The organism is Streptosporangium carneum, from assembly GCF_027922005.1.
Lineage (GTDB): Bacteria > Actinomycetota > Actinomycetes > Streptosporangiales > Streptosporangiaceae > Streptosporangium > Streptosporangium carneum.
The window spans coordinates 55,875-167,138 of the sequence record NZ_BSEV01000017.1 but is presented as its reverse complement, the minus strand read 5'-3'; the positions used below and the strand labels follow the sequence as shown (position 1 = coordinate 167,138).

Genomic DNA, 111,264 nt, shown 5'->3' with positions numbered 1-111,264 from the left:
GGGGTTCGGAGCGGCGGGCGGGGTGGCGGGTCGGGGCGGTCCTGGGCGTCCGCGGCGTCGTACACCAGTGCGGCTGGTTCGCGTCCGGCTCGCGCCCACCGTGCCGCTCCTACGCGCCGGGGGAGGGCTCCAGTGCGCGCAGGGCGGTGTGGAGGGCGGTCAGGAGGCAGGCGGGCCGCGGGTCCGGGGCGGTGCGGGCCTGGTTCATCGCGTAGGACAGGCCCACCCGGTCGGCGGGCCAGGCCCCGTGCCGGGAGCCGCCCGCGCCCGCGTGGCCGAACGCGTCCGGCACGGGACCGAAGATCTCCTGCTCGGTCTGCAGCTCGAAGCCGGTCGCGAAGGCGATCGGGCCGTCCCACAGCGGCTCGACGCCGCGCCGTCGTTCCCTGCGGCCGAGCTCGAGGGTGGACTCCTTGAGCACGCGGACCCCGTCCAGTTCGCCGCCTCGCGCGAGACAGGCGTAGAAGCGGGCCATCGACCGGGCCGTGCCGTGGGCGTTGACCCCGGCGATCTCGGCGCGGCGGAACCCCGCGCTGTTCCACAGGGCCGGCGCGTCGGCGGTCGTCAGCGGGCTGCGGGTCAGGTCGCGCAGCGGGTCGCCGCTGGGCGGCTGGTCCGGATCGGTCAGGAAGCCGGGACCGGCGACCATCGTGGAGACCCTGGGGTGCAGGTCGTCGGGAACCCCGAGCCAGACCTCCAGTTCCAGCGGCCGGGCGAACTCGTCGGCGAAGAAGGCGCCGAGGGTGCGCCCGTCGACGCGGTGCACCAGCTCGCCGGCCAGCCAGCCGTACGTCAGGGCGTGGTAGGTGAACCCGGCTCGTGGATCGGTCAGGGGCTCCTGTTCGGCGAGCAGCTTGGCCATGAGGCGCGGGTCGAGCATGTCCTCGGCGCTGAACGGCTCGCGGACTCCGGGGAGCCTGGCCTGGTGCGACATGATCTCGGCGACCGTGATCGCGCCCTTGCCCGCCGCGGCGAACTCCGGCCAGTAGCGGGCGGCGGGCGCGTCGAGGTCGAGCTGCCCGCGTTCGGCCAGCAGGAGCACGCAGGCGGCGGTCAGTCCCTTGGTTCCGGAGAACAGCAACTGCAGGGTGTCGGCCTGCCAGGGGCGGCCGGTCTGCGGGTCGGCGACACCGCCCCACAGGTCGACCACGAGTTCGGCGTCGCGGTATGCGGCGAATGCCGCGCCCACCTCCTGGAATTCGGTGAAGTTGCGGGCGAAGGCCTCCGCGACCGCCTCGAAACCGGGGGCTGTGAAGCCGTTGACGTCCATCAGGTGGTGCTCGCTTTCTGGGGGATGCGCGCCAGCAGGGCGAGGGCCGCCTGCTTGGCGTCCTGGGCGGCGGTGCCGTCCGGGTCGTGGTGGTCGGCGACGACGGTGGCGCCTTCGAGCAGGATCAGCAGCTGGCGGCCGAGCCGGGCGGGATCGGCGGCGCCGGCGCGTTCGGCGATGCCGGTCAGCAGCTCCAGGTAGCGGCCGAGGTGGCGGGAGACCACGGTGCGGGCGGGGTCGTCGTGCCGCTGGGTCGCCGCGTTGACGATCGCGCAGCCTCGGAATCCCGGCTCGGCGTACCAGTCGCCGAGCGTGTCGAACAGGGCGGTGAGCTGGGCGGCCGGGTCCGGCCCCGCCGCGTCGACGGCGTCGGTCAGCCAGCGCACGGTCTGGTCGCTTCGGATGTCGAGGACCGTGCCGATGAGGCCGTCCTTGGACCCGAAGTGGCGGTAGAGCGTCTCCTTCGACGCTCCGGCGGCGCGGCACAGTTCCGTGACGCCGGCGCCGTCGAGTCCGCGCCGGTAGAGGACCTCGGTCGCCGACGCGAGGATGGTCTCGCGGGTGCGATCGGGGTCCAGCGAGGTTCCTTTGGCCACAGGCATGCGAAAGATGGTAACGATCGGTTCGATGTTGCGCCAGTCATCGCCGTACCGATCGGTTCGATCTTTGGCCTCCGTCGTCCTCGCGCACCGGACGCGGACGTCCACGCGGTGCGCGGGCACGCCGCCGCGGAGAACCTGCGTATGCTAGGCGTGAGCCTAGGTGTCGCAGTTTGTGTTCGTGGTGGAGGTGGCGCATGGCCCGCGCCGGTCTGACAGCCGACCGGGTGACGAAAGCGGCCGCGGACCTGGCCGACGAGGTCGGCTTCGACAATGTCACGGTCTCCGCGCTGGCGCGGAGCTTCGGGGTCAAGGACGCGAGCCTGTACTCCCATGTCAGGAGCCTCCATGACCTGCGCTCCCGGGTCGCGCTGCTGGCGGCCGGCGAGATGATCGACCGCATCGCGCTGGCGGTGGCGGGCCGGGCGGGGCGGGAGGCCCTGGCCGCCTTCGCCCACGCCTACCGGGAGTTCGCCCTCGAGCACCCGGGCCGCTACGCCGCCACCCAGATGCAGCTCGACCCCGCCGTCGCCACCGCGTCCGTCGCCTACCGGCGCACCGTCGAGACCACCTACGCGATGCTCCACGCCTACGGCCTGGCCGAGCCGGACCTGACCGACGCGGTGCGTCTGCTGCGCAGCACCTTCCACGGCTTCGCCGGGCTCGAGGCCGCGGGCGGGTTCGCGCACCCGCGCGACGTGCGGGCGTCCTGGGAGCGGATCATCGACGCCCTCGACGGCACGTTGCGGAACTGGCCGTCCGCGGCCGCGCGCCCACAGGACTGACGGCCTGCGGGAAGCCGGACGCCTGCCGGCTCCGAGGTCACCTTTGTCCGCGGGGGGCTTCGCGGGAGGCGAGGATGGCGGCCACCGCCTCGGCGATGCCGGTCTCGGCGGTCGCCTTGTCGACGCCGAGGCCGCTGAGCACGCCCGCGCCGTCTTCCAGCTCGAGCAGCGCGAGCAGGATGTGCTCGGTTCCGATGTAGTTGTGGCCCAGTCGCAGGGCCTCCCTGAAGGTGAGCTCCAGGGCCTTTCTGGCCTGCGGGCCGTAGGGGACGGGGGAGGACGTCTGGCCGGCCGCGGGCGGCAGCGCCGCGGTCGCGGCCTGCCGGACGGCTTCCAGCTCCACACCCTGGTCGACGATCGACGTCGCGGCGAGCGCCTCGGGCTCGGCCAGGAGTCCCAGCACCAGGTGCTCGAGGCCGATCTCGCCGCTGCCCGCCGCGTGGGCCTCGTTGTGCGCGGCCAGCACGACGCTCCTCGCCCGGTCGGTGAACCGGGCGAACCCCTGGCTGAGGTCGAGACCCGACGCCTCACCCGGGTCCTTGGGAACGAAGCGCTTCTGGGCGGCCTGCTTGCTCACCCCCATGCTTCTGCCGATGTCCGTCCAGGACGCGCCGGAGCGCCTTGCCTGGTCGACGAAGTGGCCGATCAGGTGATCGGCCACCTCGCCGAGGTGGTCGGCGGCGACGACGGCGTCGGAAAGCTGCTCGAGCACGCCGGAGTGAGCTTTCTTGATGGCCTCGATCAGGTCGTCGAGACGGATCGGGTTCGTCATGCGTCAACCGTAGGTTGACGATCCCATATCGTCAACCCCGGGTTGACGGGTGAGGGTTCCGGTGTCGCCTGTCACCGGGATCGGCCTGGTGGACGTGCGGTTGGAGCGCGTCATGACTCAGCGGCGGCTTCGGACCCGGCTTCGAGGCGCGGCGGTCCCTGAGCTGACGTGGCCCTCGCGCTCGCGCGGTGCCGGGATTCGGGGCAGGCTAGGGTTGGCCGCATGCCGGAGTCCGAAGCGATCGCCAAGGAGCTCACGATCGGTGAGCTGTCCGAGCGCAGCGGCGTGCCCGCCTCCGCGCTGCGCTTCTACGAGCGGCAGGGGCTCATCGTCAGCCGCCGCACCGCGGGCAACCAGCGCCGCTATCACCGCAGCACGCTGCGCCGGGTGGCCTTCATCCGCGCCTCGCAGAGCGTCGGCATGCCGCTGTCGGCGATCGGGAACGTGCTGGGCTTTCTGCCGAAGGACGCTCCGCCCACCCGGGAGTTCTGGCTCAGGGCGTCGGCGTGCTGGGGTGAGGAGATCAACGCGCGCATCGAGAAGATGGAGCGGATGCGCGACCGGTTCACCGAGTGCATCGGCTGCGGATGCCTGTCGTTCGAGCAGTGCCTGCTGGTCAACCCGGGCGACAGACTCGCCGAACACGGCCCGGGCCCCCGCCGCCTGCTGGAGCCGTGAAGCCAATAGAAATTACGCATGTCGCAAGGATCCTCATATAAGGCTCATCGGGTCGTGGTGATCGCCGATGAGGGCTCCAACCCGTTCGAGCTGGGGGTGGCCACCGAACTGTTCGGCCTGCGCCGCCCGGAGCTGGACCGCGCGTGGTACGACTTCACGGTCTGCGCCCCGCGGCCCGGCGTGCGGATGCACGGCGGCATGTTCACGCTGACCGGCACAGCCGGGCTGGAGGCGGCGGACGACGCCGACACGGTGATCGTGCCCAACCGCCCCGACCCGGAGACGGAACCCGCGCCGGCCGTCCTGGAGGCCGTACGGCGGGCGGCCGGGCGTGGAGCCCGGCTGGTGAGCTTCTGCACCGGCGCGTTCACGCTGGCGGCGGCCGGCGTCCTTGACGGCCGCCCGGCCGCCACGCACTGGCGCTGGGCCGCGCTGTTCGCCGCCCGTCACCCCGCTGTCCTGCTGCGGCCGGATGTCCTGTTCGTCGACGACGGGGACGTCCTCACCGCGGCGGGCAGCGCGGCCGCGCTGGATCTGGGCCTGCACCTGATCCGTCGCGACCACGGCGCGGAGGTGGCCAACTCCGTCAGCCGCCGCCTGGTGTTCGCCGCGCACCGCGACGGCGGCCAGCGCCAGTTCGTCGAGCGTCCGCTGCCCGCCGTGCCCGACACCTCGCTCGCGCCCGTGCTCGCCTGGGCCCAGCGGAACCTGAACCGGTCACTGACCGTGGCGGATCTGGCGGCCCGGGCAGGGATCAGCCAGGCCACCCTGCACCGGCATTTCCAGGCCGAGCTCGGCACCACCCCGCTGGCCTGGCTGACCGCCGAGCGAGTGGCGCTGGCCTGCAGGATCATCGAACGCGGCGAGCTTCGGCTCGACGCGGTGGCGCGGGCCAGCGGCCTGGGGACGGCCTCGAACCTGCGGGTTCAGATGCGGCGCACGACAGGGCTCACCCCCTCGGCCTACCGCCGCCGCTTCGGGCCGGTGGGCGGGACGACGGCGGGCGCCACACCGGGCACGCCTCCTCCGGCTCCATGAGCCTTCACCCCTGTTCACGCCGTCCGCCCGCGGTCAGCTGTGGGAGCCTCCGTCGACGCGCAGCTCGACGCCGTTGAGGTAGGCGCCGTCGTCCGAGGCGGCGAACGCGATGGCGGCCGCCACGTCCTCGGGCCGACCAGGCCGCCCCCACAGCGGGTAGGTCCGTGCGTACCAGGAGAGGTCGATGCCGGCGTAGGTCCGCTTGTCGGCGGTCAACGGCGTGGCCACCCCGCCCGGTGACACCGGCACGACCCGGATCCGCCGCGGGGCCAGCTCGGCGGCGAGGCTGATCGAGAACGACAGCAGGGCGCCCTTGGAGGCGGCGTACCCGGTCATCCCCGGATGGGCCTTGGTCGCCGCCGTGGAGGTGACGTTCACGATCACGCCGGTGTCGTCCGGCAGGTGGGGCAGCAGCTCACGGCAGAGCAGCGCGGGAGCGTGCAGGTTGACCGCGAAGATCAGCCGGTAGTCCTCCAGGTCCAGGGAGGTGACCGGCGTCGTGCGCAGGATCCCGGCCACGTTGACGAGCACGTCGACCCGCCCCAGCCGCTCGGCCGCCGCGGTCGCCGCCGCGACCGCCTCGTCCTCGGCCGACAGGTCGGCCTGGTGCGAGAGCATCCGTGCGGGGTCCTCCACCAGCCCGGCGGTCTCCCGAAGTCCCGCGTCGTCGCGGTCGACGGCGAACACGGTCGCCCCCTCCCGGACCAGCCGGACCGTCGTCGCCCTGCCGATGCCCGAGCCGGCCCCCGTCACGACGACGCGCCGACCTTCGTACCTGCTCACACGCTCTCCCTCGCTGTCGCTTCACGGTCCGTGCGGCCGCCGGGCGCCCGCGACATGACGGGCGGTCAGACCGGCCCGGTGCGATTGTGCCAGCGGCGGCCGCGGGCGGCCCGGCTCCTCCCGTTCACCGGTCGCCGTGGTCGACGGGCGACCGGCGGCCATCACCGGTGGTCCCACACCGGTGGTCCCAGCCGAGTCGCGTGTGGGACCTGCGGACGGGGACCGGCTTCGTGTCCTCTCGCTCTGACCATGTCCCTACCTGACGACAGTCCGCAGATATGGGTATGGGGCCTGCGTTCGCTCAGCCTCGACAGGTTCCTGACGGGCTCCTGCGACATCGGCGTCTTCGCCGTCGCCTCTCTGAACGGCAGCCTCGTAGTGATCACGGACGAGGACGACGGCATGGTCGGAATCCGGGACCTGCGCACAGGCGAACCCGGGCCTGCTCTCCTGGGGCGGGTCGTCGACCAGGCGACAGCGAAGGTGTTCGGATGCCGGCATCCGTTCGCCGGCGCACCACTTCGTCATCGCGACCTCGTGCACGATGCCCGAGGAGCGGACGCGCAGGTTGGAGCCGTCGGACGGCCGCGGCTCCCGCGCTCCCCGCGATCAGTGCCAGGGCAGGCAACAGCCAGAACGACCGCCGCCGCCAACCGGGGTCGCGGTAGCGATCGGCGAACGCCTCTGCGAGCATCAGGTGTGAGCCCCACACGGCGTTGATCTTGGTTGTGGTCAGTGGGTCCGGCGGGGTGGGCCGAGGATGCTGGTGATCTCGGCGACGGCCTCGCTGCCGGGCTTGATGCAGCGCATCGCGGTGCGCGGGTTCTTGTGCCGAGTCTTGGCCATGATGAGCTGCAGCGGCACTTCAGCGTCGCCGAGCATCTCGTCCAGGGTGTAGCGGCCCTCGCGGGCGGTCGGCACGATCTGCTTCGTGCCGTACGTCGACCACTGATCGGACACATGAGTGCAGGTCGACAGGACCCGACCGCCGTGGATGTTCATGTCCCGGGCCGTCAAGCTCTTGCCGCGGACGGGGAAGCGCTGCCCGTCCGAGGACGACATGGTGCCGCCGCCGAACTTCTTGGCCAGCCCGTGAAGACCACCTCATCTCATCCATTTTCGCTCATGAGAAGGTTCATACTCGTGAGCCGGCCAGGAGGAGGAACAGAGGAACGCGTCGGCGACGTGCGAGTTCTGCCACGTCGCCGTCGAAACGATCGTGACGAGGGGCGCACTCGCGCAGTGAGGTGATGGCGAAGTGCGCGCGTGTCAGGGCGGTGACGTAGTCCTCGATGGTTCGGTGATACCAGGTGACGGTGCTGCCCAGCCAGTCGCGCCGGCGTGCTCCGGTGTGGAAGTAGTCGTCGACGACCCAGTCGGTGCGTGCCTCTCTCGTGCTCTGGTGAGCTTCGTGGGAGGTGATGACGGGGTGAACGACCGTGATAAGCAGTCGCCCGCCCGGAGACAGAGAACGCCAGCAGGCCGACAGAACAGGGGTGAGGTCATCGACGTAGTGCAGCGCCAGCCGGGAGACGATCAGGTCGAAGGTGCCCGACGGGGCCGCGAACTCCTCGATGTCCATCTTTTCCACCCGGCCTGAGGAGCCCGCGAGGTTGACCGCGGCCGCTCGGACCATCTCCGCCGAGCCGTCGATGCCCAGATAGCTGCGGCAACCCGCCGCGAGCAGGGCCCGGCCGAGGGTCGCGTCTCCGCACCCGAGGTCCAGCACACGCAGGTCCCGGACCGTTCCCAGCTCTTCCAGGAACGTCGGCTCCTCCATCACATGATTCGGACTGCTCACGCCGCTGTGGCGATGGTCCAGGTAGCGTTCGATGACATGTGGGGTGTCGTAGAAGGCGCTTCCTCGGCAGGAGCCCTGTCCCCGTGGCGTTCCCGGTGTGATCACGATCCGAAGCTTAGGCGCGAGGGTCTCGGTATGCTTTTTGATCTTGTGTCGGTAGGCGGTGACCGCCAGCCCTTCGGCGGACGCGTTCATCGCCTCCTGCACACGCATCACTTCTGCCCAGGAAGCGAAGCCGGCCGGGACATCCGGCTCCCGCTTCGTCTTCACCGTGGCGCGCCCTGGCGCGGCACGTGACCACCTGCGAGCAGGAGCCTGGCCGATGTGGTCGTGTGGCTCGGAGCAAGCGGGAACGCGAACGGGACCGTGGTCAACGCGAGTGCGACCCGGACCGAAGGTCTGTTGCGGCAGGGCGGCTCGACGCACGACACCTACCGCAAGGACGGATCCGAGCGCGGAATCCTGCGCCGTTGCTCGGCGAGAAGGGGTGGCGTCTGAACATGTCAACAGTGCAGCGTTCCGCGTCGCCTTTCATCGCTGTGTCAGGTGCGCTCTTCAAACGCGGGCGCTACTGCAGTTGGGCGCGGCGACGGGTGAGGTAGGCGGTCTCGCCGGTGTTGCCGGCCAGCTCGATGGCCCGGTCGTAGGCCGCGCGTGACCGCTGACTTTGGCCCAGCCGGCGCAGCAGGTCGGCGCGGGTGGCGTGGTAGGCGTGATAGCCGGCCAACGCCTCGGCGAGGCGGTCAACGATGGCCAGTGCCACCTCCGGCCCGTCGAGCTCGGCCACGGCGATGGCCCGGTTGAGGGCGATGATCGGCGAGGGGTCGAGGCGGACGAGCCGGTCGTAGAGGGCGAGGACCTGCGACCAGTCGGTGTCGCGGATGTCGCGGGCGGAGGTGTGCACCGCGTTGATCGCGGCGAGGATCTGATAGCGACCCGGAGCCACCCCGGCAGCGGCAGCGGCCAGGCGCTCGCGTACCAGCCGATGACCTTCGGCGATCAGTTCCGCGTCCCACGCGCCGCGGTCCTGCTCGGCCAGGGGGACCAGTTCGCCGCCGGCCGAGACCCGGGCGGGGCGGCGGGCCTCGATGAGCAGCATCAGCGCCAGCAGGCCGGCCACTTCTCCGTCCTGCGGCAGGAGCGCGCGGATCAGGCGGGTGAGCCGGATCGCCTCGGTGGTCAGGTCGTGTCGTACGGAATCGGTGTCGGGGCCGCTGGCCAGGTAGCCCTCGTTGAAGATGAGGAACAGGACGGCCAGGACGCCGGAGACACGAGCCGGCAGATCGTCGGCGGACGGCATCCGGTAGGGGATGCGAGCCGCCTTGATCTTGGCCTTCGCGCGGGTGATGCGCTGCTCCATGGTGGTCCCCTGCACCAGGAAGGCACGGGCGATCTCGGGCACGGTCAACCCGCCGACCATGCGCAGCGTCAACGCCACGCGCGCTTCCACCGCCAGCGCCGGGTGACAGCAGGTGAAGATCAGCCGGAGCCGGTCGTCGTCGATGGCGCCCAGCGGCTCGGACGGGGTGTTGTCGTGCAGCATCTGAGCCTCCTTGTGCTTGTCGTCGCGCCTGTTCTCGCGCCGGATCCGGTCGATGGCCTTGCGGTTGGCGGTGGTGGTCAGCCACGCGCCCGGGTTGGGGGGCAGGCCGTCGGCCCGCCACCGCTCGACGGCGGTCGTGAACGCCTCGGCCGCTGCCTCCTCGGCGATGCCGAGATCACCGAAGCGCCTGGTCAGGGCGGCCACCACTCGCGCCCACTCGTCGTGGTGGGCCCGAGTGATCGCCTCCTCGACGTCGCTCACTGGAACGGTCGCACCTCGATCTTCCGATCGCAGACCTTCGACGCCTCGGCGGCGAGCTTGAGCGCCACATCCAGATCGGGGGCCTCCCACACCCAGACGCCGGCGAGGTACTCCTTCGACTCCACGAAAGGCCCGTCGCTGAACACCGCCTGCTCGCCCCGGTTGTCGATGACCGTGGCCGCGTCGGTGCCGGCGAGTCCGCCCGCGAAAACCCAGTAGCCCTCGGCGATCAGTCGTTCGTTGAACGCGCTGATGGCAGGCCGCCTGTCCGTGCTGCCGGGATCGCTCTTGTCATTGATCACGGAAACCAGGTACCGCATCCGAAGATCATCTCCTGTGGTGTCAAGTCAGCGTGGTTCGGTGGTCAGGGACTTCAGGCCCTTGCGTACCGCGGGCGCCCGGCCGGCCGGTAGACCTGGATCGTCACGCCCTTCGAGTCGACCCGCGACTCGAGCAGGTCGAGCGCAAGGTCCGGACCGGTCTCCGGGAACAGTCTCGCGCCCTGGCCGAGGATCACCGGGATCACGATCAGAATCATCTCGTCGACCAGGTCGTTCTCCAGCAGCCACCGGGTCAGGATGCCACTGCCGTGCACCTGCAGTTCACCCCCGGGTTTGGCCTTCAGCTCACTGACGGCCGCCGCGAGGTCACCGCGGAGAACGGTCGTGTCCTTCCAGCGCGGCGCGGTGAGCGTGGTCGAGGCGACGTACTTGGGGGCCTCGTTCAAGGCCACGCCGATGGGATGTGTCTGGTCGATCGATCCCCAGGACTCGGCGAACAACTCGTAGGTGCGCCGGCCGAACAGGAACGCCTCGGCGTGCTGGCAGATCTGCGTGATGAACGTCCTGGTCTCGTCGTCACCCGCCCCCCGGGCCCATCCGCCGCGCTCGAATCCGTTCCTGCGGTCCTCGTCCGACGCACCGCCGTTTCCCTGCATCACTCCATCGATGCTGACCTGGGTCACGGTCGTCAGCTTCATGATCGCGGTTCCTTTGCCTCGGCGCCGCCCCTTGCGGGCGGCCTCACCCCTGCTACGAACACCACCACCCCGATCCGACACCGCCTCCCGGACTTCTTTGAAGAATTTTCCGGGAGGCCGGTCGTCATCGATCCGGCAGCACGACAGTGTCGCGGCGACTGCGCTTCACCTCCTCACGCGCGCCCAGTGCGGACAAGCCCGTGGACCAGGTCGATCGCGAAGACCCTGGCCAGTGGTGGCGGGCGTCGAACGGCTCGGGCTGCTGGTCCCTTAGCGGGTCGGCGCGAACGGCTACCGCTTCTACGGGCCGGCAGCCGTACGACTGGTGGCACGGCAAGACCCTTGAGCAGCAGCGGGCGTCGCCTCACCTGTCCTTCGCTCCGCGACCCGGCCTGAACCCCGGCTGACGGGAGGCGGGACGTCCGGCGGCGAAACGGGGGACCGGAGCGGCCGGTCAGCGGTCGTCGGCGTCGATTCCGGTGCGGAGGTGAATTTCCCTCCGCCATTCGGGCAGGGCGGCCAACGGGTTACCGTACAGGTCGACCCAGGTGAGGGCGGTGAGGTCGCCGAGCGACTCGGGCACGGCGGTCAGCCGGTTATTCGCCAGGCCGAGATGGGTGAGCCTGACAAGGCCTCCCAGTGTCTCGGGCAGGGCGGTCAGCCGGTTGTCCCACAGTTCGAGTTCGGTGAGGTTGGTGAGGTTGCCCAGTGTCTCGGGCAGAGCGGTGAGCTGATTGCCGTACAGGCTGAGCATCGTGAGACCGGTGAGATTCCCCAGCGTTTCGGGAAGAGCGGTGAGCCGGTTACCGCTCAGATTCAACAGGGTGAGGTTGGTGATGTTCTCCAACCACTTCGGCACCGTGGTGAGCAGGTTGTCGTATGCGGTGAATGTGGTGAGGCCGGTGAGGTCGCTCAGCGTCTCAGGCAGGGTGGTGAGCCGATTGTGGCCCACGTCGAGTTCGGTGAGGTTGGTGAGGTTGCCCAGTGTCTCGGGCAGAGCGGTGAGCTGATTGCCGTACAGGCTGAGCATCGTGAGGCCGGTGAGGTCGCCCAGTGCTTCGGGCAGGGTGGTGAGCCGATTGTGGCCCACGTCGAGTTCGGTGAGGCCGGTGAGGTCGCCCAGTGCTTCGGGCAGGGCGGTGAGCTGATTGCCGTACAGGCTGAGCATCGTGAGGCCGGTGAGGTCGCCCAGCGTCTCGGGCAGGGTGGTGAGCCGGTTGCTGCCCAGGTGGAGTCTGGTGAGGCCGGTGAGGTTGCCCAGTGTCTCGGGCAAGGCGGTGAGTTGGTTGCTGCCCAGGTGGAGTTCGGCGAGGCTGGTGAGGTTGCCCAGCCATTCGGGCAACGTCGTCAGTTCGAGCGTGGGAAAGAACTCCGGCGCCTGCGCCCCGAGCATGGACAGGTTGAGTCTGGTGAGGGAGGTGAGGTTTCTCAGCGGATCGGGCACGGCGCTCAGGTAGTTCTCGCTCAGGTTGAGCTCGGTGAGGGCGATGAGGTTTCCCAACGAGTCGGGTACCTGGCTCAGGCCGTTTTCACTCAGGTCGAGCACCTTGAGGGTGACGAGGTCTCCCAGCGTGTCGGACACGTTCTCCAGGAAGTTTGCACGCAGGTTGAGCTCGGTGAGGGCGGTGAGGTCCTGCAGCGAGCCCGGTACGTCGCTCAGGTTGTTCTCGCTCAGGTCGAGCCTGACCAGGTGGGTGAGGTCGCTGAGTGGTTCGGGTATCTCGCGCAGGCCGAGGGAGGACAGGTCGAGCGTGGTCGATCCGTCCCGCAGACACCTGTCGATACGCGCGTGAGCGGTCCTGCGGCCGTTCTCGGCCTCCATTGAGACTTTTCTCCTCGTCGTCGGATGTCCGGCTCCGGCCCTGTCGCGCCGTTTCAGGCGAGAGGGGCGACGGCAAGGGTAGAGACCTAGGCTGCGGAACGGCTTGCGGATCACTGAGACGCTCGACCGCGGATGCCGTCGCCGGCCGCACACGGCGGGCCGGGTGCGGCTGTATCAGTACTTCCGCGGCGGCCAGAGCGAGGTCGACCCGGTGTGCCTGCACGAACGCCGGGTTCCATCTCGTTCTCCTGAGCCCGCGCCCCGAGGGCGAAGCGGAGCCGCCGCGTCCCGTGGTGATCGTGGACATGTGACAGGGCCGAGAACCAGCCGAACGCAGGGCCGGGACGCGGCCCGTGCCCGCCCTGTTCGGGATACCGCCGGAATACGGCGGGCACGGGCCGCGCCAGTCCACGGACCGGACATAAGCATGACCTCTGTCCGGTCTCCGGAGCCCCATCAAGGTAGGGCCCGCCTTACCCCGGTTCGGGGGAGAGCGGGGCTGACCGGTGACGCCCCGGTCCTTAGCGTGGACCTCCCTGATCCTTTCCGCTGAAGAGAGAACACGTTGTCGCGCGCGTTGACGCGAGCCGGGCTGACCGGTTCCGCGATGGTTGTGCTGGTGGGGGTGCTGCTGGGGCTGTCGGCCCCCGCGGCCATGGCGCGGTCCGCCGCCCCGGCTTCCGGTGGTCCGCTCGACCCCGGGCGTGTGCAAGCCTTCCTCGACCGGCGGATCCCCCAGCTGCTGCGGGAGCAGAAGGTCCCCGGCGCGGCGGTGTCGGTGGTGGACACCAGCGGGGAGGTCTTCACCGGCGACTACGGCTACGCCGACCTCACCACCAGGAAACCGATCATCGCGGGCACCAGCGCGTTCCAGACCGCCTCGGTCGCCAAGACCTTCACCGCGGCCGCCGTCATGCAACTGGTACAGGCCGGAAAACTGGACCTCGGCGCCGACGTCAACGGTTACCTGCCCGCCAACGCCCGAATCCCCGACACCTATCCAGGGCAGCCGGTCACCCTGCACCACCTGCTGACACACACCGCCGGTTTCGCCGACATCACCGAAGGCATGGCGGCGCCGTCCGCCGGGCAGGTGCTCCCCCTGGGGGACTACGTCGCCCGCTACCGTCCCGCGCGCATCTACCCGCCCGGCCGGTTCGTCGGCTATTCCAACTACGGCATCGACCTGGCCGGATACATCGTGCAGGCCGTCTCGGGGCAGGTGTTCGAGGACTACATGACCCGCAACGTCTTCGCTCCGCTGCGGATGACCCGCACCGCCTTCCTGCGGATGGACCAGGCCCGCGAGCGATTGTCCGTGCCGACCCCGTACGAGATCGCCGACGGCGAGAACCGCGCCGTCCCTCTCTGGTACGACAACGGCGCCCCGTCGGGGGGAGCCTACGCCACCGTCACCGACATGGGTCGTTTCCTGCGCGCGCTGCTCAACGACGGTCAACTGGACGGCAGGCGCGTCCTCACCCCCGCCGGTGCGCGAGCGATGCTGCGGCCGCAGGCGGGACCCCGGCCGGACCTCAGCGGGGCCGGATACGGCACCTGGCAGGGCAGGGGCGACGGCCCGAGGTGGATGGGGCACTCCGGCGACGAGAGCGGCGCCCGCACCAGGTACGCGCTGGTCCCCGCGAAAGGCATGGGAATCTACGTCGCCGTCAACGGCGACGGCGTGCCGCCGGACGCGTTCTCCCGGGTGCGGGACCTGGTCGTCGAAGAGTTCCTGGCGAGGTTCGCCGGGGTGAAACCGTACACGGTGCCGGCCTCGCCCACCGTGCCCGCCGCCGACGGCCAGGCCACGGACGCCTACACCGGCGAGTACCTCGCCACGCGAATGAACGAGGGCGAACCGTTCGAGCTGTTCCGCTCGGCCGCGGACCGGGTGAACGTCACCGCGCCCGGCGACGGCACCCTGCGCACCTCTCATCCGGTGCTGCAGGAGCAGGTGTGGACCCCGACCGGTGACGGGGTGTTCGTCTCGGCGGACGGCAAGGACCGCCTGGGCTTCGTCAAGGACAGGGGAAAGGTCGTCGGATTGTCGTTCGACAGCAACCCGACGCAGAACTACGAGCGCACGACCTGGTACGGCTCCCCGGCCGTGCTGCTGCCGGTGGCCGCCGGCGCCCTGTTGGTCCTGCTCACCGCGCTGGCCTGGCCGGTGACGGCCCTGGTACGGCGGCTGCGTGGGCGCACCACGCCGCGGGGGGACGTGACCGTCTCACCGGCGCGGACGAGCCGGGCGGCCGCACCGGCGCGGGCGCTGGCCGCGGTGACCGCGGTGATCTGCTGCGTCTACCTGGCCTTCCTCGTCAACGCCGTCTCGGACCTCACCTCACTCGAAACCGGCACCGCCCTGCCGTTCACCCTGAAGGGAACCCTGCCCGGCACGGCCGCGGTCATCGTGTTCGCGGTGCTCGCCTGGTCGCGGGGATGGTGGTCACGGGCGGCACGAATCCACTACGGCGCCGTCGCCGCGAGCGCGGCTGTCTTCCTCGCCATCGCCGCCCACTACGGCCTGATGTGAAACCGAGGCCCGGGCCGGAGCTGTCGGTCACAACCAACAGACGCCGTCACCTCTCACGAACGAAACCACCCGGGGCCGTGCGCACCGCACGTGACCTCACGGTGAGCCGGACCCCGGGCCGGGGTTGTCAGCCCTGCAGGACGACGGATGCCGCATCACAGGGAGGGCAGGCGAAGACGAATGCCTCTCCGCCGCCGAAGTTCATCAGCCAGTTCCGGCTGTAGCCCTCTCTCATCTGCGCGACGAAGCCCATGGGGATGCCGCAGGCGGAGCACACGGGCGTCATGTCGCTCTCCCACCACTCCGCTTCGCCGCCCAGCCAGCCGACCACCTTGAACTCGGCGACCTCCTCGGCCGACTCCGGTTCGACCTCGCAGATGCCGATCTCGAAGCACTGCGGGAGAACGAACGCCTCTCCGGGAGAGGGCACGGCCGCCGTGGAGCCCGCGGCGAACAGGTAGGCGCGGTTCCCGCCGGCTTCGGGATTCCAGGCCTCGCACTGACCGGGATCGTTGTCGCACATGAAGACCGACAGAAGGGCTCCGGGCCGCAGGGACTCGGCATGGCCGCCGAGGTCGTCCGCCATGAGTTGCAGCAGGAACCGCAGCGGCCCGCCGCACGCGGAGCAGCGCGGCCAGGAGAACCCCTGCGGCGCCAGCGGCAGGCCGCCGATGCGGCTTACCCGGGCCGCGACCTCGACATCCTTCACAAACGCCATCGATCCGCTCACAGCCCGGCAGCCTATACCGCTCACCCGCCCTTGCCGCGCCCACGCGACCCCGGCGTCGAACCCGGACAGATGCCCGCACAAGGCTGTGCGGGCATCGGCGGCGGGGGACACGTTCAAAAACGAAAGGCCGGAACGGCCGGCCGTCTCGGCCTCCGGCGTCGCCCGGGCCGGGGCTTCCGGGCGTTCGCGGCCGCCGCGGGTCAGGGCCGCGAGTCCCGGTCACGCCGGGGAGTCGTCCGCGCCCGTCGCGGAGCCCGGGCGGTTGTCGTCGCGCACCGCGTCGAGGTAGTCGGCTAGGGCGTCCCTGTTGCGGGTCAGGCATCTGATGCGTTTGGTCATGCGGTCGCGTTCGAGCTCCAGAGTGGCGATCATCTCCGGTGTCGCGTCGGCGAAGTGGATGATCCGGGGTTTGTCGAGACACGGGAGGATCTGCTTGATGATCCGGGTCGGCAGCCCGGCGTCGAGCAGCCCCCTGATCTGCATGACCCGGTCAACGAGGCGCTCGTCGTAGTCGCGGTAGCCGTTCGCGCAGCGGGCAGGGATGATCAGTTCCTGCTCCTCGTAGTAGCGCAGCAACCGCCGGGAGGTGTTCGTGCGCTCCGACAGCTCTCCAATACGCATGCGCCCGACCTCGTACTTCATGCTTCGCCGTGTTGGCCGTCACATTCATGTGAAGGTTTGAGCATACACGCCGTGGCCGCGCGGACGCCGGACAGGCGAACGGCCGGATGACGGGTTTGCGCACCCCAAGGCCTGCCGCCCGTCACTCGAGGCGACCTCGGCCGGTGTCCGCGGCGACGTTCGACGCCATGGTCACCGGCGGCGACGGCGACGCCTGGCTGATGTGGGAGCACATCCAGGACGACACCAGAGCCGTGATCGGCACGCTGACCGACCGCCGCGCCCAGGACCGTTCGGACTGGCGCGGGTCCGTCAAGAACCTGCCGGCCACACCCGGCGCCACCGGTGGTCGGATCAGGCCGCCGTGGCGGCGCCACAGCCGGACCGGCGCCGCCCCGGCGGGCACCGCTTCCCGGGTGTTCGAAGATCGACGAGTTTGGCACCATGAGGCGCATGGAGACGGGCGGCGAAGCGAAGCGGGGACACGAGTCGGGGAACCCGATGCTGGAACACGGGCCGGTCGGACGCTGGAGGACGGCGATCGGGACGGCGGGCGCGCTCTTCGGTGAGGAGATCCTGTTCACCGAGGACGGCACCGGCCTGTTGACCACCCATTCGGTGATCTTCGGTACGGAGAGGTCGTCCTTCCGGTGGCGGATGGACGGCCCGGCGAGGTTACGGATCCACCTGGTCGACTCGGAGGAGGACGTCGACCGGGAAACGGTGGTGGCCATGGAGTTCCGCTCTCACGATTCGGACGTGGGGCGGCAGACGGTGCTCGCGGAGCAGGGGAAGAAGGGGTTCTGGCTCGTTTCCGACCCCCTGGAACGGATCGGTGACTCCTGAGGCGGTGCACGGCGGGCCTGTTCGCCCGGCACAACGGCAACGGTCGCTCCAGCTCACCTGACGGGCGCCCCGGGTTCTCATGCCTGGTCCGGCCGGCTGTGTATGCTTCCGCTCCGCCGCCGCACCGCCCCGCCGCCGGTCAGAGAGGGCCGAACAGGAGGTTTCCAACGCTGTCCGGGTCGTCACTGAGATAGAAGTCCCTGGCCAGGGCCCAGAACTCCGCGCGCCCCAGCAGGCCGTCGCCGTCGTCGAGCCGGGCGAACGTCTGCTCCGCCGCGGCCGGGGTGAGACCGAACAGCGTGAGGGCGCGGACGTACTCGTCCCTGACCACCTGGCCGTCCCCGTCGAGGTCGATCAGATCGAAGACGGCGTCGACGGCGGGGCCGAGCGCGGTGTCGAACCCCTCGGGCCGCGCGACCATCTGGCCCAGGGCCGCCGTGAACTGCTCCCGCGTGATCGTGCCCTGACCGCCGGAGTCGAGCGGATTGATCGCCTGCTCCCAGAACCGGGTGAAGGACACCCGGAGGGGCTCCCCGTCGGGCGAACCCGGCCGGTGGGTCAGATCGCCGCCGGAGACGTCCGCCAGACGGTGGTAGTCGGCGAGGTCGATGACGCCGTTGCGGTCGGCGTCCAACAGGTCGAACAACCGGTCGAACCTGCGCTTCTGCAGCTCGGTAAGCACGCTCTTCACCTTGCCGTTCGTCTCGGGGGCGGCCCTTCCGCCAGTCGTGTCGTGACTAAAAGTAGTGGATAGACTTCATGAAGTCACCATGGCGGATGTCGTCGTGGGGAATCCCCGAGACGTGCGGCCCCGCGGAGCGGGCCGCGGCCGCCCGGAGCCGGCGGCCGCCAGGACGACGGGGAGGCCGCGCGACGGGTGGCGCCGCACCACGCGAGACGGGCTCTGGGCGTGGTCCCACCCGCCGAAGGCGGAACCGGCCTCCACCTCCTCGGCCCTCTTCTAGGACTCCTGACGCTCCTTCGAGCTGAGCACGCTGGACAGGAAGGCCCTCGTCCGTTCGTGACCCGGGTTGGCCAGGAGCTCGCGGGGGCGGCCCCGCTCGACGATCACGCCGTCGGCGAAGAAGGTCAGCCAGTCGCCGACCTCCCTGGCGAAGGCGATCTCGTGGGTCACCACGACCATCGTCATCCCCTCGGCGGCCAGGCCCTTCATGACCTCCAGAACCTCGTCCACCAGCTCCGGGTCGAGCGCGGAGGTCGGCTCGTCGAACAGCATCAGCGCGGGGTTCATCGCCAGCGCCCTGGCGATGGCCACCCGCTGCTGCTGGCCGCCGGAGAGCTGGTGGGGCCGCTTGTGCGCGTGGTCGGCCAGGCCCACCCGTTCCAGGTGCTCCATGGCCAGTGACCGCGCCCTGTCCTGGGGGGTGCCCAGGACGTGGACGGGGCCGCAGGCGACGTTCTCCAGCGCGCTGTGGTGGGCGAACAGGTTGAAGCGCTGGAACACCATGCCGATGTTCCTGCGGAAGGCGGCGAACTCCTTGGGGGTCCAGGGGCGGTACCTGCCGTCGCGCAGGGTGTGGCCGACCTCCTCGCCGAGCACCCGCAGACTGCCGCCGAGCACCGTCTCCAGGCCGTTGAGGCACCGCAGGAACGTGGACTTGCCCGAGCCCGAGGGGCCGATGACACAGCTCACCTCGCCGGCGGCCACGGTGAAGTCCACGCCGTTGAGCACCTGCACGTCGCCGTAGCCCATCCGGACGCCCGAGGCCCGTACGACCTGCTCCCCGGCCGCGCTCACGCGGCCGCCTTCGGCAGGATCCTGGCAGCCAGGCCGCCGCCGCGCACCAGCCGTACGGCCTCCGAGCCGAAGCGGCGCTCCAGCCTGCCCTGCAGGAAGGTCGACACGGCGGTCATGAGCATGTACCACAGGCTCGCCACGATCAGCAGCTCCATGATCAGGTTGTTCGTCTTGTAGATCTGGCTGGCATTGGTCATCAGGTCGTGCCCCGCGACCACGTAGACCAGCGAGGTGGTCTTCAGCATGGAGATGAACTCGTTGCCGGTGGGCGGGATGATGATGCGCAGCGCCTGCGGCAGCACGATGACCCGCATCCGTTTGGCCGGGGTCATGCCCAGCGCGTACGCCGCCTCGGTCTGGCCGTGGTCGACGGCCTGGATCCCGGCGCGCACGGTCTCGGCGAAGTAGGCCGCCAGGTTCAGCCCCAGTCCCAGCATGGCCGAGGTGAATCCGGTCATCACCTGGTTGGTGTCCCACTTGAGGCCGATCGTGGTGAACGGGATCTTGAGCACCAGCTCGGGGAACAGGAAGGCCAGGTTGTACCAGAAGATGAGCTGCACCAGCACCGGCGTGCCGCGGAAGAACCAGATGTAGAGCGTGGCCAGCCAGCTCAGCACCGGGTTGTGCGACAGCCGCATGATCGCGATCACCACGCCCAGCACCAGCCCGAGGACCGTCGCCAGCACCGAGATCTCGACGGTGACCCAGACCCCGTCCAGGATCCGGTCGTTGAACAGGTACTCGGCGACCTTGCCCCAGTCCAGGCGCGGGTTGACCACGACCAGGTAGACCAGCCAGCCGACGACCGCCGACGCGACGGCCGCGGCCAGCCAGCGGCCCCAGTGCAGGGTCCGCGCGACGGGTATCGGAGTGCCCGACGCGTCGGCGATCGGTTCGGTCCGCACGGTCACTTACCGCCGTTGATCACAGCGGACTGGACGGCCAGCCTGTCCAGGTTCCAGGCCTTGAGCAGCTTGCCGTACTCGCCGCTCTGGATGAGGGAGTCCAGGGCTCCCTTGACGGAGTCGATGAGCTCCTTGTTGTCGGGTTTCATCCCGATCCCCCACGGGCTCTCGGTGCCGTCGAGCGCGATCGCCTCGACCTCGAGCTTGGGGTCGGCGGCCTTGCTGGCGGCCACCACGTAGTCGGTGATGGTGGCCTGCGCGCGACCGCCGCTGACCTGGAGCAGGGCCTCCTGGTCACCGGGGAACTTCAGGATGTTCACCTCGGCCTTGCCGTCCTTCTTGCAGTCGGCGTCGTAGTCCTCGGCCAGTTCCATCGAGGAGCCGTTGTCGACCACGGAGACCGTCTTGCCGCACAGGTCCTTCGGCCCGGCGACGCCCGCCGGGTTGCCCTTCTTGACCAGCAGTCCCGCGCCGGCCTGCACGTAGTCGACGAAGGTGACCTGGCTCTGCCGCTCGGGGTTGTCGGTCATCGAGGAGATGACGAAGTCGTAGCGGCCGGTGAGCACGCCGGGGATCTGGGAGTTGAACTCCTCGTCGGTGATGGTCACGTTGACGCCGAGCTTCCTGGCGATGGCCCTGGCCAGGGCGGGGTCGAAACCGATCGCCGTCTTGCCGTCGCCGGCGAACATCTCCATCGGCGGATACCCCATGGAGGAGACGACCTTCAGGCCGCCCGACCTCACGCTCGCCGGGGCCTTGGCGGCGAGGTCCTTGTCGGGGGTGATGGCGTTGATGACGTCGGCCGCCTTCTCCTCCGTGGGAGCCGGATCGAGGGCGACGGCCGGCGCGGTGGCCGGTGCCGCGGCAGGCCCTGTGGCCGCGCCGGACGTGCCGCCGTCGTCCAGGGACTGGGCGCCGCAGGCCGCGGTGGCGGCCAGCAGCGCGCCGGCGGCGAGCGTGGTGAGGATCCGGGTGTTCAACGGGGGGTGCTCCTTCAAGGTGGTGCCAGTGGTTCAGTGTTGCTGCCAGCGGACTTCGCCGCCGACGACGGTGGTCATGACCCTGGTGCGCAGCACCGCGGCCGGCGACTCCACGAAGGGGTCGGTGTCCACCGCGATGAAGTCGGCGAGCTTGCCGGGGGAGAGGACGCCCTTGTGGTCCTCCTCGCCCGCCGCGTAGGCCGCGCCCAGGGTGTGGGCGGTGAGGGCCTCGCCCATGCTCAGTCGCTGCTCGGGCTGCCAGCCGCCGGCGGGGGTGCCGTCGGGGCGGGTACGGGTGACCGCGGCGTACAGCGCGGCGAAGGGGTTGGGATGCTCGACCGGGGCGTCGGAGCCGAAGGCCAGCGCCACGCCGACGTTCAGCATCCCGCGCCAGGCGTAGGAGGCCAGCTCGCGCCCGGCCAGCAGGGAGTCGACCAGGTCGATGTCGCTGGTGCAGTGGACGGGCTGCATCGAGGCGACGATTCCCAGCCTGGCCATCCTGGACAGGTCGCCGGGCCGCAGGTGCTGGGCGTGCTCGATGCGGTGCCGCAGCCCCGCCGTGCGGCCGACGGCCTCGTAGGCGTCGATGACCAGGTGGTTGGCCTGGTCTCCGATGGCGTGCGTGGCCACCGCGATCCCGGCCTCGGCGGCCCTGCCGAACAGCTTGACCAGGTCCTCGTACGGCGTGACCGCGATGCCTGTGTTGCCCTGCTCGCCGGCGAAGGACTCGCCCACGTGGCAGGTGTGCGACCCCAGGGCGCCGTCGCTGAAGATCTTCACCGGCCCGGTGCGGAACCAGTCGTCGCCCTGCCCCGTGCGGCGTCCCTCGGCGATGGCCGCCTCCAGGTGGATCATCGGGATCGCCTTGTGCACGCGCAGCTTCAGCTCGCCGGCGTCGCGCAGCTCCAGGTAGGCGGCCCTGCAGTCCTCGCCGTCGATGTCGTGCACGCTGGTCAGGCCGAGCGCGAGCAGTTCCTCCTGCCCGGCGCGGAGCCGGTCGTGCAGGTCGGCGGAGACCATGAGGTCGCGCAGCGGGTAGGAGGCCGACTCGCGCAGGATGCCGGTGGGTTCGCCGGCCGCGTCCCTGACGATCTCGCCGCCCACCGGGTCGGGGGTGCCGGAGTGGATGCCGGCCAGTCGCAGGGCCGCGGAGTTGGCCCACACCGTGTGGCCGTCCACGCTGGGCAGCGCGACCGGCAGCTCGGGACAGACCGAGTCCAGGGCGTGCCTGTCCGGCTGCGCCGGCGGATCCCAGGTGTTGCTGTTCCACCGGCCGCCGAACAGCCAGGCGCCCGGTCTCAGCCGCGCCGCGTGCGCGGCCACCCTGGCCAGCGCGTCGTCCAGGGAGCGCACGTCGCGCAGGTCCACCGCGTCCAGGCTCTGGGCGTACTGCGCGGTGTGGATGTGGGCGTCGTAGAGGCCGGGGAGCACCGCGGCGCCCTCCAGGTCGATCAGCTCGGCTCCCCGGCCCGCGGCCTCGCGCACCTCCGCCTCTCCGCCGACGGCCAGCAGCCGCTCGCCCTCCACGGCCATGGCCTGGGCCAGGGGGTTGCCGCTGTCTCCTGTGTGGATGGCGGCGTTGCGGTACACGCGAATGCTCATGTGACCCTCAGGGGCTCGATGTGACGGTGGCCATCACTGTAGGAGTGGCGAAAAGAAGTCGGAAGCGCTATAAACACGACATTTGGCAGCGCTGAGAGCAAGGAACTCTAATGCTGAAGCCCGAACACCTGCGTACTCTCTGTGAGGTCGTTCAGCTGGGGTCCTTCGCGGCCGCGGCCAACCGGCTCGGCTACACCTCCTCGGCGGTCTCCCAGCAGATGGCCGCGCTGGAACGGCAGATGGGCGTGAGGCTGTTCGAACGCTTCGCCCACAGCGTGCTGCCCACCAGCGCGGCCGAGGTGCTGGCCAGGCACGCGGAGGTCGTGCTCATCGACCTCGACCGCATGGTCACCACGGTCCAGGCCGTGCACAGGAACAGCGAGCGGCAGATCCACCTGGGCATCTTCCCCAGCTTCGCCGACGTGCTGACCGGCGTCCTGCGGCGGATGGAGCCCGAGGAGCGCGCCGGCGTCAGGGTCTCCGTCGCCGAGTGCTCCCAGCTCATCCCGCGCCTGAGCGCCGGAGGCGAGATGGACGCGGCGATCGTCTACCAGGTGGGGAACGTCGGGCTGTCGTGGCCGTCGGCGCTGGGCAGGCGCTGGATCGCCGAGGACCGCTACAAGGTCGTCCTGCCGCGCAGCTGGCCCGACCTGGCGCCCTACCGGGTCGAGCAGCTCGTCGACCTGCCGTGGATCATGCACCATCCGGCCAGCAGCGACTCCTCCTTCTTCGACGCCGTGTTCGCCCGCTGGGGCCTGCACCCCCGGGTGGCCTGCCACTCCGACGACTTCAAGATCACAATGGCCATGATCGAGACGGGAATGGGCGCGGCGCTCGTCCCCGACCTCGCGCTGCGCGGGCACGGCCGGGACGTCGTGGTCGCCGACGTGCCGTGGCTGAACACCAGCCGCAGCATCTTCACCCTCGTTCACCCCGACCGCGAGACCGCCCGCCTGCGCTCCCTGCTGGACGCCCTGGCGGTCTGAGCGGCGCCCGGCGACCTTCCCGGCGGGCCGCGGCTTCTCGGCGTGTCACGGTCGAGCCGCAACGATCTCCTGCGGATCGGCTCGACATCTGAAGATTCTTCGGTCCAGCTCGACTCGGAATGATGGATCTGCCAGCATTTGCCGGGTCGTGGGCGCGGCCGGTGACGGCCCGCCCCGCTGCTCATCACAGGCCCCGCTTGGGCGGGGCGGGCGTCAGGAGGTCCTTGACCGTGGAACACGACGCGGCGATCGCCGGATCCGCCGAGGCCATCCGCCTCCACAGCGGGCACAACATCCTCATCGAGTCCGGCCCCGAGCCGGTCATCGACCGGCTCGCGCGCCACGCCCCGCCGGAGCCCGTCACCTCGGCCGAGCTGCGGGCCTGGACGTTCGTGGTCAAGGACATGATCGATGTCGCGGGGCTCCGCACGACCCGCGGATCCGCCCTGTACGGAAGCGAGGAGGCGCTGACGACCGCGCCGTGCGTCGAGCTGCTGGAACGGGCCGGGGCGCTCCTGGTCGGCAAGGCTAACCAGCACGAGTTCGCCTGGGGCGTCACGAGCGAGAACCCGCACTGGGGCGACGTGCGCAACCCCCGCCACGAGCACCTGGCTCCCGGCGGATCGAGCGGCGGTACGGCGGCGGCGCTCGCCGCCGGGATCGCCCGCTTCGGCCTCGGCACGGACACCGGCGGCTCGGTCAGGATTCCGGCGGCCTGCTGCGGCGTGGTCGGGCTGCGCCCGAGGGCCGGCGTCCTCTCCGCCGAAGGGGTCGCGCCTCTCGCCCCGATGTTCGACGTGGTCGGGCCGATGGCCACGTCGGTCGCCGACTGCGCCCGGGTGTGGCGGGTGCTCTCCGGGGAGGAGGTCGAGCCGCCGCGCTCGCTGTCGGGGCTGGTCGTCGGCGTCGCCGACGGATGCGCGCAGGCCGGGGAGTTCGCGGACCTGGGCGCCGAGGTCCGCGAGGTCGCCCTGCCGTACGGGATCCTCTCCTCGTACTGGACGATCGTGGGCGCGCAGGCCCGGCGCACCCATGAGGCCACGTATCCGAGGAACGCCGCGGGCTACAGCGCGGGCGTGCGGCGGAAACTGGACGACGCCGCGGGGATCGGCCATCGGGAGTACCGCCGGGCCGTCGAGGAGCTCTCGGCCCTCAGGGCCGGGTTCTCGGCGGAGATGTCCGGCGTCGACGTCCTGATCACGCCGACGCTCGGTGGCCCCGCGCCGCGGGCAGGGTGCGACGAGGCCGCCGTCCGCGGCGAGGTCGGCCGGATCACGTCCGTCGTGTCCGCTCTCGGCCTGCCCGCTCTGGCCGTCGGAGACCTGCAGGTGGTGGGGCGCAGCGAGGCCGACGTGCTGCGGGTCGGCCTGTGCCGGGAGGCCCATGGCGGCGCGGTCCCCGAACCGCGCTGAGCGTCAGCCACGCGGGGACAGGCTCCACGGGTCCACCGGGACGACGTCCGTGCAGCGCCCCGAGGAGTCGAGGACCCGCCCGTAGAGCTTCGACTGCCTCAGCACGATCTGCCGGTCGGCGATGCGCACGTACGGGAAGCGCTCCTCGAGGCGCACCACCAGTGGGTGCAGGTCGGAGACCGTGTGCAGGCCGACGGTGAGGAGCATGTTGCGGGCTCCCGCGAGCGCCGCGCACGTCCGCGTCTCCGGCCAGCCGAGCAACGCCCGGCCCGTCTCCTCGAGCAGTCCGTCCGGCATCCGCAGCCACAGCACCGCCGAGGAGTGCCACCCCGCGTGCGAGCGCGCCAGGTCGCAACGGAAGTCGATGTCGCCGGTCGCGACCAGGCGGGACAGCCTGCGCTGTACCGTGCGCTCGGACACGCCGACGGTTCCCGCGAGCTCGGAGTAACTGGCGCGGCCGTCGGCGAGCAGGGCCTTGAACAGCAGGCGGTCGGTCTCGTCCATCTGCCTGGTGGACTCGGGCGGACCGGGACGCCGGGCCAGCGCGCCCGCGGATCGGGGCGAGAGCACGCGCAGCCGCCAGCGGCACGAGGCCTCGAAGACGCGTGTGGCGACGTGGGCGCGCACCTTCGTCACGCCGGGCACCCGTGGCAGGTCCGTGAGCAAGTAGTCCGCCAGCGCGGGCGTCGAGGCGGCGACGGCGATCACGAAAAGGTCGTGGTCGGCGGCGACGTGCTGCACGGTGATGAGGTGTCCCTCCGTCGCGAGCGCGCCCGCGACGTCGACCGCGGCGCCGGCCTCGCAGTCGATCTCCAGGAACGCCATGCTCATCGTGTGCATCTGGCGCTGCCCCAGGGCGACGGTCGTCCACGCCTCCCCGCTGCCGTTCAGCCGCTGCCAGCGCCGTGCGGCCGTCACCGGGTCCGCGCCCGTCGCCGTCCCGACGTCCACCCAGCTCGCCCGCGGGTTGATCTGGAGGGCGTCGATGAGCTCGAGGTCGGCCTCCGACAGCAACCGCTGGGGTCCAACGCCGGAATCCTGCACCATTACTCCTTTGGTGGCGCATTGCTGCATTTGGACACCGGGCTCACCTTATACCTCGATCCTTGTGCCGACAGCCGTCCCGGCCTGTTCCGGATCACCGCGAGAAAGAGGACGTTTCTCGATGTTCAGCGACCTGCGCGACCGCGCGCGGGAGGCCGTGGCGCCCTCCGCGCGGCCCGGCCGTTCCATCGCCGGCGGTGTGCGATGAGCGGGATCCGGCTGGTCGGCGTCCTGGGCGGCATGGGCCCGGCGGCCACCGTCGACTTCTACGGCAAGCTCGTGGAGGAGACGGCGGCCACCTGCGACCAGGGGCACGTGCCCGTCGTCATCTGGGGCGACCCCCGCGTCCCCGACCGTTCCCTGAGCCTGCTCGGCGGCGGTGAGGACCCCACCCCGTACCTGCGGCGCGGCGTCGAGGCGCTGAAGCAGGCGGGGTGCGAGGTGCTCGCCGTGCCCTGCAACACCGCCCACGCCTTCGTCCCACGCCTGGCGGAGGAGGCGGGACTGGAGCTGGTGAGCATCATCGAGGTCACGGCCGAAGCCCTCGCCGCCGACGGCGTCCGCGCGGCCGGTGTGCTGGCCACCTCGGGCACCCTGCACGCGGGCCTGTACGCGAACGCCCTGCGGCGGTACGGCGTGGCGGCGATCGAACCGGACGAGCCAGGCCAGCGGCGGGTCATGGCGGCCATCGGCGCCGTCAAGAGCGGTGGCGTCCGACCGGCTCACCGGCGGGCGCTGGAGGAGGTCGCCCGATCCCTCGCCGACCGCGGAGCGGAGCGGATCGTCACCGCGTGCACCGAACTCGTCCTGGCCATGGACGGCTCCCACGTCCCCGTCCCGGTTCTCGACCCCGCCCGCCTGCTGGCCCGCAGGGTCGCCGGCATGGCGCTCGGCGCGGCTCTGACGGGCTGAGGGGCGGCACGCCCGCCCGGCCGCGGAACGCGCGCACGTCCGCCCGCGAGTGCCCGGTCCTCGGGGAGCGAGCCGGTGGCGCGCTCCCCGAGGACCAAGGTCGGTGCCATTCGGGCCGAAGGACATCTGCCGTGGCGGGACCGCCGCTGATGAGCTGGCAGCGGAGAGGAGGCCCCGCGATGACGAAGGTGTTGGTGGCCTACGGGTCCAGGCGCGGCTCCACCCGTGAGATCGCCGAGTGGGTCGCCCGGGTCCTCGTCGAGGAGGGAATGGACGCCGACGTCCGGGACGCCGCCGAGGTGAGGGAGGTCGGAGACTACGACGCGGTCGTCCTGGGAGGCGCGATCTACTTCGGCCGCTGGCACCGTCACACCCGAGCCCTGGTCAGGCGTTGCGCCCGGCAGCTGGCGGAGCGGCCCGTCTGGCTGTTCAGCAGCGGGCCGCTGCAGACGATCGGCGATCGGGACGCGCCCCCGCCCGACGCGGCGGAGCGAGCCAGACGCAGGCTCGGCGCAATGGAGAACGTCGTCTTCGGAGGCTGCCTGCGCGCCGACGCCAGAGGGTTTCCCGCCGCGACCATGGCCAGGACGGCGGCGGGTGACTTCCGCGATCCCGAACGGGTGCGCGCCTGGGCCCGCGACATCGCCTACGACCTGAAGGCCTCGATCTGACTCCGCCGCCTCACCCGCGCGACCCCGCCGGGCGCACCGGCACCGGCAGACGCGTCGTGGGCCGAGTCCGGACGCCCGGGCCGATCACGCCGGTGCCGGCCGGGTGACAGGAGCGGACCTCACCATGAGGTGGGTCCGGTGAGCTGGGCGATGTCGGCCGAGGTGGCGCTGAGGAGTCTTCCCGCCAGATCGGCCAGCGCGCGGGCCACGGCGAGCTCGTCGCCGATCTCCGCCACCGGCTCGTCGGTCGGGTTGCGGCGCGCCCGGCCGACCCCGGTCAGGCTGCTGATGTCCCTGCTCGACAGGACCGCCCTGGCGGTCGTCTCGTCGCCTTCTTCGGTGATGTCGATCCGTACGGTCCACTGCTTGGCTTCCATGATCTGAACCTCCGCTGCGGCGAAGTGGTGATCGGTCCGGCGGACGCCGGGTCCGTCCCGCGGGCATGACGATCCGCGGCGGACCCGAGCAGTCGTCCACCATTACCACTGTCGCGACCGCAGGGCCGCGGCCGACAGAGACGAAAGTCCCATTTCCGCAGGTAGTTCGGCCGCTGATCCGGATGAGGGCCAGGTCACGTCGATCTCGCGTCCGCTTCGGGCGGAGGGGTCATCGAGCCGGGCGCACGCCCGTGAAGACCGTGGTGGCGGACAGGAGGAAGGCGTCGGGTCGCCGCAGGACGCCCTCCGGCGCTCCGGGATCGAGCAGCACGTCGAGCGTGCTGCGGTCCTCCGCGTCCAGGGACTCGCTCATCATCTCCCGCAGCCGGGCCAGATGGGCGTGCAGGAAGACGCGGGCGGCCTCGCCCAGAGGCGCGGGCAGGTCGAGGAGGAGGGTGAAGCCGCCGACGCCGGTGAGCCCGGCACGGCTGAGCATCGCGGGCCAGTCCTCGACCACGCTGGTACTGCCGGGCAGCTCGGCGCGCATGATCTCGAACCAGTGCTCCTGGACGGCGTCGAGCCGGGCCTGGAGGCCCGGCCTGCCGATGCCGATGTCGCGGGGAAGGAATCGCGTCGGCAGGCCGCCCTCCGCCACGGCGAGCAGCCCGCCGGGCCTCAGCGCGCCGGCGAGCTCGTTCAACGCCCCCTGCTGGTCGCCGAGGTGGTGCACGGCCTTGCTGCTCCAGATCAGATCCGCCGAGCCGAGGCCGCCTTCCCCGTGTTCGTCACCGCCGCCCAGGTCCTCGGGCAGCTTCGCGTGCCGGACGGTCACCCTGCCGCCGAGGCCGAGCCGCTCGGCGCGAGCCAGGGCACGGTCCAGAAGTCCTGGCGCGCCGTCCACGGCGACCGCCTCGGCGTCCGCGAAGGCCTCGGCGAACACGCAGGTCATCACCCCCGGCCCGCTGCCGATGTCGAGGATGCGCCGGACCTCCCTCTCCGGGGCGAGCAGCTCCCTCAGACGGGCCGCGATCGGGCGGAGGACCGGGAGCTGCAGTTCGCCGCTGTTCTCCAGCTGGGCGGCCATGGCCTCCCAGTCGACGTCGCCGTGGCCGTGGCCGTGGCCATGTCCATGTCCCTGTCCGTGGCCGTGTTCGTGTCCGGAATCGTGGTGTGGGCTCATGCCGAGGAGCGTGCACCCGCGAGAGGAGGGCGGCAACTTCTGTTGCTGATTCCGGGAAAGAGATGTGGAATGCCCCCATGGACAAAAAACCGCCCTACCAAGCGGTTCTCGACGAGGTCGGTCCCCGGCTCAGACGGCTGCGCGTCAAACGCGGCCTCACCCTGACCGCGCTCTCCGAGGTGACCGGCATCTCCAAGAGCACCCTCTCCCGGCTTGAGTCCGGACAGCGCCGCCCCAGCCTGGAACTGCTGCTGCCGCTGGCCAGTGCCTACCACGTGCCCCTGGACGACCTGGTCGGCGCCCCCGAAGTGGGGGACCCCCGGATCCGGCTGACCCCCCGCTCCTTGCCGGACGGCGGCACGTTCGTTCCCCTGACCCGGAGCCCAGGACCCCTCCAGGCGTACAAGATGGTCATTTTCGACCGGGGCGCCGAGCCGGACTACCGCACGCACGAGGGCTACGAGTGGCTGTATGTGCTGGACGGCAGGCTACGGCTCGTCCTCGCCGAGCACGATCTGGTCCTCGGCCCCGGCGAGGCCGCCGAGTTCGACACCCGCCTGCCCCACTGGTTCAGCAGCGCGGACGGGCGGCCCGTCGAGATCCTCAGCCTCTTCGGAAGGCAGGGGGAGCGCATGCACGTCCGTGCGAAGCCTCGCGCACGACTTCGGCCGCCATCGTCCGGCGTTGGGGGCGAAGGCCGAAAGTCCTGACGTCCTGAGCCGTACGGCACTGCACACCGGCCGTCGCAGACGGTTTCCTTTCAGGAGGTGAAACCCCCTGGAAGGACTGCCATGGCCCCCGTCGAAGGACGACCCGCTCCTGTCACCCCCGTCACGAGCACCGCTTCACAGCCGGCCGGGGCGCGTCCCGCCGACTACGTCTGGGCTGTCGCCCGCATCGCCATCGGCTGGATCTTCCTGTGGGCCTTCCTGGACAAGACCTTCGGCTGGGGCTTCGCCACCCCGGCCAAGAACGCCTGGATCTCCGGCGGCAGCCCGACCACGGGTTTCCTCAAGGGCACCGGCGAGAACGCCCTCGGCGGCGTCTTCTCCGCCCTGGCCGGTCAGCCCTGGGTCGACTGGCTGTTCATGCTCGGCCTGCTCGGCGTCGGCGCCGCCCTGATCCTGGGCGCGGGCCTTCGTGTCGCCGCCGTCGCGGGCACCCTCATGCTGCTTCTCATGTGGGCCGCGGAACTGCCGCTGACCACCAACCCGTTCATGGACGACCACCTGGTCTACTCGATCGTCCTGGCCGGTCTGGCGCTGACCGACGCGGGCGACACCCTGGGCGTCGGCGCCTGGTGGAGCCGCACGCCGTTGGTCCGCGCCCACCCCGCGCTGAGGTAGGGGCCGCCGGCGGGAGCCGCCGCTTCGACCCCGCCGACCCCGCCGACCCCGCCGACCCCGCCGGCCCCGCCGGCCGATTCCATCCACACGGTGCCGTCGGCAGACGCTCGCCGAGCAGGGCGGGCTCTGGCCGGACTACGCCCTGGTCGCCGCCGCGCTGGTGCTGGCCGCGGTGGCCTCGGCGCTGCTGCTGTCGACCGCCGGAGCGGGACTCGACGACTCCGGCGACGGCCCGGACACCCTCCTGGGCCTGCTCACCGGAGCGGCCGTGGGCGCACTGGTCCCGATGACCGTGTTGTGGCTGGCCGCCCGGCGGCGTGACAGGAGGCGTCCATCAGGTGGTTCTCCCAGGCCCAGGCGGTGATCTCGACCCGGTTGCGCATCCCGAGTTTGGCTTGGACGCCAGATATGTGGCCCTTGACGGTGCTCAACGAGATGAACAACTCAGCGGCGATCTCCTGGTTGGTGCGGCCCCTGGCGACGGCCCGCACGACCTCGGTCTCCCGTTCGGACAGTGGCCGGACGGGCCCGCGGGCGGCCGGAGCACCCGTCGCGGTCAGGTGGCGCAGCAGCCGCGGGGTGACCGACGGCGAGATCAGGGAGCCCCCGGCGCTCGCGGCTCGGACGGCTTCGACGAGCAGGCCCGGGCCGGCGTCCTTCAGGACGAAGCCGACAGCCCCGCCCCGCAGCGCGCCGTAGACGTACTCGTCGAGGTCGAAGGTGGTGACCACGATCACCCGGAGCGGGGAGGGGACGCCGGGGCCGGCCAGCGCATGGGTGACCTCGATGCCGTCGAGACGAGGCATCCGGACGTCCACGAGGCACACGTCCGGGCGCAGCCTCCGAGCCAAGGCGACCGCCTCGGCTCCGTCCGCGGCCTCGGCGACCACCCTGATGTCGGCCTGGTCCTCGAGGATGACCCGCAGGCTGGCGCGGACCATCGCCTGGTCGTCGGCCAGCAGGACCCCGACGGTCATCGGCGCTCCCGCACGGGGACGGGAACGGTGGCGCGCACGGACCAGCCCGCCCCGGGACGCGGCCCGGCGCGCAACGTGCCTCCCAGGGCCTCGAGGCGTTCGCGCATCCCGACCAGGCCGTACCCGCCGCGGAGGCGGCGGCGGAGCGGGACCGGCGGGGCGTCGTCGACGACCTCGACGACGACGGCGTCTCGATCGCGGGAGACGTCGACCAGGACGGAGCGTGCGTGCGGAGCGTGGCGGGAGACGTTGGTCAGCGCCTCCTGGACGATCCGGTGGACGGTGCTCGCCACTTCGGGCGGCCACCCCGACTCCTCCTCGTCGCCGGGCAGCCGCAGGCGCACCGCGGGCCCGTCGAAGCGTTCGACCAGGTCGCTGAGTCGTTCCGCGCCGAGTGTGGCGAGGGCCGCGTCGTCGGCGTCGCGCAGCAGGCCGACAAGGCGGCGCATGGCGGCCAGCGCGTCGGAGCCCGCGGCCTCGATGCCCTCCAGGGCGTCGTCCAGCCTCTCCGGCTGCTTGCGGGCCAGGAGCCGGGCCGCCTGGGACTGGAGCACGATGCCGGTGATGTGGTGGGCGGCGACGTCGTGCAGTTCCCTGGCCAGTCGCAGGCGCTCGTCGCGGCGCACCTCCTTCACGGCGGCCAGGCCGCGGGCGGCGAGCAGCCGCAGGCACAGCCCGATCACGAGAGCGGCGAGCCATCCCGCGCCGTTCAGCGCCGTCACCGGCGGGACGCCGGAGGACGTGTGGGCGGTGAGCAGGCCGCCGACGACCACCGCGAGCCCTCCGGCGGCGACGGCGCAGGCAGGCAGGGTCGGAAGCGCTCTGACCGCGGAGCCGACGAGCACGGACAGGCCCAGGGTCATGGCGGGGCTGGGCTCGGCCGGCAGATGGACGAACCTGGCCGCCACGACCGCGACCGCCGCGACGGCCAGACCGGCGACCGCCGCCCACGCCCGGTCACGGCGGCGCATCAGGGCGATCACGCACACCGTCGCTCCGGAGGCGCAGCCGACCTGCCAGTAGCCGGCGCCCCAGCTCTCCGCGATCAGAGACGCCTGGAGGGCGAGCGCGGAGGCGAACACGGCGCCGAGCCCGGCGCCGGCCGCGACACCGGCCCGCCTGGCCGTCCATTCCCGAACATGCACGCCGTTCAGGGTAGAGATCCCCGCTCGCGCGCTGAACCGGCCGAAAGTACGGTCTCAGCCGGTGTGAACCCTGCTTTCGACCCGTGCCGAAGCCGGGCCGGGCCCGCAGGATGAGGCCTCATGCCACACGAAGAACTCCCTCCGGAGCTGAAGGACGAGGACCCGACCAGGCGTCACGGCGGCCGTCGTCCCGGTCGCCCGCGTCCGGACGAAGGCCGAGAGGCCCCCGCGACGACCTCCCCCGGCAGGCCGCGTGTCGACGCGCTCGACGTGCTGCGCGGGTTCGCCCTGTGCGGGATCCTGCTGGCCAACGTCCGGCCGATCTCCAACCTCGGTGGCGTCGTCGTCTCGGAGTCGGCCGGAGGCGCGGCGGAGGCGTGGATGGGGCTCCTCGTCGAGCAGCGCTTCTTCCCGATCTTCTCCCTGCTGTTCGGCGTCGGCTTCTCCCTGCTGCTGGACTCGGCCGCAGGCCGTGCCGTCAACCCGCGACTGCTTCTGCTGCGCAGACTTCTGGTGCTGCTCGCGGTCGGCGCGGCGCACTTCCTGCTGCTGTGGCGGGGCGACATCCTGACCACCTACGCCGTCGTCGGCCTGCTGGTGCTGCTGCCCTCGACCTGGCTGCCGCGCTGGGCCGTCGCCGGTCTCGCCGCCGCTCTCGTCGCGGCGTCGCTGATCGCCGGCGGCGACAGGACCGTACTGGTCGCCGGGCTGTTCCTGCTGGGCTCGGCACTGGCCAGGTACGGTGTGACCGACCGGATCGAGCGCTCCGCCAGGGGGCCGGTCGTAGTTGGCCTGGTGCTCGCGGCGGGGGCGGCGGCCGCCCTGTGGTCGCGGGTCGACGACGTGCGCGACCCGGGTTTCGGCCTCTCCCTCGCCCTGACCGGGCTGCTGCTCGCGGGGGTGTACGTGTGCGCCCTGCTGGTCCTGCTCAGGACGCCGCTGCGACCGGCGCTGCGGGCCGTCTTCCTGCCGCTGGGACGGATGGCGCTGACCAACTACCTGACCGCCACGGTCGTCGTCCTGGCGGCCGCCCACCTGCACGGCCGTCCGCAGAACTGGTCCTGGGCGACGGTGTTCTCGATCGCCGCCGCCGTTCTCGCCGCCCAGTGGCTGTTCTCCACTCTCTGGCTGCGCAGATTCCGGCAAGGCCCCCTCGAGTGGCTCTGGCGCTGGGCCACCTGGGGACGCCGCCCGCCCCTGCGCGTCTCCTGACTGCGAACCAGGCCGGGAGCACACCTGACCGGATGAGGCCGGGCCGCCGCACCCGCGGCGGCTCGCGCTCATGGCCGATCCGCTCCGCCCGTCCCGGCCGGAGGAGCGCTCCCCGACTTCGCCTTCGAGCCGCGGAAGGGCGTGTCCGCAATTTGCTAGGCTCCCGGAATGCGGATTCCAGGGGACCGGGAGATTCGCGCGCTGCACGCGAAGCACGCGCCCACGCGGGAGGCGTTCGACCTTGTTCTCACGCACTGTGAAATCGTGTGCGGAATCGCGGAGCGGCTTCTCGCCCGGGCCGGCCTCGATCTCGACGCGGACCTGGTGCGAGCAGGCGCCCTGCTTCACGACATCGGGGTCTACCGGCTGTACGGCGATGACGGAAGGCTCGACCACAAGAGCTATGTGCGCCACGGGATCCTCGGCTACGAGCTGCTTCTCGAAGAGGGGTTCCCGGAAGCGATATGTCGTTTCTGCTCCTGCCATACAGGGGTGGGGATCAGCCGCGACGACGTGCTGAGGCAAGGCCTCCCTCTGCCGCTCGCCGACTATTCGGCAGAATCGGGCGAGGAGAGACTTGTGATGTACGCCGACAAGTTTCACAGCAAAACAAGTCCGCCGACTTTTGTTTCCGCCGCCTCGTACGCTGATCGGATCCGTCGTTTCGGTGAGGAAAAGGCCGTCGCCTTCAAGCTGATGTGCGAAGACTACGGGATTCCCGATCTCGCGCCGTTCGCCGCCGCGCACGGGCACGTCATCGTTTAGCGCGCGACCGTCCGGCCGAGCCCGTCCCCGGCGCGGTGTGACGGGGCGCGGGAGTCTCCGGTTCGTGACGTCCGCGATCCGGGCCGGTCGGCGTTCTCCGCGGTCCGGATCGCGGACGTCTCTCAGCGTTCGGTGGCGAACCCCCCGAAGAACAACCTCGTGAGCAGGTCGGCGAACTCGCCGGTGGAGTAGCCGCCGCGGATGGGCCAGTGCATCGACGCCCACAGTGAGTCGCGAACGGACCGGTAGAAGACCTCCGCGGGGATGTCGTCACGCAGGCTCCCGTCTGCGACGCCCGCGCGGATCGCGGTCATCCAGTACTCCCGGACCGAGCGGGAGGCGTGGTCCACGGGCTCGAGCAGGCCGTTGTCGCGCAGGTAGCGCCGGTCGTTCTGGTAGATCGCCGTGGGGTGGGGGTGCTGCTCGATGATGACCAGCGTTTCCAGGATCAGGCCGCGCAGGACCTCCTGCGGACTCTGCGAGCGTTCCACGACCTCGGCGAACCGCCGCTGGATGTCGTTCATGTACCGGGTGAGGAGCTCGGCGACGATCGCGTTCTTGGACTTGAAGTGGTGGTAGAGGCTGCCGGAGAACACGTCGGCCGCCTCGCCGATGTCGCGTACGGTCGTCGACGCGACTCCCTTGGTGGCGAACAGCTCTGCCGAGACGGCGAGGATCTTCTCGCGCCGGTCTGGCATCGGGCCCAAGGTGGTCTCCTTCAGTTCGTGGTGCTTCGTGCGTGCTCACAGATGTGCGTGCTCACAGATGAGCGTAGAGGAGCCGTGGACGTGCGGGACGCCGGTCCCCGGGGGCGGGCGGACCGCCGCCGTGTGTCCGTGGTCCTCCGGATCCGGCGCGCCGCCTTCCCGGTCGCGCCGAGGCCGCGCCGTGGGAGGGCGCCGCGCGATGTGGTCACCGTAGACCGTGACGGTCCCTGACGCCAGAGCGGTTCCCGCGGGTCCCGCGGTCGCGCTCACTCAGTGGGACAGGTCTTGTCCCACCCTCGTCGGCCGGTGTTACCATCCCGGATCAAGCGCTTGCTCAAGTGAAGGGGTGAAGGTGCCCGTCCAGAGTCTCGAAGCGGAGCTCGGCCGGTTCGTCGGCAGTGTCGCCGAGCCACCGCGAGTCGCGAGATACGCCGTCAACGAAGCGATGATCCGTAACTGGGTGGAGGCGCACGACGACCACAACCCGGTGTACGTGGACCGGGAGGCCGCCAGGGCCACCGGCAGGCCGGACGTCGTCTGCCCGCCCGCGATGGTCTCGACGTGGGTGATGGCAGGCTACCGCAGACACCGGGAGGTCCAGCGGCTGCGGGCCGAAGGAGCCGTCGAGGACTTCGCGTACTCGCGGCTGATGAACATGCTCGACGAAGCGGGCTACACGTCCGTGGTCGCGACCAACGTGGAGCAGGAATACCTCCGGGAGCTGCACCCGGGCGACCACGTCACCGCGCGTTTCACCATCGAGGCGATCTCGCCGTTCAAGAGGACCGCACTGGGAGAGGGGTGCTTCGTCACCCTGCTGAAGGAGTATCTGAACTCCGACGGCGATCTCCTGGTGAAGGAGCGGTTCCGGCTGCTCAGATTCGCTCCGGACTCCAGGGAGGAGGCCGTATGAGCGAGGCCCCGCGGAGCGTCGTGCGGACCGCGGTCCCGCGGCTGGTGGTGACCCAGGACAACGAGTTCTGGTTCCGGGCGGCGCGCGAGGGACGCCTGGAGATCCAGCGGTGCGCGGACTGCCACACCCTGCGCCATCCGCCCGCGCCCGCCTGCCCGGAGTGCAGGTCCTTCGACTGGGACACGGTGGAGTCCAGCCGGCGCTGCACCCTGCACAGCTACACGGTCATCCACCACCCCCGCGACGACGCGTTCGACTACCCGCTGGTCGTCGGCCTCGTCGACCTGGAGGAAGGGACCCGGCTCGTCGCCGACGTCTCCGGCGTCGACCGTGAGGAGCTCGAGTTCGGCATGGAGCTGGAGGTGTGCTTCGCCGAGCACGCGCACGGCGAGATCCTGCCCCGGCTCCGCCGCCGTGAGAAGCGTGAGGAGGAGCGATGAACCTGGACGACTGCGCGGTCGGCACGGCGCTGCCGACGCTCGACCTGCCCCTGAACCGTACGACGATCGTGGCGGCCGCCATCGCCTCGCAGGACTTCGAGGACGTGCACCACGACCCGGGCAAGGCCCAGCGGCGCGGCACGCCGGACATCTTCCTGAGCATCAACTCGACCAACGGTTTCGTCGACCGCTATGTGACCGACTGGTCAGGGCCGAACTCGCGGATCACCCGGGTCTCGTTGCGGCTGGGGGTGCCCGCCTTCCCCGGCGACACCCTCCGCTTCTCCGGCGAGGTCACCGGGACCGGCACGGAGACCGTGACGCTGCGGGTGACCGGCGGCAACGAACGGGGAGTCCACGTGACCGCCGACGTGACGGTGGCGCGGACGGAAGGAGACAGAGCATGACCGGAGGCGGATTCTCCGGCGCCGCGGCGATCGCCGGCATCGGCGCGACCGAGTTCTCGAAGGACTCGGGGCGCAGCGAGTGGCAGCTCGCCTGCGAGTGCGTGCTGGCCGCCCTGGACGACGCGGGCGTCGACGCGGCGGAGGTGGACGGCTTCTCGCTGTTCACCATGGAGAACAACCCGGAGATCGCCGTCGCCCGCGCGCTGGGCATTCCCCGGCTCTCGTTCTTCAGCCGCATCCCGCATGGCGGCGGCGGCGCCTGCGCCCCGGTGCAGCAGGCCGCCCTCGCCGTGGCGACGGGCGTCGCGGACGTGGTCGTGGTGTACCGCGCCTTCAACGAGCGCTCGGGCCACCGGTTCGGCGCCGGTCCGCCGCCCTTCGCCTACACCCCCTCCACCGACCAGGAGTACCGGAACTGGATCAACCCCTACGGACTGCTGACGCCCGCCCAGCAGGAGGCGTTCCTGGCGATGCTGTACATGCACAAGTACGGCGCCACCAGCGAGGACTTCGGGCGGATCTCGGTACTCTCGCGCAAGCACGCCGCCAACAACCCCAAGGCGTGGTTCTACGGGCGTCCCATCACCTTGGAGGACCACCAGAACTCCCGCTGGATCGCCGAGCCGCTGCGCCTGCTCGACTGCTGCCAGGAGAGCGACGGCGGGCAGGCGCTGGTCATCGTGAGCACCGAGCGGGCCCGCGACCTGCCCAACCCGCCCGCCGTGATCAGGGCGGCCGCCCAGGGCGTCGGCCCGCAGCAGATCTCGATGAGCAGCTACTACCGCGACGACATCGACAGGCTGCCCGAGGTCAACCTGGTCGCCGACCAGTTGTGGCGTCAGGCCGGCCTCGGGCCCGCGGAGATCGACGCGGCCGTGCTCTACGACGCGTTCACCCCGATGGTCCTGCTCCAGCTGGAGGAGTACGGCTTCTGCGGCCTCGGTGAGGCGAAGGACTTCGTCGCCGACGGCAACCTCGAGGTCGACGGCAGGCTGCCCGTCAACACGCACGGCGGACAGCTCGGCGAGGGCTACATCCACGGAGTCAACGGGATCGCCGAGGGCGTGCGCCTGATCCGCGGCACCTCGACGAACCAGCCGGCCAAGCCGATCGAGAACGTTCTCGTGACCGGCGGATCGCCCGTGCCGCACAGCGCGCTCGTGCTCGGCGCCGACGGCTGACCAGACCACGCAGGACACCCCCCGAACCAAGGAGTCACGATGACCGAACGAATCACCTACGCCCGGGCGGTGCACGGAGAAGAGGAGATCCAGGCCGTCCTCGACGTGCTGCGCAGCGGGCACCAAGGCCTGCGGATCGGGCGGCACGTCAACGAGATGGAGACGCGCGTCCCCGCCCTCAGCGGCAAGGCGCTGGGCGTCATGTGCAACTCGGGATCCTCCGCGCTCTACCTGGCCGTCGAACTGCTCGGCCTCCCGGCCGGCAGCGAGGTGATCACCTCGCCGCTCACCTTCTCCACCGACGTCGCGCCGATCGTCCGCGCGGGACTGGTGCCGGTCTTCGTCGACGTCGAACCGGACACCTACAACGTGGACGTGACCAAGATCGAGGCGATGGTCACGGAAAGGACCGGGGCGATCCTGCTGCCGAACCTGGCCGGCAACGCCCCCGACTGGGACGCCGTGCGCGAGATCGCCGACCGGCACGGCCTGAAGGTGATCGAGGACTCCTGCGACGCCCTGGGCCCCACCCTGCGGGGCACGCCCACGGGCGCCCGCGCCGACATCAGCGTCACAAGCTTCTCGATGGCGCACATCATCACCTGCGCGGGCACGGGCGGCATGGTGATGGTCGACGACGACGAGCTTCGCAACAGGGCCCTGCTGCTGCGCCGGTGGGGCCGCAGGTCCGAGCCGAACCTGTTCGGCACCTCCGGCACCGGCCGGGTCTTCCGCGAGGACCTCGACGGCGTCGACTACGACAACGACTTCATCTTCGACGTCCTGCCGTGGAACTTCGAGCCGTCGGAACTGGGAGCGGCCTACGGCGTGCAGCAGCTGAACAAGCTGGAGGACAACTACAGGCGGCGCAAGGAGATCTTCGCGGCGTACACGGCCGCCTACGGCGGCCACCCCGAGTTCTTCACCGTGCCGCGCGAGACCGCGGACCTCGACACCGCCTGGCTGTGCTACCCGGTGATGATCAACAAGGACGCGCCGTTCAGCCGCAGCGACCTGCAGGAGGCCGTCGAGGCCGACGGCATCGACACCCGGACGGTGTGGAGCGGCAACGTGACCCGGCACCCGATGATGGCCGGCGTCGAGTTCCGCCAGCCCGAGGAGGGGCTGCCCTGCGCCGACGCGGTCTTCGAACGCGGCATGACCCTCGGCATGAGCCACGGCCTCAGCGACGCCGAGGTCAGGCGGATCACCGACAGCATCCACCGGTTCGCGGCGGCATGGAAGTGACAGCCCTGACAACGGGGACGAAACGATTCGAGGGACGCAGGGCGCTGGTGACCGGGGCCAGCCGGGGCATCGGCGCCGGCATCGCCGAACGGCTCGCCGCGGAAGGGGCGGACGTGGTGATCACGGCCCGTACCCTGTCCCGGCACGACCGCCTGGCGGGAAGCCTGGAGCAGACCGCGGAGCGTCTCGCGGAACACGGCGCCAGGGTCGAGACGGTCGTCGCCGACCTCACGGACGAGGACGCGCGGCGGGACGTCGTCCCCACCGCGGCCGAACTGCTCGGCGGGCCGATCGACATCCTGGTCAACAACGCCGCGGCGGCGATCTACCAGCCGCTGGAGGACTTCCCGCTGCACAGGCGGAAGGTGGTGTTCGAGGCCAACGTGCACGCGCCCCTCGACCTGATGCAGAGCGTCATCCCGGGAATGCGCGCCCGCGGCGCGGGCTGGATCGTCAACGTCTCCAGTGCCAGCGCCCGGCCGCGGCAGGGACCTCCGTTCCAGCTGGTCCCGCCGGGGACGTCGCTCGCGGTCTACGCCGCCTCCAAGGCGGCGCTCAACCGGATCAACAACGGACTGGGCGCCGAGCTCCACGGCAGCGGAATCCGGGTGAACACCGTCGAGCCGCGCGCCGCCGTCCTCAGCGAGGGCGCCGCCGCGCTCGTCGGCGACACGATCCGGCCCGACCAGGTGGAGTCCATGGCCGAGATGGTCGAGGCGGTCGTCGCGCTGTGCGACTGCGCCGAGGACGTCACCGGCCGCAGCTTCGTGAGCCTCGACCTGATCAAGGAGTGGGGAATCGACGTGAGAGGTCTCGATGGAAAGGAGCAGGCCGATGGAACCGGTCATCGTTGACGCGGCGCGCACGCCGTTCGGACGCAGGAACGGCTGGCTCTCCGGAGTGCACGCCGCCGACCTTCTCGGCCGCGCCCAACGCGGGGTGCTGGATCGGCTGGATCTGGACCCCGAGCTCGTGGAGCAGGTGATCGGCGGGTGTGTCACGCCCATCGGCGAGCAGTTCGGGAACATCGCCCGCACCGCCTGGGTGCACGCGGGCCTGCCGACGGACACCGGCGCGACGACCGTCGACGCCCAGTGCGGAACGGCCGCGCAGGCGGTGCTGCTGCTCGCCGGGCAGATCGCCATGGGCACGCTCGACGTCGGCGTCGCCTGCGGCGTCGAGCTGATGTCGCGGGTGCCGCTCACCGCCAAGGTGGGTCTGGGCCTGGGGACTCCGCGCCCGGCCGACTGGTCGGTGGACATGCCGGACCAGTACACCGCGGCCGACCGGATCGCCCGCCGGCGTGGGCTCACCCGCCAGGACCTCGACGCGTTCGGCCTGCGCTCGCAGGAGCGGGCCCGGCGGGCCTGGGACGCGCGCCGTTTCGACTCCCAGATCATCCCCGTCTCCGTGCCGGGCGAGGACGGGGCGGACGCCCAGGTCGTCGACCGTGACCAGGGGCTCAGGGAGACCGGCATGGAGGCGCTGGGCAGGCTCAAACCGACGAAGGAGGACGGCCTGCACACCGCGGGCACGTCATCCCAGGTGTCCGACGGCGCGAGCGCCGCCGTCCTGATGTCGCGGGAGCGCGCCCGCTCGCTCGGCGTCGTCCCGAGGGCCCGCATCCTGGGCCAGTGCGTGATCGGGGGAGACACCGAGTTCATGCTCGACGGCCCCGTGGCCGCCGCCTCGAGAGTGCTGAAGCGGACCGGGATGACGATCGGCGACATCGACCTCTTCGAGGTCAACGAGGCGTTCGCCTCGGTGCCGATGTCGTTCGCCCGGGCCCACGACGTCGACGAGGAACTCCTGAACGTCAACGGCGGCGCCATCGCGCTCGGCCACCCCGCGGGCGCGACCGGGATCAGGCTGATCGCGACCGCCCTCGACGAGCTCGAACGCCGCGACCGGCAGACCGCGATGATCGCCATCTGCGCCTCGGCCGCGACCACCTGCCTGATCCTCGAACGGCTCTGACGGACGCCGGACCATCACCGCACCTTCCACGACGAGGAATGACCTGTGCCTCTCCCCTTGAACGACGAGCACCGCGATCTCGCCGCGAGCGTGGCGGCGTTCGCGCGCCGTACCGCTCCGGTCGAGGCGACCCGAGCGCGGTTCGCCGAGTACGCGGCAGGGGGCCGACCTGACTCCTGGGACGCCCTGCTGCCTCTGGGCCTGCACTGCCTGCACCTGCCGGAGGAGTACGGCGGCGGCGGGGCGGGCCTGCCCGAACTGGCCGTGGTGGTCGAACAGCTGGGAAAGGCGCTGTTCCCCGGCCCGTACCTGCCGACGGTGCTCGCCAGCGCCGTGGTCGCCTCAGCCGGGACGGACGGCGAGGCCGGTCGCGGCTCCCGGAATCCGGCGGGTGAACTGCTGACCGCCTTCGCCGAGGGGGCGACCGGCGCCCTCGTGGCGGGCCGGGGCCTCAGCGCGGCGCGGAGCGGCGACGGGTGGACCGTCAGCGGGACCACGGGGCCCGTGCTGGGACTTCCGGGCGCCGAGATCGTGATCGCGCGCGCCGACGTCGAGGGCCGCCCGGGCGAGTCGTTGTGGTTCCGGCTGGCCGAGGGCCCCTCGGCGGCGGTCGACGCCGCAGACGGGACCGATCTGACCCGCTCGGTCGGCCGCCTCGGACTCGACGCGCACCGGGTGGAGGAGGAGCGGACGCTCCGGGGGCTCACGCCCGCCCGCGTGGACCTCACCGTCAACGCCCTGCTCGCCGCGGAGGCGAGCGGGATCACGGACTGGTGTCTCGACACCGCGGTCGAGCACGCCAGGAACCGCGTGCAGTTCGGCCGCCCCGTGGGCGCCTTCCAGGCCGTGCAGCACAAGGCCGCGATGATGCTGGTCCGATCGGAGATCGCCTGCGCGGCGGCCTGGGACGCCGCCAGGGCCGCGGGCCAGCCGCCGCTCCAGCAGGAACTGGCCGCGGCGCAGGCCGCGCTCACCGCGCTGCCGCTGGCGGTCGACACCGCCCTGGAGTGCGTCACCGTGCTCGGCGGGATCGGGTTCACCTGGGAACACGACGCCCATCTCTACTGGCGGCGCGCGATCAGCGTCGCCTCCGCCGCGGGCGCGGAGGAAGGGTGGGCGACCCGGCTGGGCGAGGCGGCGCTGAAGGGGAGGCGCGACTTCTCCTTCGTCGGCGAGGACGACCTCGCCGAGCTGCGCACCCAGGTGGGGAACACGCTGGAGGAGGTCCTCGCGCTCGCCGAGGACGAGGTGACCTCCTCGGGCTGGGCCATGGGGCGCGGCGGCCCGCGCCGGGCCCTGCTGGCCGAGGCCGGACTCGTGGCACCGCACTACCCGCCCCCCTACGGCCTGGGCGCGGGCCCGGCGGAACAGGCCGTGATCGGCGAGGAGTTCGCGCGCCGCGGCCTGAACCAGCCCACGACCGTCATCGGGGAGTGGGTGCTGCCCACCCTGCTCGTCCACGGAACCGTCGCCCAGCAGGAGCGCTTCATCGGCCCCACCCTGCGCGGAGAGGTCATCTGGTGCCAGCTGTTCAGCGAGCCCGGCGCCGGTTCGGACCTGGCCGGCCTGTCCACGAAGGCGCGGAAGGTGCCCGGCGGCTGGTCGCTCAGCGGGCAGAAGGTCTGGAACTCGCTCGCCCACGAGGCGGACTGGGGCGTGTGCCTGGCCAGGACCGACTCCGACGTCCCCAAGCACCAGGGGCTGTCGTACTTCCTGGTCGACATGAGGTCGGCCGGGGTGGACGTGCGGCCGCTGCGCCAGGCCACGGGTCTCTCCGAGTTCAACGAGGTCTTCCTCGACGACGTCTTCGTGCCGGACGAGTGCCTGGTGGCGGAACCCGGCCACGGGTGGAGGCTCGCGGTCACGACGCTGTCCAACGAACGGCTCAGCATGGGCTCGACCAAGCTCCACCACGGCTCCGCCGACCGCATCAGGCGACTCCTCGAAACCGGCGGGCACGACGCCGGCAGGCAGGAGACGGTGCGGGCGCTGGGGCGCGGTACCGCGCGCGAGATCGCGTTGTCGGCGCTGAACCTGCGCAGCGTCCTGGCCCGCATGTCGAACCTCGACGTGGGCGCCGAGATCAGCGTGCTCAAGGTCTACAACACCCTCGCGCAGCGGGAGGGCTCCCGTGAGCTGCTGAGGCTGCTCGGCCCCCTGGGCTGTGTCGTGGACCCGGACGCCGATCACGTCATCGACCACATCGGGCTTCCGGCCGTTCTCTTCGGGGGCGGCACGATCGAGATCCAGCTCAACGTGATAGCCCAGCGGGTCCTCGGCCTCCCCCGGTGAGCCGGGCCCGCGCGGCCCCACGCCATGACAGGTCACCGTGTCGGCCCGACCTGTCCCGACCGTCGCACAAAGGAGTTGCACGCCATGCACCCGGACCTTTCTCCGGAGTCCAGAGCCCTGCGCGGGGAACTGCGCGAGTACTTCGCCGGCCTCATCGACGAGGAGGACCGCCGTGACCTGGTGGACCAGACCGAGGGCGGGCCGACGTTCGACCGGATCCTGCGCCAGATGGGCAAGGACGGCTGGCTCGGCCTGGGCTGGCCCACGGAGTACGGCGGGCGCGGTGAGGACCCCGAGGCCCTCTACGTCTTCTACGACGAGGTCATCCGGGCCAACGCGCCGCTGTCCCTGGTCACCCTGAACACGGTCGCCCCGGCCCTGATGAAGCACGGGACCCAGGAGCAGAAGGACTTCTTCCTGCCGCGGATCCTGGCCGGCGAGCTCATCTTCGCGATCGGCTACACCGAGCCGGACGCCGGCACCGACCTCGCCTCGCTGCAGACCAGGGCGCGGCTCGACGGCGACGAGCTGGTGATCAACGGCAACAAGATCTTCACCAGCGCCGGCGTGTACGCGGACTGGATCTGGCTGGCCGTCCGCACCGACCCCGACGCGCCGCGCCACATGGGCATCTCCGTCGTCCTGGTGCCGACCACGGCCCCCGGCTTCTCGGTCACCGAGATCCACACCGTCGGCGGGATCAGCACCGCGGCGACCTACTACGAGGACGTCCGGGTGCCGGTCGGCAACCTCGTGGGCGAGCTCAACGGCGGCTGGAAACTGATCACGAACCAGCTCAACCACGAGCGGGTGGCCCTGGCGGCCCGCGGCGGCATCGCCAACGAGCTGTTCTCCGAGGTCCTCGAATGGACCAAGCGGCAGCGCTCAGGAGACGGCAGGCTCTTCGACGTGCCGTGGGTGCGCGGCAAGCTCGCGGAGGTCTACGCGCTGCTCAGCGCCGCCGACCTGATGAACCTGCGGCTGGTCGCCGACGTCGCGGCCAACACCCTCGGCGGCGGCGACTCCGCCGCCGCCAAGGTCTTCGGCACCGAGGCCGTGGTCAGCGCCTACGGAATGATGCAGGAGATCCTCGGCGCCCAGGGGCTGCTCCGCCCCGGCAGCCCCGGAGCCGCGCTGGAGGGCCGGGTGGAGACCCTCGGCCGCCGGGCGCAGAACAACACCTTCGGCGGCGGAACCAACGAAGTGATGCGGGAGATCGTGGCGGCCAAGTGCCTGGGCATGACGCTGGCCTCCCGGCGCAACGCGAACGCCACGTGACCAGCCGAGAGCAGGAGGAATTCACATGGACTTCGAACTCGACGACGACCTGCGAGCGGTCCGGAGCCTGACCGAGAAGATCTTCGGGGACCTGGCGTCGGTGGACCGGGTGCGTGAGGTCGAGATCTCCGAAGGAGGGATCGACCGGCGGCTGTGGTCGGTTCTGGCCGAGGCCGGTGTCCTCGGGATCCCGCTGCCCGAGGAGGCGGGCGGCGCCGGCATGGGCATGCTCGGGCTGGTGACCCTGCTGGAGCAGCAGGGTCGCCGGGTGGCCCCGGTGCCGCTGTGGGCCACGCTGAGCATGGCCGCCCTGCCCCTCGCCAGGTTCGGCTCCGCCGAGCAGGCCGAGCGGTGGCTGCCCGGTGTGCTGGACGGCTCGGTGATCCTGACCGGCGCGTTCGAGAGCACCCCCGGCGAGTCCTGGCCGGTCAGGGCGGAGCGGGACGGCGAGAACTGGACGCTCAGGGGCGACCTGGCCGCCGTCCCCGGCGCCGAGGCCGCCGCCGCGATCGTCGTGCCGGCCCGCGTCGCGTCCGGCGAGGTCACGGTCATGATCGTCTCGACCGGTCAGCCGGGTGTGGAGGTCACCGCGGCGCACGTCACCAGCCGTGAGAGCCATGCCGCCGTCCGCTTCGACGGAGCCGTGGCACGGGCCGCGGACGTACTGCCCGGTGACGGCGCCGAGATCGCGCGGTGGATCCGGCGGCGCGCCCGGCTGGCGCTGTCCGCGGTCCAGCTCGGCGTGTGCGAGGAGGCGCTGCGGATGACCGCGGCGTACACCTCCGAGCGGGTCCAGTTCGGCAGGCCGCTGTCCACCAACCAGGCCGTGGCCGTACGGGCCGCGGACGCCTACCTGGACACCGAGAGCATCCGGCTCACCGTCCAGCGCGCCGCGTGGCTGATGGACACCGGTCAGGAGGAGCAGGCGGAGGCCGCGACGCTCGTGGCCAAGTGGTGGGCGTCCCGGGGCGGGCTGCGGGTCGTGCACGCCACGCAGCACCTGCACGGCGGCATCGGGGCCGACGTCGACTACCCGATTCACCGTTACTTCCTCTGGGGCCGCCAGATCGCGTTCTCGCTGGGCGGCGCGGACGCGGTGGCCGCCGAGCTCGGCGACGCGCTGGAGAACGGCGGCGCCATCGGGGCGCCCGCGTGAACCGGCGGGCGCCCGCTCCTCCCGTTCCCGGGGCGCCGCTCGCCACGCGGGCGCCGGCGGCGGCCTCCGCGCGGAGCGACGCGACATGAGCGACGGCACGACCGAGGGCATGAGCGGCGACGCCGTCGGCGACACTGCCGGCGACACGGTCGGCGGCATGATCGGCGACATGACGCCCGAGCGGCGTCAGGCCTCGGCCGACCTGGTCGCCGCGACCCGGAAGGTGATGCTCGCGGCCTCCGTGACCGACATGGACGTGGCGGAGATGCGGGCGGCCGAGCGCGTCCTGACCGAGGTCGCCCGGATGCTCGGCGAGCGGGTCCGCCCCCGGGTGGTCCGCGCGCCGTTCGACGGGCCCGCCGCGGCCCGCTCCGCCGGGCCGGACCGTCCGTGGCCGCTGTTCGCGTACAACCCGCTCGGCATTCCCCTCGAGGTCCACCTCGACGAGGACGGCGCCACGGCACGGCTCACCCCCAACGCCCTGCACGAGGGGCCGCCGGACATACTCCACGGCGGCTTCAGCGCCGGCCTGATGGACTGCATGCTCGGCATCCTGATGCAGGCGCGGGGCAGGCGGTCGGTCACCGCCACTCTCGAGCTGCGTTACCTGCACCGGACTCCGCTCGACGAGCCGCTGACGTTGCGGTCGCGGATCGTGGAGATCTCCGGGCGCAAGACCGTCGCCGAAGGCTGGATCGAGCACGAGGGACGCCGCACCGTCGAGGCCCGCGGCCTGTTCGTCGAGATCGAGCGAGTCCTGGCGCGGTCCCATCGGTGACACGCCCGCGGCTTCATGACCGGTGCGGGCGGAGTGTCGTCCGATGACGGCCGCGCCGGCACGACCTGACAGGAGGAACGCGACGTATGACCACCCGCGACGAGGCGGTGGCACGGCTCACCGCACCCGGCTCAGCGTTCGAGATCCGCGTCGAAGAGGTGCTCGGCGAGCGAATGGAGGTCTTCGCCCACCGGCAGCGCTCCCTCGGCGAACTGCTGCGGGCCTCGGCCGGGTTCGGCGGCCGTGAGTACCTCGTCACCGAGAACGGCAGGCTCACCTACGCCGAGCACCACGCGGCCGTGGCCGCCCTCGGCACGGCTCTGCGCGACGAGTACGGCGTGGGCAAGGGCGACCGGGTCGCCATCTGCTCGGCCAACAACCCGGAGTGGATCATCGCATTCTGGGCGGCGGTGTCGCTCGGGGCGATCGCGGTCGGGATGAACTCGATGTGGGCGGGCCCGGAGATCGACCACGGCCTCGAGCTGACCGAGCCCAAGGTCCTGATCGCCGACCGGGTCCGCCGAGAGCTCGCGGGGGAGCCGGGCATCCCCGTGCTCTCCGTCGAGGAGGACGTGCCGGCGCTCATCGCCCGGCACGCCGGCGCGGCACTGCCCGACGAGCCGGTGGACGAGGACGACCCGGTGGTGATCCTGTTCACCAGCGGCACGACCGGGTGGCCCAAGGGGGCCACCCACTCACACCGGAACGTGATCGCCGCCTGCTGGTTCCACCTTCTCAACGACGCGGTCGCGGCCGAGACGGGCAGACCGCAGGCGGACCGCCGCTACCTGCTCGCCACACCGCTGTTCCACATCGCGGCGCTGCACAACCTCGCCGTCGTACGGCTGGCCGTGGGGGACACGGCCGTCGTCCACCTCGGCCGGTTCGACCTCGACCGGGTGCTCCGGCTGATAGAGCGGGAGCGCGTCACCAACTGGGGCGCGGTGCCCACGATGCTCTCGCGGCTGGTCGAGCACGGAGACCTCGCGAAGTACGACCTCGGCTCCCTGCGCACCGTCTCCGTGAGCAGCGCCCCGTCGTCCCCGGCTCTCAAGGCGCGTCTGCGCGAGGTGCTTCCGGTGGCCGGCGGCTCTCTCGGCACGACCTACGGTCTCACCGAGTCGTCGACGGCGGCCACCCTCGCCTCCGCCGCGGAGCTGCTCGCCGATCCCGAGACCGTCGGCGCGCCGGTGCCGACGATGGAGGTGGAGGTGCGCGACGGCGCGGGCGATCCGGTGCCCGACGGCGTCGAGGGGGAGATCTGCCTGCGCGGCGCCCAGATGATGCTCGGCTACTGGCGGAACCCGGAGGCGACGGCGGCGTCGAACGCGCCGCGCCGATGGTTTCGCACCGGCGACCTCGGAACCATGACCGGTGGCCGTCTGAGGGTGTCCAGCAGGCGTTCGGACCTGATCCTGCGAGGCGGCGAGAACGTCTACCCGGCCGAGGTGGAACACCGGCTGAGCACCCACCCGGCGGTTCGCGAATGCATCGTTCTCGGCGCTCCGCACCCCGACTTCGGTGAGGAGGTGGCCGCGGTGGTGGTCGTCGCCCCCGGTGCGACGGTCACCGAGGACGAGTTGCGGGAGCACACCCGTGCCCGGATCGCCCGTTACAAGGTGCCCACGCGCTGGGTGATCACCACAGAGGAGCTGCCGCGCAACGCCACGGGAAAGGTCAACCGCGGGCAGGTCGAGCTGACCTGAGCCGGACGGGCCGTAAGACGGCGGGCACCCTGACGGGGTGGCCGCCGTTTTTCGGCTGTCGCGCCTGCCCGCCTCAGCGCGCCCTCGGCAGGGGGGCGGGCCACTCTCCGCCGGCGCGCGTGGGCCGCGACGCCGCCGGCCATCGGCCGGCTCCCGGCCAGCGGGGGAAGAGGAGCCGTGCCGTGCGGTGGGCCGCGGAGGCCAGCACGGGCGCGGCGCTCTCCGGCCGGAGCTCGGGACCCGCCACGGAGATGGCCGCCACCGCGCCGTCGGGCCCGATGATCGGGGCCGCGACGGCGCCGATGCCCAGCGGGCAGCGCGCGGCGTCGACGAAGGCGAGGCCGCGCCGCCGCCGGATCCAGTTGAGGTGTCCGTGCAGCCGGGCGAGGTCCCGTCCGCCGCCGTGCTGCGGGCCGGCGGCGAACGCCATCAGTCTGTCGACGTACTCGGGAGCCAGACAGGCGAGGAGCGTGCGGCCGCTCACCGTCAGGTCGGCGAGCACCCGGGTCCCGACGCCGGACGGGACAGAAGCGGCGGCGGCGCCACCGATCTTGTCCAGGTAGTGGACGCGCATCCCCTCCAGCACGCTGAGGTGGGCGACGGCGCCGGTGGCCAGGTGCAGGTCGTTGAGGGCCGTGGCGGCCGCGCGACGGAGGTCTCCGTGGTCGCCGCCCGGTGAGGCCACGCCACGTACCCGGGGGGCGAGCCGGTAGCCGTGGGCGTCGTGCTCGAGCCACTGCCGGTCCACCAGCTGGCCGAGGATCCGGGACGCGGTGGACCGGGGGAGACCGGTCGCCTTCGCGACGTCGTTGAGCAGCATGCGCTCCGGCCCCATGAAGAAGACGTCGAGGATCTGCGTCACACGTGTCACGACACCGGGCCGGGCATCCGGCCGGGCCTGGACCACCTCGGGATCACTGTGCGTCGTCGTCATCGCGTGCCCCCTGTACGGACCTCCATGGCAACCAACCTAGCACTTGCTCAACAATCGTCGGCCCTCGGGCTCACCGGGCGATGTTCTCCACCCCGGTCGTGTCGAGCTCGGCGATGCTGCGAGCCGAGTAGGTCCGTTCGCGCGGCCGGCCCGAGAAGTACGGCCCGAGCCGGGCGTCGAGCTCCTCGACGGTGAACGTTCCGGACCCCGCGGTGAACGTGGCCTCGACCGTCGGCGCCGCCATCAGCGCCACCATGTCCCCGTACACGACGAAGACCTGGCAGTCGATCTCGGCCGAGGCCGGCGAGGCGAGATAGGAGACGAAGGCGGCGACCCGCTCCGGTGCGAGGATGTCGAGCCCGTCGCCGTCGGCGGCCTCGGCGAACACGTTCGACGTCATGGCGGTGCGGGCCCGCGGGCAGATCGCGTTCGCGGTGACGCCGTAGCGGCTCAGCCCCCGCCCGGTCGACAGGGTGAGGGCGACGATGCCGGCCTTGGCCGCCGCGTAGTTCGACTGGCCGGCCCCGCCGAAGAGGAACGCCTCGGACGCCGTGTTGATCACGCGTCCGTGGACCGGGCCGCCCCTGGCCTTCGAGGCGGTGCGCCAGTGCGCGGCCGCGGTGCGGGAGACGGACGCGTGTCCCTTGAGGTGGACGCGGATCACGTCGTCCCACTGCCGCTCGGTGAGGTTGAACAGCATGGCGTCGCGCACGACGCCGGCGTTGTTGACGAGGATGTCGAGACCTCCGAAGGCGTCCACCGCGGCGTTTACGAGGACCTCCCCGAGCGACCAGTCGCCGACGTCGCCCTTGACCGCGACCGCCCTGCCGCCCGCGGCCTCGATCTCCCGCACCACGGCGTCGGCCGCGTCGTTCATGTCGTTGACGACCACGCTCGCGCCCCTGGCCGCCAGTGCCAACGCCTCGGCGCGCCCGAGGCCCGCACCGGCTCCGGTCACGATGGCCGTGCGGCCCGTGAGATCCGTGCTGTCCATTTCCACTCCTTCTTGTCGGTGACTCGTGGTTTGTCGGTGACTCGTGCGGGGGGGGCGGCCTCGGACGTCCGTCTCCGCGGGCGTCGAAGGCCAGGGGCCGCAGGTCCCGTCGTCTCCGCCGGGCGGGACCGGAGGACGCCCTGTTCGCCGTCGTTCACCATCCAGTGGGACCGCCGCGGGCAAGGCGGCGACGGCCCGGGCATCATGCCGCCGAGACCTGGCAGAGATCGCGTCGGATCCAGCGTCCGGAACGGAGTCCCAGAGATGCCCATCGACGTCGCCACCGTGCTGTGCGCCCCGCCGTCCACACGCGAACTGCGTTGGACCCGCCGGGACGTGCTGCTGTATCACCTGTCGCTCGGGGCGGGACGGAACACGAGGAACACCGCGGGGAACACTGAGGGAAACGCCGCGGGGGACATCATGGCCGATCCGGAGCCGCGCTACACCTTCGAGCGCGACCTCCAGGTGCTCCCGACCTTCGCCATGGTCGCCGGACAGGGCGTCTCCGCCGGGGACGGCCCCGCCCCCGCGATGAGGTTGCCCGGGGTCGACGTCGACCTGCGCCGGATCCTGCACGCCGGTCAGTCGCTCACCGTGCACAGGGCACTGCCGGTGGCGGGCACGGCGACGCTCACGACTCGCGTGGCGCACCTCTGGGACAAGGGCAAGGCGGCCGTGATCGTGCTCGAGCACACGGCCGCGGATCCGGACGGCACCCCCCTGTGGAGCACGGAGATGCAGATCTGGGCGCGCGGCGAGGGAGGGTTCGGCGGGGAGCCCGGGCCGCAGCAGGTCTGGGCCGCGCCAGGGCGTGAACCGGATCACGTGCTCGACTCTCCGACGACGACGGACCAGGCGCTGCTCTACCGGCTCAACGGTGATCTGAACCCGTTGCACGCCGACCCCGAGTTCGCGAGGGCGGCCGGGTTCGCCAGCCCCATCCTGCACGGGCTCGCCTCCTACGGCATCGTCGCGAAGGCGGTCGTCGACGACCTTCTCGACGGCGACGCCGTCCGGCTGCGGAGCCTGAGCGCGCGGTTCGCCGGGTCGATCCATCCCGGCCAGACGCTCCGCACCTCGGTGTGGCGTGACGGCGACCGCCTCACCCTCGAGGCGACCTGCCCCGAGCGGGACGGCGCACCCGTCCTCAGCTACGCGACGGCCGAGATCGTCTCCTGACGTCACCGCGGCGCGGGCAGGAACGCGGTGCGGCCGTGCTGCGCGAACTCCTTCTCGAGCCGCTCGCGTCCTTCCTGGTCCAGCGGGCGGTAGGCGGTCTCGGCGCCGGAACGGCAGAACACCGGGTCGGAGGTCTGCCACGCGGCCCGGCGCAGCAAGATCTTGGCGGACTTGCTGTTGCCGGTGGTGGGCACCTCGTCGACCACCCGGACGAAACGCGGACGCCACTTGGTGCCCAGGTCGGGCTGCTCGTCCAGGAAGCGGGTGAGGGCGTCCGGGTCGAACGCGACGCCGGGCCGCATCTGGACCGTGCACATCACCTGGTCGCCGGTGCGCGGGTCGGGCACCGCGTAGACCAGCGCCACCGTGATGTCCGGCCAGCGCTCCAGGAGCCGCTCCACCGGCACGGTGGAGAAGTTCTCACTGTCGACCCGCAGCCAGTCGGAGGAACGGCCGGCGAAGTAGAAGAACCCGTCGGCGTCGCGGTAGGCGAGGTCGCCCGTCCAGAAGTCGTCGCCCCGGACGCGTTCCGCCTGCGCTCCCGGGTTGTCGTAGTAGCCCTCGAAGGCCGACGCCTTGCCGAGCGCCACCATCTGCCCGATGGCGGCCTCGGCGTTGAGCAGCCTTCCGCGCTCGTCGCGTTCGACGCGGGGGCACTCCTGGCCTGTCTCCTCGTTCATCACGCGGACGTCCACGCCCGCCACGGGCAGGCCCAGGGAGTCGGGCGGGCTGTCCGGGGTCCGGTTGATCCGCAGGACGCCCTCACTGAGCCCGTACCCCTCCGAGACCCGGCAGCCGAAGCGGGCGGAGAACCTCGCGACGTCGGACGCCGACGCCTCGGTGCCGATGGCGAACCGCAGGCTGCTGTCGCGGTCCCGCTCGTCCTGCGGCTGCGCCAGCACGTAGGACAGGGCCCGGCCGACGTAGTGACGAAGGTGGCGCCGTACCGGTGGACGTCGCGGACGAAGCCGGACGCGGAGAACTTGCGGGCCAGGCAGACGGTGGCGCCCGTCAGCGTCGCCGGCGCCAGGTTCATCATCGCCGAGTTGCCGTGGAAGAGCGGCATGCACAGGTAGCTCACGGAGTCGCGGGTGAGCTCCGTGCGGACGGCGAGCGTCTCGGCGAGGAACCCGAGCCGGCCCTGGGAGCAGATCACCGCCTTCGGCGCGCCGGTGGAGCCGGAGCTGAAGAGCAGCAGCAGGATCGCCTCCGCAGGGGGGAGGCGATCGGGGAGGCCGGCGCCGCGGTGTTCCTCGACGAGGCTTCGATAGGCCGCGCTGTCGACGTTGAGCACGGCGTCGGCAGGCACTCCGTGGTCGAGGCCCTCGAGCAGGCCTGCCAGGCGATCCTCGGTGATGATCAGGTCGCAGTCGGTGTGCCGGATGTCGTGGGCCATCTCCTCGCCGCGCCTGGTCGGGTTGATCCCGACGACGACCGCGCCGCTCAGCGCCGCCGCCCCGATCCAGAACACGTAGTCGGGGACGTTCTCCAGCAGCACCCCGATGTGCGGCCGGCCGTCCGGCTTGCCGAACCGCCGGAGCGCGGCTGCCCGGTCGGCGCTCTCCTGGACCACCTGGGCCCAGGTCCACGACTCGTCACCGAAGCGGAGACCGATGTGCTCGTCATCGGCCCGCGAGCGCACGATCTCGGCGAATGTGCCCAACGTTCTGAACCTTCCGTAGATGGCGCCATGCATAAGCAAGCAATCGCTTGTTAAAGTAATCCTCGCCTTTGGGGCGGTCAAGAAGCCCGTTTTCGGCCCCTCTCGGCTGATCGGCGGCTGCCCCTTGCCTGACTGTGCACCCCTTCCCTATGGTTGAGCAAGCGCTTGACTAAATCGATGGGCGGGAGTCGCCCGAGGCCGGCGAGGCGGGTCAGGCGTGCCCGGGGAAGCTCGATCGGGCGGACGCGGCAACGGCCGGGTCGTGATCCGACGCCGGCCGGACATCGGTCGCCGCCGCCGGGTGGACACCGTGATCTCCCAGACGGAACCCGGCGGATCATGTCTTGACCGGCCACCGTATCGCCTATAACTTCTCCGGCCAAGCGCTTGCTTGCTCACGTCGACCGCAACGACAACCCTCACAAACGCACGGGGCGAACGCACGGCAATGCGTTTTCACTAGGAGGAACAATGACCTGGAGATGCGTCAGGCGTCGGTCCGGAGTCGCCATGCTCGCCGTCGCCGCACTGGCTCTCACGGGATGCGGAAGCGGCGGCGCCGCTGGAAACGACGGGAAACCCGCGCAGAGCACCGAGGCCGATCCGAACGCCACGTTGCGGTTCACCTCCGCCGCCCCGATACGGAACCTCGACCCGGCGCTGCAGACCAGTTACGGCGGCGTCGGCTACCTGGTGCTGGCCATCGACCGGCTGACGACCCTCGACAAGGACGACAACGTCGTCCCCGGCCTGGCCACCGAGTGGAAGTTCGCCAAGGACGGCTCCTACCTGGAGCTGAAGCTGCGCGACGACGTGAGGTTCCACGACGGCACCGTGTTCGACGCCGCGGCGGTCAAGGCGAACATCGAGCGCGGCAAGACGCTCGAGGGCAGCACGATCAAGCAGAACCTGGACGACATCACCTCCGTCGAAGCGGTCGACGCCCACACGGTCCGGTTGCGTCTGGTGAAGGGCAGGGGAGTCCAGCTGCCCAGCGTGTTCGCCACGAACGCCGGCATGATGATCAGCCCGAAGGCGATCGCGGAGCGGTCCGCCAAGCTGGCGAGCGACCTGGGCGACGCCGGCTCGGGACCGTACCTCGTGACCTCCTTCACGCCCGGCGAGAAGGTGGTCATGAAGAAGGCGCCGGCCTACTGGGATCCGGCGGTGGGCCAGATCGCCGGGATCGAGCTCCAGGCGATCTCCGACGGCGCGACCAGGCTGCGAGGAGTGCAGACCGGGCAGACCGACCTGACGACGGTCAGCGCGGCCAACGACCTGGCCCAGGCCCGGCAACTGGCCGACCAGGGGGCGGTCGACATGAAGAAGGTCACGTTCCGCAACGTGCTCGGCGTGTACCTGCGGGCCAACCTCGGTGACCTGACCAAGCCCGAGGTGCGCCAGGCCATCGCCCACGCCATCGACCCGGACGCCGTCGGCGCGCTCTTCTCAGGAAGCTGCCAGCCGAACCGCCAGCTCTACCCGGCCGGCAGCTGGGCGGCGATCAAGGACTACTCCTACCCCTACCCCTACGACCAGGCCAAGGCCAGGGAACTGGTCCAGAAGGCGGGCGGAGCCAAGGTCACGATCAGCTATCCGGCCAGCACGAACATGGAACAACCGGCCAACGTGATCCAGGGCAAGCTGTCCGAGGCCGGCATCGACGCCAAGCTCAACCCGGTCCCGAACACGGAGAACGAGCCCCGGTTCATCGCCGGCGACTTCGAGCTCATGGTCTCGGCGTCATGGAGCCCGAAGATCGACCCGGCCGACACGGTGGACACCTACCTGCTGGACACCTACAAGCTGGCCACCGACCGCGGCGCGATCGAGCCGGACGCGGCCAAGGCCGCCGACCCGACGCTGTCCGAGGCCCAGCGCGCTCCGCTGTACGCCAAGATCTGGCAGACCACCATGCAGCAGGCCTGGTACATCCCGATCTGCCGGTTGACCGTGGGGGTGGTCTCGAACAACAAGGTGCTGAACACGGACAACGTTCCCCTGGCGGACATCGGGATCTGGGATCTCCGGCACATCGCCGTGAAGCGTTAGCGTCGCGACGCCTTTCGCCGGGCGGGATCGGCGGTCCGGCGAAAGGCGTCCGCCACTTCCCGTAACCAGCCCCGCAAATCGTCGAAGGGACACAGCATGCTGCGCCACGCGGGTAAACGACTGCTCGCGGCGATCCCACTGCTGCTCGTGGTGCCGCTCCTGGTCTTCCTCCTGATCGATCTCGCCCCCGGAGACCCGGCCGTCGTCCTGGCCGGCGACAACCCGACCCCGGAACGCATCGCGGCGATCCAGGCGCGACTGGGCCTGTCGGATCCGGTCGTGGAGCGCTACGCCCGGTGGGTCGGCGCCGTGCTGCACGGAGACCTGGGAAAGTCGCTCATGTCTGACCAGTCGGTGATGGAGATGATAATCCGGCGGATGGGCGCCACGATGTCCCTGGTGCTGTTCGCGATGGTGATGGCCGTCGTGCTGGGCGCCCTCATGGCGATCCTGTCGTCGCTGCGGCCGGGAGGCGTCGTCGACCGCCTGGTGAACTGGCTGGCCTCGATCGCGATCGCGATCCCGGCCTTCTGGTTCGGGCTGGTGCTGGCGTCGCTGTTCGCGGTGACCTACCGCGTGTTCCCCGCGTTCGGGTTCGTGCCGCTGTCGGAGGGGATCGGGCCCTGGCTGTCCCACCTCGTCCTGCCCGGCGTCGCCCTCGGCCTGCTGCCCGCGGCGGAGGTGACGCTGCAGCTGCGGTCGGCCCTGGGGCAGGTGCTCACGTCGGACTACATACTCAACGCCCGGGCGAAGGGGCTGAGCAGACGCTCGGTCCTGTTCAAGCACGCGTTGAAGAACGCCTGCGTGCCGGTGGTGACCGTGTTCGGCTTCCGGGTCGCCGAGGTGCTCGCGGGCTCGGTCACCATCGAGATCATCTACAACATGCCCGGCCTCGGCAGCCTGGCGGTGGACAGCGTGCTCAGCCGGGACATCCCGGTGCTGCTCGGCTTCGTCCTCTTCTCCACCAGCGTGGTCGTGGTCGTGAACCTGCTGGTCGACATCTCCTACGGCTACTTCAATCCGAAGGTGCGTGCATGAAGAACGTCACCACGCCGCCGGACGACCTCCTCGACGCGCCCGGTGACCCGTACGCGGAATCCGCGGGGACGGGAATCCTGCGCGGCATCCTGCGCCGCAGATCCACCATCGTGGCCGGTGGGTTCCTGGCCCTGCTCGTCCTGGTCGCCGTCCTGGCTCCGGTGATCGCACCGTACGACCCGAACGTCCAGAACGTGCTGCAGCGGCTGCGGCCGCCCGGCTCCGGGCACCTGCTCGGCACCGACGACTACGGCCGGGACGTGCTGAGCCGCCTGATCCACAGCGCCAGGGTGTCGCTGCAGGCCGCGGCGCAGGCGGTGGCCGTCGCACTGGTGATCGGCCTGTCGCCCGGCGTCGCCGCCGGATTCAGGGGCGGCTGGCTGGACGCGGCGCTGACCCGGATCATGGACGCCCTGATGAGCGCGCCGTCGCTCGTGCTGGCCATCACGATCGTGGCGGTGCTCGGCCCCGGGGTCACCAACGCGATGCTGGCCGTTGGGGTGATCATGGCTCCCCGGTTCTTCCGGGTGTCCCGGGCCACCACGATGGACGTGCGGCACGAGACGTACATCGAGGCGTCCATCGCCCTGGGCTGCGGAAACCTGCGGACCGCCGTGCGGCACATCCTGCCCAACGTGATGCCGCCGATCGTGCTGGTGACCTCCGTGTCCCTGGGCGCCGCGGTCGCGGCGGAGGCGAGCCTCAGCTTCCTCGGCCTCGGCGTACGGCCGCCGGCGGCCAGCTGGGGATCGATGCTGTCCACGGCGTCGTCGAACATGGGCCTGGCGCCGTACCTCGTGTGGCCGCCCGGCGTGATGATCTTTCTCACCGTTCTGGCTTTCACCTATCTGGGAGACGGCGTGCGCAAGGGCATGCTGCGCAGCCGGTCGGCGAGCGGCAAGGGGGAGTGACATGACGGCGCGACAGCAGGAGGCGGACGCCCGGCCGCTGCTCGAGATCCGGGACCTGACGGTGGAGTTCCCGGCCCCGGTGGGGGGATGGACCCCGGTGGTGCAGCGGGTGTCGTTCACCCTGGGCCAGGGCGAGTCCGTCGCGCTGGTCGGCGAGTCGGGCTCGGGCAAGACGGTGACCTCGCTCGCGGTGATGGGACTGACCGGTGTCACCGGCGGGCGCGTCGCCGCCGGTTCGGTGAGCTTCGACGGCAGGGAGTTGACGTCCCTGCCCGAACGCGAGTGGCGCGCCCTGCGCGGCCCCGGCATGGGGATGATCTTCCAGCAGCCGATCCGCAGCCTCAACCCCGCCTACACCGTCGGCGACCAGATCGCGGAGTCCGTTCGGCGGCACCTCGGGCTCAACCGCAGGGCCGCCAGGGCCCGGGCGATCGAGATGCTCGACCTCGTCCAGATCCCCCGGGCGGCGGAGCGGGTCGACGACTACCCGCACGCGTTCAGCGGGGGAATGTGCCAGCGAGTGATGATCGCCATGGTCATGGCCTGCAACCCGCGCCTGCTGATCGCCGACGAACCCACCACCGCGCTCGACGTGACCGTTCAGGAACGGATTCTGCGTCTGCTGCGGGATCTGCAGGAGCAGACCGGGGTGTCGTTGCTCTTCGTCAGTCACGATCTCGCGGTGGTCGCCGAGCTGTGCCAGAAGGTCACGGTCATGTACGCCGGCGAAGTCGTCGAACAGGGCACGGCGGCGGACGTCTTCTTCCGGCCGGGGCACCCCTACACCTCCGGCCTGCTGGCCGCGATCCCCAAACCCGGCCTGGGGACCGGCCGTCGCCTGGCGACCATCCCCGGCAGCATCCCCGCCCCCGGCCTCTGGCCCGAGGGATGCCGCTTCCACCTCCGGTGCCCGCACCGGGAACCCGGCCGGTGCGACTCCGTGCGCCCGGACCTGGTCCCGGCGGGCCCGTCGGCCCAGGCCCGTTGCCTCCGCGTGAGTGAGATCGACCTTCAGGGAGTGACGGTCGCGTGAGCCTGCTCGAAGTATCAGGAGTGTCCAAGACCTTCAAGGCGGGCCGGGACCTCCTCGGCCGACGCACCCGCAGACCCCCCGCCGTCCAGGACGTCGGCTTCACCCTGGCCAAGGGCGAGTGCCTCGCCGTGGTGGGGGAGTCGGGAGCGGGCAAGTCGACCCTGGGCCGGATCGTTCTGCGCCTGATCGACCCGGACGGCGGACGGATCACGTTCGACGGGGTCGACGTGCTCGCGGCCCGCCCCCGCGAAATGCGCCGGCTGCGCAGGCGCATGCAGATGATCTTCCAGGATCCGTACAGCTCGCTGGACCCCAGGATGAGCGTGGCCGAGGCCGTCGCCGAACCGCTGCTCGTGCACACCGACCTCGACCGGGCCGCCAGGGCGCGGCGCGGCGCCGAACTGCTGGACAGGGTGGGCATCGGCCGCAGATACCTCGGCCGATATCCCGCCGAGCTCTCCGGAGGACAGCTGCAGCGGGTGGCCATCGCCCGGGCGCTGACGCTCAACCCCAGCCTGATCGTGTGCGACGAACCCGTCGCCGCGCTCGACGTCTCGGTCCGGGCGCAGGTGCTCAACCTCCTGCGCGACCTGCAGGAGGAACTGGGGCTGTCCTACCTGTTCGTCAGCCACGACCTGGCCCTCGTGGAGGTCGTCGCCGATCGCGTGCTGGTGATGGCCGCGGGGCGCGTCGTCGAGCAGGGCGACGTCCGGCAGATCTTCCGTTCCCCCGCTCATGAGTACACCCAGCGGTTGCTGTCCGCCATCCCGGTGCCGATGCCGCGCGACTCCACCGGACGGCGGATGGCCGAGGGCCGTCCCGAACCCTCGGCACGGTCCAGGGAGGAGGCGGCCCAGTGACCACGCCACAGACGGCCGCGCGCGTGTTCTTCTCGTTCCCGCCACGGGCTGCCACCCGTCCGGGTGTGGCCCGCCCGTCGTCGGCGACGGTGACGGTGACGTCGGCCGCTGATCCGGTCTTCACCCGGTCTCCCTGCTTATGACCGCCCGTCTTGTGGTCGAGAGGGCTGTGGCGCGGGAGGCGGGAGGGCCAGGCCGGTCTTGATGGTGTCGAACACGAGCAGGGTCTCGTAACGCCTGATGTTGTCGTCCGCTTTGAACAGGCGGTCGCCAAGGCGGCTGCATTCGCGCATGCTCCGCGCGGCCAGGACGACCACGTAGTCCCACGGTCCCGCGACCCGGTAGCACTGCTGGACCTGTGGGTTGGAGCGCATCCGTTCGGCGAAGGCGCGGTGGTGTTCGAACGATTCCCGGGCCAGGGTCACCAGGACCGTGGCCAGAACGGTGGGGCCGAAGCGGTGTGGGTCGAGGACGGCGACCTGCCTGGTGATGAGGCCGTCCCTGCGGTAGCGGGCGATCCGCCGCTGGACGGCGCTCGGTGAGAGCCCGACCCGTTCGCCGAGGTCGTGCAGGGTGCGTCCGGCGTCGCGCTGGAGGAGGTCCAGGAGTTGCGCGTCGATCTCGTCCAGGCGGGGTGGCGGTGGTTCAGGCATGCAAGATTATTGCGTTCTAGCGCGAAAATTCTCAATCACGTCGATCGGGCGTTCGATTAGCGTTGGCCGGGTCCGGAAGCCCCGAGGAAAGGCGACGCGCATGAATCTGGACGTGGCGCGGATCGAGAAGGCCGTGCAGGTGATCGATCCGGTGTTCCTCAACACCCCGCAGTACCTCGATGAGCAGCTGTGCCGGGCGCTGGGCGGCCGCACGGTGACGGTGAAAGTGGAGACAGCCAACCCGGTGCGCAGCTTCAAGGGCCGGGGCGCCGATCTGATGCTGAGCACGCTCGCCCCCGGCACGCCGGTGGTGTGCGCCAGCTCGGGCAACTTCGGGCAGGCCGTCGCCTACGCGGGACGGGCCCGCGGGATGCCGGTCGAGGTGTTCGTGCCCGAGACGGTCAATCCCGTCAAGCGGGAGCGGATGGAGACCTTCGGTGCCCGGGTCGTCGCGGCCGGGACGGACGGCATGTCGGCGCGGAAGGCCGCGGCCGCTCACGCCGAGCGCCACCCTGACCGCGTCTATCTTCAGGACGGTCTCCAGGCGGCGATCGCCGAGGGCGCCGGGACGATCGGGGTCGAGCTGACCAGCGGCGCGCCAGGCGGCGCGGGCGGTCCGGGCTTCGACGCCGTCGTGCTCCCGGTCGGCGACGGCGCGCTGATCAACGGCGTGGCGTGCTGGATGAAGGAGCACGCACCCGGCACCCGGATCGTGGGAGTCAATGCCGAAGGCGCCCCCTCGATGCTGGAAAGCCTGCGCGTCGGCCGCGCGGTCTCCATCGAACGCGTTCGCACCTTCGCCGACGGCATCGCGGTGCGCACCCCGCTGGAGGCCTCGGTACGACGGGCCCGCGCGCTGGTGGACGAGATCGTCCTGGTGACAGACGAGGCCATCGCCACTGCCATGGAGCTGGCGGCGCGCACGCTCGGGATCGTCCTGGAACCGGCGGGGGCGGCGGGCCTGGCAGCGATCGCCGAGGGCGCGGTCCCTGGCGATCGGCTGGCGACGGTGCTGACCGGCGCCAACCCACGTCCCGAACAGGCCCGCGAACTCGCGGCCCGGCTCGCACGGCCTGTCCCCGACACACGAGCCTCAGGGGGCCACTGGGCCATGCGGGACGCACACGTCGCACGAGACGAGCGGTGACCTCGCCGCCCGGGGACCGGGCCCTGCTCGGGCGAGCAGGCCGACACCGGCACAACGTCACAGACTCCGACCAACACGCACCATGGAGGAAGACACAGTGAAGCGAATCGGCATCATCGGGGTGGGCGAGATCGGCCGGGCCATCGTGGAAGGCCTGTACGACCGGGGCGGCGATGCGCCCGAGGTGTTCCTCTCCCCTCGCGGAGCCCGCACGGCCGCGGAGCTGTCCGAGCGCTACGAGGGCGTGCGGGTGTGTCCTGACAACCAGGCGGTGGTGGACCGCTCCGCGATCGTGATCATCGCTGTACGCCGTCAGGACCGGCACGAAGCGCTCGCCGGCCTGACGGTGCCCGGCGACAAGATCGTGATCAACGTGATGTCCGGCGTCGGCAACGACGACCTGCGCAGGACGCTGGCCACCGATGCCCCGATCGTACGGGCCATCCCCCTGCCCGCCATACGCGAACGCCGCTCCGTCACGGTGACGTACCCGTCTCACCCGGTGGTGGACTCCCTCTTCGAGCACCTTGGCGGAGCGCTCCCGGTCGCGGACGAGACGGCCTTCAACGTCTTCTCCGCAGTGACGGGGACGCTGACCACCCACTACTCCTACCTCGCCACACTCACGTCGTGGGCCGTCGGCCACGGCATCGCCTCCGGCGACGCGGACCGCTACGTCCGCAGCCTCTTCCAGGAGGTCGGTCGTGCCCTGAGCGACGAGACCCGCAGCCTGCAGCAGCTCGCGGCCGACCACGAGACCCCGAAGGGGAACAACGAGCGCATCCGCACCACCTGGTTCACCCCCGCCAGCTCCGAAGCCCTTGCCCAGGCCCTCGACGACCTCCTCGACGACCTCAAGTAGTTCCGGACAGAGGGCCGCGCCCTCGCAGAACGCGAGAAAGTCCAGTGCTGTCCCGACGCCGTCGAACAAGCCCGCGCCGAATACGCCACTCTCCGCAACAGACCCTGACCTCGCCACCCCACGATCAGCCATCAACGCCGTTGTTCAGCGCGGATCGTCCCCCAGTCTCGATACAGCTGATTACGTCACCGCAGGTCAAATATGGATTCGTTGGATTCCTCCCGATCGCTGCCGGGCCCCGCCGGTGAAGGCCAGAAGAAACCGTTTTTTGCAACCGGTCGGCTACTGACTGGTGTGTAACGCCCGTGATGGCGACATAACGGATTCAATGTGTAACTATCTGCTGCTTTGCGGCAGGCCCAACAAGGGGTTCTGTGACCAAATCGCACAGGAGTCATGCAGAGTCGCTTTGCGATGCCACCCTGATCGTGGAGAGTGACCGATCCCTCCGCTGCCCTGCCCATGGGGCCCGCCGGCTCGCTGAAGACAGTGCCCTCGGCGAGCCGGTGCGGGTTGGAGACCTCGGCGAACTGACGGCTCAAGATGACGATCGATTCCGCACAAGATCAATGCGGGTTCAGGATGGGCCCCTCACCCCCGGAGGACGCCGCCGGATCGATCATCCGGTTTCCGGGCAGGCGGCGAACCATGTGCGGTCGTCGGTGAGCCACCGGTCGAGGCGCAACCGCGCGGAGGCGAGGTCGGCCGCCAGTTCCCGCTCGTCGACGGGGTGACGGCTGAACGCGTGCGTCCACGTCTGGTCGCCGACGTGGTAATCGATGACGACGTCGACGCGGGGCCCGTCACGGTGGACCTTCTTGATCACCCGCCGGATGCCGTCGTGCTCGCGCACCGACGGTTCGACCGTGTCGAACCAGCTCGGCTCGGCGCGCTGGACGATGACGACGCCATGGGGATCGACATGCCTGCGGCAGGTCTGGAGGAAGGCGCGCCGCCGGGCCGAATCCGCGTTGAGCATGGTGCTCGCGAGCAGGACGGCGTCGAAGGCGCGGTCCAGTCGCAGGGTCTCGATGCTCGCGCGCACGGTCGGCAGCTCAGCGACGCGGGCGAGCATGGCCGGGGACTCGTCGACGCCGAGGACCGGGTGCCCGAGCTCCGCGAGGGGGCGCAGGATCCTGCCGGTCCCGCAGCCGAGTTCCAGGATCGACGCGTCGGCGGGCACGGCGGCGTGCACGATCTCGGGCTCGCCCATCGGGGGCAGGAGACTGTAGAACTCCACGGCGCAGCCGTCCGGCGTGATGTCGCCGGGACCGGACCCGTAGTAGGCGCTCATGATCACTTCTTTCCCCGGCCCGTCGCCGGTCACTCGGTGTGGACGGCCCGCGGTGAGGATCCGGCTTCTCGCCGGCGACTTCCCGGACGGAGGACACGGACCCCTGCCGTCCCCGAACGGTCCTCGGAGTCGTCGCCCCTGACCGGTCTCACCGCTGCCGTGCGGGCCGCCCGGGGAGACCGGACGGCCCGTGCGGGTCAGACGGGGTTCAGGTACCAGATCTCGTTGTCGGCGACGACGCCCGCGCCGGAGTCGGTGTTGCCGGTGATCGTCTGCTGGTCAAGGGTGGTGCCGCTGCCGGCCGGTGTGGCGAGCACCTTGCCGCTGAAACGGTTGACCAGGAAGAACGTTCCGTCCGCGACCCGTTTGAGGGTCCACTGCTGGCTGGTCGCGCTGCCACAGGTCGCCTGTCTGATCTGGACGCCGTTGGACGTGCCGGCCGAGACGAGGTCCAGGCACTTGGAGCTGTTGACGTTCACCAGCTTCCAGTACGACCCGGTGGCCTGGAGCTGCCAGCGCTGGCTGGTGGCGCCGGACGGCGCGTTGTGCGTGATGAGCGCGCCGGAGGCGGTCGAGGCGCCCGCGGGCTCCGCGTTGTCGCGGCTGCCGCGCCCCTGCAGGTAGTAGACGCCGTTGTTGACCGGAGCGGCGTCGGTGACCTGGTTGAACACCCACTGCTGGTTGGTCGCGCCGGTGTAGGTCTGCTGCGTGATGGGCGACGGGTAGGCGCCGCCCGCGGTCAGCGCCAGCCCGGACAGCCAGTCGAAGATCGCGTATGTGTTCGCGCCGGTCGGCAGGTACGCGAAGCGCATGCCGTCCTGGCCGCCGCAGACGTACTGCAGGAGCGTCGTGCCGGGCGTGGTGCCGCTGTAGGAGCTGTCGGCGCACAGGCGGCTGCCGACGTTGACGAACTGCAGCCCGGTCGTGTAGCCCATCAGCCACTTCTGGCTGGCAGTGTCGACGCGGGCGCGCTGGCTCAGCTCGACCAGCGTCCCGGTGGAGGCGCCGATGGGCTCCAGCGCGCCTCCCGTGGACACGTTCGTTATGACGTAGGTGTTGCCGACCTTGGGATGCGGATCACTGTCGGCCGTGCCGCCCGCGATGAGGTAGGCGCTGTTGGCGACGTTCCAGTGCGTGGCCAGGTAGCTTCCTGCGGTGGGGGCGGCGTTGTAGTAGTCGTCCCGGTTGCAGTCGGGCAGCCGGTAGTCGTTCCACTGCAGGCAGCTCCACGTGGGCGTGCCGCCGTAGCACATGAGGTCCCACTGGTCGAGGCAGTGCCAGCTGCCGTCCGAGTGGGCCGCGCTGAGCTGTACGGCGCCGAAGCTGTGCCCCAGTTCGTGGGCGATGGCGTTCGCGCCGAAGCAGCCGGGGATGGCGTCCACGCGGGCGTAGGCGAGCCCGTTGTTGAGGTTGGCGGCGCCGGTCGTCAGGTCGTCGCCCTTGATCTCGGACACGCCGCAGATCGCCGTGGCCTCGGTGAGCATGAGGTAGTGCCGGTCGGTGCTGGTGTAGCCGAGGGCCTTCACGGCGTTGATGCTGGAGTCGAAGTCGACCAGTGAGCCTGCGGGGACTACCAGGTTGCGTACGACGGCGGCGCAGCCTCCGGTGACCGCCGTGGTGACGAACCGGATGTGCCGACTGCGGTTGGAGGTGGCCGCGGCGTCGTTGAACGCGTCGTCGGCGTTGGCCAGCCAGGCACGGAACATGGGGAGGAACTGCGTGTAGCGGTCCGGCATCGACGCCTCACGCACGTACAGGACCTCGACGCGCTTGCCGCTGGTGCCGTCGCCGTCGCAGGCCACCAGCTGCGGGCCGGTCTGCGCCTTGGCCAGGCTCGGCGCGAGGGCCGCGGGCCCGGCGCGCTCGCCGACTCTCGCGCCGGGGAAGGTGTCGGACACGACGTGGGAAGGACCGTCGGCCGGTGGTGTGGCGGCCGACGCCGTTGGGGGTGAGGCGACCAGACCGACCGCGAGGAGGACCCACGCGGCGGCCAGGGAGAGGTTTCGCCTGAGCTGCATTCCGATGAACTCCGATCGGTACGGATACGCCCTCAAGGGGCGATTCATCGGTAATGATCACATTATGAATACGCGGATCGGGTTGACTGTAAGATTTGTCACAAAGCATTGACGTGATGCATTTTAAATGCCCGATCGCGTCATTGTGACTCGGTGTGTCGGTCGCGGTAAACGTCGGCGACGACACTTCGATTCGTTGTCGGATATTCATCCGGGAGGGGCTCGGCTCACACGCGCGCGACACGCGCTCGCCGTGCGCCCCGACTGGTCGTTTCCGTATCGCCGCTGTTCAGCCGATAGGCCATGGCGTTTCCTGGCCGTCTCCTGGGCGTTCGCGCGAACCGGCCGGCGAGGAATGGGGGAGCCGTGGCCGCGCTTCATCTCGCGGTGTGAGGGCGTCGCCCCGAAACGGGGAAGGCGGTGACCGCCTCTCTTTGATTTATGCTGCTCGTCGAACATGTGAATGTCCGGGGCGTCGTGACGTTCCACAGTCGGGCGGTATGCATAAGGCGGCGAGCCGCCCCCCGGCCGTCCGACTCGTAGCCCTGGTCCTCAATCACGGCACCATCCCGATCGGCTCGCTGCTCGGAGGAGTCCTCGGCGACCTTCTCGGTCCCCGTTCCGCCATGTGGATCACGGCTGGCCTGCTCGCGCCCTGCTGGCTGATCCTCGCGTCGGGTCCCATGCGCGGCCGGTACGGCCTCCCGGCCCCGGCCCGCCGCTCCCGTCGTGACGAATCTGGATCTTGTGGACGACGGCCTCGATGCTCTATAAAGCGTAGTACTACGACTTGTAGAGTCGATGGGGGGCCGTCGGTGCGGGTGCTTGTGGTGGGGGCGGGAATCGGCGGGCTCGCGGCGGCGCGGGGACTGGTCGCCGCGGGGCACGAGGTGGTGGTCCTGGAGCAGGCGGCCGAGCCGCGCCTCGGGGGCGGGGCCGTCACCCTGTGGTGCAACGGCACGGCGATCCTCGGCGACCTGGGCGTCGACCTGGAGGGGGCGGGGCAGCGGCTGACGACGTTGTGCCTGCGGACCGCCGGCGGACGCCAGGTGCTGGAGTTCGATCTGGAGGCGCTCGCGGAACGGTTCGGGTCGGCGGCGCGGGTGATTCCGCGCAGGACGCTGATCACTCTCCTGGGGAGCGGGCTGGCGGAGGGGGCCGTGCGGTTCGGCGCGCGGGTCGCGGAACTGCGGACCGACGGCGACGGCGTACGGGTGCGGACGGAAACAGGTCAGGAGTACGGCGGCGACTTCCTGGTCGGAGCGGACGGCGTGCGCTCGCGGGTGCGCGCCCTCGTCCTGGGCGGCGGCCAGGCGGCACTGACCGGCGCGGCGACCTGGCAGGGCCTGACGCAGGCCCCGTTCGACCTCGGATCGACCACGACGCTGATGGTCGGCCGACAGGGAGACTTCGGGTTCATGGGCGCCGGTGACGGGCTTATGCAGTGGTTCTTCGACGTGCCGTGGTCGTCGGACGCGGCGGCGCGGGACAAGCCGCTGGAGACGCTGCGCCGCCGGTTCGCGGGGTGGGGCTCACCGGTCGAGCGGGTTCTGGCGTCGCTGGAGGACGGCGACGCCGAACTGTTCCCGCACACCCGGCACAGGGTGCCGCGCCGCTGGGGCGACGGGCGGTGCGCGCTGCTCGGGGACGCGGCGCACGCGATGCCGCCCGTCATGGCGCAGGGCACGAACCAGGCGCTCGAGGACGTGGCGGCGCTGGTGGACTGCCTGGACGCCGCACCCGATCCGGCCGCGGTCGTGGCGGCGTACTCGTCCAGGCGCAGGCGGCAGGCGGCGCTGGCCTCCGCACTCGCCTCCCACAGCCTCGCGGTGTCCGGCCCGAGGACGTTGATGCAGAGCGAGTACCTCATGCGCATGAACGGCGCCGCACCGCCGCGCCTGGCCACCTGGGGGTTGGGACGCCTGCTGCGCACTCTCAGCGACCGGATCTGAAAGCGGCGGCGGTTCCGCAGGCGGGGCGCGACGCCACGACGCCGGCGGGATCCTGTGCTGACGCCTCCGTTCGGCCTCTCCGGCCGTAGGGCGCGAGCGGTGACCGAACCCGCGGGGCCGGAGGCCTCCGTTCCGTCGACTCCCCAGGGCCCTGGCGCGCGCCGTACGCCGGTTCTCCCGTCGGCGCCCGGCCGGTGCCAGGACGTGACCGCGCGACGGCGGACACCTGGTCTGCCTGCCCGCGAAAGAGGCGGACGTTCGTCCTCGGGGGAGGCCGTCCCCCGGCGGTGACCGCCCGGAGTTGATCGGTTGATTGTTCTTCCCGGCGCCCCCGAGCCGAACAACCCCATCCCTGATAGTCCAAACCCCAGAGCGGTGCCACAAAACGGATTTCCGCTCCTTTTTCCTCCGATTCATAACGGCGTCATTCGCCGACGGACGACAAAGAAAGGGGAACGATGCCTGTGCTCAGGCGCTTGGCCGGCATGGCCGCGAGCGTGATCGTCGGCGCGGCCCTGTTCACCGCCCCGGCCGCCCACGCCGCCCAGCCCCCCGCGAACGCACCCGCCGAACTGGAGGGGTGCTGGGGCGCCGGCCCCACGGTGACCGACACGCTTGGCGTCCAGTGGCCCACCCGGTACTGCAACAACTTCCTCGCCGGTGATGTCTACAACTACGTCGACGGCCGCTGGCAGCCGATCGGCAGGCTCAACGCCGGCAACAGCTGGTTCGTCTGCCAGTCCCACGGCCCGGAGAACCCCGCTGTCGGGGAGTGGCTCAACGACATCTGGCTCTACACCGAGGCCGACGTGGTCTGGGCCGCCGGCGGATGGGGCGGCTTCCCCGCCACCCACGTGTCCGGCGGCGAGAACTACGAGCCCATCCCCAACCTCGACTGGTGCCCCTGGGAGAACACCCTGGCACGCCGCAGCGTCCCGACGACCCCCGGGAAGTGACCCATGTCCCTGCCGATTCCCGCCCCTCGCCGCCGTCTGACGCGCATGGGCCTGTGCGCGCTGGCCGTGGTCTCCCTCTGCCTGGGGACGCCGGCCCTCGCCGCCGCCCAGGCCCCCACGCCCACCCCCGGGCCGCCCACCTCCGCCGCCAAGCCCATGCTGTCGCCCGAGGAGGCGCACAAGCGGGCGCTGAGAGAGGCCACCAGGCTGGGCAACCACTCCTACTACGACGCCACCAAGGTGCGCGACGACGGCCGGTCGTCCCAGAGCCTGAGCCGGCTGGCCACCGCGGCGGCGTTCCCCGCCGCCCCGCCGCAGCCGGACACCGACGACTGCCTGGCCTCCGACGACGCCGAGCGCAAGGAGGGCCGGACCTACAACCGGCTGCTGTGGTGTCAGACGATCGAGTATCGTGCCCGCTACCAGACCATAGACCAGTCGGGCAACGTGAAGTACTGGGGCACCAACGCGCTCCGCTGGAACATGGTGGCGCTGGGCAGCAACACCCAGCGGGCCATCCGGGTGTTCTGGCGGCCCGTGCCCGGGTCGGTCAAATACCTCGACTGGGCCGGCGGGTCCGTCATCCCCAGCCAGCTGCTCTTCGCGGTGCGCGCCGACTGCGCCCAGGGGGCGCCGCTCTGCTCCACCACGGGCGCGGCGGCCTTCAACACCTGGGGTGACTGGAACACCACCACCGCGTGGAGCTCGTGGGACATCGAGGCCCCGGCCCTGGCCAACGACTCGACCCGGGAGAAGATCAGCAGCCTGGACTGGCACCTGTCCACCGACGGCAGGTCCCCGGGCTTCCCCATCGGCGGCGGCCAGACCATCGACCTGCCGTTCCGCTGCGACTCCGCCGACTACTTCAGCCGGTTCGGCCAGCCCCACGACCGGGCGTGCGTGTTCACCACCGTGATCCCGCACCTGCAGTACAGCCGGTCGAGCCCCAAGCACGGGGCCGTCGCCGAGCACATCTACGAGGCGCAGATGAGCCCGGACACCACCTATCCGGCCGAGTCGCACCGCAAGGTGATCCCCGGCAAGTGGATGAACGACCCCGACGCGCCGTCGCTGCACCGGGTGGAGGGCTCGGGCGCCATCGCCAGTGCGAACACGACGTGGAAGAACTACGCCTGCAACCGCAACGGCGCCTACACCCCCATCACCGGGCTTCCTCCCAAGACCCCCCAGCAGGAGGCGGAGAAGTGGCAGTGTGACGAGTATCCCTTCCGTGCGACCGCCGAGGGCGCCAGCAGCGGCACCTGGGACTTCTCCGTCCGGTGGGTTCCGAAGGCCCAGAACGGCTCGGCCGGCGGCTCACTGATCTCCTACTTCTTCGACGACCGCATCCTGTTCGTCAACGACCCCTTCTGGGTACAGATCAACCCCTGACCGGCCATGTCCCGGCCGCCGACGCCTCCCCGCCCTGGCGGGGAGGCGTGACGGGCGCGGTGGTCGTGCTCTCCCGCCGTACCCTCCGTCGTGCTCCCGCCGTACCCTCCCCGGCGGGAGCACGACGGGCGGGGCCCCCCACGACCGGCAGGACAGGCCAGGGCGCCCCGGTGATTCAGCGGATCCGCCTGGCCGCCCTGCCGGCCAGGTGCAGGAACGCGATCTCGCCCGCGTCGTCGCGCAGGAAGCGGCCGACGGCCTGCCGCGGGTCGCCGGCGATCGTCACGTCGTCGCAGCCCTCGACCAGCGCGAGCGGCATGTCGGGCATGCCCTCCACACCCGCGGCCACCAGTTCGGGGCGCAGCACGAACCGCGCCGTCAGGCCCTCGTCGACCTCGAAGGTCCACTGCCCGGCGTCGTAGCTGCCCGCGTACTCCGGCGTGGGTTCGCGCAGCGTCAGCCGTACGGCCTGCGGCTTGGCGTCGAGCAGGTGCTCCAGGCACCAGTCGGTCACCAGCTTGCCCAGCACCTTGCCGGGCGCGGAGTTGGTGAGCGTGGTGACGGCGAAGCCGCGCTCGGGCGCCAGCACGAACGTGGACAGCTGCAGGTTGCCGATGTTGCCGCCATGCGTGACCAGCCGCACGCCCGCCTGCTCCTCCAGCAGCCACGGCAGCCCGATGCCGGTCCACGGGACCCCTATCCGGACGTGTTCCCGCTGCATCAGCTCCCTGGTGGCGGCTCCGACCGGGGCCTCGCCGCCCGCGCCCAGGTGGAAGGCGGCGTAGCGAAGCTGGTCGCGCACCGACGACGCCAGGCCGCCCTCGGCCATGGCGTCGCGGAACAGCCCCCACGTGTGCACGACCTGCGGGCCTTCCTCCCGTACGGCGTGCCCGACGGCGTGCGGCCGCGTCACGGCCTCCCAGGGGAAGAAGAAGCTGGAGCTCATGCCCAGGGGGTCGAGCACGATGCGCCTGATCGCGTCCTCGTACGGTTCACCGCACACGGCCTCGACGACCCGGCCGAGCAGCCGGAACCCGGCGTTGTTGTAGGAGGCGAGCGTGCCGGGCGGGAAGAGCTGGGGCAGTTGGTCGTAGGCGTCGATCGAGGCGGCCAGCGCGCCGGTGTCCCAGCTCTCGCCGTCGTCGATGTCGCCGAGGAAACCGCCGGTGTGGGTGAGCAGGTGCCGGACGGTCAGCTCTTCCGCGGCCCGCTCGTCGGCGAGCCGGAAGCCGGGCAGATACCGCCGCACGCGCCCGTCCAGGTCGAGCCGGCCGTTCTCGAGGAGGTGCATGGCCGCCGTCGCCGTGACCGTCTTGGTGGTCGACCCGATCTGGAACAACGTGTCGCCCGTCACGGGGACCGGCGCGTCGACGCTGGTGACGCCGGTGGTGAGGACGTGCTCCGCGCCTTCGAAGAGCACGCCGACGGCGGCGCCGGGGACGTGGAGGGATTTCGCCTCGCTGTCGAGCAGGCTCTGCAGGTGGTTGAGGTCAGCCATTCGTTCATCCTGCTGAAAACGAGAGTGCCGGGCTTCGTCCGCCCCCACCATTTCCGCCGCGATGTTCGTCCAGGAGCCAGGGCGTCACAGGCTCGGCCCCGTCACCGGTCGGTGATCCAGCGGGCGGCGAGCAGGCCGGAGGCGGCGGTGAGCGCGGCGGCGGCGATGACGGTGGCCTCCAGGCCGAAGGCGTCGGCCAGGAGGCCGGCGATCAGGGCGCCGGCGGCATAGCCGATGTCGCGCCAGAACCGGTAGATGCCCAGTGCGCCTGCGCGCCAGGCGGGGTGGGCGTGGTCGGAGACCGAGGCGATCAGCGCAGGGTAGACCATGGCGGTGCCCAGGCCGAGCACGGCGGCCGAGGTGATCCCGGCCAGCAGGGGGCGCTCCAGCAGCACCAGGGCGAGGACGAACCCGGCGGCCTGCACCAGCATGCCGGACACGATGAGGGGTTTGCGGCCGATGCGGTCGGCCAGATGGCCGGTGGGGATCTGCCCGACGCCCCACAGGATCGGATACAGGCCCTTGATCAGGCCGACGGCGGCCAGGCCGAGGCCGTGGTCGGTGAACAGCAGCGGGAACACACCCCAGGTCAGGCCGTCGTTGAGGTTGTTGACCAGGCCGGCCTGGCTGGCGCCGCGCAGCGAGCGCTCGTGCCAGGAGGCGCGGGCGAAGGTGTGAGCCAGGCCGGTGTTCTCGCCGCCGGGCAGCGGCGCGGGGTGCTGGGCGAGTTCGAGGGCGACGTGGGCGGCGGTGTCGCGGACGATCAACGAGAGGATCAGTCCGGCGGCGACGAAGACGACGCCGATGAGCTCAGGAGCCGGGCGCAGCCCGTAGGCGGTGGCCAGATAGCCGGTCAGCAGCGCGGTGACGCCGACCGCGGTGTAGCCGGCGGCTTCGTTGAGCCCGGTCGCCAGCCCGCGGCGGGCCGGGCCGACCAGGTCGATCTTCATGTTGACGGTCATCGACCAGGTCAGGCCCTGGTTGAGGCCGAGCAGCAGATTCGCCGCGACGATCCACCACCACGAGGGCCCCCACGCCAGCATGAACGGCACCGGCGTGCCGATCAGCCATCCGGCGACCAGGAGCCGCCTGCGGGTGAAGCGGGCGGTCAGCGCGCCCGCGGCGAGGTTGGTCAGCGCTTTGGTCAGGCCGAAGGCGATGATGAAGGAGAACACCGCCAGGTCGCTGGTCAGGCCGAACACCTCGGTGCCGAGCAGCGGCACGGTGGTGCGCTCCAGCCCGACCAGGCCACCGACGCAGATGTTGACGATGACGAGCAGGGCGAACTGCAGCCGGTTCTCGGCCAGGCCGAGCCGCACCGGTGGGATGGTGACGGTGCTCACCGGTCACCGCCGTCGGCGGCCTCGAGCCGCATGCCGTGAGCGGCGGCGTACTCGGCCGGGCCGCCGTCGAGGACGCTCACGCCGGTGTGTCCGGCGCGTTCCAGCAGGCTCGCGGCCGTCATGGCCCGCTCGCCGTGCCCGCAGGCCACCACCGCTCCGGCCGGGGCGTCGGCGGCGTGCTCGGCCAGATCGCCGAGTTCGAGGTGCAGTGCTCCGGGTACGTGCCCGGCGGCGTACTCGGCTTCCTGCCGCACGTCGAGGTACGGGCCGTCCGGGGCCTGGCCGGCGGTGACGAACGCCGTGGTGGCCTCGGCTCCGCCCGCGGCCCGCCAGGCGGGCATGCCGCCGGCCAGGTGCCCGGCCAGCCGCTCATAGCCGATCTTGTACGCCTGCCAGACGACCTCCTCCGCGTTCTGGCCGTCACCGACCACGAAGGCCAGGGGGACGGTGTCGGGCAGCAGCCAGCCCAGCCAGGTGGCGAACTGCTCGCGCAGCCGGATGGACAGCGCGCCGGGGATGTGCCCGGCGGCGAACGCGGCCGCGGGGCGGACGTCGACGACCTGGCCGCCGTCGGCGAGCAGCGCCCGGACGCGCTCGGCCTCCAGGGCGGGCAGCGCTGGGGGGCGGGTCAGGACGGCGGGGCCGCACCGGTTGCGCTCGCTCAGCCGGGCGAAGTAGGCGGGACAGGAGCCCAGGCTCGCCACCAGCCGGCGGACGAAGGTGTCCTCGTCCGGCGCGGCCAGCAGCGCGTTGGTCTGCTTCTGGGCGCCGATGGTGGTGGTGCGCTCGGTACCGGGCGGGGCCGAGCAGAACGAGCCCGCGCCATGGGTGGGCCACACCGTGGTCTCCTGCGGCAGGGCGGCCAGCCGGCGCAGGGACCGGTACTGGGCGCGGGCCAGTTCCTCGGTACGCTCGGTGCCGAGCAGGTCGGTGCGGGCGGCGGAGTTCACGATCAGCGACCCGCCGGTGAACACCCCCATCTCGCGGTCGCCGTCCAGCAGCAGGAACGACAGGTGCTCATCGGTGTGGCCGGGCGTGGCCAGCGCGCGCAGCCTCAGCCCGCCCAGATCGACCTCGTCGCCGTCGGCCAGGCCGCGGTGCGGGAACACCCGGTGCCCGGCGGCCGAGGCCAGCACGGTGGCGCCGAATTCGTGGCCGAGCTGGACGGCGCCGGACAGGAAGTCGGCGTGCAGGTGCGTGTCGGCCGCCCACGCGACCGTCAGGCCGCGCCGCCGGGTGGCGGCGTACAGGGCGCGCAGGTCACGGCTGGCGTCCACGGCCAGCGCGCGGCCGCCGCCCGCGTCGACGAGATAGGCGCTGTTGCCCAGCCCCTCGTCGACCAGCGGGATCAGATGGTCGTCAGCGAACCCCACGGCAGTCCTTTCAGATCCGTGCGAGATGGGCCGAGAGAGCGTGTGAGCATGCCCCTCATCTTCATTTACAATATTCCATGGATTTATGGAGGATGCCATGGCGGAGGTCCCCACGCGCCCCAAGGCGCAGCTGTACGACGCGTTCGCGGTCAGCGGCAAGGCGCTGGCCAGCGGCAAGCGGCTGGAATTGCTCGAGCTGCTGGCCCAGGGGGAGCGGACCGTCGACGCCCTGGCCAAGGCCGCCGGGCTGAACCTGACGACCGCGTCGGCGCATCTGCAGACGCTCAAGCAAGCCGGGTTCGTCGCGATCCGGCGCGAGGGGGTGCGCGTCCACTACCGGCTTGCCGGCGACGACGTCGCCCTGCTGTTCGCGCTGCTGCGCAAGGTGGCCGAGAACCACCAGGCCGCCGTGCCCGCCGCCCGCGACGCCTACCTCGGCGATGACGGCACCACCGAGGTCACCCGTGAGGAGCTGAGCGCCCGCCTGCGGGCAGGCGACGTCGTGGTGCTCGATGTCCGCCCGGTGGAGGAGTATCTGGCCGGGCACATCCCCGGCGCGGTCGGCATCCCGGTGGGGGAGCTGGCCGACCGGATCAACGAGCTGCCCGAAGACTGCGAGATCATCGTGTACTGCCGCGGTGAGTACTGTGTGCTGGCCTACGACGCGGTCCGCCTGCTGGCCGGCCGCGGACGGCGCGCGATCCGCCTCAGCGACGGCATGCTCGAATGGCGCCTGGCCGGTTTCCCGGTGGCCGCATGACCAGCCTCGGCGACGTGTCCGGCGACCAGCCGGCATCCACTGCGTCTGCGGCGGAGGTGGTGCTGGACGGCGGCGACGCGCGCTGCGTGCTGCTGCTCATCCGGCTGGCCCGCCTCGTCGCCGGGCTGGAGGCGGGCAGCGTGGTGCGGGTGATCACCGCCGACCCGGCCGCGCCGCTGGATCTGCCCGCCTGGTGCCACCTGACCGGCCATCTCTACCTCGGCCCGGTGCCCGGCCGTGACCGGCCGACCTACGCGCTGCAGGTCAGCGGCAAGGCCCGCCCCGTGAACCCGAGCGCGCCCTGGCGCCCAGGCAGCTGAGAGCCATCACCTGAGAGCCATCGTCTGAGAGCCGGCGACAGCGTCGGCGCGGCCGGACTCTGGTGGCAGAGCCGCATCGCCCCGGGCGCGGACTGCCTGACGGCCATCCTCACCGAGGCGCCCACCCCGCGGAATGGCCGCGGCGGCGTTCAAGCGTTGTCGCCGGTCAGCTGGCCGGCACGCCGCCGCAGGTCGGCGGCGAACTCCTCGGCCCGGCTCAGCTGGGTGCGCAGCGCCTCGCAGCGCTCGTGGGCAGCCCGCTCGAAGCGGCCCAGCCGCGCCAGCAACCGCTCGCGCTCGGCCGCCTCCGGGGCCGCCGCGCCGCCCGCGTCGAGCCGGTCGGTGACGGCCAGCAGCTCGCCCATCTCCTCCAGGGTGAAGCCCAGCGGCTTCATCCGGCGGATCACCATCAGCCGCGCCACGTCGGCTTCGGTGTACAGGCGAAAGCCGCCCTGGCTGCGCGCCGAGGGCCGCACCAGGCCGACCTCGTCGTAGTGCCGGATGGTCCGCAGCGACAGCTCGGTCCGCGCCGCCACCTGCCCGATGTGCATGTGATCTCCGCCGCCTCCTGCCGGAGCCGGAACTTCACCCCGGGTGGCGGAAGGTGCCGACACGTCCATCTTCTGCACGACCTCACTGCTCAGCTGGTAGGGCGGCGCGGGTGACCGTACCGACCCCGCCAGATCTCTACCCTAACGTTAAGGTAGAGTTGCCGACGGCCGGGCCACGCTAGGGCGTTCCGGCACAGACCGGATATACCGCAGTTCTGCCCTCCGGCCCACGACACGCACCGGCGCCGGGCCGAGCGCCGCCCCCGTCACAGAAGGAACATCGACGCGCGCATGCCTTTGATCATCACCGCCTGCTGCCCGCCGTGACCTGTCCGCGGCGGCGCCGCCGATGTCGTCGTCGCCCGGCCCGCCACCCTCTTCGATTTGCGCGCCGCGATCCTGCCCCTGCGGCCTCCGCCCGGCCGCTTCTTCCCTGCAGCCGCCTGTCCCGGTCGGCGGCACGCCGCCCGCCGCCCCCCGTGAGGGGCCGCTCCCTGTTGAAGGACGCCTGTTGTCTAGCTCGTCTGTGCCCGCCCGTCCATCCTCGTCCCTGGCCGCTCGCCTGCGGCCCGGCCGCCCCGAATGGCTGAAGCCCTCGGTGGCCCGCACCGAGATCTTGTCGGGCCTGGTCGTCGCCCTTGCCCTGATCCCTGAGGCGATCTCGTTCTCCATCATCGCCGGGGTCGACCCCAGCATCGGGTTGTTCGCCTCCTTCACCATGGCCGTCGTCATCGCCGTCGTCGGCGGCCGTCCCGCCATGATCTCCGCCGCCACCGGCGCCATCGCCCTGGTCGTCGCCCCGCTGGCGCGTGAGCACGGCCTGGGCTACCTGGTCGCCACCGTCATTCTCGGCGGCCTCATCCAGATCCTGCTCGGCGCGCTCGGCGTGGCCCGGCTGATGCGTTTCGTCCCGCGCAGCGTGATGGTCGGCTTTGTCAACGCCCTGGCCATCTTGATCTTCATGGCGCAGGTGCCCGAACTCATCGGCGTGCCCTGGATCGTCTACCCCCTGGTCGGCGGCGCGCTGGCACTGATGATCGTGCTGCCTCGCCTCACCAAGGTGATCCCGGCGCCGCTGGTCTCCATCGCCGCACTCACCGCGTTGACCGTCGGCGCCCACCTGGCCGTGCCCACCGTCGGCGACCGCGGCGCCCTGCCGTCGGCGCTGCCCGTCCCCGGCCTGCCCGACGTGCCTTTCACCCTGGACACGCTCACGCTCATCGCTCCGTACGCGGTCGGGTTCGCCCTGGTCGGGCTCATGGAGTCGCTGATGACCGCCAAACTGGTCGACGGCCTCACCGACACGCACTCCTCCAAAACCCGTGAGTCCATCGGGCAGGGCGTCGCCAACATCGTCACCGGCCTGTTCGGCGGCATGGGCGGCTGCGCCATGATCGGCCAGACCATGATCAACGTGAAGAACGGCGCGCGCACCCGCCTGTCCACCTTCACCGCCGGCGTCCTGCTCATGGTCTTGTGCATCGTCTTCGGCCCGCTGGTCTCCCGGATACCGATGGCCGCCCTGGTCGCCGTCATGATCCTGGTCTCCTTCTCCACCTTCGACTGGCACTCCATCGCCCCGGCCACCCTCAAGCGCATGCCCGCAGGCGAGATCGGCGTCATGGCCGTCACCGTCGCCGTCGTGGTCGCCACCCACAACCTGGCCATCGGCGTCGTCGTCGGCTCCCTGACCGGCCTGGTCATCTTCGCCCGCCGGGTGGCGCACCTGGCCGAGGTCTCCGCCGTCGTCGACCCCGACGGCGGCCAGGTCGTCTACGCCGTGACCGGTGAGCTGTTCTTCGCCTCCAGCAACGACCTCATCACCCAGTTCGACTACGCCACCGACCCCGACGACGTGGTCATCGACCTGACCGACGCCCACATCTGGGACGCCTCCTCCGTCGCCGCCCTGGACGCCGTCGAGGCCAAGTACGCCGCCCGCGGCAAGACCGTGCGCATCGTCGGGCTGAACCAGCCCAGCGCCCGCATGCACGGCGCGTTGTCCGGGGAACTGTCCGGCGGCCACTGACGCGCCGACCGACCGCCGAAGCGCGGGCCGCCACAGTCAGGACGTCATATCCGGCTGTGGCGGCCGATGCTTCGCTGTGTACCTGGAGACCGATGGGCGGCCGCACCCGACCACGGCGCCACAAAGAGCCCCGCCGAGGCGTAAGCCGCAGAAAACGATCCTCGGCCGCCTACTCTGCGGTTCGCCGTGGCTTCGGGAGTTCCAGGCCAAGACGCGCGGCGCCGAGGAGCCGTGCGACCGTCACCGCGGTGCACGCGATCGCAGCTGTCACCAGCCACATCATGAACGTCGGGTAGAGGTAGACGACCTGGATCCACATGATGTCGCCGCCTCGGGAGAGCAGGCGGAAGACGGGGACGATCGACGCGCACAGGACGAGCGGTGTCAAAAAGGGCAGCAGTCGCCAGCGCTGCCATCCCGTACGGCGAGCCGCCCACCTCCGGGAGCGAGCCACGCCGCGTCCGGCCAGTCCGACGGTCGCCAGGGTCAGCAGCGTGAACAGAAGGTCGGTGACGAGGTAGGGCGTCGAGGAGGGGATCGTGGGAGCGTCTCCCTCGATCAGGGCGACCAGGCCGTCCATGAGGGCGTCGGCGTCGGCGAAGGCCATGCCGGTGTTGGCCATCACCGCGACGCCGTAACCCGATCGCGGCATCAGCAGTTGCCCGGCCGTGGAGGTGAAGAGGTCGCCGTCGTGCCGGACGACGGGGGTGCCGCGCTCTGTCCGGCCGATCACCCAGCCAAGGGCGTAGGCGTCGTTCTGCCGGGACGGGGTGCGCATCTCCCTGACGCCGCGCGGGGAGAGGATGTCGTTGTTCTGCGCGATCAGCCAATGGGCCATGTCCCCGGCGGTGCTGAGAACTCCGCCCGAGCCGTTGCCGAACCCGGTGGGTTCCGGCACGGCGACGGTCTGTCCGAGGACGTACAGATGGCCGCGGGCGCTGCCGGGCAGGTCGCGGTCGGTGTCGATCGTCGTGCTGTTGCGCATGCCGAGCGGCGCGAACACCCGCGCGCGGAGGTAAGCGGCGAACGGCCGGCCGTCGACGACTTCGACGAGTCGCGCGGCGACCTGGTAGTTGGTGTTGTGGTAACTGAAAGCGGTTCCCGGTTCGGCGGCGAGCTTCGCCGTCCTGAGGCGTGCCACCGCGCCCTGGAGCGTGCCGGGCTGGGGCAGGCTCTTCTCGTGGAAGGCCGAGTCGGCCATGCCGGATGTGTGGTTGAGCAGCTGCCGGACGGTGATCCTCGTCGCTCTGGGATCCGCCATGGTGAACTCCGGGAGGTACTCGTGCACCGGCTTGTCGAGGTCGACTCTGCTCTCCTCCACCAGTTGCATGACGGCGAGGGAGGTGAAGGACTTGCTGACCGACGCGACGGCCATGGGGGTGTCCGCGGTCACGGGGTCGCCGGACGCCGTCCGGCCGTACCCGGCCGCGTGGACGATCCGTTTCCCCCTGGTGATCGTGACCGCGGCTCCGGGCAGCCCCGTGGCCTGCAGGTATCGCGCGACGAACGCGTCCACCGCCGCGGGGGTGACGTCGTGCGGGGGGACATGCGGGGGGACATGCGGGGGGACATGGCCGGACGGCGTTGCGAGGGCGAGGAGGATCGCGGCGAGAGTGTTCCTGAGCATCCGTCGACGCTAGTGACGAGCCTCTTCACGGACCATTGCGAGATCCCTCCGTGTTCCTTACGGAAAACCGCCATGCCCGCCGTTCCACGATCTGTGACAGATCGTGGACGCGGTTTCGCCGTCGGAGCCGTCTCCGCCGCTGTCCGGCGTCGGCCGATGTGATCAGGCGGCCGGGACGAGAGGAACCGTGCGAGGCGATCGTCGAACGGCCGTCCCCGCCCGGCCGGTCATGGAGCGCACCCCGACCGGCCGTCCCGGGCCTCTGATCACAGGAACGCGCCGACGAGGGCGGCGAACTCCTCCGGGGAGGTGACGGGCACGCCCAGGGTCTCGGCCTTGGTGCGCTTGGAGCCCGCCTTCTCTCCCGCGACCAGCAGTGACGTCTTGGCCGACACACTGGAGGACGCCTTGCCGCCCGCCCGCTCGATCAGCTCGTTCATCTGGTTGCGCGACAGCTCCTGCAGAGGGCCGTTCATCGCGCCGGTCACCACGACCGTCATTCCGGCCAGCGGCGGCGCGGGAGCCTCGTGGTTCTCTTCTCCGCTCGCCGCCTCGCCCACCGCGGCGGGCGTGACGCCGGGCTCGACCATCGAGACCCCGGCCCTGACGAGTTTGTCGATGAGGTCGCTCAGCTCGGCCAGCTCGGCGACCACGACGGGGGCCTTCTCCGGCCCGATGCCCTCCACCACCTGGATCGCCTCGGCGTCGGCCGCGCGGATCGCCTCCATGGTGCCGAAGTGCCGGGCGATGCGGCGGCTCATGGACCGTCCGGTGCCGCGCACGCCCAGCGCGCAGAACACCCGGCTCAGCGGCTGGCTCTTGGCGCGCTCGAAGGCGGCCAGCAGGTTGTCGGTGGACACCTCGCCCATCCGCTCCAGGCTCAGCACCTGGTCGCGGGTGAGGAAGAACAGGTCGGCGAAGTCGGAGATCAGCCCGGCCTCCAGCATCTGCTGGATGCGGGTTTCGGCCAGGCCCGCGATGTCGAGCTGGTCACGCCCTGCCGCGTAGCCGATCGAGGCGATCGCCCGGCACGCCCGGCCGCGCACGCATCGCCACCGCTCCTGGGTGGTGTCGATCGCGTCGCCGCAGGTCGGGCAGACCTGGGGGAAGTCGATCGGTCGTTCGGTCCCGGTGCGCAGGTGCACGACGGGCGCCTCGACCCGGGGGATCACGTCACCGGCCTTGTAGACGGTGACAGAGTCGCCCAGCATGAGGCCGCGGCGGGTGATGTCGGCGACGTTGTGCAGGGTGGCGTAGGTGACGACGCTGCCGTCCAGCTCGACCGGCTCGAGCACCGCGCGGGGGGCGATGACGCCGGTGCGGCCGGTGTTCCATTCCACGGCGAGCAGTTTGGTGATCTTCTCGGTGGCGGGCAGCTTGTAGGCGACCGCCCAGCGCGGGGCACGCGAGCTGAACCCGGCCTGGGTCTGGTCGGCCGCGGAGTCGGCCTTGACGACGATGCCGTCGATGCCGAACGGCAGCTGCGCGCGGGCGGCGGTGATCTGCTCCACCCGCTTCCGCACCTGGTCCAGTGTGTCGGCGACGACGCCCGCGACCGGCGTGGCCGCGGTCGTCTGCACTCCCTGACCGGCGACCCACTCCATGATCTGGCTGTGCGGGAGCTCGCGCAGCCGCGTGGCGAACGCGGAGGCGTCGTCGGGCGGGAAGGGGAGCGCGCCGTACCCGAAGAAGGTCAGCTCGCACACGTAGGGGCGGTCCTGGGCGCGCAGCGTGCCCGCGGCGGCGCTGCGCGGGTTGGCGAACGTGCTGCCGTCGTGCGCCATCCGCTTGGCGCACGCCTGCTCGAACTGGGCGGTGGTCATCATCACCTCACCGCGCAACTCCACGGTCAGCGGCTCGGCCAGCCGGTCGGGCAGCCCGACGATCGTGCCGATGGCGTGCGAGACGTCCTCACCGGCGGTCCCGTCTCCACGGGTGACCAACTGGACCAGACGGCCGCCGCGGTAGCGGGCGGAGATCGCCAGCCCGTCCAGCTTGGGCTCCACGCTCCAGGCGGCGACCGGGCGGCCGAGCCTGCGCTCCAGCGAGGCCGCCCAGTCGGCCAGCTGCTCGGCCCCGAACACGTTGTCCAGCGAGAGCATGGGCACGGTGTGCGGGACGTCGCCGACCACGGCGCCACCGGCCACCTTGCCGGTGGGGGAGGCCGCCAGCACCTGCTCGGGATGATCCCGCTCGTAGGCCGCGATGCCGCGCACCAGCCGGTCGTAGGCGTCGTCGTCAAGCGGGGAGGCGCCGTCGCCGTAGTAGGCCGCGCAGGCGTCCACGGCGAGTTGCACCGCCTCGGCGTAGGCGGTCTCGTCGGCCAAGAGGGCAATGGGGGGTGCTTCGCTCATGAACCCATCATGTCGATCGCCACCGACAGTTTCGGCGCGCGAACAGCGGACTGAGCTGGAGGAACCATCCCCTCGGACGGACGGCGGAGGTGATCGTGGACGCCTCCGGCGGGACCGGTGGCGTCATCTCTCCCCGAAGGCCGGGGAGTCGCCGCGGACCGACTGCCAGACGCGTTCGGGGAGCAGGCGCGCCGCGACCGTCAAGTCGACGTCGGGTGCTCCGGCGAGCCAGCGGCGGGAGGTCTCCGCCACGGGACCGATGACGAGCATCTCGGTGAGAGGGTCGGGCAGGGCGATGACGTGCCCTGCCTCCACGTGGGGACGGAGCCACTCGGCGATCCGGCGCATCCTGGGCGCCTTCGCCTCCGCGACGCGCTCCGCGTGGGCCGGCAGGAAGTCGGCATAGGACGAGGCATGGATGAAGTGCGCCGCCGGCCGGTTGTCCTGGGCGAACCGTAAGTACGCCTCGACGAGGGCCCGTACGCCGGCGCGGGCCGTCCTGGAACGCTCGAGCGCGGCGACGAGCGTGTCGAGCAGTTCGGACATGCAGTGGGCGTAGAGGGCCGCGGTGAGTCCGCCGAGACTGCCGAAGTGGTGGTAGAGGCTGCCGCTGCTGACGCCGGTCTCGGCGATCAACGCGGTCATGGTCAGGCCGCTGAGACCCTCGGCCGCGTAGAGATCGAGGGCCGCCGCCAGCACCCTGTCGGCGGTCGCCGCGCCCCGCCGCTGCTTAGGCGACATCGTGCCGGGCCGGTGGCGGGGTCCGCTCGAGGCCGGTGAGCTCCAGAGCCTGCGTCCAGAGTCGCTCCGCGAGCGCGGCGTCGGCGGCGACCGGGGCCAGCGGCTGCTCGGCCTCGATGTGGAAGTAACGGCCACTCCGCCCAGCCGTCTCCTCGGCCAGCGCGAGCCTGGCGACAGGCCGAGCCCCTGTCTGCGGGCTCTTCCACAGCAGTTTCACCGCCTTGAGCAGGTGACCCAGGAGGCCGTCACGGTCTCCCAGCCCGGTGCGGATCACTCCGGGGTGAACGGCGTTGACGGTCACTCCGGCGTCTTTCCAGCGTTCGGCGAACCGTGGCACCAGCAGCAGGTTGCACAGCTTGGTGTCGGCGTAGGTCCGCACCGGGTGGAAGTCCAGGCCGGTGGGGGTGCGCTCCGGATCGGCCTGGCCCTTGACGTACAGCCCGGCACTGACCTGCACGACTCGTGCCCCGGAAGCGGTCAGCAACGGCTCCAGCTCGTGGTTGAGCAGGAACGGGGCGAGATGGTTGACGACGAAGGACTGTTCCAGCCCGTCCTCGCCCAGCACCCGCAGGCTCGGCCACAGACCGGCGTTGTGGATCAGCACATCGATGCGCGGACAGGCCTCCGCGAGCGCTCCGGCGGTCGCGCGCACCTCTCGGACGCTGGACAGGTCGCCGACGACCAGACGCGCGCGGGCCGCACCGGTCCCGGCGAGCGACGCCCGCGCGGCCTCGCCTCGCTCTCTGTCACGTGCGACCAGCACCACGTCGCACCCGGCTTGGAGCAACCGTGCGGCGACGGCGTGTCCGATGCCGCGGTTGCCGCCTGTCACCACGGCCGTCCGGGCGGGGAGCGGGTGGCGTGTCTCCGCGTTCTCCATGGCCGGGAGTCTAAAGGATTCTAGAGAATCTCTCTAGAATCCTTCTCTGGATTCCGGGACGGCAAGAAGCCGACGGGGCGTCACGGCTCGCCCGGGTGCGCGAACCCACGCTCGCGGCCGGTCCTCACGACAGGCCGGCCCGACGCTCCTCCGGAGTCCTTGCCTCTCTGGTGTACTTCATACAATATATTGTTTATGGATTGGGAGAACCCGGTTACCTCCGCGCGGGACGTGGCGTACGCGTATCTCCGCGCCGGGCTCGTGGAGGGTCGTCTGCGCCCAGGCGAGATCCTCGACGACGCCACCATCGCTCAGGAGATCTCCGTGAGCCGGACCCCGGTCCGGGAGGCGCTCATTCAGCTGGAGCGTGAAGGCATGGTGACCAGCCCGCCACGTCGCAGGCCGAAGGCCGCCGAGGCCCGGCCCGACGACCTGGCACTGATCATCGCTCCGCTCGGGGTGCTCCAGGAGCTGGCGGCCCAGCTGGCGGCGCCGCGCGCGACCGACGACGACGTGGCCGCCATGCGCGGGCACAACGACGAGCTCCTGCAGGCGGTCCAGGACGGCGACATCGGCAGGGCGCATCTCGCGGACACGGCCTTTCACCGCGTGCTGGTGAACAGGGCGGGCAACAGGTTCCTCACGTCCTCCATCGACTCGCTGGAGACGCACACCAGCCGCGTCGTGTCGCTGTACTTCCACAACCGCGGACCCGACGGGCAGTCCGCCCGCGAGCACGCCGAGATCATCCAGGCCGTTCTCGACCGCGACGCGAGCGCGGCGGCCAGGGCCACGCGCGGCAACTACCTGCGGGGGCTCAGCCTGGCGGGGGAGAGCGCATGAGCGCCCGCCCGGTGGCCGGCGTGAGCCGGCTGCCAGGCCGCGTCCTCGTCACCGGAGCCGCGGGCACCATGGGCACGTCGCTTCGAGGAACGCTCCTTCGCAGGATCGCCCGCGTCCGCCTCTCCGACATCCGCCCTGTCGGCCCGACGGAACCGCACGAGGAGTTCGTCCACGCCGACCTCACCGATCTCGGCCAGGTCAGGGCCGTCGTCCGCGGCACGGACGCGGTCATTCACCTCGGCGGCATCCCCGACGAGACCGGTTTCGACGCCCTCAAGGGCCCCAACCTCGAAGGCGTCTACAACGTGTTCGAGGCCTGCAGGCTCGAGCAGGTGCCGCGGGTCGTCAACACCAGCTCCAACCGCATCACCGGGTTCCACCCCGTGGACCGGACGCTCGACGGACTGGAGGCCGTACGGCCAGACGGCCTGTACGGCGCGGCCAAGGCCTTCGGGGAGGCGCTCGCGAGCCTGTACGCCGACCGGTTCGGCCTCGACGTCGTCTCGGTGCGGATCGGCTCCTTCGAGGAGCGGCCCTCGGAGCCGCGCCACCTGCACACCTGGCTGAGCCCTTCCGACGCGGCCAGGCTCTACGAGGCGTGCCTCGCGGCTCCGGCCGGGATCGGTCACGTCACGATCTACGGGGTTTCACGTAACACGCGCTCGTGGTGGTCGCAGAACGCGGCCGCGAGCGCGCTCGGATACGAGCCGAGGGACGACGCGGAGGAGTTCGCGGACCGGCTCCAGCCGTACTCCGAGCCCTGCCAGGGGGGCCGGTACACGCACTACGAGTACGGAGGCTGGGCCGCCAGACCGGACGCCCACCGTACTCCTTGATCGAACCGGCGTGTCACGCTCTCGCGGCCCGTCCCGGGCCGCAAGGTCCTCGGCTTCTCTCGCGGTGAGGTCCCGACCGCCCTCCGGGCCCGTGACCGGTCGTCCGTCCAGATCCTCGACGAGGGCGGCGGAGCCTGGACCTGCCACGCCTCCGGAGAGCGCGGACGGCGGCCGTTGAACGTGACGTTGTCGACACTCGTGACAGTCGACTGGGCGATCTCACCGGTACCGAAGCCGTCGCCACTCTGTGATCCAGGCATACTGCCACTGAATCATCACACGGGAGACGCAAACGTATGAACACGCCACCATCGCTCTCTGGAGTGGAACGGACCGACGGATCATCAGTCCAGATCGGTGCTCTCGTTCCGCTGACTCGGCCTGGCTGGGTCGAGGCGGGCCGGCACCTGCTCGCCGGACTCGAACTGGCCGTTCGCGACGTCAATGACACCGGCGGGATCGCCGGAAGACCACTCGAACTGGTGGTCCGAGACACCGCGGCCGATCCGCAGAGGGCCGCGGCGGCCGTGGACGAACTGGCGCGTCTGGGCGTGGCCGCCCTGGCGGGGGAGTATCACAGCGTCGTCGCTCGCGCCGCCGCCACCAGGGCCGACGCCCTCGGCCTGCCGTTCCTGTGCTCGTCGGCGGTTCTCGACGCGCTCACCGAGCAGCCGACGGACTGGGTCGCGCGCCTGGCTCCGGCGCAGTCCCACGGCTGGCGGATCTACGCGGACTTCCTCCTGGGCGCGGGCCACAGGCGAATCGCGGTGGCGGCCGAGCCGAGTGTCTACTGGGCGTCCGGGGCGCGCGTTCTGCGGGATCACCTCGCTTCACGCGGCGGCACCGTCGTCGAACTCGACATGCGCGCGCTCGCCCCTGCGGCCGTGTGCGACGAACTCGTCGGCAATCGCGCGACCGCCCTGCTGCTCCTGGTCGGTCACCCGGAGCCGGCGGTGTCGATCGTCAAGTCCGTCCGCCGTGACCAGCGCCTGGCCGAGGTCATGATCGGTGCTCCGGCCGGGCAGCCGGAGTTCGCCGAGTGGGCGAGGTCGCTGGGCGACGACGGCGCCGCGATCCCGTTCCTGCGCTACCTGCCCGAGCGTCTCGGCCCGCTCGGTGCGCGAGTCGAGACGGCTCTGCGCGAGCGGCTGGCCGAGGCGCCCTCCTTCGTCGCCTTCGAGGGCTATGACACGGTGGCCGTCCTTGCCGATGTGCTGCGTTCTCACGGCGCGGACCGGGCGCGCATCGCCGAAGCCTGGCCGCACGTCGTGGTCGCGGGCACCCGCGGGCGGATCCGGTTCTCCCGTGTGCCAGGCATCGGTGTTCGGCAATGGGCCTGGCCGCCGATCCAGGTCGTTGATCGAGATCCGGCGGAACCCGATCGCTTTCGGGTCCTTCACGCCGGCTGAGAGCACGGACGGTCACCGTCTTCTCCCGGAATCGGCCGTTCATGAGAGCGAATGCGCGTGTGGAGCGGCCACGCCGAGCTCGGCGAACTCGGCGTCAGTCGTCGACGGCCTGGTAGAGCGTGGTCCAGAAGTCGTGGATGAGCCGCGGCGAATCCGGAGTGGACATTCCGACCTGGGTGAGCAGGATTCCGGTGAGCTGGTTGTCGGGGTCGGCGTAGACGGTGGTGCCGGTGCCGCCGTCCCAGCCGAACTGGCCGATGGGCGCGCAGTCGCCGCGGTAGGTGCGCACCGCCGTCCCGAAACCCCAGCCGCCGTGCTGCCCTTGGCCGACCGGGATATGGGCGATGTTCCTGTACATGGCGTTTCGGGCGGCTTGCTGCTCAGGCGTGAGGCGGTTGGTGGTCATCAGCCGGACGGCGGGCCGGGACAGGATCCGTTGGCCGTCGTGCGTCCCGTGGTTCAGCAGCATCCGGAAGTAGGCGTGGTAGTCGTCGACGGTGGAGACCAGTCCGACGCCGCTGCCCGGTACGGACTGGTCAACCACCATCGAGAAGACCAGGAGCCGTCCATCGCCCGGTTGAACGCGCTGGTCGAGGCGAACCTGCACGCGGCCGGCATCGACATCCCGCGACAGTGACGGCCGCCCGGCAGGCCCGGTCCTGTGGCGGGACGCCCGCCTTGTCCCGCCACCCCTAGAGTCGGCGGCGGCCGGGCGGCGTGCCGGGACGGCGGAGGTTCCGGCGGCGATCAGGTCTGCTGCGGTGCCGAGTCAGCGGCCGTGTCAGCACGGCGACGGCCCCATATCAGGGCGGCCGGCGATGGTGGACGCCATGAACAGTTCAGCGATTGCGGCGCTCGCGGTTCCCAAGCGCGCCCCAGGTATTCACTGTTGCTAAGTACTGGTAGTCAGTGTTACTTTGTACTGGTAGTCAGCGTCACTGAGTAGCTGAAGAGGGTGTTCATGGGCAAGCAGGTGACGGAGATGCTCAAGGGAACGCTGGAGGGCATCGTCCTGGCGATCCTGTCCGGCCGGCCCGCGTACGGCTACGAGATCACGGCGTGGCTGCGCGAGCAGGGCTTCTCCGACATCGCCGAGGGCACCGTCTACGCGCTGCTCGTCAGGATCGAGCAGCGCGGCCTCGTCGACGTGGAGAAGGTCCCGTCCGAGAAGGGGCCGCCGCGCAAGGTGTACTCCCTGAACGCTCAGGGGCGGGAGTACCTCGAAGAGTTCTGGAGGACCTGGAGCTTCCTTGCCGAGAGGCTCGAACAGCTCCGCGAAGGAGGTAAGCACACATGACCCCAGGGTCGAACGAGCCGAAGAGTCGCTACCTGCAGTACCTGGAGGTGGTCACCGGGTCGCTCGAGGAGAAGCGGCGCTACCGGCAGTACAAGGCGCGCATCAAGCGGCTTCCCGAGAACTATCGCACGGCGGTCGAAGCGCTGGAGCGTTACCTGATGCACTTCGGACCTGCGGACGGCGCCGGCGCGATGTCGATGTACGAGGACCTGGCCGATCTGTTCGAACAGAGCGCGGCGGACGGCACCCCGATCCGCGACATCTTCGGGGAAGACCCCGTGGAGTTCGTCGAGGCGTTCATGGCCAACTACCCGGTCGGGCAGTACAGAGCCCGGGAGCGGAACCGCTTCACCAGCGCCATCGAGCGCGCCGCCGGCGAAGACACCGGAAGACAGGACAGGACGGTCTGATGACGGCACAGCAAGCTCCGGCGATCCATGTGCGGGGCCTGGAGAAGTCGTACAGGGAACTGCGGGTACTGCGCGGCGTGGACTTCACCGTGGCGCGGGGCAGCATCTTCGCCCTGCTCGGCTCGAACGGGGCGGGCAAGACCACGGCCGTGAAGATCCTGTCCACGCTGCTCAAAGCAGATGCGGGCACTGCCCGCATCAACGGCTTCGACGTCGCCACGCAGGCCGTGGACGTGCGGGAGTCCATCAGCCTCACCGGGCAGTTCGCCGCCGTCGACGAGATCCTCAGCGGGCGGGAGAACCTCGTGCTGGTCGCCCGGCTGCGACACCTCAAGAATCCCGGCATGATCGCCGATGACCTGCTCGAGCGTTTCTCGCTGACCGACGCGGCAGCGCGGAAGGTGTCGACGTACTCGGGGGGCATGCGCCGCCGCCTCGACATCGCGATGAGCCTGGTCGGGAACCCGTCGGTCATCTTCCTCGACGAGCCGACGACCGGGCTCGACCCCCAGGCGCGCATCGAGGTGTGGCAGGCCGTCAGAGAACTCGCCGCCCAGGGTACGACGGTGCTGCTCACGACCCAGTATCTGGACGAGGCCGAACAACTCGCCGACCGGATCGCGATCCTGCACGAGGGCCGGATCATCGTGAACGGCACCCTCACCGAGCTCAAGCAGCTGCTCCCGCCCGCCAAGGTCGAATACGTCGAAAAACAGCCGACCCTGGAGGACGTCTTCCTCGCGCTCGTCGGCGCCGACGGCAAGAAGGCGACGCCGGCCATGGCCGCGACGTCGGCACGGACGAGTAAGGAACAACGATGACCAAGCACTTCTTCGGCGACACCGCCGTTCTGCTGGGCCGATCCCTGCGCCACATCAGCCGCAGCCCGGACACCATCATCACGACCGCGGTCATGCCGATCGCCATGATGCTGATGTTCGTCTACGTGTTCGGCGGCGCGATCAACACGGGGGTGGATTCGTATGTGAACTACCTGCTGCCCGGCATCCTGCTCATCACGGTCGCCTCGGGCATCGCCTACACCGCATTCCGGCTGTTCACGGATATGAAGAGCGGCATCTTCGAGCGATTCCAGTCCATGCCGACCGCACGGTCGTCGGTGTTGTGGGCGCACGTGCTGACCTCGCTGGTCGCCAATCTGATCTCGCTCGCGGTCGTCGTGCTCGTCGCCCTGCTCATGGGCTTCCGCTCGGGGGCGGGAGTGCTTTCGTGGCTCGCGGTCGCCGGCATCCTGATCCTGTTCACCCTGGCGCTGACGTGGCTCGCCGTCATCCCCGGTCTGTCCGCGAAGTCCGTGGAAGGCGCGAGCGCGTTCTCCTACCCGCTCATCTTCCTGCCGTTCCTCAGCTCGGCCTTCGTGCCCACCGCCACCATGCCCGGCCCGCTGCGCGTCTTCGCCGAGCATCAGCCGGTGACGTCCATCGTCAACGCCCTCCGCGACCTGTTCACCCAGCAGCCGGTCGGCGCCGACATCTGGATCGCCCTCGCCTGGTGTGTCGGCCTCCTCGTCGTCGCCTACGTCTTCGCCATGAACACCTACCGCCGCAAGATCTCCTAGACCGTATCGATCGAGTCTGCCCGGTTTCAGATCAGCGTGGGGGAGAGGCGGATCGCATGCCGCCGACATCGACCTCGCCGCCGTTCATTTCGACGCACACCTCATGTGAGCCCGGCGTCATGGCGACAATTTCCACTGGATACCGGGAAACGCCCTTCGGGCAGGCAGGCAGTCATTCTCCGATGCGGCGCGGCTTTCAAGCCCCGCAAAAAACGTACTATCGCGAGACAAGGAAAGGTCATGACCGAATCCCTCCACACCGTCACGACGATGCCGGCCGCGCGTCAGCCCGGCTGCCCCTTCGATCCGCCGGCGGAGCTGATCGACGCCCGTGAACACGGCCCGATCAGTCGCTTCACCTTCCCCGACGGACACCAGGGCCGGCTGATCACCGGCTACGACCTGGTCCGGTCGGTCCTGGCCGACTCGCGGTTCAGCTCCCGCAAGGAGCTCATGCGCCACCACCCGCTGATCGACTACGGCGACATCGAGGTCCCCCCGGCGTCGCCCGGCGAGTTCCTTCTCATGGACGAGCCGCAGCACAGCCGCTACCGCAAACCGCTGGTGGGAAAGTTCACCGTCCGGCGGATGCGACAGCTCACCGAGCGCGTCGAGCAGATCACCGCCGAGCACCTGGACGCCATGGAGAAGGCCGGTCCGCCGACCGACCTGGTGACCGCCTTCGCCAAGCCCATCCCCGCCGTCGTCATCTGCGAGCTGCTGGGCGTGCCGTACGAGGAGCGGGGCTCCTTCCAGGAGCAGATCGACTCCTTGCTCAGCGGGGAGGCGAGCGACGAGGAGCAGATCGCGGCCTACACCGCGGTCCAGCACTACCTCGCCGAACTGGTGGCCGCCAAACGCGCCAACCCCACCGACGACGTGCTCAGCGATCTGACCGACAGCGACCTGACCGACGAGGAGTTGCAGGGGATGGCCCTGATCCTGCTGGCGGCCGGGTTCGACACCACCGCCAACATGCTGGCGCTGGGCACCTTCGCGCTGCTGCGCAACCCCGCGCAACTGGCCGCGCTGCGCGCCGACCCCGCGCTCACCGACCAGGCCGTCGAAGAGCTGCTGCGCTATCTGAGCGTCGCCAAGCAGTTCCACAGGGTCGCACTGGAGGACGTCGAGCTGGGCGGCCACACCGTCGAGGCCGGCACGACGGTCATCCTGTCCTACAACACCGCCAACCGCGACCCCGAGCGCTTCAGCGACCCCCACTTGCTCGACCTGCGCAGGCGGGACGGCGGGCACCTGGCCTTCGGCCACGGCATCCACCAGTGCCTGGGCCAGCAGCTGGCCCGCGTCGAGATGCGGGTCGCCTTTCCCGCGCTGGTCAACCGCTTCCCCACGCTGCGCCTGGCCGTACCGGCCGAAGGGGTCGCTCTGCGTCTGGAGACCGCGGACATCTACGGGGTGAAGAGCCTGCCGGTCACCTGGGACGCGTGACCGCCGGTCCGGCCTGCTGCACCCGCGCCTCATCCGACGCCCTCGCCCGCCGGTCCTGACCGCGGCCATGGGCACGCTCGAGAAGCAGGCTCCGACCACCCGGGCGCGGCGCGAGGTGTCGTGGTTCGGGGGAGCGCTCCGAACCGGGAGGCGGGGTGGGCGGCGCTCCGACGCCGTTCGGTGTGACATCCCCTCGGGGTGAGGCCGAGCACCCCGCTTGAACGGCGGTTATTGATCTACATTGTAAAGGGCCTCGGCGGGTTTCAAGATCATTTAATATGGACTAAAGACCCAACATCCGGCGCCAAGCGCCCAGGGCTTGCGCGGTTCAAAGGTTGTCGACCCGTGCGCGGCCTGCGGAGGTTCCCTTGGTCGCAGTCTGTCGTCGATGCCTCATCGCGGATTCTCCCGCGCCGGCCGGGGGGCAGGCGACGGGTCTCCGCGGAGATCGTGGGTCGTGATCCGGTATCCCACGCCGGGTGTCGTGGTGATGACCGGGGGATCGCCGAGTTTGCGGCGCAGGCGGCCGATGGTGACCGTGACGGTGTTGGTCAGGGGGTTGGCGTGTTCGTCCCACACTTGTTCGAGCAGGTCCTCGGCGCTGAGGAAGGCTGGGGTGGCGCGTAGGAGGGCTTCGAGCAGGGCGAACTCCTTGACTGACAGGTCCAGGTGGCGGCCGTCGCGGGTGGCGGTACGGCGTAGCGGGTCGAGCTCGACGCCGGCCGCGCGCAGTCTGCGGGGCCGGGCGGTCGGCTGGCGGCGGGCCAGGGCGCGGATGCGCAGTATCAGCTCGGGGAAGTGGAAGGGCTTGGCCAGGTAGTCGTCGGCTCCCAGGGTCAGGCCGGTGACTCGGTCGACGGGTGAGCCGGCGGCGGTCAGCATGAGGACCATGACGCGGTCGTCGTGTTCGGTGATCATCTGGCAGAGGGTGTCGCCGTGGATGCCGGGCAGGTCGCGGTCGAGGAGCACCACGTCGTAGGTGTTGAGGCCGAGTTTGGCGGCGGCCTCCAGGCCGTCGTAGGCCACGTCCACGGCCATGCCTTGATCGCTCAGGCCTTCGACGAGTACGTCGGCGAGGGAGCGTGCGTCTTCGACCACGAGCACTCTCATGCCGCGGTCTCCGTCGGCACGGCTGCCGCCGGTAGGGAGACGGCGACGCGGAGGCCGCCTTCTGTTCGGGCGTGTAGGTCGAGGGTGCCGCCGTGTGCGGCGGCGATGGCTGCGACGATCGAGAGGCCGAGTCCGGAGCCGTTGTCGGAGTGGGTGCGGTCGGCGCTGAGTCGTTGGAAGGGCTGGGCCAGGGGGGTGACTTGTTCTTGGTCGAGGATGCGTCCGCCGGTCTCGATGACGAGCTGGGCCGTTGTGGCGTCGGTGGTGGTGGCGAGGCGGATCCAGCCGCCGTGGTGGTTGTGGGTGATGGCGTTGTCGATGACGTTGTCGATCATGCGGGTGAGGAGTGTCCTGTTTCCTTGTGTCCACGCGCTGTCGTCGGTGGTGCCTGCCGGGTCGGCGGAGAGGTCGACGGTGAGGTGGTGAGCGGTGATGTCGGTGGCTCGGGAGTGCAGGGCGGTGTTCGCCAGTTGGCGGAGTGAGAGTGTCGTGCGGTCGGTCAGGGCGCCGTGCTGGGTGCGGGCGAGGGTGAGGAAGCCTTCGAGTAGCCGGTCGATCTGGTCGAGTTCGGTGCGGAGCCGGTCGGCCAGCGCGGCGGTCTGCGCCGGTATGGGTTCCGGTTTGGCCAGGGCGACGTCCAGGGACGCGCGCATGGTGGCCAGTGGGGTGCGGAGCTCGTGGGAGGCGTTGGCGACGAAGCGGCGTTGGGCGTCGAATGAGTTCTCCAGTCGTTCCAGCAGTTCGTCGATGGTGTCGGCGAGGTTTTTGACCTCGTCGGCGGGGCCTTGGGCGGCCAGTCGTTCGTGCAGGTTGTCGGCGGAGATCCGGCGGGTGGCCGCGGTGATCGTCCGTAGCGGGCGTAGTACCCGGCCGGCGATGATCCGGCCCAGGACGACCGACACCACGCTCATGATCATCAGTGCCACCGCTGAGCCGATCAGGAGTTGGCGGGACTGGGCCGTGTGGGTGTCCGACAGTTGGGTTTGGAGCCAGGCGATGCGATCGGTGGCGGCGGTGAGCGTGGTCGGTTCCGTTGGCGGGGTGCCGGGAGGTGCGGACTGACTGGTCCGTGTTCCTCCGAGTCCGACGAGGTTGGTGATGGCCAGCAGTCCGATGCCGGACAGCAGGAACATGGCGCCGTAGAGGAGGGTGAAGCGCATTCGTACGGTGTGTGCTGGTCGTCGCCGCTTTCGCATGCGTTCCAGGATGCCGTGCCGGACCTAACAGCGGTGTGACGGTCTCTGTTCGGCCCGTGTTAGGGCTGGGTTCGTACAACTGGTCGCATGCAGGCAATCATTGAAGTCGCCGGGTTGCGTAAACGGTTCGGTCGGACTTTGGCGCTGGACGGTATGTCGTTCACTGTGCCGCCCGGTCAGGTCACCGGGTTCGTCGGGCCCAACGGTGCGGGCAAGTCCACCACGATGCGGGTGATCCTCGGGTTGGACGGGGCTGACGAGGGTCACGCGTTGATCGGCGGGCAGCCGTACACCAGTCTGCGTAATCCTCTTACTCACGTCGGTGCGTTGCTTGACGCCGGTGCGTTTCAGCCGGGCCGTACTGCGCGGAATCACCTGTTGTGGCTGGCTCGCTCTCAGGGCTTGGGCGGTGGGCGGGTCGACGAGGTGCTGCGGCAGGTCGGGATGGGGTCCGTGTCTCGGCGCAGGGTGGGTGGTTTCTCGCTGGGCATGCGGCAGCGGCTTGGTATCGCGGTCGCGTTGCTCGGGGATCCGCCGGTGCTCATGTTGGACGAGCCGGTCAACGGCTTGGATCCCGAGGGTGTCGTGTGGATGCGCGGTTTCCTGCGGTCGCTGGCGGGTGAGGGGCGGGCCGTGTTGGTGTCCAGTCATCTGATGAGTGAGTTGGAGGGCACCGCCGACCGTCTCGTGGTGGTGGGCAGGGGGCGTGTCATCGCTGACGCCGGTGTGGCGGACTTGATCGCGACCGCCTCCCGCGGCCGGGTCGTGGTGCGGACGGCGGCGTGCTCGGAGGCGGTGTCGGTGCTGGGTCGTGCCGGCGCGACGATGGTGGTGACCGATCGTGACACGGTCGTCGTCTCTGGGTTGCCGTCCGAGCGCGTCGTGGCGGTGCTCAACGCCGGTGGGCTGCCTTTCTCCGAGGTGGCGGCGCATCGGGTGACGTTGGAGCAGGCCTACATGGATCTGACCGCCGATGTGGTCGAGTATCGGGGAGCGGCGGGGTGAGCGTCCTTTCGCGCTGTTCGGAACCGCGGGTCGAGCGTGGGGGGTTCGGGTGGTTGTTGCGCGCTGAGTGGGTCAAGTTCAGGACGGTGCGCGGTTGGGTGGTCACCATGGCCGCGGCGGCGTCGGTCATCGTGCTGCTCGGGCTGTTGTCCGCGTCCGGTGACCACGCCTCGTGCGGCTCTGGTTCGGTTGAGGTTGTCTGTCCTTCGCCTCTGGTCGGTCCGGGTGGCGAAGCGGTGGACGACAAGTTCTTTTTCGTGCGTCGGTCGTTGGTCGGGGACGGCGGCATCACCGTCCGCCTCGTCTCCATGACGGGCCAGATCCGTAAGCCCGATGTCACCCCGGGGCAGCGCAACGTGGTGTCCGGGGTCGTGCCGTGGGCGAAGGCCGGAGTCATGATCAAGGAGAGTGTCAGGCAGGGTTCTGTCTACGCGGCGGTGATGATGACCGGTGAGCACGGGGTGCGGATGCAGCACAACTTCACTCATGATGTGGCCGGTCGGCCGGGCGGGGTTTCCCGGCGGTCGCCGCGGTGGCTCCGGCTGACTCGCGTCGGTGACACCCTTACCGGGGACGAGTCCGTCGACGGCGTCAGGTGGGTCCAGGTCGGCACCGTGACGCTGACCGGACTACCGCGGACCGTCCAGATCGGTATGTTCGCGACTTCTCCCGGCGATCTTACGGTCACACAGGGAGATCTCGGCGGGTCCGTCGCGGCGGCGCGCTTCACCGAGGTCACCGGTGAGTTCGATCGGGTTGAGCTTCGGGGCGATGTGTCCGGTGTGTGGCGTGACGACGACGTCGGTGTCACCGTCGCGCCTGACGGGTCGGCGCACCATCCGGGTCGCGCCGGCCGGTCCGGCGGTGCTTTCTCCGTCACCGGCGTCGGCGACATCGCGCCGGCCGTCGAGGGTCCCACCTCCGAACGTCCCCTCGGTGGCGCGTTGGTCGGCCTGATCCTGGTGATCGTGGTGGCGGTCATGTTCGTCACCGCCGAGTACCGGCATGGCCTGATCCGCGTCACCTTGCTGGCCGGTCCGTGCCGTGGCCGGATGCTGGCGGCCAAGGCGCTGGTGCTCGGTCTGGTCACCTTCGCGGTCGCCCTGCCTGCCGTCGCGGTCGCTTTCACGGTCGGCGGGTGGATCCTGCGCGGCAACGGCAACGCCGTTCTTCCGGTGTCCCCGCTCACCCAGGTGCGCATCGTGGTGGGCATGGCGGCGCTGTTCGCGTTGGCCGCTGTGCTTTCCCTGGCCCTTGGCGCGCTGCTGCGGCGCAGTGTCGCGGCGGTGGTCGCCGCTGTCGCGGTGATCGTGGTTCCGCATGTTCTCGCGACGACCTCGGTTCTGCCTGACGGCGCAGCGCAGTGGCTGCTGCGCCTCACTCCGGCGGCCGGCTTCGCCGCGCAGCAGAGCATCCCGCAGTACGCGCATGTGCTCGGTCACTATGCGCCCATCGCCGGGTTCTATCCGTTGCCGCCGTGGGCCGGTCTGGTCGTGCTGGCCGGCTATACCGTGCTCGCCTTCGGGGTGGCCGTTCTTCGACTTCGCCGGAGGGACGCATGAGACCTTCCCGTGGGAGCCTTTCCCGGTGCCGGGGGAGGAGTGTGTGAGTGAGCACTTGCGTGCGGAGTGGACGAAGCTCCGTACTCTGGCCGGCGTCGGCTGGCTGTTGTTCGCGGTGGTGGTGCTGACCGTCGCCGTCAGCGTCGTGGCCTCCGCCGTGGTGTCCTGTGCCTCAGCGGGCTGTGGTTACGATCCTGCCAGGATCAGTCTTTTCGGGGTTCAGGTGAGTCAGGCGGTCGTCGCGGTCTTGGCCGTTCTGGCGATCACCGGTGAGTATGACACCGGGATGATCCGTCTCACTCTGGCCGCGATGCCGTGCCGGACCGGTGTCCTGGCCGCCAAGGCGATCATTTTGGTCGGTTTGACGCTGATCGTTGGGAGTGTCGCCGTGTTCGCCTCCGTGCTGGCCACATGGCGCATCCTGCTCGACAACGGATTTCCCGCTGAAACGCTCGTCCTCAGCGGCGGTCCCATGCTGCGCGCCGCGGTCGGCTCGGTTCTCTACCTGGCGCTGATCGCCCTGTTCAGCCTGGGTGTCGCCACCGCTGTGCGAGACTCCGCCACCGCCGTCGGGGTCGTGCTCGGTTTGCTCTACCTTTTTCCCGCCCTCATTCTCGTGATCGCTGATGACGGCTGGCGGCGGTTTCTGTGGCAGGTCTCTCCGATGAACGCCGGGCTCGCCATCCAGGTCACCACCGACCTCGCCGGTCTGCCTCTCAGTCCGTGGGCCGGACTGGGCGTACTCGCCGCGTGGGCCGTCGCGGCGCTTCTGGGCGGCGGGCTGCTTCTGCGGATGCGTGACGCATAGCCGCCGGTCGGCCTCGGGGAGGATCGGACCGGATTTCGGCGCTGCCGGGAGCCCGGGCAACGGGTTGTCGCAACAGCCCTGACCGGCGCACCCTGTACGTCGCCGCGAAGCACGAAGAACTCGGCCGTGTGGTCCGCACCGTCTTCGCCTGCGACCACCTCACCGACGAAGAGGCCTCCGCCGAGAGATCAACAGCGGCCTGCAGGTCGCCGAGAACTGGAACGTCGCCCTCGACATGGACAGTCGTCTCGATCTTGCAGCTGCCGTGTAGCGGATGCCGGGCCTGAAAAGGATTTGCCCATGCGTTCGCACCTCGATGATCCTTGCCTCATGGATCTCCAGGATGCGGCGCGGATGTGGCGGGTGGACGGGTTCGTCGTTCTACCGGGTTTCATCCCAGCTGACGAGCTGAGCGCAGTGGTGAACGAGGTGGATCAGATGTTCCCGTCCGCTGCGGGCTTCCACGATGACACGGACCCGCGCGCAAAGCGCTTCATCGGAGATGAGTTCGCCGGGATCGACACCTTTCCCTTCGCGAGCACAGCGATCAGCCTGCTGGCCGTCAACCACCGGATCCTGGACCTGGCCGAGTCACTCCTCGAGGACAGTGACATCCGCCTCTCATCAGCCGAAGCCTGGGCGAAATACACCGGAGCCTGCGACTACGACCAGGATCTGCATCGCGACTACCTCAACCACACGCTCCTGGTGCCGAGCACGACGCCCGGACACCGCCAACTGGAGATGTTCGTCTTCCTGAATGACGTGCCCGAGGAACTCGGGCCCCCGCACCTGGTCTCGCGCAAGCACACCGCCGACCTGCCGGCCGTGCCGAACTGGTACCTGCGACCAGGGCGCGAAGGCACCGGTCGGTTCGTCGACGACAGCGGCAGCCCGGATCTCTACGCTGCCGAGGTGTCCGGTGCCGGCCCGGCCGGCACGGTCATCGCCTTCGAGACCGGAACCTTCCACCGAGGCACCCAGCTGACCGCACCACGCGGCGTCCGCTACAGCATGCACCTGGGATTCCGGTCCGCTGGCCTTCACTGGGGACAGCGCGCTGGGTGGGCCGCCCAGGGCTTCGAACGAGCCTGGGTGGACTTCGTCCATCGCGCCACCCCACGACAACTCCAAGCCTTCGGGTTTCCGCCGCCCGAGCATCCCTACTGGACCCCCGAGACGCTCGCCGGGATGGCACTTCGATACCCCGAACTCGACCTCACGCCTTGGAGCACGTCAGCACAGCACTCATAGTGAACAGGCCTCTTCGCCGTTCCTCGCGCCCGGTGTCCCCGAGGAACGGATCTGCATCGACCGCGGGTTCTCCGGCACCACCCGCCGCAACCGCGCCGGCCTCGACCAGGCCTTGGCGGCCGTGTGGGACGGGACGGTGTTCACCGTCACCAGGTTCGACCGGTTCGCCCGCAACATGGCCGAGGCCAACGACATCCCCACCGGGCTGTCCGGCCGTGGCGTGCCGTTCGGCCTCGGCGCGAGTGACTACGACTGGAACGACCCGTTCGGCCGCCTGTTCTTCCAGCCCCTTGTGATGGTCGCCGAGTTCGAAGCGAACATCGGGCACCAGCGCACCCGCGAAGGGACGGCCCTCGCGAGGAAGAACGGCAAGCTCCAGGGCAAGCAGCCCAAACTGCCCGAACCCGCCCGCCGTTCCATCCCTCGCCGCTACACCGAAGGCGAGGTCTCCCTCGTCGGCCTGGCCACCGAGTACGGCGTCGGACGCTCCACCATCCACCGCATCATCCACAGAGCCCCAGAAAACCCCAGGTAGAACGCGGGATCACCGCCTACTCCGCCCCTCGCCGTAGCTATAGGGCTTCCGGGCCTCTACCTGCGGGAGGATCGCCTGTCCCATTTGTGGCCTTGTTGCGCCCGAAGATCGCCGAAATTCATTCGGTCCCGTACGAGGCCTGAAGAGTCCGGAGGCTGGTACGTCTCGAACATGCCTGAACAACCCAACGACGGCTTGGCGCAGCTTCCGGCCCCTGCGGGTCGACCCCGTTTGAAGGTTCGGCCAGGTCGAGCTGTACGCCGGCAGGCGAGTCGGCAGGAAAGCCAGTGGAAATGATGGCACCACCGGATGTCGTCGATCTTGTCGTCGGCGATGTCCGCGACGCGGTGGGTTTCGCCGCCGGGCTCAGTGTGCGGGGGCGGCGATGCTCATCACCCGTACCGCGACCAGTGAGGCCCATGACCATCCCACCAGCGCCAGGGCCCGGAGCAGGAGGCTGAACGGCCGAGGGTCCGTACCGCCGCCGGACAGCACTCCCGACAGCACGTAGATCACGGGCAGGGCCACGCCCGTGACCGCGCAGGAGATCGCCCACCCGCGCTCTCCCCGCGCGGCGAACCCGCGGGCGAACACGAAGCAGGCTCCGATCAACGAAAGAAGCACCACGAGGAAGGACACGCCGTGCAGGACGTAGCTCAAGCTCGTCTCGACGGGCAGGCCGGGCGGTGCCCCCTGCGGATACCCCCACCCGGGTGCCGTCCGGAACACTCCAGCGCCGACGAGCCCGGCCCCGAAGGCGCCGATGAACAGCGGGCCCCAGGTGTCCGCCCGCCCCGGACGCAGAGCTCGCCGCAGGCCGACGGCGCATGCGACGTACAGCAGCCCCGTGACCGCGAAGTTGGCGATCTGGATCCAGCCCGGATCGTCCAGGCTCAGCAGGCTCAGTGCATGCCGCCTGGGGTCGAAGCCGGGGCGAGTGTAGTCCTGGATCATCACCACGAGGACGAACAGCGGCCCGGCGACGCCGCCGCAGGCCAGCAGAGCTCTGGTTGACATGCTCCTCCTTCCTTAGCGGCGCTAAGGAACATCATGCTTCCTTAGCGCTGCTAAGGTGTCAATCGATGGGAGAGACCAGGCGGCCTGCGGTCACCAGGCAGACGATGATCGAGACGGCGCTCCGGTTACTCGACGAGGTCGGCCTCGACGGGCTGACCGTGCGCAGGCTCGCCACCGAGCTGGGGGTGCGGTCGCCGGCGCTCTACTGGCACATCCGCACCAAGCAGGAACTGCTCGACGGCATGGCCGACGCCATCGTCCTGGCCGCCGGGATGGGCCCGCCCCTCGAGGGGGAGAGCTGGCAGGATTGGCTCCTGCGCAGGGCCCGCTCCTACCGGGCCTCGTTACTGGCCCACCGTGACGGCGCCCGCATCGTGGTCAGCGCCCACGTCCTGAGCCCCGCGACGGTCAGGCTGTTCGACGAGGAACTGGCCGCCCTGGTCGGCTGCGGGTTCACACCGGTTCTCGCCCTGCGGACGGTCGCGGCGTGTACTCGCTACATCAACGGGTTCGTCCTGCAGGAGCAGACCGAGCGTCACGGCGCCCCGGGCGCACTCGCCGATCTGGCCGCACTGCTGGAACGGGGTATGGAGGCGCCCCTCATCACGGGAATCGCCGAGGGCGGCAACCCACTGGGCGAGGAGGCCTTCGAGCACGGGCTCCGGATGCTGATCGACGGGACCGCCGCCACCCTGACCTGACCAGCCGGGTGACGGCATTAAGGACGCTGCCTCTGGCGGTGTCCCTGATCGTGGTCTCGATGCTGGCTCCCCGGCTGCTCGGCCGGTGGGGCGCGCAGGCCTGTGTCCTGACCGGCATCGGCTTGACCACGCTGGCCATGATCGCCATCGCGCTGGTCTCCTGCCTCGGGGCCACCGGTCTGGCGATGATCCCGGCCATGGTGCTCATCGCCGCCGGGATGGGGTTTGGGAACATCGGGCTGCAGTACGCCGCAGTGACCGGCGTGACCGAAGACGACGCCGGCATCGCTTCCGGTGTCCAACGAGCCGCCGACCAACTGGGCGGTTCCACCGGGATCACCATTTACATCGGCATCGGGTTCGCTCCCGCTTTGAACGACACCGACCCGTTTCTCACCAGTAGTTTCCTGGCCATCACCGGGCTCGCCGCGGCCGGGTTCGCCGCCTGGCGGATCTCCATGCCCGTCGAGAGGATGAAGGAACCCCTCGAGTGGCCCCGGACAGGACTTCACCCATCCGGCAGTCCGGTCGGGCGCGGCCCGGGACAACCGGCCCACGATCATCGTCGCCCAAACACAGGGTCATGTGCCTGTCCTGTCACCGCCCCTTGTAGGACCAGTTCTGAACATTCGGGTCTGATCACGGACCACGGTCCGGCCTGTTTCATAGTGTTCGCCTATGAAACAGGCCGCCCGGTAGGGAGCACCCTGGGCGAACCGCGTTTCATGGGTTGTTGCAAACGCCTCGTGGCCATCAGCGGCGCGAACAGATCCAGCGCATCATCGACGGCCTCGGCCTGCAGGCTCCGGGTGATTGCCAGCAGCGTCGCGGTCTTGCGCGGCTCGGCCAGCCGCTCCAGCTCCGAGACCCGCCGGTCGGCAGGCACCTGCGGCAGATCGGCCAGCCTGGCCCGCAGTTCCGGGCCGGCGCGCTTGGCCGGCGTGCGATACAGCCGCGCGTGCTCGGCCCGGCGCACCTCGCTGATCAGCCGGTTCAGGGTGGTGATCCCCGCAGGCAGCAGAATGCCCTCGCGCAGCAGGTGCACCACGGCGCGGTCGAACAACGCCCGCGGCCCCTCGATCGTCGGCCACACCCGGGCGGCCAGGTGGTCGCGGACCTCCTGCTCGTGTTTGGAGAACTCCGACGGCTCCAGCAGGTCCCGGACCTCCCAGGCGTGCTCGTAGGCGGTCTTCGGCCGGATCAGGTACTCCGCGCACACCGGGTCGACGCTTACCGGCCAGTGCTTCCAGGGCTTTGGCGTCCAGCCGGAAGAACTGTTCGAGCTCGGCCACCGACACCTCAGGCCAGAACCGGCGATAGCGGGCTACTTGCTCATCTGACAGGAAATCCACAGGCATGAGCAGGCGCGCCAGGGCGCCCGACCAGGGTGAACAGCCGCCGTCACCGAATCGTCGTCAAGATCGACTCTCTAGCGCCGAAATCCGGACCGATCCTCCCCTGAGGCCGGTCGGCTCTCGGGCGGCGGGTGTTTCATGCCGGCGGTGTGGCCGTTGGCGACCGCCGCTCGAGGGCGTCGCCGCTTTGGGCGGTGGGTGGCAGGTGCTTGGCCTGGCGGCGATGCCGGTCGAAGTTGGGGTGCTGTGGCAGGTGAGGCACCCGCGGTGTGCTCTGATGTGCCGGGGTCGTCTTGGTTCGTTGTGCGGGGGCCTCGGGGTTCGCCGTTCGTGGTGAGTGCCGGAGCGTGGGTGACAGGGTGCCGACGCCGCAGCAGACGGCGAGGTAGCCGCTGAGGACGATGATGGCGGTGACGGGTCCGCCGTACTGGGTCAGCACGCCGCCGAGCAGTGGTGCGAGTGGTGTGATGCCCATTGTGGCGACGTTGAGCAGGGACTGGATCCGGCCTTGCATGTGGTCGGGGACGGTTCGGGCCACTTCGACGGCGAGGGCGATGTTCAGCGCGGGCACGACCAGGCCGCCGACGAAGAGGACGGCCGCGGGCCAGTAGGCGCCGAGCGGCAGCGTCATCAGCGGCAGGGTGACTGCGAGAAACCAGCAGCCGGCGAGCATGAGGCGGCCGGGGGGCAGTAGCCGGGTGAGGCGTCCGGAGATCGCGGCGCCGAGCAGGCCGCCGATTCCCAGGCAGGCCATGACGGTGCCGACCTGTACCGGTGAGCCGATGAGCACGATCAGCGGGATCATGATCGCGTTGACGGCGAGGTTGGCCATGAGGACCAGTCCGCAGATGGCGCGGAGCAGGCGTTGGCCTCGCATCCACCGCACGGATTCGGCGATTCCCTCGAACATGCTCTGCCGTGGGGTCGGTTCGGCGGGTCTGCGGGGGACTCGGGCGAGGGCGACGCAGGCGAACGAGATCAGGTAGGTGACGGCGTCGACCAGGAAGGGTACGGCGCGGCCGGCTGCGAACAGCAGGCCGCCGAGCGGTGGTCCGGCCAGTCCTGCGGCGTGTTTACGGGTTTGCTCCTGGGCGTAGGCGCTGGGCAGTTGTTCTCTGGGCACCAGTGCGCGAAGGGAGGCGGCGTGCGCGGGTTCGAAGAGCGCACCTGCGGCGCCGTTGACGATCGAGGCCGCGATCAGGTGGGGCAGTGTCAGGTTGTCGGTGAAGGCCGCCAGGGCGACGCTCGCGATCGTGGCGGCTCTGGCGAGGTCGGTGCCGAGCAGGACGCGGCGGCGGTCCCAGCGGTCCACCAGGACTCCGGCGGGCAGGGCGAAGATCATTGCGCTTGCCAGTTCGATCGCGCCGATCAGTCCGGCTTGGCCTGGTGAGCCGGTCAGGGCCAGCACCAGCAGGGGGTAGGCCAGCCAGGTGAGGGTCGATCCCAGTTCGGAGGCGGCCGATCCCAGCCAGAAGAGTTGGAAGCGGGCGTTTCTCCGTAAAGGCTGCATATTCCACCACGATAGTTGTACAAGATGTCTTGTACAAGTTTTCTGGTAGAGTGCTGGCATGGAACAGGCCAGCCGCCATCTCGGCCCCAAGGACGCCGGCGCGCTCAAGGCGCTCAGTCACCCGCTGCGGATGCGGCTGCTCCTGACGGTCGACGAGATCGGGCCGGCCACGGTCGGCATGCTCGCCGAGCATCTGACGCAGCCGGTGGGCGTGATCAGCTACCACCTGCGGCAGCTGGCCCGCCACGGACTGGTGGCGGAGGTCCCGGAGCTGGCCCGCGACCGGCGCGAACGCTGGTGGCGGTTCGTGCCGACGGAGGACCTGTCGCTGACGCCGTCGGAGTTCGCCGACGACCCCGTCGGCCTGATCGCCTCGCGGGCCACGATGCTCCAGTGGGTGGAGTTCACCGCCGAGCAGACGCGGCGCTGGGTGGAGGACATGCACGCCTGGCCCCGGGAGTGGCAGGACGCCGCGCTGCTCAGCCGCCTCGGGCAGATGCGACTGACCTCGGAGGAGCTCCGCCGCTTCGGCAAAGAGCTCAACGAACTGGTGGAACGCTGGCAGGCCCATGGCGAGAACGCCGCGGACGACTCACCCGACCGCAGGCGGGTCGCCCTGTACTGCCACGCGCAGCCGCTGGGCCCGCCGCCGGGCCGGAGCCCGACGGCCTGAGCCGCCGGCGCCTTCGGCTCGTCCCCGGTGGTCCAGGCCCGCGCGTCCGGTCTCGCCCGGGCCCCGGCGCGCGAGGCCGGGTTCGGGCGAGACCGGGTGGCTGCCGCGTGAGGGCGGACGGTTCCGCCGGAGGCGCCTGCGGCTACGCAGGCGACAGGCGGGTCCGGTGGAGGGCGACGCCGAGGAAGACGACGACCCCGATCAGGGGCAGGACGCTGATCGCCCAGCTCAGCAGCAGGGGCGGGCCCGGCTGTTCGAGGACCGTCAGGCCGCGCAGCTCGCCGACGCCGCGTCCGGACGCGCCGTCGAGCTCGAAACGCAGGGTCCACGGGCCCTCGGTGTTCAGAGCCTGGATGTCCAGGCCCCAGACGTCGCGTTTGCGTGGGTGACGGGACAGGCGGGATGACTCGTTCCTGGCGCCGGGCGGTCCGACCAGCGTGAGGGTACCGCTCTTGCCGGTGATACCGCCGTCGGGGACGAAGGTGAAGTCGAGCGAGCGCATGGCGTGCAGCGGCCAGGTGCTGAAACCGACGGTCAGGTCGTACGGCCCGACCCGGACGCGTTCGGTGTGGACGGTCTCCACCGGCTGGTACTGGTCGGCCGAGGCGGGCGCCGCGGCCGGGAGGGTCAGCACGAGGGCGGCGGCCAGCGCCGCCACGGCCGTTCGCACGCGGGTCATCGCGTCACCTCCGAGCCCCGGGAGATGTTCGCCAGCAGCAGGCCGAGCCGGTGCCCGAGGGCGCCGCCGAGTCCGCCCACCACGGCCGCGACCGCGCCCGTCACCGCGAGCTGCGCCGCGCCGGGCGTCGCCGCGCCGCCGGTGACGGCCTCCTGCACCGGGATCAGCAGGACGACCAGCACGGCTCCCAGGCCGCCGGCTCCGGCGGCGGCCCGGCTCGCCGGCCAGGCGTGCCGCCGGGCGAGCAGCAGCAGGCCCTCCACCGCCAGGCCGGTCACCACGATGCCCATCGGCATGAGCCCGGGAAGAGTCGGCGCGCCGTACAGGTTGTCGCGCATGGGCAGTCCGATCGAGCCCGCGTAGACGCGCGCCGCCCAGGGTGCGAAGAACCACAGCGCCAGCTGCAGCACGGTCATCACCACGCTGGTCGACAGCACCGCCCCGGCGCGGCCGGTGGAGGAGGCGACCGTGAGCAGGACCAGCGACGCGAGGAACGCCACGCCCACGCTGACCGCGTTGACGAGGCCGTTCAGCGGCGCGAGGCCGAGCGTGATCACCGCGTTGAACGCCACCAGCAGCGCCCCGCCGACGAACTGCCCGATCACTGCCCACCGCCGCCGTCCCGCGGCCGCGCAGACCATGAGGGCGCCCATCATCGACACGCTGATCGACAGCAGCAGCCCGATGTGCGGCGGCGACTCCAGAACCGCGTCGAACCCGTAGAGGCTGTGCCACCACAGATCCCACAGGCCGTACAGCAGGAAGGCCGCGGCGCCCAGCCCGGTGGTCAGGTAGCCGAGCGGCGCGGTGAACCGCCGGCCGAGCACTCCGACGGGCCTGCCGCCCACGGCCGGGTCGGCGATCTGGCCGCCGCGCGCGGCGAAGGTCGTCGCCAGGACCACGAACAGGCTGATCAGCCCGCTGATCGCGGTGCCCGAGTACAGGACCAGGTGCGGCAGCGTGAAAAACGTGTCCGGCCCGACGTCGCTGTGCCACTGCGCGTCGAAGGCCAGGCCGGTCAGCGAGATCGCGGCGCCCGCGAGCACGCCGGCGGCGGCGGGCAGGCCCTTGGTGAGAGCCTTCCCGCCCGTCACGCGCGTGACGGGCCGTGCCGCTCTTACGGAGACATCCATGACTTTCCTTCCTGGTGGGTTCCGGCCTCAGCCGGTGATCAACACGGGGATGACGACCCGGTCCGCGGCTCCGGCGGGGTCGATCGTGACGGTGATCTGCCACTGTCCGGGCATCGGCAGCACGACGCCGGCCAGCGGGAACCTTCCCGTGCCCGACTCGGTCGCGGTCAGCGGCGCGATCGCGTGCCCCATCTGCGGCATCACCGGCTCGACGCGGACGGCCTTCGCGTGCGCGGGACGGCCGTCCGAGCCGTTGACCCGGATGAGCCAGGAACCGGGGGTCGCCGCCCTGGCGGGGGTCATCGTGAGGTGTACGGCGTGCCGCGCGCCGGCCGCGTCGAACGTCGCCGCGCCGACGGGCGTGAACGGCCGCATCAGCAGGATCAGGCCGGCCACGATCAGCATCACGCCTGAGGACACGATGATCAGCCGTGAGGTGCGGGTCGTCATCGTCGCTCGTTCTCCTTGGCCGGGACGTCCAGCGTGAACGGGATCGTCAGCAGCGTGTAGTCGCGTTCGGCCTGGAGCCAGAGCCGGTAGCGGCCGGGGGCGGTGAAGGTGTGGGTGAAATCGAGGTCGGGCCCGAACGCCGCGACGGTCTCGTCGGGCGGGCTCTGCGCGGCGTTGCTCATGAGCGGCATGGCGTGCGCGTGGGCCCAGGTCGGCGCCCTCATCGAGGCCAGGCCGACCTCGCGGGAACCGTCGAAGGGGCCGATGACGATCAGGTGGCCGATCATGCCCAGCCACGGCTGGAGTTCGGCGCGGTCGCCGATCCTGGCCGTGATCGTGGTGGCGGAGCCGGACGAGGTCGCGGCCAGCCGTACCGGGACGCCGTCCACCACGCGGGACCCGAGGCCGGCGGGCTCGCCCGCGGCGGTCGCGGCGGGGAGGCCGGCGACCTGGACGGGGACGGGGGAGCGGGCGAGCTGGACGCCGCCGCCGCGCCGTGCCACCTCGGCCGACACCGCGTAGGCGCCGCCCTGCGGCGGGACGAACGAGACCCGGTAGTCGCCGGGGGCGACGCGGATAGGGTGCAGGTGCCACAGCTCGCCGGACGGGCCGACGACGATCAGGTGCATGAGCGCGTCGTGGTGGACCAGGAAGTCGTCGGCGGGCAGGCCCGTGGAGGTGTCGGTCAGCGACAGGCGCAGCTCGGCGGGCCGTTTCGCGACGGCGTCCGGCGCGTGGACGGCGACGTTGACCGGCGGGCGCGAGTAGTCCGCCTTGGGAAAGGTCGCGCTCTCGAAGGGGTTGGACACGTTCTCGACGGTCGGGTCGAGCCGGGTGCCCGGCGGCGCGGGCGGCGGGACGGCGGCCGACAGCAGGGCCGCGGTGACCGCCACGGCCAGAGCGGCGATCATGCCCGCGAACGACACCAGCGACGGCCAGGCGCGGCGCGACCGCACGGCGAGCGTCAGCGCGCCGAGCAGGCAGACCCCCGCCGCCGCGAACCCGCCGTAGGAGGCCCGCTCCCACGCGGAGAACACCCGGGCCGGGACCACGAACGGGATCCGGGCGGTCCGCTCGCCGTCGCCGACCGCGATCTCCCACGGGCCCGGCCTGTCCACGGCCAGCGTGCTGCCGTACAGGCCGGGATCGGCGCCGAGCGCCAGCCGCGCGCCGCTGGTCACCGTGCCCGTGCCGGAGGGCGACAGGCTCAGGTCCAGCGTGCCGGGCGGCGAGCCGCGGTGCGTGACGACCTCGACCCGCACCGGCCCCGGAACCTCCGCCACGCGCCTGATCACGACGGTGATCTCCCGGCTGCCGAGCGTCTGCGCGACCAGGATGTCCGCGCCGACCGGCCCGCCGTCGGCGTGCGCGGCGGACGGGAAGACCACCGGCACGGCGAGCAGGACGATCAGCGCGCTGAGAAGGGCTTTGATGTTCATCGCGGCAGACGCTATGCAGCGCGCGGAGGCGAATCGTCACGGGTACGGGGGACCTCTGATCCCCCGTACGGGGGATCAGCGTTCGACGAGGCCGTGGCGGTGCGCGTAGGCGACGGCGTGCACCCGGTCGCGCAGGCCGAGCTTGGCCAGCACCCGCGACACGTGCGTCTTCACCGTCTCGTCGCCGACGCGGAGCAGGTCCGCGATCTCGGCGTTGCTGCGGGCATCGGCGATCAGCAGCAGCACCTCGCGCTCGCGGGCGGTGAGCCGGTCGAGCCCCGGGGCGGGCTCCGGCGGCTCCAGATGGGAGGCGAACCTCTCGATGAGCCGCCGCGTCACCGACGGGTCGATCAGCGCGTCGCCGCGGGCCGCCACCCGGATCGCCGTGACCATCTCCTCCGGCGGGAGGCTCTTCAGCAGGAACCCGCTCGCCCCCGCGCGGATCGCCTGGTAGACGTAGGCGTCGGAGTCGTACGTCGTCAGCACCAGCACCCGGGTGACGTTGCCCGGGGCCGCCATGATCGCCTCGGTCGCGGCGAGCCCGTCGAGCCTCGGCATCCGCACGTCGAGGACCGCCACCTCCGGGCGCAGCCGGTGGATCTCGCTGACCGCGGCCCTGCCGTCGCCCACGTCGGCCACGCACTCCAGGCCGGGCTCGGTCGCCAGGACGGCCCGCATCCCGGCGCGGAACATCGAGTGGTCGTCGGCCAACAGCACCCGGATCGTCATGTTTCCTCCAGCGGGAAGCCCGCCTCCAGCCGCCATGACCGTCCGTCGGCCTGGCCGTAGCGGACCGTGCCGCCGAGCAGGATCACCCGCTGCCTGACCCCGGCCAGGCCGCGGCGGGCGCGCCCCTCGTCCGGGCGCTCCACGCGGGCCGGGGTCCCGTTGGTCACGGTCACGGTGAACTCCTGCGGCCGATAGCGCAGCTCCACATCCACTCCCGTCCCGTCGCCGTGCCGTACGGCGTTGGTGAGCGCCTCCTGCAGGGTCCGGTACACGGCCACGTCCACCGAACCCGGCAGCTCCCCGCCCCGGCCGTCCGTCGCCAGCCGTACGGGGATCCCCGCCGACCGGACGCCGTCGAGCAGCTCGTCCACGGAGGCGATGCCGGGCTGCCGGTCGCCGGAGGCGGGCGTTTCGCCGTGCAGCACGTCCAGCAGCCTGCGCAGGTCGAGCATCGCCGACCGGCTGGCCGACTCGACGGCCGCCAGCGATCGCGTGGCCGCCTCGTCCCGGCCGGCCAGCTCCCGCCGGGCGGCGCCCGCGTGGATGCCGATCGTGCTGACGTGGTGGGAGATCACGTCGTGCAGGTCCCTGGCGATCGTGCCGCGCTCGCGCGCCACGGCCCGCCGTACGGCCGCCTGCCGGTCGCGGCGCAGGTGGTCGGCGTGCCGTTCGAGATCGGCGACGTACGCGCGGCGGGCCATCGTGACGCGCCCGACCAGCCACGGCAGCATGCAACTGGTGAGCGTCACCACGGCACGCTCCGGCCAGGCCCCCACCGCGGTGACCATCTGGTTGACCATCAGCCCGATCACCAGGGCCCCCAGGGCCTCGACCGCGGGCCAGGACCGCAGCCACGCCCCCGCCAGGAACGCCGCCACGATCAGGCCCGCGTTGTTCGCCTGGGCCGGTTCGGGGCCGGACGGCAGCAGCATCGGCGTGATCGCGGCCACCGCGGCGTGCACGATCGCGATCTCCCGCGTCCACCTCACGGGCGCGGCCAGCAGCAGGTCGGCGGCGACCGTGCCGGCCAGCACGATCGCGTACCCGGGGCCGCTCACCGGCCTGGTCAGCACGAACATGCCCACGTCGGCCAGCACACAGATCAGCACGACCCCCATCGACTGCCAGGTCAGGGCCCGGCGACGCCTGGACTGCGGCCCGGAGCCCCCCGCCAGCCGCCCGGCGCTGTCGATCATCCAAGCCCCCGATCCTCGTTTCGCCGGTGGTCAGGATCGCACGCCGTCGGCGGCGACGTCACGGCCGGCTTCCCCCGGGGGGCTCCGGGGGGAGGGCTTCTGGGAGGGGCTCGTCTCGCGGGCCGGCGGACATGCGGCTCTCGACGCCGCGGAGGCCCTTTCCGTCAGTTCAGCTCGTGGCCTGTGGTGGCGTCGACGTGGCCGGGCACGGGGTCGTGCCTGTCGCCGACGGACATGGTGCCGGTCGGTTCGAACATCAGGATCGAGGCCCCGGCCGGTGAGGAGGGCTTGTGCTCGACGCCGCGCGGCACCACGAACACCGCCCCCGCGGGCAGGGTCACGACCCGCTCCCCGGCCTCCGCCCCGCGCAGGGCGATGTTCAGCTCGCCGTCCAGGACGAGGAAGAACTCGTCGGTGTCGTCGTGGGCGTGCCAGACGTGCTCGCCCGCCACCTTGGCGATGCGGACGTCGTAGTCGTTGACACGGGTGACGATCCGCGGGCTCCAGAGGGCCTCGAAGGAGCTCAGCGCGGCGGTCAGGTCGATGGGTTCGCTGGTCATCGGTCCATCGTCGCGGCCGGCGGCCGGTCCGCGCGAGTGCCGGGAATCGCACATATCGCGTGGATCCTCGCAGGGGCGTCAGCCGGTTTCCGGCCTGTGTCCTCTTCGCCTTCCCGAAGGAGCAGCGGACCGGTCAGGGCGGGCCGGCGCCGTCCGGCGGTTCGATGGACTGCGCGTGCCGGAAGACGTTGTTCGGGTCCCAACGCCCCTTGGCCCGCCGCAGCCGGGGGTAGTTGACGCCGTAGTACAGGGTCGGCCAGGGGATGCCGGAGGTGTTCCACTCCGGGTCGCCGAGGTCGACGTCCGGGTAGCCGATGTAGCAGCCGTCGGTGTGCTCGCCGCGCGAGGGCACGCCGTGCGGGTACATGTCCCGGTACAGCGTGCGGATCCACCGCAGCTGGTCGTCGCCGCTCTGCCCGACCGGCCAGTAGGCCTGGTGCTGGAGTTTCAGGACGGAGTCGCGTTGCGCCGTCGCGGTGTCGCCGGGCCGTCGCCGGTTGATCGCGGAGCCGTAGGAGTCGATCTGCACCACCGCGTCGCGGGAGACCTCTCTGTCCGCGGTCAGAGCCTGCCACAGGGCGCCCGCCTGGTCCTCGGGCAGCCGGGTGCGCATGTAGGCCGACTTGTGCTTGCCGCACCGGTCGTTGTGCGGCGCGCCGGTGACCTTCTCGACCACCGTCCAGGGCACGGCGGCGGGCCGGCGTGAGCCGGTGAAGAGGTCGCCCAGCACGGCCAGGCCGGCGAACTCCCCGTGGGCCTCGGTCAGCGGGCCCAGGGCCCGCTTCACGCCCGAGTTGATCTCGTGCTGGAAGTCGGTGATCAGCCTGCGGGCGTCGCGGACCCCGGAGTCGATCTGGGCGATCAGGCCGATCTCGGTGCGGCTGGCGTGGCTCAGCAGCAGGATCCCGAACAGGTCGGCGTACTCGTCGTCCGCACCGCCCTGGTGCTGCTCGAAGAAGGCGCCGAAGTTCTCCACGATCCGTCGGAAGCGGCCCTCGTCGATGTGCTTCCACTCCCAGCCGCCGGTGGCCAGAAAGACGCTCCTGGGGGCCGGGGGCAGGCCACGGAACCACAGCCGGGTGATGACGCCGAAGTTGCCGCCACCGCCCCCGGTGTGCGCCCACCACAGGTCCGCAAGGTCGGTGTCGGTGTCGTCGGCGGTGGCGGTGACCAGCTCGACCTCGCCGTTCTCCGTCACGACGGCGACCTCGACGGCGTGCAGGTAGTCGACGGTGAGGCCGTGCTGGCGCGACAGCGGCCCGAACCCTCCGGCCACCACGTGCCCGCCGATCCCGACCGAGGGGCACGAGCCGCCGGGCAGCGCCCTGCCGGTCGGAAGGCACAGCTTCTTGTAGAGGTGCCCGTTGGTGACGCCCGCCTCGACGCAGACGGTGTCGGTGGCCTCGTCGATCTGGACGCCGTCCATGAGCGACAGGTCGATGATGACCCGCACGTCCGCGGAGCACACGAAGTCCTCGTAGCAGTGGCCGCCGGATCGCACCGTGATGCGTGACCTCTGCGGCGTCGACGGCTCGTGGAGGGCCTCCTGCAGGGCGTTCTTGACCTCTTCGGCGGTCCTGGGCAGCCGGATGTGGTCGGGCTCGGCGCGCCATCTGGGGTTGAAGCCCCGGCAGAGCGGCTCGTAACGGGGGTCGTCGGGCCCGATCTTGATGCCGGATCGCCGGTCTGGCC

Annotated in this window: 106 protein-coding genes and 1 pseudogene (1 of these 107 cut by a window edge); 54 read left to right on the top strand and 53 right to left on the bottom strand. The window is 70.8% G+C overall.

The window, feature by feature from the left end; genetic code table 11:
• Positions 1-109: 109 nt before the first annotated feature.
• Positions 110-1,270: a serine hydrolase domain-containing protein gene (locus tag PKF00_RS29745; protein ID WP_271220976.1), complete on the bottom strand. Its 1,161-nt coding sequence runs from the start codon at positions 1,268-1,270 to the stop codon at positions 110-112.
• On the bottom strand, positions 1,270-1,872 hold the full coding sequence (locus PKF00_RS29740; protein WP_271220975.1) for a TetR/AcrR family transcriptional regulator: 603 nt from the start codon (positions 1,870-1,872) through the stop codon (positions 1,270-1,272). Before PKF00_RS29740 ends, PKF00_RS29745 begins: the two co-directional genes overlap by 1 nt.
• A gap of 194 nt (positions 1,873-2,066) precedes the next feature.
• On the opposite strand from PKF00_RS29740, the gene PKF00_RS29735 reads away from it, so the two are divergent.
• Positions 2,067-2,654 carry a TetR/AcrR family transcriptional regulator gene (locus tag PKF00_RS29735; RefSeq protein WP_271220974.1) on the top strand — a complete coding sequence of 196 codons (588 nt, stop codon included), beginning with the start codon at positions 2,067-2,069 and terminating at the stop codon, positions 2,652-2,654.
• Between the two features lie 37 nt (positions 2,655-2,691).
• On the opposite strand, the gene PKF00_RS29730 is transcribed toward PKF00_RS29735, so the two are convergent.
• Complete coding sequence (locus PKF00_RS29730) at positions 2,692-3,426, bottom strand: Clp protease N-terminal domain-containing protein (protein WP_271220973.1); 735 nt, start codon at positions 3,424-3,426, stop codon at positions 2,692-2,694.
• A gap of 222 nt (positions 3,427-3,648) precedes the next feature.
• Here PKF00_RS29730 and soxR point away from each other — a divergent pair, with 222 nt between their 5' ends.
• Together soxR and PKF00_RS29720 are read left to right on the top strand one after the other, a co-directional pair.
• Complete coding sequence (soxR, locus tag PKF00_RS29725) at positions 3,649-4,104, top strand: redox-sensitive transcriptional activator SoxR (protein WP_271220972.1); 456 nt, start codon at positions 3,649-3,651, stop codon at positions 4,102-4,104.
• A gap of 18 nt (positions 4,105-4,122) precedes the next feature.
• Entirely contained in the window at positions 4,123-5,142 is a 1,020-nt protein-coding gene (locus PKF00_RS29720; RefSeq protein ID WP_271220971.1) for a helix-turn-helix domain-containing protein, read from the top strand.
• A gap of 33 nt (positions 5,143-5,175) precedes the next feature.
• Here the strand turns inward: PKF00_RS29720 and PKF00_RS29715 are convergent, their stop codons facing one another.
• From PKF00_RS29715 to PKF00_RS29685, 7 genes are all read right to left on the bottom strand, one after another.
• On the bottom strand, positions 5,176-5,925 hold the full coding sequence (locus PKF00_RS29715) for an SDR family NAD(P)-dependent oxidoreductase (RefSeq protein WP_271220970.1): 750 nt from the start codon (positions 5,923-5,925) through the stop codon (positions 5,176-5,178).
• A gap of 732 nt (positions 5,926-6,657) precedes the next feature.
• On the bottom strand, positions 6,658-7,014 hold the full coding sequence (locus tag PKF00_RS29710) for a Tn3 family transposase (RefSeq protein WP_271221011.1): 357 nt from the start codon (positions 7,012-7,014) through the stop codon (positions 6,658-6,660).
• 46 nt (positions 7,015-7,060) lie between these two features.
• The gene (locus PKF00_RS29705; RefSeq protein ID WP_271220969.1) at positions 7,061-7,996 is read right to left on the bottom strand and encodes a class I SAM-dependent methyltransferase; all 936 of its coding nucleotides are present in this window, start codon (positions 7,994-7,996) and stop codon (positions 7,061-7,063) included.
• Positions 7,997-8,294: 298 nt separating this feature from the next.
• Positions 8,295-9,530, bottom strand: a complete 1,236-nt coding sequence (locus PKF00_RS29700; RefSeq protein WP_271220968.1) for an RNA polymerase sigma factor — start codon at positions 9,528-9,530, stop codon at positions 8,295-8,297.
• A complete protein-coding gene (locus tag PKF00_RS29695; protein ID WP_271220967.1) occupies positions 9,527-9,850 on the bottom strand; it encodes a YciI family protein in 324 nt (107 codons plus the stop codon). The genes PKF00_RS29700 and PKF00_RS29695 overlap by 4 nt, the downstream gene beginning before the upstream one ends.
• Before the next feature lie 53 nt (positions 9,851-9,903).
• Positions 9,904-10,509, bottom strand: coding sequence for a dihydrofolate reductase family protein (locus PKF00_RS29690; RefSeq protein WP_271220966.1), 606 nt, complete (start codon positions 10,507-10,509; stop codon positions 9,904-9,906).
• Positions 10,510-10,963: 454 nt separating this feature from the next.
• Entirely contained in the window at positions 10,964-12,331 is a 1,368-nt protein-coding gene (locus tag PKF00_RS29685) for a leucine-rich repeat domain-containing protein (RefSeq protein WP_271220965.1), read from the bottom strand.
• Between the two features lie 607 nt (positions 12,332-12,938).
• On the opposite strand from PKF00_RS29685, the gene PKF00_RS29680 reads away from it, so the two are divergent.
• Positions 12,939-14,867: a serine hydrolase domain-containing protein gene (locus PKF00_RS29680; RefSeq protein ID WP_271220964.1), complete on the top strand. Its 1,929-nt coding sequence runs from the start codon at positions 12,939-12,941 to the stop codon at positions 14,865-14,867.
• A gap of 127 nt (positions 14,868-14,994) precedes the next feature.
• On the opposite strand, the gene PKF00_RS29675 is transcribed toward PKF00_RS29680, so the two are convergent.
• Both PKF00_RS29675 and PKF00_RS29670 read right to left on the bottom strand, forming a co-directional pair.
• Positions 14,995-15,585 carry a DUF1963 domain-containing protein gene (locus tag PKF00_RS29675; protein ID WP_271220963.1) on the bottom strand — a complete coding sequence of 197 codons (591 nt, stop codon included), beginning with the start codon at positions 15,583-15,585 and terminating at the stop codon, positions 14,995-14,997.
• A gap of 231 nt (positions 15,586-15,816) precedes the next feature.
• Positions 15,817-16,218, bottom strand: a complete 402-nt coding sequence (locus PKF00_RS29670) for a MerR family transcriptional regulator (protein ID WP_271221010.1) — start codon at positions 16,216-16,218, stop codon at positions 15,817-15,819.
• Positions 16,219-16,671: 453 nt separating this feature from the next.
• Between PKF00_RS29670 and PKF00_RS29665 the strand changes: the two genes are divergently transcribed.
• On the top strand, positions 16,672-17,064 hold the full coding sequence (locus tag PKF00_RS29665; protein ID WP_271220962.1) for a hypothetical protein: 393 nt from the start codon (positions 16,672-16,674) through the stop codon (positions 17,062-17,064).
• Between the two features lie 139 nt (positions 17,065-17,203).
• Here PKF00_RS29665 and PKF00_RS29660 read toward each other — a convergent pair whose 3' ends face one another.
• From PKF00_RS29660 to PKF00_RS29640, 5 genes are all read right to left on the bottom strand, one after another.
• Complete coding sequence (locus PKF00_RS29660; RefSeq protein WP_271220961.1) at positions 17,204-17,746, bottom strand: EF-hand domain-containing protein; 543 nt, start codon at positions 17,744-17,746, stop codon at positions 17,204-17,206.
• Between the two features lie 279 nt (positions 17,747-18,025).
• Positions 18,026-18,778 (bottom strand): amino acid ABC transporter ATP-binding protein, encoded by a 753-nt coding sequence (locus PKF00_RS29655; RefSeq protein ID WP_271221009.1) that lies wholly within the window; start codon positions 18,776-18,778, stop codon positions 18,026-18,028.
• Positions 18,779-18,819: 41 nt separating this feature from the next.
• Complete coding sequence (locus tag PKF00_RS29650; protein ID WP_271220960.1) at positions 18,820-19,734, bottom strand: amino acid ABC transporter permease; 915 nt, start codon at positions 19,732-19,734, stop codon at positions 18,820-18,822.
• A complete protein-coding gene (locus tag PKF00_RS29645) occupies positions 19,731-20,708 on the bottom strand; it encodes an ABC transporter substrate-binding protein (RefSeq protein ID WP_271220959.1) in 978 nt (325 codons plus the stop codon). The genes PKF00_RS29650 and PKF00_RS29645 overlap by 4 nt, the downstream gene beginning before the upstream one ends.
• Before the next feature lie 33 nt (positions 20,709-20,741).
• Entirely contained in the window at positions 20,742-22,310 is a 1,569-nt protein-coding gene (locus PKF00_RS29640) for an amidohydrolase (RefSeq protein ID WP_271220958.1), read from the bottom strand.
• Between the two features lie 110 nt (positions 22,311-22,420).
• Between PKF00_RS29640 and PKF00_RS29635 the strand changes: the two genes are divergently transcribed.
• Both PKF00_RS29635 and PKF00_RS29630 read left to right on the top strand, forming a co-directional pair.
• The gene (locus tag PKF00_RS29635) at positions 22,421-23,296 is read left to right on the top strand and encodes a LysR family transcriptional regulator (RefSeq protein WP_271220957.1); all 876 of its coding nucleotides are present in this window, start codon (positions 22,421-22,423) and stop codon (positions 23,294-23,296) included.
• Positions 23,297-23,526: 230 nt separating this feature from the next.
• Complete coding sequence (locus tag PKF00_RS29630; RefSeq protein WP_271221008.1) at positions 23,527-24,708, top strand: amidase; 1,182 nt, start codon at positions 23,527-23,529, stop codon at positions 24,706-24,708.
• Positions 24,709-24,711: 3 nt separating this feature from the next.
• Here PKF00_RS29630 and PKF00_RS29625 read toward each other — a convergent pair whose 3' ends face one another.
• Positions 24,712-25,755, bottom strand: coding sequence for an Lrp/AsnC family transcriptional regulator (locus tag PKF00_RS29625; RefSeq protein ID WP_271220956.1), 1,044 nt, complete (start codon positions 25,753-25,755; stop codon positions 24,712-24,714).
• 201 nt (positions 25,756-25,956) lie between these two features.
• Between PKF00_RS29625 and cuyB the strand changes: the two genes are divergently transcribed.
• Both cuyB and PKF00_RS29615 read left to right on the top strand, forming a co-directional pair.
• A complete protein-coding gene (cuyB, locus tag PKF00_RS29620) occupies positions 25,957-26,664 on the top strand; it encodes a cysteate racemase (RefSeq protein WP_271220955.1) in 708 nt (235 codons plus the stop codon).
• 179 nt (positions 26,665-26,843) lie between these two features.
• On the top strand, positions 26,844-27,335 hold the full coding sequence (locus PKF00_RS29615) for a flavodoxin domain-containing protein (protein WP_271220954.1): 492 nt from the start codon (positions 26,844-26,846) through the stop codon (positions 27,333-27,335).
• Between the two features lie 119 nt (positions 27,336-27,454).
• Here PKF00_RS29615 and PKF00_RS29610 read toward each other — a convergent pair whose 3' ends face one another.
• Together PKF00_RS29610 and PKF00_RS29605 are read right to left on the bottom strand one after the other, a co-directional pair.
• The gene (locus PKF00_RS29610) at positions 27,455-27,712 is read right to left on the bottom strand and encodes a DUF1876 domain-containing protein (RefSeq protein WP_271220953.1); all 258 of its coding nucleotides are present in this window, start codon (positions 27,710-27,712) and stop codon (positions 27,455-27,457) included.
• A 229-nt stretch (positions 27,713-27,941) separates the two neighbouring features.
• Positions 27,942-28,892, bottom strand: a complete 951-nt coding sequence (locus tag PKF00_RS29605; RefSeq protein WP_271220952.1) for a class I SAM-dependent methyltransferase — start codon at positions 28,890-28,892, stop codon at positions 27,942-27,944.
• A gap of 77 nt (positions 28,893-28,969) precedes the next feature.
• On the opposite strand from PKF00_RS29605, the gene PKF00_RS29600 reads away from it, so the two are divergent.
• Both PKF00_RS29600 and PKF00_RS29595 read left to right on the top strand, forming a co-directional pair.
• Complete coding sequence (locus PKF00_RS29600) at positions 28,970-29,602, top strand: helix-turn-helix domain-containing protein (RefSeq protein ID WP_271220951.1); 633 nt, start codon at positions 28,970-28,972, stop codon at positions 29,600-29,602.
• 81 nt (positions 29,603-29,683) lie between these two features.
• The gene (locus tag PKF00_RS29595; protein ID WP_271220950.1) at positions 29,684-30,238 is read left to right on the top strand and encodes a hypothetical protein; all 555 of its coding nucleotides are present in this window, start codon (positions 29,684-29,686) and stop codon (positions 30,236-30,238) included.
• Positions 30,239-30,373: 135 nt separating this feature from the next.
• Here the strand turns inward: PKF00_RS29595 and PKF00_RS29590 are convergent, their stop codons facing one another.
• From PKF00_RS29590 to PKF00_RS29580, 3 genes are read right to left on the bottom strand one after another with little or no spacing between them, the layout of a single operon-like run.
• On the bottom strand, positions 30,374-30,496 hold the full coding sequence (locus PKF00_RS29590; protein ID WP_271220949.1) for a hypothetical protein: 123 nt from the start codon (positions 30,494-30,496) through the stop codon (positions 30,374-30,376).
• On the bottom strand, positions 30,493-31,215 hold the full coding sequence (locus tag PKF00_RS29585) for a response regulator (protein WP_271220948.1): 723 nt from the start codon (positions 31,213-31,215) through the stop codon (positions 30,493-30,495). The genes PKF00_RS29590 and PKF00_RS29585 overlap by 4 nt, the downstream gene beginning before the upstream one ends.
• Complete coding sequence (locus PKF00_RS29580) at positions 31,212-32,360, bottom strand: sensor histidine kinase (RefSeq protein WP_271220947.1); 1,149 nt, start codon at positions 32,358-32,360, stop codon at positions 31,212-31,214. Before PKF00_RS29580 ends, PKF00_RS29585 begins: the two co-directional genes overlap by 4 nt.
• 120 nt (positions 32,361-32,480) lie before the next feature.
• Here PKF00_RS29580 and PKF00_RS29575 point away from each other — a divergent pair, with 120 nt between their 5' ends.
• Together PKF00_RS29575 and PKF00_RS29570 are read left to right on the top strand one after the other, a co-directional pair.
• Positions 32,481-33,572, top strand: a complete 1,092-nt coding sequence (locus tag PKF00_RS29575) for a DUF418 domain-containing protein (RefSeq protein WP_271220946.1) — start codon at positions 32,481-32,483, stop codon at positions 33,570-33,572.
• 168 nt (positions 33,573-33,740) lie between these two features.
• Positions 33,741-34,337, top strand: a complete 597-nt coding sequence (locus tag PKF00_RS29570; RefSeq protein ID WP_271220945.1) for an HD domain-containing protein — start codon at positions 33,741-33,743, stop codon at positions 34,335-34,337.
• Positions 34,338-34,459: 122 nt separating this feature from the next.
• Here PKF00_RS29570 and PKF00_RS29565 read toward each other — a convergent pair whose 3' ends face one another.
• Complete coding sequence (locus PKF00_RS29565) at positions 34,460-35,035, bottom strand: TetR/AcrR family transcriptional regulator (protein WP_271221007.1); 576 nt, start codon at positions 35,033-35,035, stop codon at positions 34,460-34,462.
• Positions 35,036-35,396: 361 nt separating this feature from the next.
• Here PKF00_RS29565 and PKF00_RS29560 point away from each other — a divergent pair, with 361 nt between their 5' ends.
• The 12 genes from PKF00_RS29560 (at position 35,397) to casG (ending at position 48,420) form a co-directional block, all read left to right on the top strand.
• A complete protein-coding gene (locus tag PKF00_RS29560; RefSeq protein ID WP_271220944.1) occupies positions 35,397-35,957 on the top strand; it encodes an FAS1-like dehydratase domain-containing protein in 561 nt (186 codons plus the stop codon).
• A complete protein-coding gene (locus PKF00_RS29555; RefSeq protein WP_271220943.1) occupies positions 35,954-36,397 on the top strand; it encodes a Zn-ribbon domain-containing OB-fold protein in 444 nt (147 codons plus the stop codon). The genes PKF00_RS29560 and PKF00_RS29555 overlap by 4 nt, the downstream gene beginning before the upstream one ends.
• Positions 36,394-36,804, top strand: coding sequence for a MaoC/PaaZ C-terminal domain-containing protein (locus PKF00_RS29550; RefSeq protein ID WP_271220942.1), 411 nt, complete (start codon positions 36,394-36,396; stop codon positions 36,802-36,804). Before PKF00_RS29555 ends, PKF00_RS29550 begins: the two co-directional genes overlap by 4 nt.
• Positions 36,801-37,985, top strand: a complete 1,185-nt coding sequence (locus PKF00_RS29545; protein ID WP_271220941.1) for a lipid-transfer protein — start codon at positions 36,801-36,803, stop codon at positions 37,983-37,985. Before PKF00_RS29550 ends, PKF00_RS29545 begins: the two co-directional genes overlap by 4 nt.
• A gap of 39 nt (positions 37,986-38,024) precedes the next feature.
• Positions 38,025-39,233: a DegT/DnrJ/EryC1/StrS family aminotransferase gene (locus PKF00_RS29540; RefSeq protein ID WP_271220940.1), complete on the top strand. Its 1,209-nt coding sequence runs from the start codon at positions 38,025-38,027 to the stop codon at positions 39,231-39,233.
• A complete protein-coding gene (locus tag PKF00_RS29535; protein ID WP_271220939.1) occupies positions 39,230-40,087 on the top strand; it encodes an SDR family NAD(P)-dependent oxidoreductase in 858 nt (285 codons plus the stop codon). Before PKF00_RS29540 ends, PKF00_RS29535 begins: the two co-directional genes overlap by 4 nt.
• Positions 40,068-41,210: a steroid 3-ketoacyl-CoA thiolase gene (locus PKF00_RS29530; RefSeq protein WP_271220938.1), complete on the top strand. Its 1,143-nt coding sequence runs from the start codon at positions 40,068-40,070 to the stop codon at positions 41,208-41,210. The genes PKF00_RS29535 and PKF00_RS29530 overlap by 20 nt, the downstream gene beginning before the upstream one ends.
• A 45-nt stretch (positions 41,211-41,255) precedes the next feature.
• Entirely contained in the window at positions 41,256-43,502 is a 2,247-nt protein-coding gene (locus tag PKF00_RS29525) for an acyl-CoA dehydrogenase family protein (protein WP_271220937.1), read from the top strand.
• Between the two features lie 84 nt (positions 43,503-43,586).
• The gene (locus tag PKF00_RS29520) at positions 43,587-44,780 is read left to right on the top strand and encodes an acyl-CoA dehydrogenase family protein (RefSeq protein WP_271220936.1); all 1,194 of its coding nucleotides are present in this window, start codon (positions 43,587-43,589) and stop codon (positions 44,778-44,780) included.
• 25 nt (positions 44,781-44,805) lie between these two features.
• On the top strand, positions 44,806-45,936 hold the full coding sequence (locus tag PKF00_RS29515) for an acyl-CoA dehydrogenase family protein (RefSeq protein ID WP_271220935.1): 1,131 nt from the start codon (positions 44,806-44,808) through the stop codon (positions 45,934-45,936).
• 85 nt (positions 45,937-46,021) lie between these two features.
• Positions 46,022-46,714: a PaaI family thioesterase gene (locus tag PKF00_RS29510; RefSeq protein WP_271220934.1), complete on the top strand. Its 693-nt coding sequence runs from the start codon at positions 46,022-46,024 to the stop codon at positions 46,712-46,714.
• 86 nt (positions 46,715-46,800) lie between these two features.
• A complete protein-coding gene (gene casG / locus PKF00_RS29505) occupies positions 46,801-48,420 on the top strand; it encodes a steroid-24-oyl-CoA synthetase (RefSeq protein WP_271220933.1) in 1,620 nt (539 codons plus the stop codon).
• A gap of 73 nt (positions 48,421-48,493) precedes the next feature.
• On the opposite strand, the gene PKF00_RS29500 is transcribed toward casG, so the two are convergent.
• Together PKF00_RS29500 and PKF00_RS29495 are read right to left on the bottom strand one after the other, a co-directional pair.
• Positions 48,494-49,354 carry an IclR family transcriptional regulator gene (locus PKF00_RS29500; protein WP_271220932.1) on the bottom strand — a complete coding sequence of 287 codons (861 nt, stop codon included), beginning with the start codon at positions 49,352-49,354 and terminating at the stop codon, positions 48,494-48,496.
• Between the two features lie 70 nt (positions 49,355-49,424).
• Complete coding sequence (locus tag PKF00_RS29495; protein ID WP_271220931.1) at positions 49,425-50,348, bottom strand: 3-oxoacyl-ACP reductase; 924 nt, start codon at positions 50,346-50,348, stop codon at positions 49,425-49,427.
• A gap of 264 nt (positions 50,349-50,612) precedes the next feature.
• Here PKF00_RS29495 and PKF00_RS29490 point away from each other — a divergent pair, with 264 nt between their 5' ends.
• Positions 50,613-51,530 carry a MaoC/PaaZ C-terminal domain-containing protein gene (locus PKF00_RS29490; RefSeq protein ID WP_271220930.1) on the top strand — a complete coding sequence of 306 codons (918 nt, stop codon included), beginning with the start codon at positions 50,613-50,615 and terminating at the stop codon, positions 51,528-51,530.
• A 2-nt stretch (positions 51,531-51,532) separates the two neighbouring features.
• On the opposite strand, the gene PKF00_RS44725 is transcribed toward PKF00_RS29490, so the two are convergent.
• A complete protein-coding gene (locus PKF00_RS44725; protein ID WP_369011190.1) occupies positions 51,533-52,123 on the bottom strand; it encodes an AMP-binding enzyme in 591 nt (196 codons plus the stop codon).
• 84 nt (positions 52,124-52,207) lie between these two features.
• Positions 52,208-53,226, bottom strand: a pseudogene (locus PKF00_RS29480) (AMP-binding protein); the annotation flags it as partial.
• 438 nt (positions 53,227-53,664) lie between these two features.
• Between PKF00_RS29480 and PKF00_RS29475 the strand changes: the two are divergent.
• The 5 genes from PKF00_RS29475 (at position 53,665) to PKF00_RS29455 (ending at position 59,087) form a co-directional block, all read left to right on the top strand.
• A complete protein-coding gene (locus PKF00_RS29475; protein WP_271220929.1) occupies positions 53,665-55,245 on the top strand; it encodes an ABC transporter substrate-binding protein in 1,581 nt (526 codons plus the stop codon).
• Positions 55,246-55,341: 96 nt separating this feature from the next.
• Entirely contained in the window at positions 55,342-56,283 is a 942-nt protein-coding gene (locus PKF00_RS29470) for an ABC transporter permease (RefSeq protein WP_271220928.1), read from the top strand.
• A complete protein-coding gene (locus PKF00_RS29465) occupies positions 56,280-57,194 on the top strand; it encodes an ABC transporter permease (protein WP_271220927.1) in 915 nt (304 codons plus the stop codon). The genes PKF00_RS29470 and PKF00_RS29465 overlap by 4 nt, the downstream gene beginning before the upstream one ends.
• A gap of 1 nt (position 57,195) precedes the next feature.
• Complete coding sequence (locus PKF00_RS29460) at positions 57,196-58,227, top strand: ABC transporter ATP-binding protein (RefSeq protein WP_271220926.1); 1,032 nt, start codon at positions 57,196-57,198, stop codon at positions 58,225-58,227.
• Complete coding sequence (locus PKF00_RS29455; RefSeq protein WP_271220925.1) at positions 58,224-59,087, top strand: ATP-binding cassette domain-containing protein; 864 nt, start codon at positions 58,224-58,226, stop codon at positions 59,085-59,087. Before PKF00_RS29460 ends, PKF00_RS29455 begins: the two co-directional genes overlap by 4 nt.
• A 137-nt stretch (positions 59,088-59,224) precedes the next feature.
• On the opposite strand, the gene PKF00_RS29450 is transcribed toward PKF00_RS29455, so the two are convergent.
• Positions 59,225-59,740 (bottom strand): Lrp/AsnC family transcriptional regulator, encoded by a 516-nt coding sequence (locus PKF00_RS29450; RefSeq protein WP_271220924.1) that lies wholly within the window; start codon positions 59,738-59,740, stop codon positions 59,225-59,227.
• Positions 59,741-59,840: 100 nt separating this feature from the next.
• Here PKF00_RS29450 and PKF00_RS29445 point away from each other — a divergent pair, with 100 nt between their 5' ends.
• Both PKF00_RS29445 and PKF00_RS29440 read left to right on the top strand, forming a co-directional pair.
• Complete coding sequence (locus tag PKF00_RS29445; protein ID WP_271220923.1) at positions 59,841-60,887, top strand: threonine ammonia-lyase; 1,047 nt, start codon at positions 59,841-59,843, stop codon at positions 60,885-60,887.
• A 97-nt stretch (positions 60,888-60,984) separates the two neighbouring features.
• Complete coding sequence (locus tag PKF00_RS29440) at positions 60,985-61,749, top strand: NAD(P)-binding domain-containing protein (protein ID WP_271220922.1); 765 nt, start codon at positions 60,985-60,987, stop codon at positions 61,747-61,749.
• A gap of 619 nt (positions 61,750-62,368) precedes the next feature.
• On the opposite strand, the gene PKF00_RS29435 is transcribed toward PKF00_RS29440, so the two are convergent.
• On the bottom strand, positions 62,369-63,043 hold the full coding sequence (locus PKF00_RS29435) for a class I SAM-dependent methyltransferase (RefSeq protein ID WP_271220921.1): 675 nt from the start codon (positions 63,041-63,043) through the stop codon (positions 62,369-62,371).
• A 197-nt stretch (positions 63,044-63,240) separates the two neighbouring features.
• Positions 63,241-65,061 (bottom strand): RICIN domain-containing protein, encoded by a 1,821-nt coding sequence (locus PKF00_RS29430; RefSeq protein WP_271220920.1) that lies wholly within the window; start codon positions 65,059-65,061, stop codon positions 63,241-63,243.
• 815 nt (positions 65,062-65,876) lie between these two features.
• Here PKF00_RS29430 and PKF00_RS29425 point away from each other — a divergent pair.
• From PKF00_RS29425 to PKF00_RS29415, 3 genes are all read left to right on the top strand, one after another.
• Entirely contained in the window at positions 65,877-67,013 is a 1,137-nt protein-coding gene (locus PKF00_RS29425; RefSeq protein WP_271220919.1) for an FAD-dependent oxidoreductase, read from the top strand.
• 458 nt (positions 67,014-67,471) lie between these two features.
• Positions 67,472-67,969 (top strand): hypothetical protein, encoded by a 498-nt coding sequence (locus PKF00_RS29420; RefSeq protein ID WP_271220918.1) that lies wholly within the window; start codon positions 67,472-67,474, stop codon positions 67,967-67,969.
• Positions 67,970-67,972: 3 nt separating this feature from the next.
• Positions 67,973-69,361 (top strand): NucA/NucB deoxyribonuclease domain-containing protein, encoded by a 1,389-nt coding sequence (locus PKF00_RS29415; protein WP_271220917.1) that lies wholly within the window; start codon positions 67,973-67,975, stop codon positions 69,359-69,361.
• Between the two features lie 175 nt (positions 69,362-69,536).
• On the opposite strand, the gene PKF00_RS29410 is transcribed toward PKF00_RS29415, so the two are convergent.
• The 3 genes from PKF00_RS29410 to PKF00_RS29400 all read right to left on the bottom strand — a co-directional run bounded on the left by PKF00_RS29410 (position 69,537) and on the right by PKF00_RS29400 (position 73,575).
• Positions 69,537-70,859 carry a serine hydrolase domain-containing protein gene (locus PKF00_RS29410; RefSeq protein WP_271220916.1) on the bottom strand — a complete coding sequence of 441 codons (1,323 nt, stop codon included), beginning with the start codon at positions 70,857-70,859 and terminating at the stop codon, positions 69,537-69,539.
• 101 nt (positions 70,860-70,960) lie between these two features.
• Positions 70,961-72,202 (bottom strand): MFS transporter, encoded by a 1,242-nt coding sequence (locus PKF00_RS29405; RefSeq protein ID WP_271220915.1) that lies wholly within the window; start codon positions 72,200-72,202, stop codon positions 70,961-70,963.
• Positions 72,199-73,575 carry an MBL fold metallo-hydrolase gene (locus PKF00_RS29400; protein ID WP_271220914.1) on the bottom strand — a complete coding sequence of 459 codons (1,377 nt, stop codon included), beginning with the start codon at positions 73,573-73,575 and terminating at the stop codon, positions 72,199-72,201. Before PKF00_RS29400 ends, PKF00_RS29405 begins: the two co-directional genes overlap by 4 nt.
• Positions 73,576-73,672: 97 nt before the next feature.
• On the opposite strand from PKF00_RS29400, the gene PKF00_RS29395 reads away from it, so the two are divergent.
• Together PKF00_RS29395 and PKF00_RS29390 are read left to right on the top strand one after the other, a co-directional pair.
• The gene (locus PKF00_RS29395; protein ID WP_271220913.1) at positions 73,673-74,335 is read left to right on the top strand and encodes an ArsR/SmtB family transcription factor; all 663 of its coding nucleotides are present in this window, start codon (positions 73,673-73,675) and stop codon (positions 74,333-74,335) included.
• On the top strand, positions 74,302-74,655 hold the full coding sequence (locus PKF00_RS29390; RefSeq protein WP_271220912.1) for a sulfurtransferase TusA family protein: 354 nt from the start codon (positions 74,302-74,304) through the stop codon (positions 74,653-74,655). Before PKF00_RS29395 ends, PKF00_RS29390 begins: the two co-directional genes overlap by 34 nt.
• Positions 74,656-74,804: 149 nt before the next feature.
• On the opposite strand, the gene PKF00_RS29385 is transcribed toward PKF00_RS29390, so the two are convergent.
• Positions 74,805-75,206, bottom strand: coding sequence for a MerR family transcriptional regulator (locus PKF00_RS29385; RefSeq protein WP_271220911.1), 402 nt, complete (start codon positions 75,204-75,206; stop codon positions 74,805-74,807).
• 511 nt (positions 75,207-75,717) lie between these two features.
• Here PKF00_RS29385 and PKF00_RS29380 point away from each other — a divergent pair.
• The gene (locus tag PKF00_RS29380; protein WP_425582224.1) at positions 75,718-77,235 is read left to right on the top strand and encodes a SulP family inorganic anion transporter; all 1,518 of its coding nucleotides are present in this window, start codon (positions 75,718-75,720) and stop codon (positions 77,233-77,235) included.
• Positions 77,236-77,404: 169 nt separating this feature from the next.
• Here the strand turns inward: PKF00_RS29380 and PKF00_RS29375 are convergent, their stop codons facing one another.
• From PKF00_RS29375 to PKF00_RS29360, 4 genes are all read right to left on the bottom strand, one after another.
• A complete protein-coding gene (locus PKF00_RS29375) occupies positions 77,405-78,862 on the bottom strand; it encodes a serine hydrolase domain-containing protein (RefSeq protein ID WP_271220910.1) in 1,458 nt (485 codons plus the stop codon).
• 266 nt (positions 78,863-79,128) lie between these two features.
• The gene (ligA, locus tag PKF00_RS29370; protein ID WP_271220909.1) at positions 79,129-81,216 is read right to left on the bottom strand and encodes an NAD-dependent DNA ligase LigA; all 2,088 of its coding nucleotides are present in this window, start codon (positions 81,214-81,216) and stop codon (positions 79,129-79,131) included.
• 123 nt (positions 81,217-81,339) lie between these two features.
• A complete protein-coding gene (locus tag PKF00_RS29365) occupies positions 81,340-81,957 on the bottom strand; it encodes a TetR/AcrR family transcriptional regulator (RefSeq protein WP_271220908.1) in 618 nt (205 codons plus the stop codon).
• On the bottom strand, positions 81,947-82,837 hold the full coding sequence (locus tag PKF00_RS29360) for an SDR family NAD(P)-dependent oxidoreductase (RefSeq protein WP_271220907.1): 891 nt from the start codon (positions 82,835-82,837) through the stop codon (positions 81,947-81,949). The genes PKF00_RS29365 and PKF00_RS29360 overlap by 11 nt, the downstream gene beginning before the upstream one ends.
• A 195-nt stretch (positions 82,838-83,032) precedes the next feature.
• On the opposite strand from PKF00_RS29360, the gene PKF00_RS29355 reads away from it, so the two are divergent.
• The 3 genes from PKF00_RS29355 (at position 83,033) to PKF00_RS29345 (ending at position 85,925) form a co-directional block, all read left to right on the top strand.
• On the top strand, positions 83,033-83,680 hold the full coding sequence (locus PKF00_RS29355) for a GntR family transcriptional regulator (RefSeq protein ID WP_271220906.1): 648 nt from the start codon (positions 83,033-83,035) through the stop codon (positions 83,678-83,680).
• The gene (locus tag PKF00_RS29350; protein WP_271220905.1) at positions 83,677-84,516 is read left to right on the top strand and encodes an NAD-dependent epimerase/dehydratase family protein; all 840 of its coding nucleotides are present in this window, start codon (positions 83,677-83,679) and stop codon (positions 84,514-84,516) included. Before PKF00_RS29355 ends, PKF00_RS29350 begins: the two co-directional genes overlap by 4 nt.
• A 323-nt stretch (positions 84,517-84,839) precedes the next feature.
• Positions 84,840-85,925: an ABC transporter substrate-binding protein gene (locus tag PKF00_RS29345; protein ID WP_271220904.1), complete on the top strand. Its 1,086-nt coding sequence runs from the start codon at positions 84,840-84,842 to the stop codon at positions 85,923-85,925.
• 94 nt (positions 85,926-86,019) lie between these two features.
• Here the strand turns inward: PKF00_RS29345 and PKF00_RS29340 are convergent, their stop codons facing one another.
• Complete coding sequence (locus tag PKF00_RS29340) at positions 86,020-86,559, bottom strand: serine hydrolase (RefSeq protein WP_438827863.1); 540 nt, start codon at positions 86,557-86,559, stop codon at positions 86,020-86,022.
• A 327-nt stretch (positions 86,560-86,886) separates the two neighbouring features.
• Here PKF00_RS29340 and PKF00_RS29335 point away from each other — a divergent pair, with 327 nt between their 5' ends.
• The 5 genes from PKF00_RS29335 to PKF00_RS29315 all read left to right on the top strand — a co-directional run bounded on the left by PKF00_RS29335 (position 86,887) and on the right by PKF00_RS29315 (position 90,660).
• Positions 86,887-87,222, top strand: coding sequence for a PadR family transcriptional regulator (locus tag PKF00_RS29335; protein ID WP_271220902.1), 336 nt, complete (start codon positions 86,887-86,889; stop codon positions 87,220-87,222).
• Positions 87,219-87,632, top strand: coding sequence for a DUF1048 domain-containing protein (locus tag PKF00_RS29330; protein ID WP_271220901.1), 414 nt, complete (start codon positions 87,219-87,221; stop codon positions 87,630-87,632). The genes PKF00_RS29335 and PKF00_RS29330 overlap by 4 nt, the downstream gene beginning before the upstream one ends.
• Entirely contained in the window at positions 87,632-88,453 is an 822-nt protein-coding gene (locus PKF00_RS29325) for an ABC transporter ATP-binding protein (protein ID WP_271220900.1), read from the top strand. The genes PKF00_RS29330 and PKF00_RS29325 overlap by 1 nt, the downstream gene beginning before the upstream one ends.
• Complete coding sequence (locus PKF00_RS29320; protein WP_271220899.1) at positions 88,450-89,211, top strand: ABC transporter permease; 762 nt, start codon at positions 88,450-88,452, stop codon at positions 89,209-89,211. The genes PKF00_RS29325 and PKF00_RS29320 overlap by 4 nt, the downstream gene beginning before the upstream one ends.
• A gap of 240 nt (positions 89,212-89,451) precedes the next feature.
• A complete protein-coding gene (locus PKF00_RS29315; protein ID WP_271220898.1) occupies positions 89,452-90,660 on the top strand; it encodes a cytochrome P450 in 1,209 nt (402 codons plus the stop codon).
• Positions 90,661-91,053: 393 nt separating this feature from the next.
• Here the strand turns inward: PKF00_RS29315 and PKF00_RS29310 are convergent, their stop codons facing one another.
• Together PKF00_RS29310 and PKF00_RS29305 are read right to left on the bottom strand one after the other, a co-directional pair.
• A complete protein-coding gene (locus PKF00_RS29310; RefSeq protein WP_271220897.1) occupies positions 91,054-91,770 on the bottom strand; it encodes a response regulator transcription factor in 717 nt (238 codons plus the stop codon).
• Positions 91,767-92,930, bottom strand: coding sequence for a sensor histidine kinase (locus PKF00_RS29305; protein WP_271220896.1), 1,164 nt, complete (start codon positions 92,928-92,930; stop codon positions 91,767-91,769). Before PKF00_RS29305 ends, PKF00_RS29310 begins: the two co-directional genes overlap by 4 nt.
• Positions 92,931-93,053: 123 nt before the next feature.
• Here PKF00_RS29305 and PKF00_RS29300 point away from each other — a divergent pair, with 123 nt between their 5' ends.
• From PKF00_RS29300 to PKF00_RS29280, 5 genes are all read left to right on the top strand, one after another.
• Complete coding sequence (locus PKF00_RS29300) at positions 93,054-93,971, top strand: ATP-binding cassette domain-containing protein (RefSeq protein WP_271220895.1); 918 nt, start codon at positions 93,054-93,056, stop codon at positions 93,969-93,971.
• A gap of 107 nt (positions 93,972-94,078) precedes the next feature.
• Positions 94,079-95,533 carry a DUF1349 domain-containing protein gene (locus PKF00_RS29295; protein WP_271221004.1) on the top strand — a complete coding sequence of 485 codons (1,455 nt, stop codon included), beginning with the start codon at positions 94,079-94,081 and terminating at the stop codon, positions 95,531-95,533.
• Positions 95,534-95,558: 25 nt separating this feature from the next.
• Positions 95,559-96,341 (top strand): ABC-2 transporter permease, encoded by a 783-nt coding sequence (locus PKF00_RS29290; protein ID WP_271220894.1) that lies wholly within the window; start codon positions 95,559-95,561, stop codon positions 96,339-96,341.
• Between the two features lie 300 nt (positions 96,342-96,641).
• On the top strand, positions 96,642-97,595 hold the full coding sequence (locus tag PKF00_RS29285; protein WP_271220893.1) for a phytanoyl-CoA dioxygenase family protein: 954 nt from the start codon (positions 96,642-96,644) through the stop codon (positions 97,593-97,595).
• On the top strand, positions 97,501-98,130 hold the full coding sequence (locus PKF00_RS29280) for a recombinase family protein (RefSeq protein WP_309298447.1): 630 nt from the start codon (positions 97,501-97,503) through the stop codon (positions 98,128-98,130). Before PKF00_RS29285 ends, PKF00_RS29280 begins: the two co-directional genes overlap by 95 nt.
• Before the next feature lie 366 nt (positions 98,131-98,496).
• Here the strand turns inward: PKF00_RS29280 and PKF00_RS29275 are convergent, their stop codons facing one another.
• Positions 98,497-99,147 (bottom strand): DUF998 domain-containing protein, encoded by a 651-nt coding sequence (locus tag PKF00_RS29275; RefSeq protein ID WP_271220892.1) that lies wholly within the window; start codon positions 99,145-99,147, stop codon positions 98,497-98,499.
• 65 nt (positions 99,148-99,212) lie between these two features.
• Between PKF00_RS29275 and PKF00_RS29270 the strand changes: the two genes are divergently transcribed.
• Positions 99,213-99,848, top strand: coding sequence for a TetR/AcrR family transcriptional regulator C-terminal domain-containing protein (locus PKF00_RS29270; protein ID WP_271220891.1), 636 nt, complete (start codon positions 99,213-99,215; stop codon positions 99,846-99,848).
• A gap of 676 nt (positions 99,849-100,524) precedes the next feature.
• On the opposite strand, the gene PKF00_RS29265 is transcribed toward PKF00_RS29270, so the two are convergent.
• Together PKF00_RS29265 and PKF00_RS29260 are read right to left on the bottom strand one after the other, a co-directional pair.
• Complete coding sequence (locus PKF00_RS29265; RefSeq protein ID WP_271220890.1) at positions 100,525-101,067, bottom strand: DUF4158 domain-containing protein; 543 nt, start codon at positions 101,065-101,067, stop codon at positions 100,525-100,527.
• 272 nt (positions 101,068-101,339) lie between these two features.
• Positions 101,340-102,713 (bottom strand): MFS transporter, encoded by a 1,374-nt coding sequence (locus PKF00_RS29260; protein ID WP_271220889.1) that lies wholly within the window; start codon positions 102,711-102,713, stop codon positions 101,340-101,342.
• 58 nt (positions 102,714-102,771) lie between these two features.
• Between PKF00_RS29260 and PKF00_RS29255 the strand changes: the two genes are divergently transcribed.
• Positions 102,772-103,386, top strand: a complete 615-nt coding sequence (locus tag PKF00_RS29255) for a helix-turn-helix domain-containing protein (RefSeq protein WP_271220888.1) — start codon at positions 102,772-102,774, stop codon at positions 103,384-103,386.
• Between the two features lie 142 nt (positions 103,387-103,528).
• Here PKF00_RS29255 and PKF00_RS29250 read toward each other — a convergent pair whose 3' ends face one another.
• The 8 genes from PKF00_RS29250 to PKF00_RS29215 form a co-directional block, all read right to left on the bottom strand.
• Positions 103,529-104,065 (bottom strand): hypothetical protein, encoded by a 537-nt coding sequence (locus PKF00_RS29250; protein ID WP_271220887.1) that lies wholly within the window; start codon positions 104,063-104,065, stop codon positions 103,529-103,531.
• Positions 104,062-105,198, bottom strand: coding sequence for a hypothetical protein (locus PKF00_RS29245; RefSeq protein ID WP_271220886.1), 1,137 nt, complete (start codon positions 105,196-105,198; stop codon positions 104,062-104,064). Before PKF00_RS29245 ends, PKF00_RS29250 begins: the two co-directional genes overlap by 4 nt.
• 27 nt (positions 105,199-105,225) lie before the next feature.
• The gene (locus PKF00_RS29240) at positions 105,226-105,648 is read right to left on the bottom strand and encodes a FixH family protein (RefSeq protein WP_271220885.1); all 423 of its coding nucleotides are present in this window, start codon (positions 105,646-105,648) and stop codon (positions 105,226-105,228) included.
• Positions 105,645-107,087, bottom strand: coding sequence for a DUF8832 domain-containing protein (locus PKF00_RS29235; protein WP_271220884.1), 1,443 nt, complete (start codon positions 107,085-107,087; stop codon positions 105,645-105,647). The genes PKF00_RS29240 and PKF00_RS29235 overlap by 4 nt, the downstream gene beginning before the upstream one ends.
• 75 nt (positions 107,088-107,162) lie before the next feature.
• On the bottom strand, positions 107,163-107,816 hold the full coding sequence (locus tag PKF00_RS29230; RefSeq protein WP_271220883.1) for a response regulator: 654 nt from the start codon (positions 107,814-107,816) through the stop codon (positions 107,163-107,165).
• Complete coding sequence (locus PKF00_RS29225) at positions 107,813-109,012, bottom strand: sensor histidine kinase (protein WP_271220882.1); 1,200 nt, start codon at positions 109,010-109,012, stop codon at positions 107,813-107,815. The genes PKF00_RS29230 and PKF00_RS29225 overlap by 4 nt, the downstream gene beginning before the upstream one ends.
• Before the next feature lie 164 nt (positions 109,013-109,176).
• Positions 109,177-109,572 carry a cupin domain-containing protein gene (locus tag PKF00_RS29220; RefSeq protein ID WP_271220881.1) on the bottom strand — a complete coding sequence of 132 codons (396 nt, stop codon included), beginning with the start codon at positions 109,570-109,572 and terminating at the stop codon, positions 109,177-109,179.
• Between the two features lie 133 nt (positions 109,573-109,705).
• Positions 109,706-111,264, bottom strand: the 3' portion of a protein-coding gene (locus PKF00_RS29215; protein WP_271220880.1) for an FAD-binding oxidoreductase. The gene runs 4 nt beyond the window's last position; the window shows 1,559 of its 1,563 coding nt (coding positions 5-1,563); the start codon falls outside the window, past its right edge; it ends in the stop codon at positions 109,706-109,708.

Coding starts and splice junctions, on each gene's coding strand:
- PKF00_RS29745 (WP_271220976.1), bottom strand. CDS start 1,270: ATGGACGTCAACGGCTTCACAGCCCCCGGTTTCGAGGCGGTCGCGGAG.
- PKF00_RS29740 (WP_271220975.1), bottom strand. CDS start 1,872: ATGCCTGTGGCCAAAGGAACCTCGCTGGACCCCGATCGCACCCGCGAG.
- PKF00_RS29735 (WP_271220974.1), top strand. CDS start 2,067: ATGGCCCGCGCCGGTCTGACAGCCGACCGGGTGACGAAAGCGGCCGCG.
- PKF00_RS29730 (WP_271220973.1), bottom strand. CDS start 3,426: ATGACGAACCCGATCCGTCTCGACGACCTGATCGAGGCCATCAAGAAA.
- soxR (WP_271220972.1), top strand. CDS start 3,649: ATGCCGGAGTCCGAAGCGATCGCCAAGGAGCTCACGATCGGTGAGCTG.
- PKF00_RS29720 (WP_271220971.1), top strand. CDS start 4,123: ATGTCGCAAGGATCCTCATATAAGGCTCATCGGGTCGTGGTGATCGCC.
- PKF00_RS29695 (WP_271220967.1), bottom strand. CDS start 9,850: ATGCGGTACCTGGTTTCCGTGATCAATGACAAGAGCGATCCCGGCAGC.
- PKF00_RS29690 (WP_271220966.1), bottom strand. CDS start 10,509: ATGAAGCTGACGACCGTGACCCAGGTCAGCATCGATGGAGTGATGCAG.
- PKF00_RS29685 (WP_271220965.1), bottom strand. CDS start 12,331: ATGGAGGCCGAGAACGGCCGCAGGACCGCTCACGCGCGTATCGACAGG.
- PKF00_RS29680 (WP_271220964.1), top strand. CDS start 12,939: ATGGTTGTGCTGGTGGGGGTGCTGCTGGGGCTGTCGGCCCCCGCGGCC.
- PKF00_RS29675 (WP_271220963.1), bottom strand. CDS start 15,585: ATGGCGTTTGTGAAGGATGTCGAGGTCGCGGCCCGGGTAAGCCGCATC.
- PKF00_RS29670 (WP_271221010.1), bottom strand. CDS start 16,218: ATGCGTATTGGAGAGCTGTCGGAGCGCACGAACACCTCCCGGCGGTTG.
- PKF00_RS29665 (WP_271220962.1), top strand. CDS start 16,672: ATGGAGACGGGCGGCGAAGCGAAGCGGGGACACGAGTCGGGGAACCCG.
- PKF00_RS29655 (WP_271221009.1), bottom strand. CDS start 18,778: ATGGGCTACGGCGACGTGCAGGTGCTCAACGGCGTGGACTTCACCGTG.
- PKF00_RS29640 (WP_271220958.1), bottom strand. CDS start 22,310: ATGAGCATTCGCGTGTACCGCAACGCCGCCATCCACACAGGAGACAGC.
- PKF00_RS29635 (WP_271220957.1), top strand. CDS start 22,421: ATGCTGAAGCCCGAACACCTGCGTACTCTCTGTGAGGTCGTTCAGCTG.
- PKF00_RS29625 (WP_271220956.1), bottom strand. CDS start 25,755: ATGGTGCAGGATTCCGGCGTTGGACCCCAGCGGTTGCTGTCGGAGGCC.
- cuyB (WP_271220955.1), top strand. CDS start 25,957: ATGAGCGGGATCCGGCTGGTCGGCGTCCTGGGCGGCATGGGCCCGGCG.
- PKF00_RS29615 (WP_271220954.1), top strand. CDS start 26,844: ATGACGAAGGTGTTGGTGGCCTACGGGTCCAGGCGCGGCTCCACCCGT.
- PKF00_RS29610 (WP_271220953.1), bottom strand. CDS start 27,712: ATGGAAGCCAAGCAGTGGACCGTACGGATCGACATCACCGAAGAAGGC.
- PKF00_RS29605 (WP_271220952.1), bottom strand. CDS start 28,892: ATGAGCCCACACCACGATTCCGGACACGAACACGGCCACGGACAGGGA.
- PKF00_RS29600 (WP_271220951.1), top strand. CDS start 28,970: ATGGACAAAAAACCGCCCTACCAAGCGGTTCTCGACGAGGTCGGTCCC.
- PKF00_RS29595 (WP_271220950.1), top strand. CDS start 29,684: ATGGCCCCCGTCGAAGGACGACCCGCTCCTGTCACCCCCGTCACGAGC.
- PKF00_RS29585 (WP_271220948.1), bottom strand. CDS start 31,215: ATGACCGTCGGGGTCCTGCTGGCCGACGACCAGGCGATGGTCCGCGCC.
- PKF00_RS29575 (WP_271220946.1), top strand. CDS start 32,481: ATGCCACACGAAGAACTCCCTCCGGAGCTGAAGGACGAGGACCCGACC.
- PKF00_RS29570 (WP_271220945.1), top strand. CDS start 33,741: ATGCGGATTCCAGGGGACCGGGAGATTCGCGCGCTGCACGCGAAGCAC.
- PKF00_RS29565 (WP_271221007.1), bottom strand. CDS start 35,035: ATGCCAGACCGGCGCGAGAAGATCCTCGCCGTCTCGGCAGAGCTGTTC.
- PKF00_RS29555 (WP_271220943.1), top strand. CDS start 35,954: ATGAGCGAGGCCCCGCGGAGCGTCGTGCGGACCGCGGTCCCGCGGCTG.
- PKF00_RS29550 (WP_271220942.1), top strand. CDS start 36,394: ATGAACCTGGACGACTGCGCGGTCGGCACGGCGCTGCCGACGCTCGAC.
- PKF00_RS29545 (WP_271220941.1), top strand. CDS start 36,801: ATGACCGGAGGCGGATTCTCCGGCGCCGCGGCGATCGCCGGCATCGGC.
- PKF00_RS29540 (WP_271220940.1), top strand. CDS start 38,025: ATGACCGAACGAATCACCTACGCCCGGGCGGTGCACGGAGAAGAGGAG.
- PKF00_RS29530 (WP_271220938.1), top strand. CDS start 40,068: ATGGAACCGGTCATCGTTGACGCGGCGCGCACGCCGTTCGGACGCAGG.
- PKF00_RS29520 (WP_271220936.1), top strand. CDS start 43,587: ATGCACCCGGACCTTTCTCCGGAGTCCAGAGCCCTGCGCGGGGAACTG.
- PKF00_RS29515 (WP_271220935.1), top strand. CDS start 44,806: ATGGACTTCGAACTCGACGACGACCTGCGAGCGGTCCGGAGCCTGACC.
- PKF00_RS29510 (WP_271220934.1), top strand. CDS start 46,022: ATGAGCGACGGCACGACCGAGGGCATGAGCGGCGACGCCGTCGGCGAC.
- casG (WP_271220933.1), top strand. CDS start 46,801: ATGACCACCCGCGACGAGGCGGTGGCACGGCTCACCGCACCCGGCTCA.
- PKF00_RS29500 (WP_271220932.1), bottom strand. CDS start 49,354: ATGACGACGACGCACAGTGATCCCGAGGTGGTCCAGGCCCGGCCGGAT.
- PKF00_RS29495 (WP_271220931.1), bottom strand. CDS start 50,348: ATGGACAGCACGGATCTCACGGGCCGCACGGCCATCGTGACCGGAGCC.
- PKF00_RS29490 (WP_271220930.1), top strand. CDS start 50,613: ATGCCCATCGACGTCGCCACCGTGCTGTGCGCCCCGCCGTCCACACGC.
- PKF00_RS44725 (WP_369011190.1), bottom strand. CDS start 52,123: ATGGTGGCGCTCGGCAAGGCGTCGGCCTTCGAGGGCTACTACGACAAC.
- PKF00_RS29475 (WP_271220929.1), top strand. CDS start 53,665: ATGACCTGGAGATGCGTCAGGCGTCGGTCCGGAGTCGCCATGCTCGCC.
- PKF00_RS29470 (WP_271220928.1), top strand. CDS start 55,342: ATGCTGCGCCACGCGGGTAAACGACTGCTCGCGGCGATCCCACTGCTG.
- PKF00_RS29465 (WP_271220927.1), top strand. CDS start 56,280: ATGAAGAACGTCACCACGCCGCCGGACGACCTCCTCGACGCGCCCGGT.
- PKF00_RS29460 (WP_271220926.1), top strand. CDS start 57,196: ATGACGGCGCGACAGCAGGAGGCGGACGCCCGGCCGCTGCTCGAGATC.
- PKF00_RS29450 (WP_271220924.1), bottom strand. CDS start 59,740: ATGCCTGAACCACCGCCACCCCGCCTGGACGAGATCGACGCGCAACTC.
- PKF00_RS29445 (WP_271220923.1), top strand. CDS start 59,841: ATGAATCTGGACGTGGCGCGGATCGAGAAGGCCGTGCAGGTGATCGAT.
- PKF00_RS29435 (WP_271220921.1), bottom strand. CDS start 63,043: ATGAGCGCCTACTACGGGTCCGGTCCCGGCGACATCACGCCGGACGGC.
- PKF00_RS29430 (WP_271220920.1), bottom strand. CDS start 65,061: ATGCAGCTCAGGCGAAACCTCTCCCTGGCCGCCGCGTGGGTCCTCCTC.
- PKF00_RS29420 (WP_271220918.1), top strand. CDS start 67,472: ATGCCTGTGCTCAGGCGCTTGGCCGGCATGGCCGCGAGCGTGATCGTC.
- PKF00_RS29415 (WP_271220917.1), top strand. CDS start 67,973: ATGTCCCTGCCGATTCCCGCCCCTCGCCGCCGTCTGACGCGCATGGGC.
- PKF00_RS29410 (WP_271220916.1), bottom strand. CDS start 70,859: ATGGCTGACCTCAACCACCTGCAGAGCCTGCTCGACAGCGAGGCGAAA.
- PKF00_RS29395 (WP_271220913.1), top strand. CDS start 73,673: ATGGCGGAGGTCCCCACGCGCCCCAAGGCGCAGCTGTACGACGCGTTC.
- PKF00_RS29390 (WP_271220912.1), top strand. CDS start 74,302: ATGGCGCCTGGCCGGTTTCCCGGTGGCCGCATGACCAGCCTCGGCGAC.
- PKF00_RS29385 (WP_271220911.1), bottom strand. CDS start 75,206: ATGCACATCGGGCAGGTGGCGGCGCGGACCGAGCTGTCGCTGCGGACC.
- PKF00_RS29375 (WP_271220910.1), bottom strand. CDS start 78,862: ATGCTCAGGAACACTCTCGCCGCGATCCTCCTCGCCCTCGCAACGCCG.
- ligA (WP_271220909.1), bottom strand. CDS start 81,216: ATGAGCGAAGCACCCCCCATTGCCCTCTTGGCCGACGAGACCGCCTAC.
- PKF00_RS29365 (WP_271220908.1), bottom strand. CDS start 81,957: ATGTCGCCTAAGCAGCGGCGGGGCGCGGCGACCGCCGACAGGGTGCTG.
- PKF00_RS29360 (WP_271220907.1), bottom strand. CDS start 82,837: ATGGAGAACGCGGAGACACGCCACCCGCTCCCCGCCCGGACGGCCGTG.
- PKF00_RS29355 (WP_271220906.1), top strand. CDS start 83,033: ATGGATTGGGAGAACCCGGTTACCTCCGCGCGGGACGTGGCGTACGCG.
- PKF00_RS29350 (WP_271220905.1), top strand. CDS start 83,677: ATGAGCGCCCGCCCGGTGGCCGGCGTGAGCCGGCTGCCAGGCCGCGTC.
- PKF00_RS29335 (WP_271220902.1), top strand. CDS start 86,887: ATGGGCAAGCAGGTGACGGAGATGCTCAAGGGAACGCTGGAGGGCATC.
- PKF00_RS29330 (WP_271220901.1), top strand. CDS start 87,219: ATGACCCCAGGGTCGAACGAGCCGAAGAGTCGCTACCTGCAGTACCTG.
- PKF00_RS29325 (WP_271220900.1), top strand. CDS start 87,632: ATGACGGCACAGCAAGCTCCGGCGATCCATGTGCGGGGCCTGGAGAAG.
- PKF00_RS29320 (WP_271220899.1), top strand. CDS start 88,450: ATGACCAAGCACTTCTTCGGCGACACCGCCGTTCTGCTGGGCCGATCC.
- PKF00_RS29315 (WP_271220898.1), top strand. CDS start 89,452: ATGACCGAATCCCTCCACACCGTCACGACGATGCCGGCCGCGCGTCAG.
- PKF00_RS29310 (WP_271220897.1), bottom strand. CDS start 91,770: ATGAGAGTGCTCGTGGTCGAAGACGCACGCTCCCTCGCCGACGTACTC.
- PKF00_RS29305 (WP_271220896.1), bottom strand. CDS start 92,930: ATGCGCTTCACCCTCCTCTACGGCGCCATGTTCCTGCTGTCCGGCATC.
- PKF00_RS29300 (WP_271220895.1), top strand. CDS start 93,054: ATGCAGGCAATCATTGAAGTCGCCGGGTTGCGTAAACGGTTCGGTCGG.
- PKF00_RS29295 (WP_271221004.1), top strand. CDS start 94,079: ATGGCCGCGGCGGCGTCGGTCATCGTGCTGCTCGGGCTGTTGTCCGCG.
- PKF00_RS29285 (WP_271220893.1), top strand. CDS start 96,642: ATGCGTTCGCACCTCGATGATCCTTGCCTCATGGATCTCCAGGATGCG.
- PKF00_RS29275 (WP_271220892.1), bottom strand. CDS start 99,147: ATGTCAACCAGAGCTCTGCTGGCCTGCGGCGGCGTCGCCGGGCCGCTG.
- PKF00_RS29270 (WP_271220891.1), top strand. CDS start 99,213: ATGGGAGAGACCAGGCGGCCTGCGGTCACCAGGCAGACGATGATCGAG.
- PKF00_RS29260 (WP_271220889.1), bottom strand. CDS start 102,713: ATGCAGCCTTTACGGAGAAACGCCCGCTTCCAACTCTTCTGGCTGGGA.
- PKF00_RS29255 (WP_271220888.1), top strand. CDS start 102,772: ATGGAACAGGCCAGCCGCCATCTCGGCCCCAAGGACGCCGGCGCGCTC.
- PKF00_RS29250 (WP_271220887.1), bottom strand. CDS start 104,065: ATGACCCGCGTGCGAACGGCCGTGGCGGCGCTGGCCGCCGCCCTCGTG.
- PKF00_RS29245 (WP_271220886.1), bottom strand. CDS start 105,198: ATGGATGTCTCCGTAAGAGCGGCACGGCCCGTCACGCGCGTGACGGGC.
- PKF00_RS29240 (WP_271220885.1), bottom strand. CDS start 105,648: ATGACGACCCGCACCTCACGGCTGATCATCGTGTCCTCAGGCGTGATG.
- PKF00_RS29235 (WP_271220884.1), bottom strand. CDS start 107,087: ATGAACATCAAAGCCCTTCTCAGCGCGCTGATCGTCCTGCTCGCCGTG.
- PKF00_RS29230 (WP_271220883.1), bottom strand. CDS start 107,816: ATGACGATCCGGGTGCTGTTGGCCGACGACCACTCGATGTTCCGCGCC.
- PKF00_RS29225 (WP_271220882.1), bottom strand. CDS start 109,012: ATGATCGACAGCGCCGGGCGGCTGGCGGGGGGCTCCGGGCCGCAGTCC.
- PKF00_RS29220 (WP_271220881.1), bottom strand. CDS start 109,572: ATGACCAGCGAACCCATCGACCTGACCGCCGCGCTGAGCTCCTTCGAG.